The 114170-nt window shown below is 56.1% G+C and carries 120 protein-coding genes (2 of these 120 cut by a window edge); 63 read left to right on the top strand and 57 right to left on the bottom strand.

The annotated features are described in order from the left end of the window. The 10 genes from HJY11_RS03660 to cpaB form a co-directional block, all read left to right on the top strand. Positions 1-1370, top strand: partial view of a VirD4-like conjugal transfer protein, CD1115 family gene (locus HJY11_RS03660; protein WP_208074767.1) — the 3' portion only. It extends 547 nt beyond the left edge of the window; only the last 1370 of its 1917 coding nucleotides appear in the window; its start codon lies beyond the left edge, outside the window; it ends in the stop codon at positions 1368-1370. Between the two features lie 24 nt (positions 1371-1394). Further along, positions 1395-2990, top strand: a complete 1596-nt coding sequence (locus HJY11_RS03655) for a S1 RNA-binding domain-containing protein (protein ID WP_208074660.1) — start codon at positions 1395-1397, stop codon at positions 2988-2990. Positions 2991-3179: 189 nt separating this feature from the next. Next, entirely contained in the window at positions 3180-3800 is a 621-nt protein-coding gene (locus HJY11_RS03650) for a DUF6088 family protein (RefSeq protein WP_208074659.1), read from the top strand. Further along, complete coding sequence (locus HJY11_RS03645; RefSeq protein ID WP_208074658.1) at positions 3793-4794, top strand: nucleotidyl transferase AbiEii/AbiGii toxin family protein; 1002 nt, start codon at positions 3793-3795, stop codon at positions 4792-4794. The genes HJY11_RS03650 and HJY11_RS03645 overlap by 8 nt, the downstream gene beginning before the upstream one ends. A gap of 204 nt (positions 4795-4998) precedes the next feature. After that, the gene (locus HJY11_RS03640; RefSeq protein ID WP_110503329.1) at positions 4999-5463 is read left to right on the top strand and encodes a DUF4320 family protein; all 465 of its coding nucleotides are present in this window, start codon (positions 4999-5001) and stop codon (positions 5461-5463) included. Positions 5464-5471: 8 nt separating this feature from the next. After that, positions 5472-5972, top strand: coding sequence for a hypothetical protein (locus HJY11_RS03635; RefSeq protein WP_009258053.1), 501 nt, complete (start codon positions 5472-5474; stop codon positions 5970-5972). Positions 5973-6044: 72 nt separating this feature from the next. After that, positions 6045-6614, top strand: a complete 570-nt coding sequence (locus tag HJY11_RS03630; protein ID WP_208074657.1) for a DUF6550 family protein — start codon at positions 6045-6047, stop codon at positions 6612-6614. A gap of 80 nt (positions 6615-6694) precedes the next feature. Continuing rightward, positions 6695-8392: a hypothetical protein gene (locus HJY11_RS03625; RefSeq protein WP_208074766.1), complete on the top strand. Its 1698-nt coding sequence runs from the start codon at positions 6695-6697 to the stop codon at positions 8390-8392. Next, positions 8367-8861 (top strand): prepilin peptidase, encoded by a 495-nt coding sequence (locus HJY11_RS03620; protein WP_243764150.1) that lies wholly within the window; start codon positions 8367-8369, stop codon positions 8859-8861. The genes HJY11_RS03625 and HJY11_RS03620 overlap by 26 nt, the downstream gene beginning before the upstream one ends. 15 nt (positions 8862-8876) lie before the next feature. Continuing rightward, on the top strand, positions 8877-9722 hold the full coding sequence (gene cpaB, locus HJY11_RS03615; RefSeq protein WP_208074655.1) for a Flp pilus assembly protein CpaB: 846 nt from the start codon (positions 8877-8879) through the stop codon (positions 9720-9722). A 38-nt stretch (positions 9723-9760) separates the two neighbouring features. Here cpaB and HJY11_RS03610 read toward each other — a convergent pair whose 3' ends face one another. Next, the gene (locus HJY11_RS03610; RefSeq protein ID WP_024729870.1) at positions 9761-11188 is read right to left on the bottom strand and encodes an ATP-binding protein; all 1428 of its coding nucleotides are present in this window, start codon (positions 11186-11188) and stop codon (positions 9761-9763) included. Between the two features lie 111 nt (positions 11189-11299). On the opposite strand from HJY11_RS03610, the gene HJY11_RS03605 reads away from it, so the two are divergent. The 40 genes from HJY11_RS03605 to HJY11_RS03410 all read left to right on the top strand — a co-directional run bounded on the left by HJY11_RS03605 (position 11300) and on the right by HJY11_RS03410 (position 36820). Then, positions 11300-12106, top strand: a complete 807-nt coding sequence (locus HJY11_RS03605; protein WP_208074654.1) for a hypothetical protein — start codon at positions 11300-11302, stop codon at positions 12104-12106. After that, positions 12099-13529: an ATPase, T2SS/T4P/T4SS family gene (locus HJY11_RS03600; protein WP_071698948.1), complete on the top strand. Its 1431-nt coding sequence runs from the start codon at positions 12099-12101 to the stop codon at positions 13527-13529. The genes HJY11_RS03605 and HJY11_RS03600 overlap by 8 nt, the downstream gene beginning before the upstream one ends. After that, complete coding sequence (locus tag HJY11_RS03595) at positions 13478-14410, top strand: type II secretion system F family protein (RefSeq protein WP_024729867.1); 933 nt, start codon at positions 13478-13480, stop codon at positions 14408-14410. Before HJY11_RS03600 ends, HJY11_RS03595 begins: the two co-directional genes overlap by 52 nt. Continuing rightward, the gene (locus tag HJY11_RS03590; RefSeq protein WP_208074653.1) at positions 14407-15285 is read left to right on the top strand and encodes a hypothetical protein; all 879 of its coding nucleotides are present in this window, start codon (positions 14407-14409) and stop codon (positions 15283-15285) included. Before HJY11_RS03595 ends, HJY11_RS03590 begins: the two co-directional genes overlap by 4 nt. Positions 15286-15615: 330 nt before the next feature. Continuing rightward, positions 15616-15762: a hypothetical protein gene (locus tag HJY11_RS03585; RefSeq protein WP_208074652.1), complete on the top strand. Its 147-nt coding sequence runs from the start codon at positions 15616-15618 to the stop codon at positions 15760-15762. A gap of 64 nt (positions 15763-15826) precedes the next feature. Then, the gene (locus tag HJY11_RS03580; RefSeq protein ID WP_009258044.1) at positions 15827-16048 is read left to right on the top strand and encodes a DUF6133 family protein; all 222 of its coding nucleotides are present in this window, start codon (positions 15827-15829) and stop codon (positions 16046-16048) included. A gap of 86 nt (positions 16049-16134) precedes the next feature. After that, a complete protein-coding gene (locus HJY11_RS03575) occupies positions 16135-16473 on the top strand; it encodes a hypothetical protein (protein ID WP_243764149.1) in 339 nt (112 codons plus the stop codon). A gap of 68 nt (positions 16474-16541) precedes the next feature. Further along, positions 16542-16958, top strand: a complete 417-nt coding sequence (locus HJY11_RS03570) for a zinc-finger-containing protein (RefSeq protein ID WP_009258042.1) — start codon at positions 16542-16544, stop codon at positions 16956-16958. A gap of 14 nt (positions 16959-16972) precedes the next feature. After that, complete coding sequence (locus tag HJY11_RS03565; RefSeq protein WP_195328132.1) at positions 16973-17548, top strand: sigma-70 family RNA polymerase sigma factor; 576 nt, start codon at positions 16973-16975, stop codon at positions 17546-17548. Positions 17549-17610: 62 nt separating this feature from the next. Next, positions 17611-18312 (top strand): hypothetical protein, encoded by a 702-nt coding sequence (locus HJY11_RS03560; RefSeq protein ID WP_024729863.1) that lies wholly within the window; start codon positions 17611-17613, stop codon positions 18310-18312. Further along, complete coding sequence (locus HJY11_RS03555; RefSeq protein ID WP_208074651.1) at positions 18309-18797, top strand: hypothetical protein; 489 nt, start codon at positions 18309-18311, stop codon at positions 18795-18797. The genes HJY11_RS03560 and HJY11_RS03555 overlap by 4 nt, the downstream gene beginning before the upstream one ends. Before the next feature lie 168 nt (positions 18798-18965). Then, positions 18966-19571, top strand: a complete 606-nt coding sequence (locus HJY11_RS03550) for a hypothetical protein (RefSeq protein WP_208074650.1) — start codon at positions 18966-18968, stop codon at positions 19569-19571. Positions 19572-19845: 274 nt separating this feature from the next. Then, on the top strand, positions 19846-20253 hold the full coding sequence (locus HJY11_RS03545; protein ID WP_195456964.1) for a single-stranded DNA-binding protein: 408 nt from the start codon (positions 19846-19848) through the stop codon (positions 20251-20253). Between the two features lie 109 nt (positions 20254-20362). Then, complete coding sequence (locus HJY11_RS03540) at positions 20363-21178, top strand: hypothetical protein (protein ID WP_024729860.1); 816 nt, start codon at positions 20363-20365, stop codon at positions 21176-21178. A gap of 32 nt (positions 21179-21210) precedes the next feature. Continuing rightward, positions 21211-22284, top strand: a complete 1074-nt coding sequence (locus tag HJY11_RS03535; protein WP_009258035.1) for a DUF932 domain-containing protein — start codon at positions 21211-21213, stop codon at positions 22282-22284. A gap of 41 nt (positions 22285-22325) precedes the next feature. Continuing rightward, positions 22326-23171: a hypothetical protein gene (locus HJY11_RS03530; protein WP_024729858.1), complete on the top strand. Its 846-nt coding sequence runs from the start codon at positions 22326-22328 to the stop codon at positions 23169-23171. Between the two features lie 98 nt (positions 23172-23269). Continuing rightward, positions 23270-23809, top strand: coding sequence for a sigma-70 family RNA polymerase sigma factor (locus HJY11_RS03525; protein WP_208074649.1), 540 nt, complete (start codon positions 23270-23272; stop codon positions 23807-23809). A 38-nt stretch (positions 23810-23847) separates the two neighbouring features. Then, positions 23848-24096, top strand: coding sequence for a hypothetical protein (locus HJY11_RS03520; RefSeq protein WP_009258032.1), 249 nt, complete (start codon positions 23848-23850; stop codon positions 24094-24096). A gap of 97 nt (positions 24097-24193) precedes the next feature. Then, entirely contained in the window at positions 24194-24877 is a 684-nt protein-coding gene (locus HJY11_RS03515; protein ID WP_208074648.1) for a YkgJ family cysteine cluster protein, read from the top strand. Between the two features lie 181 nt (positions 24878-25058). Then, positions 25059-25499, top strand: coding sequence for a DUF7659 family protein (locus HJY11_RS03510; protein WP_208074647.1), 441 nt, complete (start codon positions 25059-25061; stop codon positions 25497-25499). A 12-nt stretch (positions 25500-25511) separates the two neighbouring features. Further along, a complete protein-coding gene (locus HJY11_RS03505; protein ID WP_208074646.1) occupies positions 25512-25967 on the top strand; it encodes a hypothetical protein in 456 nt (151 codons plus the stop codon). Positions 25968-25999: 32 nt separating this feature from the next. Beyond that, entirely contained in the window at positions 26000-26770 is a 771-nt protein-coding gene (locus HJY11_RS03500) for a methyltransferase (protein ID WP_208074645.1), read from the top strand. Between the two features lie 120 nt (positions 26771-26890). Further along, positions 26891-27496 (top strand): DUF6809 family protein, encoded by a 606-nt coding sequence (locus tag HJY11_RS03495; RefSeq protein WP_208074644.1) that lies wholly within the window; start codon positions 26891-26893, stop codon positions 27494-27496. A gap of 30 nt (positions 27497-27526) precedes the next feature. Then, a complete protein-coding gene (locus HJY11_RS03490; protein ID WP_208074643.1) occupies positions 27527-27883 on the top strand; it encodes a hypothetical protein in 357 nt (118 codons plus the stop codon). A gap of 43 nt (positions 27884-27926) precedes the next feature. After that, on the top strand, positions 27927-28607 hold the full coding sequence (locus HJY11_RS03485) for a hypothetical protein (protein WP_208074642.1): 681 nt from the start codon (positions 27927-27929) through the stop codon (positions 28605-28607). Continuing rightward, complete coding sequence (locus HJY11_RS03480) at positions 28600-29094, top strand: adenylosuccinate lyase (protein WP_208074641.1); 495 nt, start codon at positions 28600-28602, stop codon at positions 29092-29094. The genes HJY11_RS03485 and HJY11_RS03480 overlap by 8 nt, the downstream gene beginning before the upstream one ends. Before the next feature lie 37 nt (positions 29095-29131). Further along, a complete protein-coding gene (locus tag HJY11_RS03475; RefSeq protein ID WP_208074640.1) occupies positions 29132-29293 on the top strand; it encodes a hypothetical protein in 162 nt (53 codons plus the stop codon). A gap of 64 nt (positions 29294-29357) precedes the next feature. Continuing rightward, a complete protein-coding gene (locus HJY11_RS03470) occupies positions 29358-30227 on the top strand; it encodes a hypothetical protein (RefSeq protein WP_208074639.1) in 870 nt (289 codons plus the stop codon). 26 nt (positions 30228-30253) lie between these two features. Continuing rightward, positions 30254-30802: a hypothetical protein gene (locus tag HJY11_RS03465; protein ID WP_009258022.1), complete on the top strand. Its 549-nt coding sequence runs from the start codon at positions 30254-30256 to the stop codon at positions 30800-30802. 117 nt (positions 30803-30919) lie between these two features. After that, positions 30920-31171: a type II toxin-antitoxin system RelB/DinJ family antitoxin gene (locus tag HJY11_RS03460; protein ID WP_009258021.1), complete on the top strand. Its 252-nt coding sequence runs from the start codon at positions 30920-30922 to the stop codon at positions 31169-31171. Continuing rightward, positions 31168-31557: a type II toxin-antitoxin system death-on-curing family toxin gene (locus tag HJY11_RS03455; protein ID WP_009258020.1), complete on the top strand. Its 390-nt coding sequence runs from the start codon at positions 31168-31170 to the stop codon at positions 31555-31557. Before HJY11_RS03460 ends, HJY11_RS03455 begins: the two co-directional genes overlap by 4 nt. A 173-nt stretch (positions 31558-31730) precedes the next feature. Beyond that, entirely contained in the window at positions 31731-32168 is a 438-nt protein-coding gene (locus HJY11_RS03450; RefSeq protein ID WP_024729847.1) for a hypothetical protein, read from the top strand. Between the two features lie 18 nt (positions 32169-32186). Continuing rightward, positions 32187-32426, top strand: a complete 240-nt coding sequence (locus HJY11_RS03445) for a hypothetical protein (protein ID WP_191230093.1) — start codon at positions 32187-32189, stop codon at positions 32424-32426. Further along, positions 32423-32794 (top strand): hypothetical protein, encoded by a 372-nt coding sequence (locus HJY11_RS03440; RefSeq protein WP_024729845.1) that lies wholly within the window; start codon positions 32423-32425, stop codon positions 32792-32794. The genes HJY11_RS03445 and HJY11_RS03440 overlap by 4 nt, the downstream gene beginning before the upstream one ends. Further along, a complete protein-coding gene (locus HJY11_RS03435) occupies positions 32763-33365 on the top strand; it encodes a hypothetical protein (RefSeq protein WP_024729844.1) in 603 nt (200 codons plus the stop codon). The genes HJY11_RS03440 and HJY11_RS03435 overlap by 32 nt, the downstream gene beginning before the upstream one ends. A gap of 17 nt (positions 33366-33382) precedes the next feature. Further along, entirely contained in the window at positions 33383-33655 is a 273-nt protein-coding gene (locus HJY11_RS03430) for a hypothetical protein (protein ID WP_024729843.1), read from the top strand. A 56-nt stretch (positions 33656-33711) separates the two neighbouring features. Next, positions 33712-34845, top strand: a complete 1134-nt coding sequence (locus HJY11_RS03425) for a DUF4313 domain-containing protein (protein WP_024729842.1) — start codon at positions 33712-33714, stop codon at positions 34843-34845. Further along, positions 34842-35165: a hypothetical protein gene (locus tag HJY11_RS03420; RefSeq protein WP_024738450.1), complete on the top strand. Its 324-nt coding sequence runs from the start codon at positions 34842-34844 to the stop codon at positions 35163-35165. The genes HJY11_RS03425 and HJY11_RS03420 overlap by 4 nt, the downstream gene beginning before the upstream one ends. Positions 35166-35318: 153 nt before the next feature. Next, the gene (locus tag HJY11_RS03415; RefSeq protein ID WP_024729841.1) at positions 35319-36125 is read left to right on the top strand and encodes a DUF4313 domain-containing protein; all 807 of its coding nucleotides are present in this window, start codon (positions 35319-35321) and stop codon (positions 36123-36125) included. Then, positions 36122-36820 carry a hypothetical protein gene (locus tag HJY11_RS03410; protein WP_024729840.1) on the top strand — a complete coding sequence of 233 codons (699 nt, stop codon included), beginning with the start codon at positions 36122-36124 and terminating at the stop codon, positions 36818-36820. The genes HJY11_RS03415 and HJY11_RS03410 overlap by 4 nt, the downstream gene beginning before the upstream one ends. Positions 36821-37055: 235 nt before the next feature. Here the strand turns inward: HJY11_RS03410 and HJY11_RS03405 are convergent, their stop codons facing one another. The 27 genes from HJY11_RS03405 to HJY11_RS03275 form a co-directional block, all read right to left on the bottom strand. Continuing rightward, positions 37056-37238 carry a helix-turn-helix domain-containing protein gene (locus HJY11_RS03405; protein ID WP_009258011.1) on the bottom strand — a complete coding sequence of 61 codons (183 nt, stop codon included), beginning with the start codon at positions 37236-37238 and terminating at the stop codon, positions 37056-37058. After that, positions 37228-37641 carry a sigma-70 family RNA polymerase sigma factor gene (locus HJY11_RS03400; protein ID WP_208074638.1) on the bottom strand — a complete coding sequence of 138 codons (414 nt, stop codon included), beginning with the start codon at positions 37639-37641 and terminating at the stop codon, positions 37228-37230. Before HJY11_RS03400 ends, HJY11_RS03405 begins: the two co-directional genes overlap by 11 nt. A gap of 727 nt (positions 37642-38368) precedes the next feature. Next, on the bottom strand, positions 38369-38665 hold the full coding sequence (locus HJY11_RS03395) for a winged helix-turn-helix domain-containing protein (RefSeq protein ID WP_024729837.1): 297 nt from the start codon (positions 38663-38665) through the stop codon (positions 38369-38371). A gap of 18 nt (positions 38666-38683) precedes the next feature. Then, positions 38684-39052: a metal-dependent transcriptional regulator gene (locus tag HJY11_RS03390; RefSeq protein WP_024729836.1), complete on the bottom strand. Its 369-nt coding sequence runs from the start codon at positions 39050-39052 to the stop codon at positions 38684-38686. A gap of 307 nt (positions 39053-39359) precedes the next feature. Then, complete coding sequence (locus HJY11_RS03385; protein ID WP_081699213.1) at positions 39360-39647, bottom strand: DUF4491 family protein; 288 nt, start codon at positions 39645-39647, stop codon at positions 39360-39362. A 58-nt stretch (positions 39648-39705) separates the two neighbouring features. After that, positions 39706-41436 (bottom strand): ABC transporter ATP-binding protein, encoded by a 1731-nt coding sequence (locus HJY11_RS03380; RefSeq protein ID WP_024729834.1) that lies wholly within the window; start codon positions 41434-41436, stop codon positions 39706-39708. A gap of 3 nt (positions 41437-41439) precedes the next feature. Next, entirely contained in the window at positions 41440-43191 is a 1752-nt protein-coding gene (locus HJY11_RS03375; protein WP_024729833.1) for an ABC transporter ATP-binding protein, read from the bottom strand. A 60-nt stretch (positions 43192-43251) separates the two neighbouring features. Beyond that, a complete protein-coding gene (locus tag HJY11_RS03370; RefSeq protein ID WP_024738452.1) occupies positions 43252-43878 on the bottom strand; it encodes a TetR/AcrR family transcriptional regulator in 627 nt (208 codons plus the stop codon). Between the two features lie 200 nt (positions 43879-44078). Continuing rightward, positions 44079-44366, bottom strand: a complete 288-nt coding sequence (locus HJY11_RS03365; RefSeq protein WP_034551876.1) for a winged helix-turn-helix domain-containing protein — start codon at positions 44364-44366, stop codon at positions 44079-44081. 27 nt (positions 44367-44393) lie between these two features. Then, positions 44394-44792: a metal-dependent transcriptional regulator gene (locus HJY11_RS03360; RefSeq protein WP_024729831.1), complete on the bottom strand. Its 399-nt coding sequence runs from the start codon at positions 44790-44792 to the stop codon at positions 44394-44396. Beyond that, on the bottom strand, positions 44789-46537 hold the full coding sequence (locus HJY11_RS03355) for an ABC transporter ATP-binding protein (protein WP_208074637.1): 1749 nt from the start codon (positions 46535-46537) through the stop codon (positions 44789-44791). The genes HJY11_RS03360 and HJY11_RS03355 overlap by 4 nt, the downstream gene beginning before the upstream one ends. 1 nt (position 46538) lies before the next feature. Continuing rightward, positions 46539-48308, bottom strand: coding sequence for an ABC transporter ATP-binding protein (locus tag HJY11_RS03350; protein ID WP_024729829.1), 1770 nt, complete (start codon positions 48306-48308; stop codon positions 46539-46541). 123 nt (positions 48309-48431) lie between these two features. Then, on the bottom strand, positions 48432-49382 hold the full coding sequence (locus tag HJY11_RS03345; RefSeq protein WP_024729828.1) for a helix-turn-helix domain-containing protein: 951 nt from the start codon (positions 49380-49382) through the stop codon (positions 48432-48434). Positions 49383-49395: 13 nt separating this feature from the next. Beyond that, positions 49396-50778, bottom strand: a complete 1383-nt coding sequence (locus HJY11_RS03340) for an ABC transporter ATP-binding protein (protein WP_024729827.1) — start codon at positions 50776-50778, stop codon at positions 49396-49398. Between the two features lie 12 nt (positions 50779-50790). Continuing rightward, the gene (locus tag HJY11_RS03335; RefSeq protein ID WP_024729826.1) at positions 50791-51465 is read right to left on the bottom strand and encodes an energy-coupling factor transporter transmembrane component T; all 675 of its coding nucleotides are present in this window, start codon (positions 51463-51465) and stop codon (positions 50791-50793) included. A gap of 1 nt (position 51466) precedes the next feature. After that, positions 51467-52072 carry an MptD family putative ECF transporter S component gene (locus HJY11_RS03330; RefSeq protein ID WP_024729825.1) on the bottom strand — a complete coding sequence of 202 codons (606 nt, stop codon included), beginning with the start codon at positions 52070-52072 and terminating at the stop codon, positions 51467-51469. A gap of 221 nt (positions 52073-52293) precedes the next feature. Next, on the bottom strand, positions 52294-52665 hold the full coding sequence (locus HJY11_RS15420; RefSeq protein ID WP_256174533.1) for a winged helix-turn-helix domain-containing protein: 372 nt from the start codon (positions 52663-52665) through the stop codon (positions 52294-52296). After that, on the bottom strand, positions 52607-54343 hold the full coding sequence (locus tag HJY11_RS03320) for an ABC transporter ATP-binding protein (protein ID WP_024729823.1): 1737 nt from the start codon (positions 54341-54343) through the stop codon (positions 52607-52609). The genes HJY11_RS15420 and HJY11_RS03320 overlap by 59 nt, the downstream gene beginning before the upstream one ends. Continuing rightward, positions 54340-56160, bottom strand: coding sequence for an ABC transporter ATP-binding protein (locus HJY11_RS03315; RefSeq protein ID WP_024729822.1), 1821 nt, complete (start codon positions 56158-56160; stop codon positions 54340-54342). The genes HJY11_RS03320 and HJY11_RS03315 overlap by 4 nt, the downstream gene beginning before the upstream one ends. A 186-nt stretch (positions 56161-56346) precedes the next feature. Then, positions 56347-57297, bottom strand: coding sequence for a helix-turn-helix domain-containing protein (locus HJY11_RS03310; RefSeq protein WP_024729821.1), 951 nt, complete (start codon positions 57295-57297; stop codon positions 56347-56349). A 217-nt stretch (positions 57298-57514) separates the two neighbouring features. Then, positions 57515-57913 carry a winged helix-turn-helix domain-containing protein gene (locus HJY11_RS03305; RefSeq protein ID WP_024729820.1) on the bottom strand — a complete coding sequence of 133 codons (399 nt, stop codon included), beginning with the start codon at positions 57911-57913 and terminating at the stop codon, positions 57515-57517. Positions 57914-57951: 38 nt separating this feature from the next. Further along, positions 57952-58320, bottom strand: a complete 369-nt coding sequence (locus HJY11_RS03300; RefSeq protein ID WP_024729819.1) for a metal-dependent transcriptional regulator — start codon at positions 58318-58320, stop codon at positions 57952-57954. 16 nt (positions 58321-58336) lie between these two features. Then, a complete protein-coding gene (locus HJY11_RS03295; protein WP_024729818.1) occupies positions 58337-60046 on the bottom strand; it encodes an ABC transporter ATP-binding protein in 1710 nt (569 codons plus the stop codon). Next, positions 60043-61803, bottom strand: coding sequence for an ABC transporter ATP-binding protein (locus HJY11_RS03290; protein ID WP_024729817.1), 1761 nt, complete (start codon positions 61801-61803; stop codon positions 60043-60045). Before HJY11_RS03290 ends, HJY11_RS03295 begins: the two co-directional genes overlap by 4 nt. Before the next feature lie 3 nt (positions 61804-61806). Further along, a complete protein-coding gene (locus tag HJY11_RS03285; RefSeq protein WP_024729816.1) occupies positions 61807-63324 on the bottom strand; it encodes an ABC transporter ATP-binding protein in 1518 nt (505 codons plus the stop codon). After that, positions 63321-64043 carry an energy-coupling factor transporter transmembrane component T gene (locus HJY11_RS03280; protein ID WP_024729815.1) on the bottom strand — a complete coding sequence of 241 codons (723 nt, stop codon included), beginning with the start codon at positions 64041-64043 and terminating at the stop codon, positions 63321-63323. Before HJY11_RS03280 ends, HJY11_RS03285 begins: the two co-directional genes overlap by 4 nt. Continuing rightward, the gene (locus tag HJY11_RS03275; RefSeq protein ID WP_024738469.1) at positions 64043-64654 is read right to left on the bottom strand and encodes an MptD family putative ECF transporter S component; all 612 of its coding nucleotides are present in this window, start codon (positions 64652-64654) and stop codon (positions 64043-64045) included. Before HJY11_RS03275 ends, HJY11_RS03280 begins: the two co-directional genes overlap by 1 nt. Positions 64655-64842: 188 nt before the next feature. Between HJY11_RS03275 and HJY11_RS03270 the strand changes: the two genes are divergently transcribed. Continuing rightward, positions 64843-65805, top strand: a complete 963-nt coding sequence (locus tag HJY11_RS03270; RefSeq protein WP_024729814.1) for an AraC family transcriptional regulator — start codon at positions 64843-64845, stop codon at positions 65803-65805. Positions 65806-65963: 158 nt separating this feature from the next. On the opposite strand, the gene HJY11_RS03265 is transcribed toward HJY11_RS03270, so the two are convergent. The 5 genes from HJY11_RS03265 to HJY11_RS03245 form a co-directional block, all read right to left on the bottom strand. Next, positions 65964-67694, bottom strand: a complete 1731-nt coding sequence (locus tag HJY11_RS03265) for an ABC transporter ATP-binding protein (protein ID WP_024738470.1) — start codon at positions 67692-67694, stop codon at positions 65964-65966. Beyond that, complete coding sequence (locus tag HJY11_RS03260) at positions 67691-69433, bottom strand: ABC transporter ATP-binding protein (RefSeq protein ID WP_176255653.1); 1743 nt, start codon at positions 69431-69433, stop codon at positions 67691-67693. Before HJY11_RS03260 ends, HJY11_RS03265 begins: the two co-directional genes overlap by 4 nt. An 82-nt stretch (positions 69434-69515) precedes the next feature. Continuing rightward, positions 69516-70145 (bottom strand): TetR/AcrR family transcriptional regulator, encoded by a 630-nt coding sequence (locus HJY11_RS03255; RefSeq protein WP_207731715.1) that lies wholly within the window; start codon positions 70143-70145, stop codon positions 69516-69518. 131 nt (positions 70146-70276) lie between these two features. After that, positions 70277-70894 carry a hypothetical protein gene (locus HJY11_RS03250; protein ID WP_024729812.1) on the bottom strand — a complete coding sequence of 206 codons (618 nt, stop codon included), beginning with the start codon at positions 70892-70894 and terminating at the stop codon, positions 70277-70279. A 31-nt stretch (positions 70895-70925) separates the two neighbouring features. Further along, complete coding sequence (locus HJY11_RS03245) at positions 70926-71810, bottom strand: hypothetical protein (RefSeq protein ID WP_024738471.1); 885 nt, start codon at positions 71808-71810, stop codon at positions 70926-70928. A 142-nt stretch (positions 71811-71952) separates the two neighbouring features. Here HJY11_RS03245 and HJY11_RS03240 point away from each other — a divergent pair, with 142 nt between their 5' ends. After that, positions 71953-72273, top strand: coding sequence for a helix-turn-helix domain-containing protein (locus HJY11_RS03240; protein WP_024729810.1), 321 nt, complete (start codon positions 71953-71955; stop codon positions 72271-72273). Between the two features lie 56 nt (positions 72274-72329). Continuing rightward, a complete protein-coding gene (locus HJY11_RS03235) occupies positions 72330-72581 on the top strand; it encodes a helix-turn-helix domain-containing protein (RefSeq protein ID WP_207731714.1) in 252 nt (83 codons plus the stop codon). Positions 72582-72741: 160 nt separating this feature from the next. Here the strand turns inward: HJY11_RS03235 and HJY11_RS03230 are convergent, their stop codons facing one another. From HJY11_RS03230 to HJY11_RS03190, 9 genes are all read right to left on the bottom strand, one after another. Then, positions 72742-73140 (bottom strand): winged helix-turn-helix domain-containing protein, encoded by a 399-nt coding sequence (locus HJY11_RS03230; protein ID WP_024729809.1) that lies wholly within the window; start codon positions 73138-73140, stop codon positions 72742-72744. Between the two features lie 37 nt (positions 73141-73177). Then, entirely contained in the window at positions 73178-73546 is a 369-nt protein-coding gene (locus tag HJY11_RS03225) for a metal-dependent transcriptional regulator (RefSeq protein ID WP_024729808.1), read from the bottom strand. A gap of 16 nt (positions 73547-73562) precedes the next feature. Then, the gene (locus HJY11_RS03220) at positions 73563-75311 is read right to left on the bottom strand and encodes an ABC transporter ATP-binding protein (protein ID WP_024729807.1); all 1749 of its coding nucleotides are present in this window, start codon (positions 75309-75311) and stop codon (positions 73563-73565) included. Further along, complete coding sequence (locus tag HJY11_RS03215) at positions 75312-77096, bottom strand: ABC transporter ATP-binding protein (RefSeq protein WP_208074636.1); 1785 nt, start codon at positions 77094-77096, stop codon at positions 75312-75314. A 15-nt stretch (positions 77097-77111) separates the two neighbouring features. Continuing rightward, positions 77112-78578, bottom strand: a complete 1467-nt coding sequence (locus tag HJY11_RS03210; protein ID WP_024729805.1) for an ABC transporter ATP-binding protein — start codon at positions 78576-78578, stop codon at positions 77112-77114. Between the two features lies 1 nt (position 78579). After that, complete coding sequence (locus tag HJY11_RS03205) at positions 78580-79353, bottom strand: energy-coupling factor transporter transmembrane component T family protein (protein WP_024729804.1); 774 nt, start codon at positions 79351-79353, stop codon at positions 78580-78582. 115 nt (positions 79354-79468) lie between these two features. After that, positions 79469-80071, bottom strand: a complete 603-nt coding sequence (locus tag HJY11_RS03200; RefSeq protein WP_024729803.1) for an MptD family putative ECF transporter S component — start codon at positions 80069-80071, stop codon at positions 79469-79471. Between the two features lie 123 nt (positions 80072-80194). Beyond that, positions 80195-81181 carry a helix-turn-helix transcriptional regulator gene (locus HJY11_RS03195; RefSeq protein ID WP_024738473.1) on the bottom strand — a complete coding sequence of 329 codons (987 nt, stop codon included), beginning with the start codon at positions 81179-81181 and terminating at the stop codon, positions 80195-80197. Between the two features lie 142 nt (positions 81182-81323). After that, positions 81324-81884, bottom strand: a complete 561-nt coding sequence (locus tag HJY11_RS03190) for an SLOG family protein (protein ID WP_024729802.1) — start codon at positions 81882-81884, stop codon at positions 81324-81326. 127 nt (positions 81885-82011) lie between these two features. On the opposite strand from HJY11_RS03190, the gene HJY11_RS03185 reads away from it, so the two are divergent. Further along, complete coding sequence (locus tag HJY11_RS03185) at positions 82012-82338, top strand: helix-turn-helix domain-containing protein (protein ID WP_034551828.1); 327 nt, start codon at positions 82012-82014, stop codon at positions 82336-82338. Between the two features lie 43 nt (positions 82339-82381). Here HJY11_RS03185 and HJY11_RS03180 read toward each other — a convergent pair whose 3' ends face one another. The 3 genes from HJY11_RS03180 to HJY11_RS03170 all read right to left on the bottom strand — a co-directional run bounded on the left by HJY11_RS03180 (position 82382) and on the right by HJY11_RS03170 (position 84583). Continuing rightward, positions 82382-82810 carry a hypothetical protein gene (locus HJY11_RS03180; protein WP_024729801.1) on the bottom strand — a complete coding sequence of 143 codons (429 nt, stop codon included), beginning with the start codon at positions 82808-82810 and terminating at the stop codon, positions 82382-82384. A 5-nt stretch (positions 82811-82815) separates the two neighbouring features. Continuing rightward, positions 82816-83727 (bottom strand): ParM/StbA family protein, encoded by a 912-nt coding sequence (locus HJY11_RS03175; RefSeq protein WP_024729800.1) that lies wholly within the window; start codon positions 83725-83727, stop codon positions 82816-82818. Positions 83728-83935: 208 nt separating this feature from the next. After that, positions 83936-84583, bottom strand: coding sequence for a hypothetical protein (locus HJY11_RS03170; protein WP_208074635.1), 648 nt, complete (start codon positions 84581-84583; stop codon positions 83936-83938). Positions 84584-84767: 184 nt separating this feature from the next. Between HJY11_RS03170 and HJY11_RS03165 the strand changes: the two genes are divergently transcribed. Continuing rightward, complete coding sequence (locus HJY11_RS03165; protein ID WP_208074634.1) at positions 84768-85973, top strand: RNA polymerase sigma factor; 1206 nt, start codon at positions 84768-84770, stop codon at positions 85971-85973. Between the two features lie 45 nt (positions 85974-86018). Here HJY11_RS03165 and HJY11_RS03160 read toward each other — a convergent pair whose 3' ends face one another. The 5 genes from HJY11_RS03160 to pth all read right to left on the bottom strand — a co-directional run bounded on the left by HJY11_RS03160 (position 86019) and on the right by pth (position 92957). After that, positions 86019-86363: a Smr/MutS family protein gene (locus HJY11_RS03160; protein ID WP_208074633.1), complete on the bottom strand. Its 345-nt coding sequence runs from the start codon at positions 86361-86363 to the stop codon at positions 86019-86021. A gap of 26 nt (positions 86364-86389) precedes the next feature. After that, a complete protein-coding gene (locus HJY11_RS15610; RefSeq protein ID WP_208074632.1) occupies positions 86390-87577 on the bottom strand; it encodes a transglutaminase domain-containing protein in 1188 nt (395 codons plus the stop codon). 121 nt (positions 87578-87698) lie between these two features. Next, positions 87699-88763: a hypothetical protein gene (locus tag HJY11_RS03150; protein WP_208074631.1), complete on the bottom strand. Its 1065-nt coding sequence runs from the start codon at positions 88761-88763 to the stop codon at positions 87699-87701. Positions 88764-88885: 122 nt separating this feature from the next. Then, positions 88886-92335: a transcription-repair coupling factor gene (gene mfd / locus HJY11_RS03145; RefSeq protein ID WP_208074630.1), complete on the bottom strand. Its 3450-nt coding sequence runs from the start codon at positions 92333-92335 to the stop codon at positions 88886-88888. Between the two features lie 37 nt (positions 92336-92372). Further along, positions 92373-92957 (bottom strand): aminoacyl-tRNA hydrolase, encoded by a 585-nt coding sequence (gene pth, locus HJY11_RS03140; protein ID WP_208074629.1) that lies wholly within the window; start codon positions 92955-92957, stop codon positions 92373-92375. Between the two features lie 318 nt (positions 92958-93275). On the opposite strand from pth, the gene HJY11_RS03135 reads away from it, so the two are divergent. After that, a complete protein-coding gene (locus HJY11_RS03135) occupies positions 93276-94988 on the top strand; it encodes an ABC transporter ATP-binding protein (protein ID WP_208074628.1) in 1713 nt (570 codons plus the stop codon). After that, positions 94985-96790 (top strand): ABC transporter ATP-binding protein, encoded by a 1806-nt coding sequence (locus HJY11_RS03130; protein WP_368041531.1) that lies wholly within the window; start codon positions 94985-94987, stop codon positions 96788-96790. The genes HJY11_RS03135 and HJY11_RS03130 overlap by 4 nt, the downstream gene beginning before the upstream one ends. A gap of 115 nt (positions 96791-96905) precedes the next feature. On the opposite strand, the gene HJY11_RS03125 is transcribed toward HJY11_RS03130, so the two are convergent. Together HJY11_RS03125 and HJY11_RS03120 are read right to left on the bottom strand one after the other, a co-directional pair. Further along, on the bottom strand, positions 96906-98612 hold the full coding sequence (locus tag HJY11_RS03125) for a bifunctional diguanylate cyclase/phosphodiesterase (RefSeq protein ID WP_208074627.1): 1707 nt from the start codon (positions 98610-98612) through the stop codon (positions 96906-96908). Positions 98613-98783: 171 nt separating this feature from the next. Continuing rightward, positions 98784-100001, bottom strand: a complete 1218-nt coding sequence (locus HJY11_RS03120) for an MFS transporter (protein WP_208074626.1) — start codon at positions 99999-100001, stop codon at positions 98784-98786. A gap of 289 nt (positions 100002-100290) precedes the next feature. Between HJY11_RS03120 and HJY11_RS03115 the strand changes: the two genes are divergently transcribed. The 3 genes from HJY11_RS03115 to HJY11_RS03105 all read left to right on the top strand — a co-directional run bounded on the left by HJY11_RS03115 (position 100291) and on the right by HJY11_RS03105 (position 102599). Beyond that, positions 100291-101505 carry an MFS transporter gene (locus HJY11_RS03115; RefSeq protein ID WP_208074625.1) on the top strand — a complete coding sequence of 405 codons (1215 nt, stop codon included), beginning with the start codon at positions 100291-100293 and terminating at the stop codon, positions 101503-101505. Between the two features lie 110 nt (positions 101506-101615). Then, a complete protein-coding gene (locus HJY11_RS03110) occupies positions 101616-102104 on the top strand; it encodes a PhzA/PhzB family protein (protein ID WP_208074624.1) in 489 nt (162 codons plus the stop codon). 12 nt (positions 102105-102116) lie between these two features. Next, positions 102117-102599, top strand: coding sequence for a PhzA/PhzB family protein (locus HJY11_RS03105; RefSeq protein WP_208074623.1), 483 nt, complete (start codon positions 102117-102119; stop codon positions 102597-102599). Positions 102600-103036: 437 nt separating this feature from the next. On the opposite strand, the gene HJY11_RS03100 is transcribed toward HJY11_RS03105, so the two are convergent. After that, positions 103037-103993, bottom strand: a complete 957-nt coding sequence (locus HJY11_RS03100; RefSeq protein ID WP_208074622.1) for a ribose-phosphate pyrophosphokinase — start codon at positions 103991-103993, stop codon at positions 103037-103039. A 71-nt stretch (positions 103994-104064) separates the two neighbouring features. Then, entirely contained in the window at positions 104065-105477 is a 1413-nt protein-coding gene (gene glmU, locus HJY11_RS03095) for a bifunctional UDP-N-acetylglucosamine diphosphorylase/glucosamine-1-phosphate N-acetyltransferase GlmU (protein ID WP_208074621.1), read from the bottom strand. A gap of 427 nt (positions 105478-105904) precedes the next feature. On the opposite strand from glmU, the gene ppdK reads away from it, so the two are divergent. The 3 genes from ppdK (at position 105905) to HJY11_RS03080 (ending at position 112043) form a co-directional block, all read left to right on the top strand. Continuing rightward, positions 105905-108529 (top strand): pyruvate, phosphate dikinase, encoded by a 2625-nt coding sequence (gene ppdK / locus HJY11_RS03090; RefSeq protein ID WP_208074620.1) that lies wholly within the window; start codon positions 105905-105907, stop codon positions 108527-108529. Between the two features lie 242 nt (positions 108530-108771). Further along, complete coding sequence (locus HJY11_RS03085; protein WP_208074619.1) at positions 108772-110220, top strand: S41 family peptidase; 1449 nt, start codon at positions 108772-108774, stop codon at positions 110218-110220. A 137-nt stretch (positions 110221-110357) separates the two neighbouring features. Then, the gene (locus HJY11_RS03080; RefSeq protein ID WP_208074618.1) at positions 110358-112043 is read left to right on the top strand and encodes a hypothetical protein; all 1686 of its coding nucleotides are present in this window, start codon (positions 110358-110360) and stop codon (positions 112041-112043) included. 113 nt (positions 112044-112156) lie between these two features. On the opposite strand, the gene HJY11_RS03075 is transcribed toward HJY11_RS03080, so the two are convergent. From HJY11_RS03075 to HJY11_RS03065, 3 genes are all read right to left on the bottom strand, one after another. Continuing rightward, positions 112157-112864, bottom strand: a complete 708-nt coding sequence (locus HJY11_RS03075) for a hypothetical protein (RefSeq protein ID WP_208074617.1) — start codon at positions 112862-112864, stop codon at positions 112157-112159. Then, positions 112858-113814: a hypothetical protein gene (locus HJY11_RS03070; protein ID WP_208074616.1), complete on the bottom strand. Its 957-nt coding sequence runs from the start codon at positions 113812-113814 to the stop codon at positions 112858-112860. The genes HJY11_RS03075 and HJY11_RS03070 overlap by 7 nt, the downstream gene beginning before the upstream one ends. A gap of 95 nt (positions 113815-113909) precedes the next feature. Then, positions 113910-114170: the end of a TPM domain-containing protein gene (locus HJY11_RS03065; protein ID WP_208074615.1), read on the bottom strand. The gene runs 567 nt beyond the window's last position; 261 of the gene's 828 nt are visible here — the last part of the coding sequence; its start codon lies off the right edge, out of view; it ends in the stop codon at positions 113910-113912.

Here is a 114170-nt window from a genome sequence, read left to right as displayed (position 1 = left end):
CCCTGATTATTTCAGATCCGAAAAGTGAGCTCTACGAAAAATCCAGCGAGTATCTGCGGGATCAGGGGTACTGTGTCAAGGTGTTCAATTTGGTCAATCCGGAAAACTCGGACAGTTGGAACTGCCTTTCCGAAGTGGAGGGGCAGGAACTGATGGCGCAGCTTTTTGTAGATGTCATCATTAAGAACACCATCAACAACGGCAAGGGCGACCATTTCTGGGATTCCTGCGAGATGAACTTGCTGAAAGCCCTCGTCCTCTATGTGGACCAGAGTTATGCAGAGCAAAACCGCAATATCGGAGAGGTGTACCGGCTGCTGACTTTAAGCGGCGAGTCCGATTTGGACAGCCTGTTTGAGAACTTGCCGCCCACCCATCCGGCCAAAGCGCCATACAGCTTGTATAAGCAGGCCAGCGATACAGTCCGCAGCGGCGTCATCATCGGCCTCGGCTCCCGTCTGCAGGTGTTCCAGTCGGAGCTGATTAAGAAGATCACCACCCGGGATGAAATTGACTTGGATCTGCCCGGCCAGGAGCGGTGCGCCTACTTCCTTGTTACCAGCGACCAGGACAGCACCTTTGACTTTCTGGCAAGCCTGTTCCTGTCCTTCTGCTTCATCAAGCTGGTGCGGTATGCAGACAAGAACTGCGAAGGAGGCAAGCTGCCGGTGCCGGTGCATGTCCTGGGTGAAGAATTAACAGCCTGCGGCACCATTCCAGACCTCTCCCGCCGGTTAAGCGTCATTCGTTCAAGAAATATCTCTATGAGCTGTGTGTTTCAGAACTTGGCGGGCTTGCAGAATCGGTATCCTCTCAATCTCTGGCAGGAAATTCTGGGCAACTGCGACGCGCAGTTGTTTCTGGGCTGCACGGATGAATTGACGGCGGAGTTTATTTCTTCCCGCACGGGACTGGCTTCTGTGTCGGTATCCAGCAAATCCAAGCAGCTGGGTACCTGGCGTATCTCCAACTACACGCCGGAATACCGGGAAACCTCTGGTGTCGGCAAGCGTCCTGTCCTCACCCCGGACGAAGTTCTGCGGCTGCCTATCAAGCAGGCGCTGGTCATCATCCGGGGGCAAAAAGTTCTCAAGGTAGACAAAATGGACTATTCCAAACATCCGGAGGCATCCAAGCTCCGTTCCTGCAAGGCATCCGCCCACATCCCCGAATGGCGCAGGCTGGAACAGGAGCAACCGAAACCCTCTGCGGCACAGCCAAAGCCGCAGGCCCCCGCGCCTAAAAAGCCAGTGAAGAAAAAGCCGAAAGCGGCCAGCACATCTACCGGCACCAAGCAGACCGCAGCCGTTCCAACCGCAGAGGCTCCGAATGGCATCATCACGACAGATAAGGACTCGATCCTTTCTTAATACAAAACATAGGAGGTTAATTTTATGGCAACCAAGAAAAAAGTATTGCTGGAGCAGGAAACTCCTGTTCCTGAAAACACCGCCCCCGCGGACGGTACCATTTCTTCCGCTGGCCCCCCGGCTGATGCGGCGGCGCCGCCTGACAGTGACGATTTGAGTGCGCTGCTGGCCTCTATGGATCAGACCAATGACAGCGCCTCTACGGATCAATCTGATGGCGACGCCACTTTGGAAGGCTCTGACCCTCCCCTTGAGTTTATGGAAACGGAGGCGTCTGATGAAGCTGCCCCCGAGGGTGACGGCACGGCCTCTGGCGCCCCTTCCGATTCGGATGAGCCTGCCGGATCGGCGGCCGGTGAGGATGGCGACGGTGAGGAAGAGACTCCTTCCAATTTGTCTGCTGAAGGTGCAGATGGCATCCCGGCGGAGACGGTTTCCGAAACTGCTGGGGAGCCGGCTCCCCCCAAGCCCAAGCGGGCACCCCGGCGGAAAAAGGCGGCACCTGTGGAAGATCCCGTACATGGCGAGAATGAGGACTCTGCGGAGGCTCCGGCTGCTGAAGAGCAGGCTGTGGAATCTTCCGCCTCTGTTGAGAATACGGCGCCGCCTGATGAGGGAGAAACACCCATTTCAGAGGATACCGCTCCCCAAGAGGAGGCGCCGGTAGATACTGCGTCTGCTCTGCGCCGGACCGCCGTAACACACCGCAGTGACGCCTCTATCCTGACCATCCGCAGTCGTGAAGAGGTGGAAACACAGGAAGACCGCGAGGATGTCATTTGGCACGAGATCCACAACGCCTACCGCACCCGCCGCATCCTCACAGGGCAGCTGGGCGGCATTGAGCAGCTGGACAACCGCAAAACTGTGGCCGTAGTGGATTACAAGGGCTTCCGCATCATTATCCCCATCAAGGAGATGATGATCAATCTGGGCCGCAGCCCTTCCGGCCAGGAGTATGCCGACCTGATGCTGCGTCAAAACAAGATTTTAGGGAATATGCTGGGGGCGGACATTGACTTTGTGGTGCGCGGCATCGACTCCAAGACCCGCAGCGTTGTCGCAAGCCGCCGTGAGGCTATGATGCGGAAGCGTCAGACCTTTTATTTCGATTTGGACGCCGAGGGGAAGTACCGCATCTACGAGGGGCGTATTGTTCAGGCCCGGGTCATCGCTGTTGCGGAGAAGGTCATCCGCGTCGAGGTATTCGGCGTTGAAACCTCAATTCTGGCCCGTGATTTGGCTTGGGACTGGATCGGCGATGCCCACGAGCGTTTCTCCGTGGGCGATGAAGTGCTGGTCCGCATTCTCAATGTGCGGCGCAACAGCCTTGAAGACCTCGGAATCCGTGCCGACATCAAGAGCACATCTGAAAACACCGACCGGGACAATCTCCAGAAGTGCCGAATCCAGGGCAAGTATGCCGGAAAAGTGACCGATGTGCATAAGGGCGTGGTCTATGTCCGGCTTGCCAATGGCGTCAATGCGGTGGCTCATTCCTGCTATGACTACCGGATGCCCGGAAAGAAGGATGATGTATCCTTTGCCGTCACCCATTTGGATGTGGAGCGCGGTATCGCTCTTGGAATTATCACCCGTATCATCCGGCAGAACCTGTAACCCGAAAACCGCCTGGGAAGTATCAAATAGCTGCTTCTCAGGCGGTTGTTTTTATTGCGATGTCATCCGGTTTCGATGCTGAAAAATCAGTATAAATTTTTTGGCTATGGCAATCCTAATTACGAAATGCTCATTGCATTTTTGTAACCAATTATATATAATATTGGTTACAGAAAGGAGGCCAAGCATATGAGCAACAGTTACATGGAAAAAATCCGTGAACGAATTATGCAGGCTCCGGATGGCAGCGTATTTGTCAATTCAGATTTTGCTGATATTACAGACACCAACACAATCAAGCAAATTATTAGCCGTCTAATCAAAGAAGGAACTTTACGCCGCATTATCCGTGGTGTATTTGAAAAGCCCAAATACAGTAAACTCTTGCAGGAATATGTTGCTGCTGACCCAAATGAGATTGCCAATGCTCTTGCAAGGTGTTATCACTGGACCATAGCGCCTTGTGGGGATACTGCTCTGAATAAGTTGGGATTGTCCACACAGGTTACTGCTGTGTGGTCGTATATCAGTGATGGCCCCTACAAAACATATGAATGGGATAAGACAAAAATCGAATTTAAGCATCGGACTAATAAAGAAATAACGGGCTTATCTCCTACAACAATTTTAGTAATTCAGGCTCTAAAAACTCTTGGCAAAGAAAACACTGATTCAAAGGTCATACGGATCCTCTCTCACCGGCTGAACACCGAGGAAAAAGCGGCATTACTTCGAGAGGGCTCTGAAGCAACAGACTGGGTTTATAATGTGATAAGGGAAATTTGCAAAGGAGAAAAAGAGAATGATTGAAATCGCCAAACTGTCTGCTGATGATCGGCGGGAATTATTTCATAATACGGCTGCTAAAATAGGGCTAAACGATGCAATTATCGAAAAGGATTTTTGGGTGTGTTTGACGCTGGACTATCTATTTCATCGCTCCCCGTGGAAAGAAGCAGTCACTTTCAAAGGGGGCACCAGCCTGTCAAAAGGATACCATCTGATTAGTCGTTTTTCTGAGGACATTGATTTGATTTTGGACTGGCGTGTACTGGGGTATCGCATAGATGAACCCTGGGAGAAACGCTCTAACACCAAACAGGATGCGTTCAATAAAGAGGCAAATCGCAGGGCAGAAATTTTTCTGTCGGAAGATTTTTGCCCACGGATGCAAAAGGATCTTTCTGTCGAATTGGGGACTTCGGCCAACCTTTACATAGATGAAGAAGATCCTCAAACGGTTATCTTTGCTTATCCAAATCTGTTTACAGATACCTCCACGCTACAGGTCATCCGCTTGGAAATCGGTGCGCTGGCTGCATGGACGCCAGCCGATATGGTAGATATCACACCTTATACTGCAGAGCAGTATCCCCAGTTATTCAAGCAGAGAACTGTATCAGTTCTGACCGTAGCTCCAGAGCGGACCTTTTGGGAAAAGGCCACCATCCTACATCATGAAGCAAACCGACCTGAACATCTGTTGATGCCTCAACGGTATTCCCGACATTATTATGATTTGTACTGTATGGCGATCAGTCCCGTGAAGGAGAAAGCATTTGTTCATCTGGATCTTCTGCAAAAGGTAGTCAATTTCAAAATGAAATTCTACCCACGGGCATGGGCAAAATATCCAGAAGCTGTCCCTGCCACCTTGAAACTGCTCCCTCCTTCATATCGACTCGATGCCCTTTGGACGGACTATACCGCCATGCAAAATATGCTTTATGGAGAAATCCCATCCTTTGAAAAGATTATGAGTGTCATCAGTGACCTGGAGAACGAGATACACGCACTGCAATGAAGCCTTGCTTTGCGTAACATATTTTAATTCAGAAGATTTCGTCCTAAATTCAGTTGAACACAAGATTGGCACAGAATTGTCCTTACATTGGCACAGCCTTGCCCTTGAGCCGTAAATCCATATCTGTTATACTTGGTACAGTCAAAAATTTGTAATGCAGCCGCTCCGGCCGGGAGCGGCTGTTTTTATTTCTGAGTAAAGGTGGTGGTTTTTATCCATAGCATACTGCAAAAGCTCCGCAGTGCATTAAAAAATGAGCGGGGCGAGGCCAACTACTTTTCCACGGTGGTGTTTATCTTCATTGCCGTTGTTTTGCTGGCCTTTATCATCGACCTGTTCGGCATTATCTCTACAAAACAGGAGCTTGACCATGCAGCCGATCAGATGGTCAAGCAGATCCAGTTGTCCGGCGGCATCAACAGCGAGACGGATGCTCTCTTTGATTTCCTCTGTTCGGAGATCGAGGGGGCCGACAATATCACCTATTCGATTGACGCCACATATAAATCTCCCACACCTTCCGGGATGTCCCGGGCCATCCAGTTGGGAACGCCCTTCTATATTACCATTGAGGGGGATGCCAAGCTGGGCGGCTTCTGGAATCTGGATCTGGTCAACATCACGGTGGTGGCCCGCGGCTCCGGCGTCAGCGAACATTACTGGAAGTGAGGTGGCCTATGAAGCGTTTATTCTCACAGCTGCACCGGCCGCTCCGCAACGAGCGGGGGGAGATCACCTTCTTCGCCTGCTTCTTTGTGGTTGGAGTTGTCATGCTCATTTCTTTCCTGCTACTGTATGCCTCGGTGAGAATTACTTGCATCAACATCCGCAACGGGGCTAAAATGGAGCTGAACAATCTGAGCGCCACCATCTACGCAGATACTTACCGCTCCCAGAGGGAAACCAATTTTGAAGAGTATTTACGCACCCTCTACTCCAGCCGGGACTACACAGAAATGCTGGAGGCCACAGTTGCCGGCGGCCTTGCTGAAAAGGTCCCTCTCTCTACCGATGACTACACGGTTTCCGACATCAGCCTTGAATTCAATGTGGTGGGCGACCGTGTGGAGTACATCTTTTACTGTGATGTTGACTTCTATGTGCGGATGTTTGGACACAGTTACCCCACCATTACCCAGCGGGTAGAACTGACCGGCTACCACAACACCAAATTTTAGCCGTGCTGTTGAAAATTCAGCCAGAACTACAGTATAGGCTTTATATAACAGCAAAAAAGGAGTGTATCACACATGAAGAAGTTTTTCCAATCCAAAGGCTTTATCGTTACTTCGCTGGCCGTCCTCTGTGTTGCCATCCTGGGCGTCTGCTGGTTTGCCAGCCGGGATCGCACAGAAGACTTCAAGCCGGAAGAATCCCCGCCCAGCAGCACGACCAGCGATTGGTCGGATGGCGGCACACAGACAGACGGTGAGAGCGGCGCCGGAGCCTATGCGCCCGGCCAGTCCTCCAGTCCTGAAGAGGATTACCCCAAGGTGACCTCCGAAACTGAGGATGAAGTCGTGATCGACTTCACGGACACGGAGAAACCGGAAACAACGCCTCCGCCCGCGCCAGAAGGGAAAACCGAGCGGGAAGACCCCGGTGAAGATCATCCGGTCAATCCTGACCCGGAAGTGCCCAAGGTCACCACTCCCCCTGCGGAAAAGGAGCCGGCCAATAACGAGCCGGCCCCCGGAGCCAGCAATGGCAACGGCGCTGTGTATGATCCAGTGTTTGGGTGGGTAGTTCCCGGCGATGTTCAACAGTCTGTCGGTGATAGCGATGGAGACATCAACAAGCAGGTTGGCAATATGGGCTGACCAATCTACAACTGAATATACCCCTGATTGGCCGTCACAGAATTGTGGCGGCCTTTCTATTTTAAGAAGAACGGAGTGTGATGTATTTGAAGCGACTTCTCGCCCTCCTGTGCAGCCTTGCCCTGGTATTTTGTTTGCTCCCTTCCACCGCGTTTGCGGAGGGCGGTAACGGAAATATTGACGGCGGTGGCGGCAGCATGGGCCAAGGCACATCCTCTAATTTCTGGAATCCTGGAAATGATGGTGTGCGGATCACCGTTGTGGATGCCGATAGCGGTACAGCAATATCTTCCCCCGTAGACTTCTCCAACCGGGTACAAAAAAACAGCGTCCTGCACTTTGGGAAAGTCAACAAGTTACAGTATCTGGGCGGCACCGCACTCTCCCTCCAGTCTGGCGTGGCATACTCCTGCATCAAGCCAGCACAGTCTATGCCCACCATCGTCAGCAGCAAGGGACAGAGCAATATTGAGGCCATCAAGCGATATTTTTGTTCGGAGTATGCCTGCCAGATGGTTGCCCAAGCGGCCGGTGTGGACTATGAGCGGATGATTGCCGGCGACTATAAGCTGCTGATCGAGCCCATTGCATACTTTACGCATAACGGCCAGTATTACTGTATGACCGCTACAGAGGCGGCGCTGTATGACCAAAAATCCGGCGGGGCGCTTCGGAAAACCATGACTTCCCTCACCCACAAGAATCTGCCTCTGTCGATGTTTTTGGAATTTAGCGACCTCGGCCTGCCCGCATGGACAGGCAGCACCACAAGCAAGCAGAGCAACGCTGACATCATCAGCAGTCTGGGCGTCGGCATCGTCTGGTTCGATGAGCGCCCGCCCGAAGGGGAAATTGAAGCGCCCGATGTAGAGTATCGGGTAGATACGGATGTGATCACATCCGTTACTCTGCGGACGGATACGGATTTAACACCGGACAATCCGGCCTCGGTGACCTTCCATATTCTCGGCACCACCTACCGGGTCAATGATATAGTCATCCCGGCGGGCGACAGCCAGGTGGTCTGGGTCAAATGGCACACGCCCTCCACTCCACAGTCGGTAACCATCACGGTTTCCGTCAGCGGGGCCTATACCGCACAAGATACCTTTGTTGCGGAGATCGTGGACTTGAACGAACATATCCCTCCAGATCCGACAGCAACGGATACCAACCCCGGCTACACCGCGCCCTCACTCCCCAATGAGCCGCAGAAGCTCACTGCCAACTGGGGTGTATGGAGCTGCTACTGGGTACCGGTTTGGGTTTGGTGTGACCACGATGACTGGGGGCACTGGGTCGATGAAGGCTATTGGGAGTACGAGTACACTGGCTATTCTGCCTCCATCAGCGGTGTGATGTCCCTGATGCCGGATGATATTGTGCCCACGGCCTCCGGGAAGTCAATGAAAAGCGGGTATGGCGTCAAGCAGGATGTGACAGCCACCCTTTCCACCGACGCGCCCACCAGCCACATCACCCATCCACAGACGGCATTTTCCGTGTTTCCCGAGTTCCAGTACGAAACATACTTACGCCTTCTGCAGCGGGTGTCCAGCGGCCGGAGTGCCAAATTCACCTTCCAGCCCAATGAGTTCTCTACCTACAACCGGACTGTGCATTTCAGTCCGCTATGGTTCCCGGATTCCACAGACTACACCGTGTTTACACAGGTGTGGGACACCTGGACCCCTGATGGAATGTTAAGCATCAACCTGAACGACTATGTTTCAATCGACGGGAGCCTTTATGATGATTGGTACACCAACCGCGAGTAGCCTGTGGCCGGCATACCTGCTCACCGTTTTCTCTGTTGTGGCTGGTTTTGCTGTTTACGATATTCTATATAGGCGGGTGCCGGATCGGGCGCTCGCCTTTTTTATGCCCTTCGCCGCTCTGGCTCCGCTGCTCAAGGTCTGCCTTGCCGGGGACGGTGGGCAGCTCTGGCCTGCCGTTGCCGAGGCTTTGGCGGGGGCGTTGCTTGGCTTTTGCATCCCTCTGGCTGCTGCCATGGCAACGGGTGGAACTGGGCTTGGGGGAGGCGACATTAAATTCTGTGGGATACTTGGGCTGATTTACGGTCCTTCCGGGATGGCTCTGGTTTTCTTTGTGGCCGCAGTCTTTGCCATGCCGATGGCCCTTCTGTTCCGAAGGCTTTCCCGGCTCCGCCAGCCCATCGCCATTCCGTTCTTACCTTTTCTTGCCTGCGGCTGCTCGATTGCAACGCTGGCTGAACTATTTTTATGACAGGAGAATGTGCTTATGAAACTCAACAACCGATTTATTTTCGGTATTTTGTCTCTGGTATTGGCAGCGGTCATCGCTTTTGTGGCGCTGCCCACCATTGCCCGGCAGACCAACGGGAAAACGGAAATTGTCCGTATCACCCAGCCCGTGCTCAAAGGCGAGCAGGTCACAAAAGAAAACGCTGAGGTTGTGGAGGTAGGCGGCTACAACCTTCCCGCCAATGTGGCTCACAGTCTTGATGATGTGGAGGGCCTGTATGTGACGGCGGATCTGGCTGCGGGCGATTATATTCTCACCAGTAAGGTGAGCAGCGTCCCAGTTTCCTCCGATGTGGCGCTCAACGACATCCCCTCTGGTAAGGTTGCTATCTCCCTGACCGTAAAAACGCTGGCCTCCGGACTGTCGGATAAGCTCCAGCCCAATGATATTGTCCGCATCTATCACTTCCTGGAGACTGCGGAAGAAGTACCCGAACTGCGTTTTGTCAAGGTCCTTTCCGTCACGGATTCTGATGGCATCAATGTGGACAATACCAAGGAGCCCACAGAAGATGAAGAGCCGCAGCAGTCTGCTACCATCACAGTGCTGGCAAGCCCGGAGCAGGCCCGCATCATCACTGAGCTGGAGAACGACGGCGTAGCTCATGTGGCCCTGATCTCCCGCAACAATGACCAGCTGGCTGAAGAACTGCTGGCCGAACAGGACAAGACGCTCCAGGAAATTTACTTCCCGGAAACGCTGGTGGAGGAAAACGCTGATGCGCAAAGCAGCGAGCCTGCCGCCGAGGGAGACGCCGAAAACACCGAAGGGGGCGAGCCTGAAACCGTCTCCCCTGAAAGCGGCCAGGAGGATAGCAAATAACCAGGGCGGTGAATCGCTTCACCGCCCTGGTTTTACCATCAGGTATTTGTTTGGATGAGTTTGTCCTCGTTGATCAGGAACAGGCTGGGATTCTGTCCGGCCATATCAAGCAGCCGTGGAGTAAAGCCGCTCTTGGAAAACACCCCGTAGAGGAACTGATAGCCTTTGAATGCTGATTGGATTTCTGCGGACACCTGCACTTTGTCCCGCAGGGCAAAGAAAACCGGCGCATCCACTGGCTTGACATGGAACTTGCATTCGCCGGCAAAGACCTGATGATTCTGGTGGTCTACCGCCATTACATCGATTTCGGTATCGCTGTCAAGGTCATTCAGCCAATAGGCCCCTATACGGGATGGCGTAAATGGAATTTCCCTGTTTCTGCACAAGTCCGCAAAAACGGCCCTGCAGACATCCTCATAAGCAAAGGCTACAAACTTTTGTTCAAAATCTTTTTCGATCTCGTCCATGACGAGCCGGGAGTTATCCAATTCCAGTTCTCCCTTATACGGGTAGACATACCGGAACCAGAAGCGCACAAAGTTATCTTGTATGAAGTAAAGCCCTTTGCGGGACTTCTCTGGATTTTTCTCCGTCACAGGCGTGTCCTTGACGATAAAGCCCAAATCGCTGAGGGTAGAGAGATAAGGCGTCAGGCCGGAAGTCTCGATCCCCATAGCGCCGGCGATTTTACCCAGCTTATGATTGCCCTCCGCTATCACTCGGATAATGGAAAAATAGTTTACGGCCGAGGTCACTTCATCTTTCAGCAGGAAATTGGGCTCCTCATATAAAAAGCCGTTTTTCGAGAGGATAACAGATTCCACTTGCTGCAGCAAATCGTCCCGCTCATTAAAGAACTCCAGATACTTGGGTACTCCGCCTGTGATTGAGTATTGCTTCACCGCATCTTCAAACGAAAGGCTCTGTGCCGCATACACATCCGGGAATGGCAGCGGAGCAAGGCGGATCTGCGCGGTCCGGCGCCCATACAGCGGGCTGTCATATGAGAGGGCATACTTTTGCATCATTCCGATCAGTGAGCCACAGAGGATCAACATCACATTACTGTCCTTGAGGATCTCGTCCCATGCGTTTTGGAGAATGGAGGGGAACGCCGGATTCGATTTGACCAGATACGGGAACTCATCGATCACGAGCACTTTTTTCTCCTCCGGACGGTATTCCGAAATCACACGGAACAAATCCAGCCAATCGGAAAATGCGACTCTCTGCAGCATAGGATTTTTCGTGATCCGTGCGGCAACACTGGCAAGCCGCTTCATGCTCTGGGATTCTACTTCCTCTGTTGCGAGAAAGTAAAAAGCGAGCTTGTCTTTGATGAACTCTTTGATAAGCGTCGTTTTTCCCACGCGCCGTCTGCCATAGATAACAACAAAGCCGCCGTCTGTTTGATACGCGGTTTCAAGGGATTCCAACTCCCTGCGTCTGCCGATAAATTTCATACTGCCGCCTCCTTTATCATAATCTATCTTATGATAATTTGATTTATATTATACAACTAACAATGAAAAAGTCAAGGGGTATCCCACCTCTTTTGAAAGGAGCCTTCGACTATGGGAAAAGTTATTACTGTCTGGGGCAGCCCAGGGAGCGGAAAAAGTATGTTTTCCTGCATTCTGGCAAAAGCCCTGACCCGCGACAAGCGGAAAGCGATCATCATCAATGCGGAAATCAGTGTCCCCATGCTCCCTGTCTGGCTGCCGGAGCAGATCATTCAGACCAACGCCTCCGTAGGGCAGGTACTGAGCAGCGTGGAGATCGACACCTCTTTGGTGGCAGGCCATGTTACCGTGCTCAAAAGTTACCCCTTCATTGGCGTGATGGGCTATGCTGCCGGTGAAAATCCGTTGAGTTACCCGGAAGTCAAGTATGCCATGGTACTCCAACTGGTCAATGCCGCCGCAAGGCTTGTGGATTTCGTCATTCTGGACTGCAGTTCCAATATGACGAATGTGTTCACGCCTGCCGCCATTGAGTCAGGGGATCTGGTCATTCGCATCCTGACGCCTGATCTCAAGGGCGTTAATTACTTAAAGGCCCATCAGCCCCTGTTGGGAGACGGACGCTTCCACTACGATCAGCACATGACCTTTGCCGGCATGGCCCGCCCCTTCCACGCGCTGGATGAGATGGGCCATATCATTGGCGGATGGGACGGCCTTCTGCCCTATGGCAAGGAGATTGACCGCTGCGCCACCGAAGGCGGGATGTTCCAGGCCATCAAATACTGCAATCCCAAATACACAGCTTCGCTCAACAAAGTTTTGGATGCGCTGGAGCAGATGGAGCTGGCTGACCATGCCGCAGAGGATGGTGGGAACGAAACCGAGCATTTTGAGGAGGAAACTGCCGATGAATAATCTCAATGACATTTTCTTCGCTCCTGCGGCCAATCAGGACCTTACCTATGAACAGATTCTGGAAGATGTACAGCGGTATTTTGCGGAAAACCACGCCGCCACGATTGCAGAGGCCGGCGATGGAAATACCGACCGCGCCTCCTCCCTTTTGAAAGAACTGATGGTGCAGTACATCGTCAAGCGAAAATACGCTATCGAGGGGCTGACCACGGAGGAGCTGTGCGAGAAGCTCTATGAGGACATGGCCGGGTACTCTTTCCTGAAAAAGTGGATTTACAAGCCTGGTATTGAGGAGGTCAACATCAATGCTTACAACGACATTGAGGTGATTGAAGCCGGCGGGCGCAGCGTTAAGATCCCGGACAAGTTTTCCTCCCCACAGCACGCCATTGATGTGGTCCGGCGTATGCTCAACGCCTGCGGCATGGTCATAGATGATACCATGCCCAGCGTGATCGGTTTTCTGGATAAGAATGTGCGTATCTCCGTGGATAAGACACCGATTGTTGACCCGGAGGTGGGGATCAACGCCTCCATCCGTATCGTGAATCAGCAAACGGTTTCCGCACAGAAGCTGCTGGACTCCGGCAGCGCAACCGCGGAAATGCTCCATTTTCTGACCGCCTGCATCCGCTATGGCGTATCCGTCTGCATTGCCGGGGCCACCGGCTCCGGCAAAACTACCATCATGGCATGGCTGTTGTCCCAGGTCCCTGACAACCGCCGCCTCATCACGATTGAGGAAGGCAGCCGCGAATTTGATCTGGTCAAGCGGGACGAAAATGGAAACATTCTGAATTCCGTAGTCCATCTGCTCACCCGGCCCAGTGAAAATCCATCCTTGAACATCAACCAGGACTTCCTGCTGGAGCGGGTCCTTCGCAAGCACCCGGATGTGATCGGCGTCGGTGAAATGCGGTCTGCGGCAGAAAGCCTGTCCGCTGCTGAAAGCTCCCGTACCGGCCATACCGTCTGCACCACAATCCACTCTAACAGTTGCGCCTCCACTTACCGGCGCATGATGACGCTGGCAAAGCGAAAGTATATGATGGGCGATGATGTTTTGATGCAGATCATGGTCGAAGCCTATCCAATCATCGTGTTCACAAAGCAGTTGGAAGACCGGAGCCGTAAAATCATGGAGATCATCGAGGGGGAAGGCTGTGAGGGCGAACGGCTGATTTACCGCACCCTCTACTCTTATAATGTGCTGGACAATACTGTTGATGCAGATGGACGGCCTCTTGTGGTCGGCCGCCACAAAAAAGTTTCCGAGATGTCCAGCTCATTGCAGAAGCGTCTCCTGGACAATGGGATTTCCCATAAGGAGCTGGATGAATTTCTTGAGCACGACAAGGAGGTGTTGAACGGATGCCGTGGGTTTACATCATATGCTTCGCCCTCATCGCCGCTGGACTCCTAACGCTGTTTGGTGTGCGGCCGGGCGATTTCATTGATGCGCTTTTCCGGTCACAGCGCAAGTCGGCCACACTGACCGATGAATTGAATGTTCTGATGGGCACTCCGGCCAAGGGCTTCTTTAATCAGGACTTTGAATTAAAGCAAATCCTCAAAGGCACCGGGCGGGCTGACCGGTATGAAGCAGTCAAACGGCTGTCTCTGATCCTGTTCGCGGTGGGCGGTGCCCTGGCGCTGCTGATTGGCAATGTGTACATGGTCCCGATTTTAGGGATCGGATTTTCACTCGCTCCTATTTGGTATCTGCGCAGCACCGCAGCCAGTTATAAAAAGCATTTGAATGAAGAACTGGAAACGGCCATCTCCATCATCACCACTTCCTACCTGCGCACGGAGGACCTGATTCGGGCAGTCAAGGAAAACCTGCCCTACATCAATGAGCCGGTGAAGGCCAATTTTGAGGCATTTGTCTATGAGGCAGAGTTGATCAACGCAAATACTACGAGTGCCATCAATTCGCTCAAAATGAAGATTCCAAACCGTGTTTTCCATGAGTGGGCTAACATCCTCATTCAGTGCCAGTCTGACCGGGCCATGAAAAATACGCTGCCTACCATCGCCCAGAAGTTTTCTGATGTTCGTGTGGTGCAGTCGGAGCTGGAGGCTATGATGCAGGGGCCGCGCCGGGAGGCAATCACAATGATGTTCCTCGTGATTGCCAATGTACCGCTGCTTTATTTCCTGAATGAAGATTGGTTTCACACGCTGCTCTTCACCACGCCGGGCAAAATCGCTTTGGCAATCTGCGCAGCCATTATCCTGTTTGCCCTGACCCAGATCATGAAACTGAGCAGGCCCATTGAATATGGAGGTGACAGCGCATGACACTTTTAGCTCTCACAGCAGTGATTTGTTTCGGTTTTGCCGTCTACAACCTGACTTGCGCCTTTGCAGACATTCCCACGAAGCGTACCTCCCGTATGATGCTTCTGGCCCGCAAGCAGCAGGGCGTAAAGGCCGAGAAACTGCTGGATGTCTATCTCACCAAAATCGCCAGCCTGATCGCCCCGTACCTGAAGCTGGATAAGCTCAAGCGGAATAAACTGCAGCGGGCGCTGGACATTGCCGGCATGGAGCTGACACCGGAAGTCTACACCGCCCGGGCCTGGGTCACAGCCGGGGCAGTCGGCCTCAGTTCTCTGCTGATGGCGTTTCTGATACCGCTTATGGTGCCTGTTCTGATTGGTCTGGCCGTGGCGCTGTGGTTTTCAACCTACTACAAGGTTTTTGACTTTGTGAAAAAGCGGCGCAAGCTCATTGAGAATGAGATCCCGCGCTTTGCCCTTACCATCGGGCAGAATTTGGAAAACGACCGGGATGTGCTGAAGATCCTTACTTCCTACCGGCGGGTGGCAGGCAAGGACTTCGGCGCGGAGCTGGACCAGACGATTGCCGATATGAAGACCGGCAACTATGAAAACGCCCTCATCCATTTTGAAACCCGCATCGGCAGCCCCATGCTGTCCGATGTGATCCGGGGACTGATTGGCGTATTGCGAGGCGACGATCAGAGGATGTACTTTAAAATGATCTGTTTTGACATGAGACAGATTGAGCAGAACAACTTAAAAAAGGAAGCGGCCAAACGCCCCAAGAAAATCCAGCGTTACTCCATGATGATGCTCATCTGCATCATGATCATCTACCTGGTGGTCCTCTGTACCGAGGTTATGGGCTCCTTGGGCGCTTTCTTTGGATAATCGGACTGCGAATGGAACGGCCCCCACATCTGGATGTGAGGGCCGTTTCCTATAAGAGCTCTATGGTTTTCTCTGCAAGATACAGCGGAAGATTCGTGATAAATGATGATGCACATTCGAGGCGTCCACATTTTTCTCTGTTTTGCAATTCATTTTTTCACATTTTTCTGAATGTATGAAGCAGAAAAAACACATTTTTCTACCTCTTGCAGTGTAAAGGAGGTAAGTGCTTGTTCTATAGCGGATTTTTGCAGCGGTAGTCAGCTGCCGTCATTTATTTCTGGGCCAGCCTGTCATATACAGGCCGGCCCTTGTTTTAAGGAGACTTTTATGCCTAAGAAAAAATTTTTCCCGTCTGGCGGCGCACGGGAAGAAAAGCGCCGTTTCCGCTGGCTTCTGTATCAAAAGCCGAAAGCCTATCCCAGCCGGCCCATTTCCAATAAAAAGGACATGCTCAAACCGATTCGTCGTTCTTGAGCGGTGAGCAGTCTTTTTATAAAACCATCAACATCAAAACAATAAAATTTCAGGAGGTCTTACCATGAGAAACTTTACCACCCGTATCCAGAACAAGGCGAATGCACTGGCCCTTCGTGCCCGTATGGCGCTTTCCAACCAGCGCGGTGATTTTTACATTTCGGACGCTGTTAAGATCATCATCGCCGTGGTGCTGGGCGCCCTTCTTCTGGCGGCCCTGACCCTCATTTTCAACGACACGGTGATTCCGCGTATCACCAGCGAGATCGAGGGCCTGTTTGGCTAAAATCACCGGCGGGGATCGGTCTGTGGACTTCCACAGCCGGTCCCCGCTTTTTTAGTTTTTGAAATATAGGATAACGGAGGTACAGGATGAACATTTCCTGCAAAATTTATTCTTTCCTGCGGGCTGTTCGCGGCAACTGGCGCAACGCTATCTTTGTAAGCTGCGATTGCGGCCACTGCATGTGCGGCCGGACAACGCCCTGTTCCGGTTTTCTTCTGGCTGTGGATGAGTGCGGACAGGTTATGCTGCTTTCTGCCGAGGACATCCAAAGACTATCCGGAGAAACTGTAGATTCGTCTGAGTGCATTGCCATTTTGTCCCGGCGCGCCTTTGACGCCGCCTTTTCCAAGTACATCGAATGGCACACACCGGAGCCTTCCGCCTGTGCGCTCAGACAACTTTCTCTGGACCCGGGCTGCAATTAACACTGTTTTTTCACACTGAAAGACGCCTTTGCGCCGTCATCTATACGCATTTGGAGGTGATGATTTTTATGACGAAGCAAAAACATATCCAATGCCCTTATTGCCATGCTAACGCCTCTCTTCGCCCCGCCAGCACAGTCTATGGCTGTAACCGCCGTTCCCAGGGCAAATATATCTATCTCTGTGATCGCTGGCCGGCTTGTGATGCCTATGTGAGTGCCCATGACCGGACACACCGGCCTATGGGGACTCTGGCAAATGGGGATCTCCGGCACAAACGAATCCTGGCTCACCGGGCGCTGGAGCATCTGCAGCAGAGCCGGCACATGGAAAAATGGGAGGTCTACATCTGGCTCCAGGCCAAACTGGGACTAAATGACCAGCAGGCACATATTGGCATGTTTTCTGACGGGATGTGCGATGAGGTAATTCGCCTCTGTTACAAAGCCGCTGCTCCTTTGGGCAATCTGCATTCGGCCGCTTAAAGGGGGGTGAAACGATGACCAGTTTAACAGAACAGCAGCAGGAACTTGTTGCCCGGAATCTTTTTATCGTACATTGGGTCATTTGTGACTACATCCATGTTAATCCGACTATTTGCGGTATGGAATATGGAGACCTGTTCCAAGAGGGGTGCCTTTGGCTCTGTAAAGCCGCGTCTACTTATAAGAATGACGGACGGGCCCAGTTTTCTACCTACGCCAAAACGGTCGTTAAAAACGGGCTTCTGTCCTATTGCCGGGCGATCTGCAACAGGAAGAAAAAATTCAGCAGGCTTATTATTGGAGAACATGGAGAACTGGCTGCAGACGGAGAGGCCCTGGAGTCCCGGCCCGACGCCTTTGACACCCAAGTATCTCTGATAGAAACTCTGTCATTGCTGGATGCCTGTAAAAAAGATTACGATGGTGTAACCCGGCTTGGCATTGAGGCGCTTGCCCTCAAACTTCAAGGGATGCGGGTCACAGACATCGCGGAGCTTTATCAGGTGCCGCCCTCCCATGTGGGGGCATGGATCTCGCGTTCCACCGCAAAACTGCGCAGAGACTCCAAGTTCCTGAAAAGCCTGCTCTGAATTTGTTGAAAACCGCGGCCTTTCCGCAGTAAAGGATATATAAAAGAAGGAGGTACTGATGAATGGAACAGAAAACCCTATATACTGCAATCGGCCGTCTGGACCGGGAAACGAATGGCTGTGGCCGGTCCTGCCCGGTCATCCGCCTGAGCGGGCAAACTTACATGGTGGATATGCAGGAAATGGTCGTTTGGACCGCCCTAAACTGGCGAATTTCTAAACGAGAGGATATTTCCCTCCAGTGTGACAAGCTGGTGTCCTCTCTGGGAGATTGTATTTCCCGCTCTTGGGATGCCTGCGTAAATCGGCTGCTCACCCGAGGTCTGCTGGTATCTGGCTGCGGTGAAACGGAATACGATGCCCTGTATGATTTGTTGAGTTCTCTCGGCATTATTCCAGCCAGCGGATCAATGCTGATGAGGAGCATCTCATTTGTCAAACTGGTGGCAGGCCGCCGAGTCCCTATTCAACAGGCGCTAAAATTATTCCAAAAAGACCGGCGTACCGACTATGAGACCCGTGTTATGAGGCTGGCCCAGCAAGCTCTGCTGTCCACCGCTGAGATCATCAAGTGTGTAGAGCAGGATGTTGCCTATCTTCCCAATGAGCAGTTCTTGATGGAGGCCGTGTACGGTGACGACGAAACCACCTGCTATAATATCGCCGGCATAATGAAAAACAGCCGGAGCAGTCAGGCAGTAACGCTGGCCGTTGCCAACCTCTACCTGCGCCAGCAAATCATTTTTGAGAGGATTACCACATGAAGAATCAATGGAACCAATTCCCGTTCGTGCTGCGGCGAAAGATTTTGTTGACCTTTTTGGCTGGGCTCGCAAGCATTGCCCTCAGCCTAATCATCTTCATTATTACCACAGACCATATCCTGCTGGTACTGGGCAGCATAATCTTTCTTGCCTCTCTGGTACTGGTTAGGAGCTTATGGAGCACCATCGTCCGGGGCCAGTATGAGATCGTAGAAGGCGTCTGCTCCAGCGTTATCTCTCCTGTGATAAGGCGGTATCGCAAAATCCAACTGATAGATGGACAAGGCGCGGAGCGCACTTTACTGTTAAGTAAGTCCGCCAAGTTTCAGATTGGCGCCCGGTATCGTTTCTACTTTCAAACCGGCAGCCGCCCTGTGGTCGGGAATGACTATTTGGACGCGGCTCTCTCCACCAACAGCTTCCTGGGATATGAGGCCCTTGGTGAGCCGGCTGTCTCAGAGGAACAGGCTAAGGAGAACGGCTAAACCTACGGCAAAATAGGAAAGAGATACGGTGCAGGCTCCACAACCACAGCATCGTATCTCTTTTTCTTACTCTTCTATCCGCTATTTTTACAAAGTCTGATTTTGCTGCAGAAAAACGGAGGATTTTCCCTATTTAATAGGTAGAATCTAAAAAGGAGGTCTACCCCCATGTACAAGCCACACACGATTGAGCAATACAAAATCCAACAGTTTCTGGATCATACCTTTGCTATGGAGCACTTTCTGGTCTCTCCATTATCCCGCTCCGCACTCATGCTGGAGGACAGATGCGGTGAGCGGATTGCCTTTTCCTTCTCAGACAACGAAGTGCGTGAAATCCCGATCCCTTCTGCGCCATCCCCGGACAAGGTGAAATTGTTCATCCGCAGCTTTCGGGCGCTTGGAGCTAAACCGCATCTGCGCACCTTTGAAGATGTTACCCGCTGGTGGCTGAATCACCCAAATCCGCTGACCTACCAACAGGCTCTCGGCCTGCCGGATGAACTTTACCGCCGTTTTCTTTCCTCCACCCCGATTGAAGACGAAGACGCCCAGCGTCTGGCCGCATCAGGGCTTGTTTCGGAAGATGCTTACCAGGACATTCAGCTCTGGTATCTCAACGGCAACACTGCTAACTGCTGGCTCGGCCCCCTCGGTATAGATGGAACAGGCAATCTCTATGCGCTGACCTTCAACTATGGTACACCCCGGGCCAAGGAACTGAAATTCTACCTGTTGGATGATTACTACCGCCACATGAACCACATATTGTAACTCGCCGGGCCAAAATATCTATATATAGTATTATATCACTTGACAAATACAAGATATGGTGTTAAACTTAATTTGTAATTGATTTTTGTGCGTTCCCCATGTGGGATACAGATGAAACATCTGTACCGCAAGGCCAAAAGCCCTGCATTGCACACGCAGTTAAGTTTGTATGCTGTATCAAGTGTCAGTGGTATTGCCACGCCCTTTTCGGGTTGGTATCCGCTGGCACTTTTTATATATAGATAGTAACGCCGATGGCGAAGAAAGGAGTGTTATGGCACAAATCTATGTATTTGGCCGAGTCATGCACGAGCTTACTCCCAAAGAGAGCCAGTCAAAGCAGCCGTATGTTTGTTTTGATTTGATGGAACGCTCCGGAGGTGAACATCCGAACTTCTATCAAGTATGGGCCCGCGGCGACCAGGCTGCCCGGCTCACACGGCTCAAGGTCAAAAAGGGAAGCATGATCTGGCTCACTGGATCGCAGAAACTGGTGGATGTACGGCAAAAGGACGGGGCCACAGTCAAAAAGTTGAAAGTATGGCTGACGGACTTTGGCTTTCTTCCTGGGCAATCTTCCAGAGCAAAAGCGGAACATGAGCAGCATGACTCTGACGCAGCGGCAACCGCTCCAGCCCCCTCCGAGGTAATGGACGGCGACCGCGAATCCCTGCCGGAATAAAATCCGGCACTGCAAGAGGGACCGTATCAAGTTTTCAGAATGAACTGAAGCTTGGTGCGGTCCCTTTTTTTGTTTTCAAGCAAAACTTAAAAGGAAGGACGGTAACAACATGAGTAACGACAAAGGACTTTTGAGCGGCAGCATCACAATCCTGATCGGTGCTGTCATCGCCATCATGGCTTTGGTACGCGGACCCTGGCAAGCGTGGCTTCTGATAGGGGTATTTACCCTCTGGGGGCTTTGGGTCGTGCTGATCCTCCTGCTCCCCTATATGCAGCAGGCCAGGCGCCGCCGTCAGCGTCAGCAGAGGGAGCGCCAGCTCCATGCCGAGGGTATCGCGCAGAACACCTTTACGGTGCCGGAGCTTGAAGGGCCTGTACCAGACGATTTGCTGCTCCGCTATGCCAACCACCGGATTTTGACTTATCTGCGTTCATCTTTTCCCAATGCCTGCTTTGAGTGGTGTGAAAAGAGGCCAGCGGACTTGATCCGTAGCAACGGCACAGGGCGTATCCGCCTTTACAATGTGGAGGCGTTCGACCATGCGGACATCACCTTCGGTAAGGACGCAACCATTCGCTGTGACCTGCTCAAGATCGTACCGCTGTCTAAAGCGGGGACGGAACAGGGGGAACAGGCAGACATCCCGCCCAACAAGCAGCCCATCGACCCGCGTATCTGGTACGAGAATAACGGGCGCACAGTCATGGAGACGCTGATTGCCGACCTGAACTCACGCGGCCACAGCAAACTCACACTGAAAGAAAACGGGGACATCTGCATCCAGCAGGGTGAAGAGCTTGTCCCACAGGAACATCTTTCCAACTTTCCGGCAAAGGTCTACTGGCCTCGTCTGGTGGAAGTGTTTGAGAGCAACGGTCTGGCTGCTGAAACAACAGCGCAGGGCATCCAGGTCTCCTGGTGACCGCCATCGTCATAAGAAGGGAGTGAAATAACATGAAATCAGGGATCAGTCTTGTGGAAATGGCACAGGAAATCCAGCGGCAGAACGATTTGAAGGCCGATTATATGCTGGACACCCGGAGTCTCCGGTTGGAGCCTTTTGGTGGCGGGCTATATCTCAACGCTTACGACCAATCCGGTGATTATGCCGTGGAGCCGCTGGAGGTCAACGCCATCGCACACAGGCAGATCGGAACGCACCTCAAGATCCCGGCAGCCTATTATGACAAGATGCTGGAGGAATACCCCGAGCTGCTGGCGCAGAATGTGAATGCCTGGTTCCAGCGGGAGCCGGCTGTGCGTATGGTTCGCACCATAGACGGCACAGCGCGGGCGTTTCTCAGCAACCGCTACCGGCGTATCGACAACCTCGATATTGCCGGGATTGTCCTTCCAGTCCTGCAGGAGATGGAAGGGATGCACTTCGAGAGCTGCCAGCTTACCGACAGCCGTATGTACATCAAGGTTGTCAACACCCGTTTGGAGGCAGAGGTCGTACCCGGTGACATCGTGCAGTCCGGTATTATTATCAGCAACAGCGAGGTAGGCCTGGGCTCGGTGAGCATCCAGCCGCTGGTCTATCGTCTGGTGTGCAGCAACGGTATGGTGGTAAACGACGCCCAGACGCGCCGCAACCATGTAGGCCGTGTCAATGAGGCTTCGGAGAACTACCAGCTGTATTCGGAAAAGACGCTGGAGGCCGATGACAAAGCCTTCGCCATGAAGATCCAGGACACGGTGCGGGCCGTAGTAGACGAGGTGCGCTTTACCCGTGTGGTCAACATGATGCGGGAAGCCAAGGACGCCCCCATGAATACTGCCGCTGTCCCTGGCATTGTGAAGCTCGTAAGCAAGGATTTTCACATCACGGACGATGAAAGCTCCGGTGTGCTGCAGCGGTTGATTGAAGGCAACGATCTGACCTTATATGGTCTGTCCAACGCCGTAACGCGCCACAGCCAGGATGTTAAGGACTATGACCGGGCAACCGCGCTGGAAGGCATCGGCTACAACATTCTCTCCATGCCGGCACGGCAGTGGAGCCGAATTAACCAGATGGCCGCTTAAATGGCTGCCATCCATCAAAAAATTAACAGGAGGAATGAACTATGTACGAACAGAACACTTCTATGGTGGCCGCAAACGAGCAGAACAAATTCTTGCTTCCGGCGATGGTGGAGGGCGACTTCAGCCGCGATGAGATCGCAGAAGATGCGGATGGGCTTCAGATGATGAGCTTCCAGCGGGTGAAGATTCCCGCCGGCGGCGCCCTGCAGTTTGAAGTTCCCACGGAAGATCCCGACAATCCGGATTATACCCGGACGCTGGAGGGCATCATCCTCTACAACCACTCTGCCTATACTCTGTGGCCGGAAGGCAGCGAGTATGACGAAGACACCAAACCGCTCTGCTCCTCTGTAGATGGCAAAACAGGGATCGGCGTACCGGGAGGTGCGTGTGCTACCTGCCCCATGAATGCGTATGGATCGGCCAAGGATGGCGGCCGCGGCAAGGCGTGCAAGAATATGAGGCATCTCTATCTGCTGCGCAGTGGTGAATATATGCCTCTGCTGGTCTCCCTGCCGCCCACCAGCATCAGGCCGTTCAAGGAGTTCCTGAACAGGGCTTTTGTCTATCGCCAGCGTGCCACCTATGGCAGTCTGGTCCAGATCGGCCTCAAGAAAGATAGCAACGGCAGCAATGATTACAGCGTTGCAACTTTCCGCCTTTTGCGTGATTTCCAGGGGGAAGAGCTGGCCCAGATCCGCGCCTATGCCAATGTCTTCAAGGGGCAAATCAAAACTATCAACATTCAGCGGGCGCTGATCAATGAGGAACAGCGGGCCAACGATTGCGACTATGAGATCCCGGAATCTGCCACTGCGGCCCCGGCCTCGGATGGAAGCTATGTGGTCGGCGAGATCAACGGCGACTATGAACAGTTGCCGGCGTAACTGTTTTTGTTGCGGCAATGCCGCATGATACATCATCAAGGGACACCTCCGGCGCAAGTCGGAGGTATCCCTTTTTTATTTAGAACGGAGGAAAATTTATGTTGTGTGAAGTACCGTTGACAAAGGAGCAGCAGGATTTTGCCGCTGAACACCATGGCCTGGTCTATAAATTTCTCAATGACAACCATCTTCCAGAGAATGAATTCTATGATGTAGTTATCTTTGGTTACTTAAAGGCTGTCCAAGACTATTTTTCAAGGGAAATGTTGCGACAATATTCTTTTTCGACGATTGCTTGGAAGATAATGTATCGCAATCTGTCGAACTATTATCTAAGTCAAACACGCCGCAAGCGTAATGCAGAAGTCATCAGCATTCATCTGGGCCTATACTCGGATGGCGTTCCGCTGGAAGAGCTGCTGCCGGGTCAGGACCGTCTCATGCAGGAATTTGAAATGCAGCAGATGCTCCATGATCTGGCTTCCCATGTTTCTGAACAACAGATGAAAATCGTCCGCATGAAGGGTTACGGCTATGGAATCAGGGAGATTTCCAGCCACGAAAAAATACCGATGAAACGCATCCAGGAACTTCTTGAGGAGGTCCATACTGTGTTTTTGAGGTTATGCCGCGAGTAACCCTCTATCTACCACAAACAGAATGGGGGTCGAAGTATATGACGAAATCAAAAAAATCTATTGTGATGCGCGGAGCACTTCTGCGTCCGCTGGTGATTGGACAGGGCGCACTTCTTCATGCAGGTGGTAAGATCTATCATACCTCCCGTGTGGTAGCCATCCACGATCAGTCGGATGATATGGTACGCTTTGAAACACTCAACTCCAATTACTGCCTCTCAATGGCCCCTTTTCCGCTGGCGGCCTGCAACCCGCTCCCGATGGTGAGTCTGGCCGCGTGCGCGTAAAGCGGTTGTAAGAAGATACCGGGACAACAGAGCTTGTCCTATATGTTTTGGGCCGTGACGGATTTTCCGCCACGGCCCTTTTTTTCGGAGGATTGTCATGGATAATCAAAAAACAATGGTAGTTTCAGTTCACGCCAAAGACTGTGTGGACTATCAGTGCCGCAGATGCGGTCAATGCTGCCGCCATATCAAAGATGCTGTGATGGTAGAGAGCCTGGACGCCTATCGGCTTGCAAAGTATCTGCGTACTCGTGAGCCCAACATCTGCACCATAGATGAGGTGCTGTCTCAATACTGTGAGCCTATGCCGCTGACCAACGATTGCTTTCCCATCTTCGTACTGAAAACCACGGGGACGGACGATTCCTGTATTTTTCTGAAGGGCGGGCTGTGCAGCATCTACGATGCACGCCCACGCACCTGCCGGCTCTATCCTTTTTCTGTAGGACCCGGCGAGCGAGGCCGTGATTTTGAATACTGCCTCTGCTTTGACCGCAATCAGCAGTATCATTTCAACGGCGGAAAGGTTTCCGTCAAAGACTGGTTTTATCGCAATTTCCCCAGAGCGGAGAAAGAGTATTTGAAACAGGAATATGCCGCTATCACGGAAATTGGTAAGCGGATGCGCTCGATCTCTCCGGAACTATGCAAACAGATGACCTTCCAAGTGCTGTTTTACCGATATTATAACTTCGATTTGGATCAGCCGTTCCTTGAGCAATACGCGCAGAACACCCGCCTGCTGTTAGAAAAGCTTCGGCAATTCGAGGTGGAAAGGTAGGGTGCTGTGATGATGTATGCCTTGGAGCACCTGACCCGTCAAGGGCCAGGGCCTCAGTGGAAGCAATATGCTGTTTGTGCGAATAAAGACCTTTTAGAACGGATTTGCCGCAGTCAGCCCCGCCCGGATGAATGGCGTGTCAGGCTGTCTGTACAGCGGATGAAAAAGGAGGCCGCATAGTATGAAAAACCACTATCAGGAGTTACGGGATCGCCAGCAGGAAGAGGTCAACGCCTTTCCCATGTTTTTTGCGTTCGATCAACGGCAGTTCGCAGAGGGAATGCGCCGGCTCGGCCTGCGCCCTTCCGACATGAATCAGGTGTATGCTATCGCTGGCACCGGTGGATTTTACCGCAAAAGCGATGCGCCGAAGCTGCATGAAATGTTTGCCCGGCACCGCAAGGAGCTTGAGGAGGCCATTGCCGCTGATAAAGCTGGAGACAATTTCATTTATGAAATGTTCCTGACTGAACTTTCCAACCACGAATACGGCTATACTGGCGATGTTCAAGACACGCTTGATGCCCTGGGTATCACTCCCCAATACATGGAGGCCATGCCTCAGCTGAAAGCTGGTTTGGACTTGGCCTGCCAAAAAGTAATGCAGAATGACTGTTTTTAAGGAGGCCATGTGATGGAGCAGCAACACTATTTCCCACCGCTTCATGGCGCTGTGGATTGTGAAAAATGCGAGGTGCGGGATTGCTGGTGCCGGGGAAAATTCCAACGGAATCGGCGCGATATGCCCCACACATCTGGAAGGTGCCCCAGGCTGCCTGACCTCTGCGGTTTTGTAGAAAAGGAAGAACGCGAGCTGTATAAAGCGACTTTTATGCTCGTTCATGCAGAGTATGGCGTCGGCGGTCTGCATTTGACGCTCACGATTCCCGGTCACAAGAGAAATCGGAAGATCTACCAGACCAAAAGCGGGTACTGGTACTGCAACCTGACCAGCGAGAAGGGGTGTCCAGAACGGCAGGTGTTGAATTTGGAGGGCTACCAGTCCAAAGAAGATATTCTGCGGCACATGAAAAGCCTTCGGACCGACTACTGCATTCTTCGCTGCAGTATGGAAGGTTTCACTGTCTAAACTGTACCAAACCACATAAATGGAGGATACCCATGAGTAAGCTGACCAAAAGAGAAATTCAGCTCCACGATCAGGCGGTTTGTCTCCTGCAGAAAGAACACCTTTCCCACAAAGATAAGCTTTTTATCTTTGAAAATTTCCGGGAAGACGCGGAGCACATCAATAGCAAGTCTGGTGCATTTTTTACTCCTTTTGGACTTGCCAACGATTTTACTCTCCAGATTCCGTGCCTATACGGAAAGACGATCAGAATTATCGACCTGTGTGCTGGAATCGGCGTACTGAGCTATGCGGCACAGCTGGAATGCAGTGACCGCAGCCGCTGCTATGCCGATATTACCTGTGTAGAACTGAATCCGCACTATGTTGAGGTTGGTAAAAAAGTTGTGCCAGAGGCCACATGGATATGCGCGGATGTTCTTGATCCCTTTCTGCCTGACCTCTTGGGCCAATTTGACTTCGCGATTGCAAATCCGCCGTTTGGCCGAATTGCAAACAATTACCGCAAAAGCTACATGAGCGGCGAATTTGAATACATGGTAATAGAGGCGGCCTCCCGTATTGCAAAGGAAGGTGCGTTCATAATACCGCAAATGAGCGCGCCATTCGTATATAGCGGAACGGAAGACCATCGCTGGCTTCAGGAAGGGCGTGCCAGAACATTTGAAAAAAGGACTGGGATTTTATTGGAGTTTAACCAAGGGATCGACACGGCCTACTATAAAAATGACTGGCATTGCACCGCGCCAATATGCGAAATCGTATGTTGTGACTTTGCAGGGACAGATACCTCTGCCGCCTAAAGGAGCAGGCGGTTTGTCCTCATGAACAACCAAGAAGCCGGTCCCTGTTCTGGGGCCTCACATAAACCGCTACAGGCCCGAAGGCACTGGCGGTTTTTCTCTATATGGAGGTGACGAATTTTGAATTTGCACGAAACAGAATATGGCCGCAGATTTTTTAATTCCCAGCTGCCCAGTCTCATCAAGGCTCTGGAGCGAATCGCCGAAAACCTGTCTGCTCCCAAGCAGTCCTTATCAGCCGATTTTGTCGCTGATCCGGATTTCCTTCATGACCTCTACTATGGAGATTATGAGCCGAGCGTGTTCAAAACACAAAGCGAGTACCAGAAGCAGCTTAACCATAATGCTTCAATGGCGGAGGAACTCCTGCGCCAGAAAATGGGCAATTCCCCGGAAGCCATGGCCGCCTTTGAAGCGTACCAGCTTGCCGCCGGTGAGTGCAGCAGCATTGTGGCCGAGCAGGCTTTTGAGTCCGGTTTTCAGACCGCAGTACAAATGCTGGTAGCCGGGCTTATACCGCCTGAAAACAAATTTGCCGCTGAAGTTCCCCTTACCACGCAAGAGCTCCGGAAGATGGACGGGGAACAAGTATTTTGTCTTGATATGAATGAGGAAGTCAGGGTTGTGGCCCGCAAAAAAGGATTCATTCAAGTCACCAACGACAAAGAGATCCATCGCATAACAGGCTTGACCTTATACCGGCATCGGCCAAGTTGGTGCCAATAAAATTTTAAGAAATGCAATGGAGGACACAATATGAAGCTTTCTGAAGACGAAGCAAAGAGATTTCTTGAGCGTCTTTGCCCTCTGCAGGAGACGGAACAGCAGCTTCTCTGCCCGCGGTGCGGCCGCAACGAATTATACTCCGGGCTGTATTTTTTCCTGAACAGTTTGAGCAGATACGCTCATGTATATATCTGCGAAAAGTGCTGGATGGATGAGGCTCTGCGGGAAATAGACGGCAATCCAGTTCCCCTGACCAGTTGGAACGCAGTTCTTCCTTTTGTTTTGAGAGGCGAGATTCCTCCATCGGATAGCCCCTACCAAGACACCAATGCGTCTGCTGGCCCCGCGCAAACCGGAGAGATTCACAATAGCGTTCAGACTGTGTAAAGCAAAGTCTGACCGTTGTGAAAATTATGAGGCACTGAAAACTATGAAATATGAAGACTATCATCTACCCAGCGGAGTAGACCTTTCTTCCATCACCTATGAGGATATTCGCTGGCAATACGGCGTATTCCGCTGTAACAGCACGGGCTCCGGCCGGTATAAAAAGCGTTTTCCGTGGGACGGTGTAAAAACCAATCTTGGGGAGATTGAAGAAAAGGACTGGTGCAGGCTGGCGGAGGCTGTCATCGAACGCGATGGGGAGGCACATCTGCTAAAGCATCTGATCCAATGGTGCAGCGAACACAATTATATCGGGGCATCAGCCGCTGAACTGCGAAAAGAAGCCCTTCAGCTACACATTGACCGGGTTTTCGACAATCCGCAATGGGGCGGCTACCTTCCTTTCAATAAGAGATACCGTCCAGAAGTCTGGCGAGCCGCTCATATCGTATATGTGCGGAACGAATGCTGCCATAAGATTTCCCCCGTTACACAAGAGCAGATCGACCATGCGTACAACGGGACAATCCCCTGCCCACACTGCGGAAGATGGAGTGAATTCATCGTTTTGGGAATCCGGCTTCAGCCGGAGCCACTGGTTCCCTGCTTGAGTTGTGATTGTCATGATCCTGATATGGGCTGTACCATGCCCAGCATTGATAAGAGTTACGCCTGCCCTTTGGTAAGCTGTGATGATGAGCAAACGGAGGTGCTGGATGAGTAGGTATCTGAAACCGCGGGACCATGGTTATTTGATGGAGGCGGCAGCCTGTACAAAGGTGCTGGAAGATCTGCGCCGCATAGAAGCAAAATATGCCCGGACGGTGGAGAAAGAAGGCGCTGTCCGGCAGGCTGAATTTGAGAAAGTGATGCAATACCACAGCGAGCGGGAACTCCAGGATGACTTCGGATGGGGTTTCATCACCGAGGCTCAATACGACCGGTACCGGCTTCTTTTTCAGCAGGGGCAGGCTGCCATGGAGCAGCTGCCGCCGACAAAGAGCGAACTGGCTCTGCGCCTGGTGCGCCGCATCATGGCGGATATTGACGCAGATCGCCGGGAGTGGGAGTTTTCTGCACTCTCCCCGGAAGATCAGCAAGCGGAACGGGCACGGGCCGAGCAGTCGCAGAAAGAGTGGAAGCGAAAAATCGCGGAGCTGAAACGGAAGCGCGGTATCATCGAGGCCAGCGAGGACATGGAGGAAGGGTGATCACCATTTCGCGTACAGTCTATCAAGGAGGATATGGATGATGGAAATCTTCAAAAGCCAAAAGCCTGCAGTTTGCGGTACTGCCAAGCGGCCCATCCGCCGTTGGCTGCTGCCGCCTAAAAAGCAGCAGGCATATCGCTTTTATTCCACCGCTCATTTTCATGTTTACGAGCGGTGCCGTCATTTTCGACGCGGATAATAAAGGCACATTTATTGATGAATCAAGGGGACTTGCTTTTTCCCCATCAAGGGAGGAATGGACTATGATTTATAAGAAACCGGGTGAGAAATTCTCACATGAGAACATCACCTACACAGTAGGCAGCCGCGTCCTCGCCAATGAAGCGAGTGAGTACAGCGGGCTCTTCGGGCGCATCCTTCAAATTCGCACAGATGATGACCGGGAAACTGAAAATGATACGCCGGACATCTATTGTGAATTTGACCCGCCGTGCCTTTCCGCTGCCCGCCGCGCACTGGAGCAGACTTTTTCTGAACTCTATGGTGCGCCAAAGCGTGTGGAGGATTTAGGGCTGGAACTGGTCATCATGGCGCCTGAAATGTTGACGCCTCTGGCCGTTCCCGAGCAGGCGTATCCCCAAGGTATGCTTTATGTCGTCGTCTCGCACTGGGCCACTGACGGGGAATTTGGCTCTTATGAGGCTCCGTTCACTAATTTAATGGATGCCCAGCGGCAATTTCATGACGATCTGAAAAACGAACTGGAGAGCGGCTGCGTTGAGAAATGGCGTGAAAAGAGTCAGTTTGCAGAGGAAGAAACCGCAGAAAGCTATGAGTGCTATCTGGATGGGGAATACTGCGAAAACCACTTTTACCTCTCCATTGAAAAACGGCCTCTGCCGCTGGCTCCTGAATTTATACGCACCGTGGCGGCAGTCTATGAAGATGAGTGCGCACGGGAGGATTTTCTTGATAAAGCTCAAGCTTTGCCGGAGTATCTGGCTCTGACAGAAGATCAGAAAAAACAACTGCTGCACAATGCGGACATCAAAGGGCGCATCAGCCACTACCTGGATCTCTGCGATACCTATTGGGAGTGTTACTGGGATGCAGTATCCAAGGCCGCACAGGATATTTTACAGGATGATCAGCAGGCATCCCCACAAAAGTAATTTCTATTGTGAAATGGAGGAAAACTATGGACGAAAAAGAATTACGCAAGGCACTTGAAATTCATTTGGATACCCTTCGGAGAAATCTGGAAGTCGTATCGCTGGAAGTGCTGAAAACAAAGTACCAAAAACCTTATGAAGAACTGCGGGGGCAAATCTGCAAAGCGGCCACCGAATACACCCGTCATGTAGCTCTATGTGATATTCGTATCCGGCGCAGCCTGTTTGACGAGGCCAAAACCTACATTGATGCAGCAATTCAGCAAACACAGTGCCTGAAAAAGATTTCCGAGGCTGCTTTTCAGCGGCAGGATATGGACGAAATTGCAGCCCTGGCCCATACCTTACGAGAGGAAATTGAAAAATCTCTTCACTATTTCTATCTCGATCACATGTGCCTGCTCGTTACCCGCGAGTGCATCGACGATCCCAATAAGGTCCCGGAGATTTACAACAAGGCAACTTCTTGTGTTTGGCGCGATGGTGCGTGGCTGTTAATGGAAGATACCGAAACGGCCATTTTACTTTCCGCTCCCATCATCAACGAGCTGCCTCCTGCAGAAGCTGCCGCATAGATGATACAGCACTCCCTCAAAGACGATTGGTTCCCGTGGCCTTCTTCAATTAAGCATCCTACTCGTTGCATTTGCACATGATATGTAGTATAATTGTAGTGCAAGGAGGTCGATTATATGGATACCAATATGACATTTAGAATAGATAGTCAGGTCAAAGCGCAAATGGCCGCCATCTGCGAGCAGCTGGGCATATCCACATCCACCGCATTCAACATTTTTGCAAATGCCTTTGTCCGCAATAATGGAATGCCGTTTCCCTTAACTCTTAACACACCATCTGCAGAAATTTCAAGGGAGCAGATGTTGGCGGATACCGATGCGGTTTTAAGTTCTTTCGCTGACGACTATAAGAGGATGGCGGAATGATTTGGGTGACGGTTGAAGATGTTATCGCCGTCCATAGCAGGATCATCAAAGCTTCAGGTGGGTTGGACGGTATTCGGGACCGAAATAGTCTGGAAGCCGCAGTCAATGCTCCGTTGCAAACCTTTGCCGGTTTTGATCTTTTTGAAACGGACCTTGCGAAAATAGCCAGAATAGGGTTTGGACTGGCCTCCAATCATGCCTTTCTTGATGGTAACAAACGGATTGGCGCAATGATGACGCAGTTGCTGCTGAAATGGAACGGCTATGTTCTTGAACTGAAGCCCGGCGAACTTGCGGATATGTTTATCTCTATTGCAAATGGCAGTGCGGGAGAACACGAGCTGCAAGCATGGATCATTCAGCACCTAAAAGATTTTTCTGATTGATCTGCCAGTATTGTATCATTGATACTTTCAATGTTGCTCCACAGAAATAAAACTCTACACTTTTTCTTATTTGACAAATGCCTTGCTATTTGGCAAGGGACACTATCACAAAGGGATCGACAAACAGCGCATTTGCTGTTTGCCGGTCCCTTGTTTTTTAGGAGGATTTTTTGATGAAACTAAAACATCCCACGCATGATCCGAAACCCATGGACGCCCTCTCCTACTACCTGCAAGTGCAGCGGGAGTATGCCCTCGCTCGTGAAGGGTATCTCAGGATTGATGAAGCCGATGATACTTACAATGACTTAAACCGCAAAATAATTGATGCCTACCGTGAACGCTATGGTACCGCCTATTTAGGCCGTATCAACTACAGTGGGAACCAGAGACAGCGGATTGCTGATGGTACTGAAAGCGTCTTTGAAGCCTATACCGGGCAGCCGCTCTATAACTTTTGCTGTGATTTCTGTGTATCAGCTCCAGACCGTACACTGGAAGAATTGATTCGGCACTGGAATAATGCGGATATTCCCTTATCTGAAAAGAAAGTTGATACCATCATGGAGCGTATTCAGGCATTATGCGGCCAGACTTTCATCTGGTATTAACAGAAAGGGCGGTAACCGATGAACTATATCGTCTATGGGAAGAAAATTGGAGACCGCTGTTATGGCGCTATAAATTTGCATGAAGGGAAAGTTGGAGTCGGCCTGGTTTATGCTACGCTGATCCCAGATTGTGACCGCGCCAAGATGTATGCTGACAAGCTGGCTGAGATGGTGCCCGGTTTTATCTTCCAAGTTCGCGGCGCCGGCACTCGCAAGGTCTACTATGAAAGGGCCGGCAAGCCGGAGGAATCGGTATGAGCGCCGGGGAGCCTTCTTTTCTTCTCTGGCTCCGGGAGGTCGTTCAGCCGCAAGCAGACCCCCGTTCCGGGAATGCCGCGGCGCTGGATGATTTCTCGCCGGATGGAATGCGGGAATATTGCTATCCCAAGGAGTTTACGGTGTCCGGCGACGCCTATATGTGGTCGGTTTCAATCGCCCACACAAAGGGGCGGTATCTCTGCACCCACTACGAAATTTGGTTTTTCGGGCCAGCGTTTGGCTCCGGCCAGAGAATCGCCACCGGCAGCCCTACCAAAGCCAAAATACGGCGCGGTCTAAGAAAAATCTATGATTATTACTACGGAGGAAACTCGAATGAAAACGATCCAGCTCACTTTTCTGTTTGAAGACACAGGCTTCTGCAAGGATGTGTTCCAATCTGTAAACCAGCCCTATTACTACTGCAACCGTGATACGGTTGATGGCACATGGTACACTTCTACCCCGGATGATTATCAAAATGATTGCCGCATCCGAAAGGATGTTATCATCGAGATCATCTCGGATGGGCAGGTGATCGCTCTGGATGGAAACGGGGACTTCGAGGGAAAAAAGCCATTCATCCCCTTCTATACCTTTAGGGAACAACTGGCACAAGCGTTCTTGAATAAACACCCGGGGGTCCACAGTTATGAAGATATGAAACAAAAGCTTCTGTTCCTGCCGGGCGGGGAGCCTTACTCTGACCCGAGCAGCTGTCAGGATAACTGGATTTTTGCCCTTGATTTTGGGAATGAAACCGAACAGGTTCTGGAATCTGCCGACTGGATGGGCCGAGAGTATCACATTCTTGCCGTCCAGTACACGCACAAACCCACTGGCTTTGTATTTACAAATTATCGTTTTCGGGCGGCTGTTCTCCCACCGAGGGCTTCCAGCCATGACCTTTTGCTTTACGATTGGCAGGAAGGCCGCTGAAGGAGGGAGGTTAGTTTATGGGAATGTTGCTCATCCGAGAATTGAATGTCAACGGCTGCGGCGATTTTGCCGATGTGCTGGTCCAAACTGACCAGCCGGTAACGCCAGAGCAGATGAAAGAGCTGCACCACGATCTGACACGCCTTAACAACGAACAGGAGTGCCCAGATACGGATGATGTGGTGGAAGAAGCCGTGAAAAACACTTTAGGCGAGACGGCCCGGTGTATCGGCTATGCCCTTCTGGAATATGGAGGGGGCGGCCACCCCTGCGATGAAAAATCCCGTTGACTGCCTTTGTCGAAGCATCGGCAAGCATTTACATCAAATCCAAAAGGAGAATCACTATGAATATATTGCATGATAAATCTTCTGTCAAAAGTTTCAGCGCAAAATGGATTGACCGGGGTTATGCCCGGGAAGATGTCCATTCGCTCAGACTCCAATATGTCTACACCCCGGAGCAGCGGGAGGCAAACCGTCAGATTTGCGATGCCGGCCCTGATGAGGCGCACCGCAGGATCAAACAGGCAGCTGAGTCAAAAAACGCTGTGATGGCCTCTGTTATGGCGGCCATTGCCAGGGAGTTTATCTGCTATCAGTATGAAGCTGAAGATCCGGCGCCTTACGGAAGTTCCCGTTGGGAACTGTTTTTCTGGTGCAACGACTTCAGCAATACGCTTCACGGCTATGGATTGTCTGGGCGGGATTACTCCTATTTCACACTGTCCTTCAACTCTGCCCAAACAGTGGAACAGCGGGTAGCAGTCTGCGGGCGCGTCCTGCAGTTTTTAGAAACCCGCTTTCATTCAAACCCTAATCTTGAGGTTGCGGTGCAGTACACCACATGGTACGACAAAGGAAAGATCAAAGCGGACGCCAAAAAGGTGCAACATCTTCTGGATGGCCGCCAGTACACCTATGGCACCAAGGAAGGCAAATTTGTTGTGGAGAATGGTCAGCTTCTCTTCCACCCCAAGTATGCCAAAAAATATAACTACCGTGTGGACGATTCTGATATTCTCGCTATATGCTGGGAACTGGATCTGACACCAAACATCAGTACAGCTCCGGCCCAAAGGCCAATGCCGGCCATGGGTAGGCAAGGGCCTATTACCTTCCCTTATGAAAAGTACGGCTCCACACATCCCATCCAGCTAAAGGTATCCGCCTATATGGACGGCAACCTGGCGATTGCCATGCACACATGGGAAAATGGCTATGCGGAGCCCTGGGCCTCTCTGACGGTCAATCTGGACGGGGAACGGGGGAAAGACTGCGCGTTCATCGATACCAATGGTGACGCCGATTTCCCGGTCTGGCTGATCCGCCACGGATTGGCTATCCCTACCGGGGCAACGCAGCGCAGTGGTTACTGTGAGTATCCAGAGTACCGCTTCCGGGCAGACCGCCTGCGTGAACTGGACCCGGAGGGGTACGCTGAATATCTATCATTGCAGGAAGGGAGGCGCAGCGCATGAAATACAAAAAAATCTATGAAGTTCTGGAACAGCGCCGTTCTAGCAGTCCCGACTTCCGCTATTCCGATTATAGCGGGTGGCGTTCCTACTATCGTTCCTATATGGATCGCCAGCGTCCACTTTGGATTGTAGCCGAAGACCCGTCCGCTGGCAGACGACTCTGGATTACTCAGGAGCGTTCTCAGTTGAGCATCACGGTAGGACCAATGGATCATGAGAGGCGAAATCACGGCCATGCTCATACCATTTCCTGTAGAAATCAAGCGGATATGTGTGCCACACTGTACAAGCTCTTTGAAAGCGCGGCGGGTGCCGCCTAATGTACGAATGACCCGAAATCTTTAAGATTCCAATAGGGCCGTCAAAGGCATCACCTCTTCCCCGCTCTCATACTGCGGGGACAGGCGCACAGTTTTATAACCATGACCAGGGGGCTGTCCTTGCAGTCCCCTGGTCTAGTTCACGGAGAGATTATGAAACCAATACCATTTAAAATGAAAGGAACCGAATATGCACTAACTGTTAAAATCGCCACCTATCCAGAAGGTAATCTTGCCATCAAACTCTATCAAGAGAGCTTCGGCCAGCTGGTCTTCTGGGACAGTCTGACCGTCAATCTGGGCGGCTTACGCGCCAAAGATTGCGGCTTTATCAACACCAAAACCACCGGCAAGCGGTATCATGCCTGGATCAAGCGCAACGGTTTAGGCGAGCGCACCGGGCAAGTACGGCTGGAAGACGGAACAGAATATGTGGAATACATCTTCAACACTCAAAAACTGAAAAAACTGGATCTGGACGGGTACACCTACTATTCCCGCCGGTTGAACGGCGAGCTTGGCAGACGGTATATGCGGTTGTATATCGCCCTGCGCCGGCTGGCAAAACACATACCAGGATTTCATTACACCGATTACAGCGGCTGGCGCCGTTTAGAGGGTTCCTCTGATACGCTTCCACTATGGATTGAGGCGGAAGACCCAGCTCATCACCGGCATTTCACCTTTGAGCATCACGGAATCTCGCTGCGTACCATCATCACCGACTGCGATACCCAGACTGTGAAGAACAGCCTATATCTCCGCCGTGAGGACATGGCTGCTGAATTGCTGGCATTGTTCCAGGAAGAGCTTCCAGTCTACCAGCCCTGGTCAAAGGAGCGGCACTGGAAAAGCGACACAAGACATGATCCATCCCTTGCTCAAACATTTCAAGAAACTACCAATATTCGTCAAAAGGCAATGAAAAGAAAAACCGGAAGAAGGAGTAAAAAATTATGAAAATCAAATTATACCCCAAAGAATTACTGGAAGCCGCTTGGAAGCAAGACAAAAAGCTTTATGCTCATGGCGATGCAGCGGCCCCTCCCAAATGCCTGCGGTGTGGCGCTCCTCTGGCAGCCCACCTGATGGTCAACGCCCTCAGTCGATACGCGGATGTGCAGATCTGTGAAGCCTGCGGCATGGATGAGGCCCTTCGGGATGCCGCCCATACGCCCCTGCTCCTCGTGGAATGGGATGCCGTCAAGTCTGGACACCTGAAGAAAAAAGCGGAAAAGTCCATCTGTTATCTGGTGCAGAACTGCACTTTTTCAGAAGTGTTCAAGCACACCTACAAGCCTCCAATGCAGCTCATCGAACGCCCCGTCAGCGAACTTGCTTATTCCCGTTCGGATTACGATGGATACCGCTGGTGGACAACCTGGCACAATGAGAGCGGCAAAAAGACGCCGCCAGAGTTGGTAAAAGAAATCGATGAGTTTCAAAATGCCCTATTCAAGTTGCCGGCCTTTAAGACGCTGGAGACCATGAAACGCTTCTGCCGATATGCCGAGACTACCAGTGATCCGACTGAATTTAACCTCTATTCTGAAACGGCACATTTGTACATCCGGATTCGGCTGATCACTCGGTTTCGGGATTACAACGCCTATATCTACTACTATGATAAGGCTGCCGCTGGAGAAGAGCAATGAAATTACAATAGGTATGGTCAGAGCTCCTTTTCGCAGCAATAAAAAATCGTAGTAGGGTAGGTTTTACCGCAGTGTGGCCCCAACCGCAAAGTTGGGGTCCATAGGTTATATCGAAATAAGCGCACAGCAGCATCCAACTACTGCTGTGCGCTTGTTTTTTTCCTCTTAGTACATCCTGTTTGAATCCACGGGAAAGGCCCCGAGATCAAAAGGTCTCGGAGCCTTTCTCATAAATTCAAATTCGGAACAGTTTGATGGCTCGCATCAATGTAATGCACTGCTCCTGGTATAGATCCTCATCCAGCCGGCCGTCAATTACAGAATATTTGAGCAGTAAGGGCCGATACATATTCAAAATATCGGTAATTGACTCCAGATCACCTTCTTTTGCCTGAAACAACAGTTGTTCAAATATCATGTTTTTCCACCCCCTCAATACTTTTTCTCAACTTTTGAACAGCACGGTAATAGACTGCGGCTGCGCCTTTATAAGTCAGGCCCAGTCTTACACCAATCAAGTCAAAAGGGCAGTTGTCCAAAACATGCGACAGGAACACATACCGCTCGCGTTCATTCAACCGCTTGAGTGCATAGAAGAGCGCATTACTTTCGATCACATCCCATAGAGGAAGGTGCTCTGTAACCTCTTGTTCCAAAGTCTGTCCTGTGGTATAGGTTGTATCGGTCAGTATTTCACTGTTGCTGTATTGGTTGAGTGTGTTCAGGTAATCGCGCCGTGTGCGTTTTACTGCCTGGATTAAGTGACCTGTAAATCTGATTTGCAGTTCTTCCTCTATTTGTCCATTATTTCGATACCGCATGGTCTTGTCCTCCAAATCGTTCAAGAATTTTTGGGAATCTTGAACATTTGGAGGGGATCGGCACCGAACTAATGGGCGTCTTCGTGTTCTATATAAAACAACGCAGCCGACCACACACCACAAAGGTGAGCAATCGGCTGTGTGATACACATAAAGAAGTCCGTCACGACTTCCGACGCCCGCAGGAGGAGGCTTGTCGCTTGTCTTGTGATGTTCCCGCCCTGTCCTCCGAAAAGGGCGGCAGAAGAACCATATTCGATAGTAAACTGTGTGTCGAAATGTAAGCAGATGGGCGACGAACCTTTTTATGTGCATGGTTTTCAAACTTTCCATGCGCATTTGGCTCCTTGCCATCTGAACCGCACTTTGCACACGAACCTGCATTGCCCATTAGAGCGGGCAGCAGGTCTGCCAATGATCCAGGTTCAGTAATTTGATTTTTTTGTAGAATTTTGTCGGGAATTAAAAGAAAAGGCGGCCTCATTCATTTAAGAATAAGACCGCCTAACGCAACTTGAAATTCCCTCTGCTATTTCGATTTTTAGTTTTCATACACATTCCTCCCGTTTTCGAAAGTTGCCTATATGGTTAGAATTTATCTCCATTGTATTCGGTAAATCTGACCAAATTCTGACTGAGTTTTCACTTTTTCCATTTTAATTCCAATTTTCAACACGGCAAAAGGGAGCAACCTTCATTGATCAACAAAGGCCGCTCCCTTTTACTTCTACTTCTCAAAGCGATAACCGTATCCGTGTACCGTTTGAATCGCATTGATATTTAGTTTTTTCCGTATCTTGTAGATCCGGCTGGTAACGCTTTCAAGGCCAGAGGCAAAATCATTGGGCATTGCATACTGGTAAAGCTGCTCCCGGGTAAAAGTCCAGCCGGGGTGTAAGGCCAGATAATATAAAATATTGAACTCCATTGTAGTTAACTCCACAACTTGTTCATTTACATAGACCCTGCGTTGGTTTGGATCAATACGCAAATTCCCATATTGCAGTACAGCTACCCCCGTCAACAGCTTCACCTCCCGCGACTATTTCTTTTTGTCCATACTTTGCTTTAGATGCCGAAAGCTATTCTCGCTAATCACATGCTCCATGCAGCAGGCCTCCTGTTCCGCTGTTTTTGGATCGACACCCGCCTCCGTCAACAAGCGGGTAAAGAAGCAGTGTTTCTCATAGGTCTGCTCGGCTACCTCACGGCCCACATCAGTCAGGCGGAGAAAGAAGTCCTCGTCTATGGTGAGGAAACCGCCCTTTTTTAAGGTTGCTACTGCGTGGCATACACTGGGTTTAGACACCCCCATGTGCCGGGCCACATCCACGGAGCGCACCATGCCTTTCTCTTTCTGGAGCATCAATATAGCTTCCAAGTAGTCCTCGCCGGACTGGTGCAACGACAAACAAATCTGCCCCCTTTCCTTTGGAAACACATCCTTTGACAAGGAGCCGGTCTTAGCAGGCCGGCTCCTTGTCTCATATTCTGCTAGTCCATCACTCCGCCGGCTGGATCAGCCGCACATCAAAGAACATGGGCGTGCTGGAAAAATCATAGCCTGCGATTTTGTCAGTGTTGTAGACGATCATATCCTTGACAAACAGCAGGGGCAGATCCAATACATTGTCGTTGTCGAAGTTCAGCAGTTCATCGAAAATCTCCTGAACCCTGGCACTGTCATCCGTAGTCTGGAACTCCTCGGCGCTCCTGTGTTAAGTTCGCTTGGGATTTTTGGGAAACCATCCCCGCTCTACCCGCCGTGCCTGTTCTTTCAGTTCCCGGATGCTCCAAAGAAAAGCCACGCCCACAAGTCCCAAAAGAATAGAGAGCAGCCCATGTGCAAACAGCGCCAAACCCAGGCAGATCAGCCCGCACAGGAGAAACAGCGGCCAAATCTTTTGAGAAAAGTGGTATTCACACCAGATTACCAGCGGATGAAAGGCTCCAATCACCAGCAGAGAGGCCGCTCCGACTGCGATCCCCTCAAAATTCAATTCCATAGAAGTCCCTCCCCAGCCCATGATACAACGGAGTCCGGCAGGCAGATAAGCCGCCGCATCAAGCCTCCAGCTTCCAACTGTTGGCCTTGGCCCGGACATGAACAAAGTCGGCATACAGGCCCGGTTGGGCGATCAGTTCCTCATGAGTTCCCCGCTGGACAATGTGCCCGCCATTGAGGACCAGGATCTGGTCGGCATTGCGCACCGTTTTCAGCCGGTGGGCGATCAGGATCAGGGTTTTCCCCTTTGTCAGAGAGGAGATCGCGGCCTGGAGTTCCGCTTCGTTCTCCGGGTCTACGCTGGCCGTGGCCTCGTCCAGAATTACGATGGGCGCATCCTTGAGCATGGCCCGGGCGATGGAGATACGCTGCTTCTCACCCCCGGAGAGAGAACCGCCGCCCTCTCCCAATACCGTGTCGTAGCCATCCGGCAGGGCCATGATAAAATCGTGGCAGCAGGCGGCCTTGGCCGCGGCCACCACCTGCTCATGGGTGGCGTCCGGGCGGCCGAACTTGATGTTGTTCTCCACGGTATCGTTGAAAAGATACACCGACTGGAACACCATGGAGATGTTCTTCATCAGGCTGTCCAGCTTGTACTCCCGCACATCATGGCCGCCCACGGTGATCCTTCCGCCCTGGACATCCCAGAAGCGGGCGATAAGATTGCACAGAGTGGTCTTGCCGCCGCCGGAGGGACCTACCACGGCGGTGGTGCTGCCGGCGGGGACTGTAAGGCTCACATGATCCAGAATGGTCCGTTCCCCATAGGAAAAAGAGACATCCTCAAACCGGACAGAGGCATCCTCCGGGCGGAGCTCCGCCCCGTCAATGTCCATCACCGGCGTATCGTCGATGGAATTGGCCTTATCCATAGAGGCGCCCAGCATCTGGAGATTGTCTGCCATATTGCCGGCGCTCTCCAGCTCCGCGTAAAGCATGAAAGAGGCAACAAGCATCAGCAGGCACCGGGTCAGAGGCAGGCTCCCGCTGGAATAGAGCACCAGGGCGCACACAGCCAGCGCCACGGCGAACACCCGCACCGTAATCTGCCGCAGGCCCATCCAGGGGGCTACGGAGTGTTCCAGCCCCAGGGCCTTTTCACAGCTTTCATCCACGGTTTTCTGCACAGCCTGGCCGCTGTCCTTATCCAGGCCGTAAGCCTTTACCACACTCATGCCCTGGATGTACTCCAGCACTGCCTCCACCAGCTTCATCTGGGCGTGCTGGCGGGCAGGCCCTGTCTTGAGCAGAGACCGCTGGCTCAGTTCCGCAACCAGCAGATAGGCAAGAATCCCCCCGATAGCCAGCAGGCCGAGCCGCCAATCTACAAGCAGGATTGCCAGACTCATGGCCAGAGTGTTGAGGAACCCGCCGATGACGCTGACCAGGCATCGGGCGGCGTTATTCTCCACATCTCCCAGTGTGGTGGTGACTACGGCGGTAATGTTGCCCAAGGAGTTGTCATTGAAGTAGCCCATGGGGATGTAGCGCAGCCGGTCTCCGATATGGACCCGTTTTTCCGCCACCATGAAGTAGCCCGTCTCTGTCTCCGCATTGGTGGACCAGTAGGAGCAGGCGGTCCGTCCCGCCACAGAGACCAGCATGACGCCGATCACCGGCCATATGCTCAAGTTCGCGCCGGCCACCAGGATCTCCAGGGTCAGCATCAGGGCCCAGAACTGGAAGGCGGTGAACACAGCCCCCAGGAAAGCCACGAGCATGGATTTTTTCAAAAGCCCCCTGCGGCTGCCCGCAAAGGCGGAAATTTTCCGAAGTACACTGAACATCTCTTATTCCTCCTCTCCGTCCCGGACGCCCAGATAGGACTGCCACATTTGCCGGTACAGCGGGCAGGAGGCCAGCAGCTCCTCCTGCTTCCCCTGGGCGGCGATCCGGCCATCTTCCACCACAACAATGTTGTCCGCGCCGGCCACCGTGCCCAGCCGGTGGGCAATGACGATCAGCGTCTTGCCCTCCGTCAGCCGGGAGATAGCCTGCTGAATGACCGCCTCATTCTCCGGGTCGATGCTGGCGGTGGCCTCGTCGAGAATGACGATAGGGGCATCCTTCAGCATGGCGCGGGCAATGGAAATGCGCTGCTTTTCGCCGCCGGAAAGGTGGCCGCCGCCCCCGCCGCAAATGGTGTCGTAGCCCTGATCCAGTTGGCGGATGAAATCATCGCACCCGGCAACCTTGGCTACCGCCTCGACTTCCGCATCGGTGGCGTTCAGGCGGCCCATGCGGATGTTGTCCTGCACCGTGCGGTCAAAGAGGTAGTTGTCCTGAGATACATAGGCAATCTGGCGGTTGAGCTGCTCCAGCGGGATCTTCCGCAGATCCACACCGCCCAAGGCGACAGAGCCGCCCGTCACATCCCAGAAACCGGCGATGAGCTTGGCGATGGTGCTCTTGCCGGAGCCGGAAGGGCCCACCAGAGCGGTGACCGTCCCCGGCCGGATGTCCAGACTTACATCGTGGAGCACTTCACCGTCCTCCTGCTTGTAGGCAAAGGACACATGATCCAGCCGGATACCCAGCCCATTCAGCTTCGTCTCTGCCGCGGGGCGCTCCAGCTCCGGAGCCTCCAGAATGGCGGAAATCTCACCCACATTGGTACCCACCACCGCCAATTCGTCCACAAAGGTCATGGCTGATACCAGAGGACCGGTAAGCCCCAGGGACAGCACGACGATGGTGAGGAATACGGCGGTGCTCAGGCTTCCGCTGCCCCACATCAGCAGTCCCACCGGCAGGACGGGCAGCAGCACCGAGGGGATGACCGCCTGCATGACCGCCATATACTTCTGATTGTCCGCCATCCAGTCCACATAGTATTGGGCGTTCTCGGTCACGGCATCGGAGTACCGCTTATAAGACCCGGCGGACTGGCTGAACGCTTTGACCACCTGGATGCCGCCCACATACTCCACGATGGCATTTGCCATACGGCGGCCCACCTCCACGGCGCCCTGCCATCGGGCAGCGTAAGTCTTGCCACTCTGGGAGGCTACTGCGAACCCAATCACCGTGGTCACCAGGGAGGCGAGCCCCATTCGCCAATCCAGGACGAAGATATAGACCGCGATGCTCACTGGCACCAGCAAATTGGAGGTCATCTCCGGCAGCAGATGGGCCAGAGTGGGCTCCATCCCTTCCACCCGGTCAACAATGGTGGTCTTGTACTGGCCGGAGGGCGTGTCCAGGATCGTCCCCATGGGCACCCGGCTCAGTTTGGAGAGCAGATTTTGCCGCACACGCCGCAGCGTGTGATAGGTGGCCGTGTGGGACAGGCTGGTAGACCATGTGGAAAACAGCGCCTTTCCCGCATAGCCTGCCAGGGCCAGACCGCACCAGGGCAGGCACTCCACAAGGCCGCCTCCTTCCAGCAGCAGCCCAATCATAGCAGCCACGCAGAAGTATGGCGCCATACCGCAGGCCACCCCCAGCACCGCCAGGGCTACCGAAGCATAAAATCCGCCGTGCTCACCACTTGCCCAACCCCACAGCACAGCAAAGGGTGAGGGCGCTTTCTTGTTATCCATAGCTTAAAACCCCTTTCTTATGGTTAGTAACTGCTAACTTAAAATCAAAAGGAAAACCCTTTATTCAAAGGGTATTCCAAGGAGACGGAACCAGCCCGCGGAGTAAAAATTCCGCAGGTCATCCATATAAACCATCGCTTTTTCCCGCGGCATATCATGGCGGATTGTTTCAAACATGCCGTTGAAAAGTGCGGTGGACATGATGTGGATCAGCTCATCATCCAGACGGCGAATGGGATAGCCAGCTTCCACCATTCGATCCACCAGAAGCCGTCCAGAGTGATCCTCAATTTCCGCCAGGGTATCCAGGTAATGCTCGTACTTTGTCCCGGAGGAACAGCAGGCGATGAGCTTGAATGCGTCAAAGTGGTCGTAGAGAAAGTCCATCATCCAGGAGGCTTCCTTGTCCGGTACCTCCGGGAGCTTTTGAAGCTGCTCCTCCAAACTCCTGCCGGCAAAGGTCTGCTGAAGGGTCCGATAACGCTCTACCAGCTCTTGGGCTGGCTCTCTCACCAATCCGTCAAACAGTGCCTCCTTGTCCGTATAGTAGCGGTAAATCGCTCCAGTTGTTACTCCAAGAGAGGCTGCTATACTTTTTAAGGATGCCCCCCGGAAGCCGTTCTCCATAAACTCGCGCTTCCCGGCTTCCAGCAGATCCTTCCGCAGCTTTTCGTTTACAGGACGCATTTCGTTCACCTCTTTTCGATAATCATATTATCCAATAATGATATTATCTTAAATCAAACGATTGTATTTGTCAAGCCACAATTATAACGGCTGAACCGTATGCGGGTCGGTGTATTCTATTCATTAAACAAAAAACGCAGCTGCCTTGGTTGGCAGCTGCGTTTTTATTAAGTATATGCTATTACAATCACCAGTGTCTCTTACTTCTCAAAGCGATAACCGTATCCGTGTACCGTTTGAATCCCATTGATATTTAGTTTTTTCCGTATCTTGTAGATCCGGCTGGTGACGCTTTCGAGGCCGGAAGCAAAGTCGTCAGACATTGCATATCGGTAAAGCTGCTCCCGGGTAAAAGTCCAGCCGGGGTGTAAAGCCAGATAATATAGAATATTGAACTCCATCGTGGTCAATTCCACAACTTGTTCATTTACATAGACCCTGCGTTCATTTGGGTCAATACGCAAATTCCCGTATTGCAGCACGGCCATCCCTGTCACCAGCCTCACCTCCTGCGGCTATTTCTTTTTGTCCATACTCTGCTTCAGATGCCGAAAACTGTTCTCGCTGATCATATGCTCCATGCGGCAGGCGTCCTGTTCTGCTGTCTTTGGATCGACACCTGCCTCCGTCAACAAGCGGGTAAAGAAGCAGTGTTTTTCATAGGTCTGTTCGGCTACCTCCCTGCCCACATCGGTCAGGCGGAGGAAGAAGTCCCCGTCCATGGTGAGGAAGCCCCCTTCTTTTAGGGTAGCTACCGCGTGACACACGCTGGGCTTGGAGACTCCCATGTGCCGGGCCACATCCACGGAGCGTACCATGCCCTTTTCCTTTTGGAGTACCAGCACGGCCTCCAGATAGTCTTCGCCAGAGGCATGAAGTGATGTGCCGTGTTGCCGTTTCACTCTTTTCTTCACGCCAATCTCCAGCCCTCGGCCTGTTCCCGAATCTCAATAAACCGCCGGTACAAGCCGCCCTGGGCCATCAGTTCCGCATGGGTACCCCGCTGGGCGATACGGCCATCCTCCACCACCAGAATCTGATCCGCGTGCTGGATGGTAGCCAGCCGGTGGGCGATGGTGAGGATGGTTTTCCCCTTTGTCAAAGCGGACAGAGCCTGTTGGATCAGGTGTTCATTCTCCGGGTCTACACTGGCGGTCGCTTCATCAAGGATGACGATAGGGGCGTCCTTCAAAATGGCCCGGGCGATGGAGATGCGCTGCTTCTCCCCGCCGGAAAGGGTGGAGCCGCCCTCTCCAATCACGGTGCCATAGCCGTTCGGCAGGGCCGAGATGAAGTCATGGCAGCAGGCAGCTTTGGCGGCGGCCACCACCTGCTCGTGGGTGGCATCGGGGCAGCCGAATTTGATATTGTTCTCTACACTGTCCTGGAAGAGATACACATTTTGAAAGACCATGGAGATGTTTTTCAGCAGGCTTTCGCAGGTAAATTCTTTCACATCGTGGCCGCCCACTGACACGGAGCCGCGGTCCGCGTCATAGAAGCGGGCCACCAGATTGCATATCGTGCTCTTGCCGGAGCCAGACGGCCCCACAATGGCGGTAGTGGTCCCCTGGGGCGCGGTAAAGGTCACATCGTGGAGTACCTCGCGGCTCCCATACCCGAAGGATACATGGGAGAGGGACACATCGAACCGCTCCGGCGTGACCTCTTTCCCGCCCTTGTCAATGAAATCCGTATGTTCCAGTTCCTCCAGCCGGTCCAGCACCGAATCTGTCACCGACAGGATGTGGGCCGCGTCATTGATGGCCTTCACACTGCCGAAAATGGTGAAGGAGAACAGGGCGATCATCAGGAAATACGGGAGCGGTAAAGCGCCTGCCAAAGCCTGCTGGCCCGCGGCGAGCACCAGCCCCACGGACGCCGCCCGCAGAGCGAACAGATGCAGGCAGTTCCAGGGGACGAAACCAAATTCGTTTTTGATTCGGATGGCCTTATTGTCCCGGCAGGCGTCCCGGAACCGCTGAACGGAAACCCCGTCCTGTCCAAAGGATTTCACTACCGGCAGACCGTGGATGTATTCGACAGCCGCGCCGGACAATGCCTCCTGAGCCCGGTGGCTCACAGGAGCGGTGCGGGCGCTCTGACGGCCAATGCCCCGCAGCGCAAAGGCGGACACCAGCACACCGATCAGCGCCACCAGCGCGGCGGGCGGGCAGAAAATCGCCACGCACAGCAGGATCACGGCTACCTGAATATAACCGTTTACCACCGCGTCCACCATTTTCATACTCTGGAGTTCCAGTGTACTCAACTCCGTGGTGAGCGCCGCCAAAATGTCCCCCAGATTGTTTTTGGCAAAGTACCCAAGGGACACCCGTTTCAGCACATCTCCCAGTTCCATCCGCTGCTCTGCCGCCCGTTCCGTTCCGATGCTCTCCTGGAGCCGGTTTTTCCAATAGGTGAAGAAAAACCGCAGCAGGATCAGAACGACGATGCCAGATAAGCACAGCCATGGGAGAGAGCCGGAAAGCTCATTCTCTCCCCAGGCGTTCCCGATCATCCGCCCCAGGGCCCAGGCCGCCAGCATCACCGGCCCCGCGGTACACCATGTTGCAAAAAACGAGCACACAAAGCCCAGAATCATTCGCTTTCGATAGTTCTTTGCCCATCCCATAATGCGTCCTACGCTGTGAAACATCTCAATTCCCCTCCTTTTTGCCGGATGTGACCGCCCAGTTTCGTGCCCCCACATGGGCCGTCCAAAGGGTCTGATACAGCGGGCAGCGGCCCAGCAGTTCTTCCTGTGTGCCACAGTCTGCAACGCTCCCTTTCTCCAGCACCACGATCTGGTCCGCGTTCTGGATGGTGGAGAGCCGGTGGGCGATGACCAGAAGCGTTTTCCCCCTGGAAAGCGCCATAATGGAGCGTTGGATTTTGTCCTCATTCTCGGGATCAGTGAAGGCGGTCGCCTCGTCCAAAATCACAATGGGGGCGTCCTTCAAAATGGCGCGGGCGATGGCGATGCGCTGACGCTCCCCGCCGGAGAGCTGCTTGCCCGCGTCTCCGGCCGTCGTATCCCAGCCATGCTCCAGCCGGCCGATAAATTCTTCGCACTGGGCCGCCTGAGCAGCCGCCAGCACCTCCTCGTCCGAGGCCCCCGGACGCCCCAGCCGGATGTTCTCTTTCAGGGAGCAGTCAAAGAGGAAGTTGTCCTGCGTGACGAAACTGATGGACTGGGAGAGCTGCTTCAGCGGGAGCTTGCGGATGTCCTGTCCGCCCAGGGTGATGGAGCCTCCCGTCACATCCCAAAACCGGGCGGTCAGCCGGGCGATGGTAGACTTTCCGCCGCCCGACGGCCCCACCAGGGCGGTGAATTTTCCCTGTGGGATGGTCAGGTTCAGATGGCGAAGCACCTCCTTGCCCTCTGTCCCGCCATAGGAAAAAGATACATCCCGCATCTGGATGCCGCTGCCTTCCAGATGGACATTCTGCTCCGCCTGCGTGAGCTGGGGCAAATTCAGCAGTTCACGGGTGTCCTTTACTGCAAACTGCATACTTTTCATGGAGTTGATGAAGGCGGTGGCGCTCATCAGGGGGGACACGATTCCCAGGGCCAGCATCAGGCAGAGCGTCACTTGGGCCGGGTCCAGTATCCCCGCCTGATAGAGCGCGACGCCCGCCGGCAGGGTCCCCAGCAGGGTGGTCGGCAGAATGGACAGGCACAGATTCATGGAGGCCCAGGTGCAGCGGAACCATCCCATGGTGAAGTCCCGGAAGGAGGCCACCGCCTGGGCGAATTTCTGATAGGATCGCTCCCCCTGGCTGAACGCCTTCACCACCTGAATGCCCTCTACATATTCCACGATCACGCTGTTCACATGGGCGTTGGCCTCCATGTAGGCGGCGTAATTCTTGTTATAGGTCCGCATCCCGAAGGTCATGGGGATGAGCGCCACCGGGATGGTCACCAGCAGGGCGAGGCCCATCCGCCAGTCGATGGCGAACATGGCGATGACCACGACCAGAGGCAGCAGAAGATTGGAACTGAGTTCCGGGATCATGTGAGCCAGAGGCGGCTCCACATCTTCAATACGGTCCACGATGGTGCTTTTCATGGAGCCAATGGGCCGGCTTTCCACCTCGCCCAGCGGCGCCCCCATCAGCCGGTCCGCCACCTGAAGGCGCAGGCCCTCCAAAATCGTGTAGGCGGATACATGGGCCAGCATGGTGGACAGGGCATATCCCGCCACCTTGACGGCATAGCCGGCCAGACACACGCCGCACCAAAATACAATGCCCTCCCAGTCTGCCTGACGCTCCAGAAAGAGCCGGATGATCTGATAAACGCCGAGATACGGTACGAAGCCCCCGGCCACACTGAGAATAGCCAGTACCACAGACCCGGCCATCTTCCCCCGGCAGGGTGCGGCGAAGGAGAGCAGGATACCGAGCCAAGTTCGTTCCTTCATGTGCAATACTCCTCTCAAAAAAAATCGTTGTAGTTTGCTTACACTAACTACAACGATTATAAGGGATTCTTACCGCTCTGTCCGCTCCGTCCTGCCGGTCTGGTCCTGTTTGGACGGAAAAATTTATTGGCTTTCCCGCCGGTACTCCAGGGGCGTCTTGCCCTTGACTTCCCTGAATGCGGCGGCAAATTTGCTGGAGCTGTCATAACCTACCCGGCCGGCGATCTCTGCCACTCCCATTTGAGGCTCCTGCTGGAGCAGAAGCGCGGCCTGGTCCATGCGGAAATTACGCATATAGGTGTTGATGGGTTGCCCATAAATCGACTTGAAGCACTCCTTCAGCGCCGTAGCAGGGACAGAAAACCGTTCGGACAATTCCGCAATCGTATAGTGGCGTTCCAGCTCCCCCGTCAATAACCGATGGATAGCCTTCACTTTTTCCACCTGGGATTTATAGAAGTAAGGCTTTTCCGCATCCTTTGGCAGTTCCAGCGCGTCCAGATACAGGAGCAATTCCAGTACTTTGATGCGGAAATAAGGAATCTTGATCTGCTCCGGCACCGCGTAGAGCTCCTGAAAAATGTGATCGATGGAGGGCGCCCCATGGAGCACCTTGGGATGGCGACTGGAGCAGAATTTATTCTGGAGCCGGGCCAGATCCACCGGAAATTCCCGTATCCACTCCTTCAGCGATTGGGCGGCCTGGGGGAGCGCAAAGCCAACGGTGATCCCGTGATAATGGGCAAGGGGGAAGGTAAAATGGCCCTGGTGCTCCAGCCGCCGGTCCAGCTTCAGGTCGCCCGCCTCTACATAGGAGTACGCATCCGGGCCGGCAGGGTACTCCATGCGCCCCTGGCGGCAGTAATCAATGCACAGCAGATCCTCCGTTGTACGGAACGCGGAATCATAGCTCTCCATATGGAAATCGTTGTACATCAGGGATACGCCGGGGAACAGATCGTATTGTGTCATGATCCCCTCTCCGGTACCGCTGTGAAACTGAAAGACCCGGCAGTTTCCACCCTCCACCAGCGGGACAGGGAATCCGTTGTCTGCCATTACTTGCTCCAGCATGAAATTTCTCCTTTTACAATCGCAGCACCCGGTCACAGGCTCTCTGCATGAATTCTTGGTCATGGGTAACCACCAGAACGATCCGCCCATGCCTTGCCAGACTGCGGATCACCCCGGACACCTCCACCATACGGGCATAGTCCAAACCGCTGGTGGGCTCGTCAAAAATCAGCACCGGCTTCTCCGACAGCAGGGCCGTAGCTACTGCCAGCCTCTGCTTCTGTCCCCCGGAGAGGGACATCGGATGCCGCTCCCGAAAGGACAGCAGGTGGAGGCTGTCCAGCACCTCCGAAATCTGATTGTCAGATGCCTCCGGCGCAGACATCCGGCACTCTCCCCACACGCTGTCGGAGAACAGCTGATGGTTTACATCCTGCATGACACAGAAAGCCGACCGCTGGCGGCCTTTTCGATCCAGAGGCTTTCCGTTCAGCAGAATTTGTCCCGCTTGTTCTTTCAGCAGCCCGCAAAGGCAGCGGGAAAGTGTGGTCTTGCCCACGCCGTTGGGTCCGGTGATTGCCACCACCTCGCCGGGGCGGGCGGAAAAGGACAGATCCCGGAACACGGGAGCTCCTTTGCGAAAGCTGCAGGTTAAGCCCTCCACAGACAGCCCTTCTTCGCTGCCGGCCGATTCCACAGCGGGGAGCGTGCATACCGCCGGGGTCAGGGTACGCAGCCCCAGGGCCTCCCGCTCCGGGTCTGGCAGGCTGCGAAACTGCTCCCCGGTGAAGACGCGCTCCAGCCCCCCGCTCCGAAGATAAAACGCCCGGTCGATGAGATCGGTGAGAAAGTACAGGCGATGCTCCGCCACCACGATTGTGCAGCCCTGCCGCTTCAAAGCGGCGATCTGGTCGTGGAGCCGGGCAATGGCCTCCCGATCCAGATTGGCTGTCGGCTCGTCCAGCACATAGATTTCAGGGCCCATGGCATAAACAGAGCCAAAGGCCAGAAGCTGCTTTTGCCCACCGGACAGAGAAAAGATGTTTTTCCCGCGCAGTTCCTGGAGGTGCAGTGTTTCCGCGACCTGCTCCACGCGGCGGCGGATCTCTTCCGGCGGACGGCCCTCATTTTCCAGCCCAAAGGCCAGTTCGCTGTCGGTGTCCAGATTAAAAAACTGGGACTTTGGATTTTGAAACACAGAGCCTACCCGCTGGGCCAGTTCATACATGGGTGTTTCCCGCGGCGCAAGCCCATTTACCATCACCCGCCCTTCCAGACGGCATCCGGGAGTAAAAGCCGGGATCAGGCCGTTGATCAGCTTCGTCACCGTGGTCTTTCCGCAGCCGGAGGCCCCGCACAGCAGGACGCACTCTCCGCGGGCAACAGTGGCGCTGACATGGGAAAGCGTTTCCTGTTTTTCTCCATAGCCAAAGGAAACCTGTTCCAAACCTATCATTGTCACTCCCCCTTATTGTACCACAAATGAGCCTATCAGCAAGGCCAGGACCAACAGCATCCCAATCAAGTCCACCGGCATTAGACGCAAGGACACGGCGCTGGTCTTTCGGGCTGGATTTTCGATTCCTCGGGTCACGGCCGCCGCGGAGAGCTCCTCCGCCGTCTCCGTAGCGGACACCATGAGGGGCATCACCGTACACTCCAAGCGGCTGAACCCCCGGATATTCCGCAGCTTCATCGCGTCCCGGATGTGGCCGATCTCCTCCCGGATAGCGGGGAAGTACCGCAGTGTCACGGATATAGCCACGATCAGCTTCTGGGGAATATGTAACTGCCGCAGCCCTACGATCAGGTAGCGCAAAGGAGTGCATTTCAACATCAGCGATCCGGTCATCAGGCAGGGGAACATCCGGCGGGTATAGGTGGCAAAGATGGTAAAACTGGTGGCGATGATCATAGGCGACGCCGGCAGGATCACCTGTTGAAAGACCAGCAGGGCGCAATATCCAACAGCCCATTTGACTGCCATTGTAAATCTTCTGTGGACAACCATCAGTGCCAGCAGCAGAGCGACCAGCGCCAGTTCCACCCACAGAGTATGGTCGCTGAACGCGATGATATTGGCGGCGATCAGAATCCACAGTCCAGCTCTCGGGTCAAAGATCGATTTCTTCCCGTTCCCCATCTTACACCAGGCCAGCCTTTTCAAAGTGCTTGCGGAACATGGCGCGGGCAAGGATGCCGCCGATGACCGCTCCAACAACAGGAGCCAGGAACAGAACGATCAGCATCCCATTGGAGGAAAGGGCCGCCAGAGTGTTCACATAGTCCGCTGGCATCCCTTGTTCTGTGATCTGCCGCAGGAAGTCCTCCCGCATCAGCCAGATCGGGAGCGGAGAGCCCACCATGCCCACAGAGAACAGCACAAAGGATACCAGGTTGCCGGCCATGCTCCGGTAGTGGGTGATGACACGGGTAATTTCAGCCAAGCCGCAGGCCAGAACGAAGGATACCAGGATCACAACGGTGAATTGCCCGGTGACATAGTAAATGAGGCCCGTGATGAGTCCCATCAGCAGGACGGAGCCCACCTTCTGCACCTTGGCGCACATCATGAGATATGGAATGCCGGTAAACAGAGCGATAAAGCCCGGCATCAAGATCCAAAGCAGCGGGTGCAGCCCGCCCAGAAGCATAAAGGCAAAGTTGATGACAAAGTAAATGGCGGAGAAAATCCCCACGGTAATGACATCTTTGCCGCTCATCCCGCGGCCCTTGACTGGTTCAGACATAATGTTCTCTCCTTTTTGGTTAGATTGCACTAACTTTCTTCGTGAAAAATAGGACGCCATGCGTCCATCTCACACGATGTATTTTACCGAGGGCCTCCCTGCCTGTCTATTCCGTTTAGACGACTTTATTCCGTTTGGTTGGAATTATTGATGTTTTCCTATCCGCACAAATCGAAAACGGCCCTTGCTATAATACAAAGGCCGCTTTCTTGCTTGTTCCCTTACTTTTCAAAGCGATAACCATATCCATATACCGTTTGAATCGCATTGATATTTAATTTCTTCCGTATCTTGTAGATCCGGCTGGTGACGCTTTCGAGGCCGGAAGCAAAGTCATCGGGCATCGCATATCGGTAAAGCTGCTCCCGGGTAAAGGTCCAGCCAGGGTGTAAGGCCAGATAATATAGGATATTGAATTCCATCGTGGTCAACTCCACCGCTCGCCCGCTCACAAAGGCCCTACGCTGGTTTGGGTCAATACACAGATTATCATATTGTAGAACAGCCAGTCCAGTCAACGCTTTTCCCCCAAAGTTATACCGCCCAACCAAGGCTTTCCTGCTGAATATGGAACAACTTATAATACAGCCCATTCTTCTTCATCAACTCATCGTGCGTTCCATGTTCTACCAGTCGTCCATTGTCAAGAACAATGATCTGATCCGCATCCACAACTGTACGGAGACGGTGGGCGATCATAATAACCGTCTTGCCTTCTACCAGTTTGGCAATCGCTTTTTGAACCAGGACTTCATTCTCTGGGTCAAGGGATGCTGTGGCCTCGTCAAGCAGAATGATGGGCGCATTTTTTAGTAATGCGCGGGCGATGGAAATACGCTGGCGCTCACCGCCGGAAAGGGTGCTGCCGTTTTCACCGAGAACCGTCTGATACCCATCCGGCATCTCCCGGACAAATTCATCACAATAGGCGGCTTTGGCAGCAGCAATTACCTGATCGTCTGTTGCGTTTGGATTGCCAAGACGGATATTATTCATAACCGTATCATTGAACAAGGTCACATCCTGGAACACGAAAGACATATAAGACATGAGGCTTTCCGGCTCCATACTCTTGATGTCTTTGCCGCCCACGGTGATCTTGCCCTGTTGAACATCCCAAAACCGGGCAATCAGTTTGGAAATCGTGCTTTTACCGGAACCGGACGGGCCAACGAGGGCGGTCACGCTCCCTTGGGGAATTTTGCAGGAAACATCTTTGATGACATCTTCCTGATTGTAGCCAAAAGTCACATGGGAAAGCTCAATATCGCAGTTCGGAACCATTTTCCCGTCACCGTCCATCACAGGAGTGGTGAGCAAGGTACGCATACGACTTGTAACTACATTCAAATTCAGTAGCGAGGACAAATTCGCCAGGATTGCCAAAATAGGGCCATAAATCCGCGTGACCATCAGCAGAAACATGAGCAAAGGCAGCAGTTCAATTTGTCCACTGGTCAGGAGAATAGCACCGACAAAGATTGTAATGCCAATACCTGCCTGCAAAATCATGCTGGCGCTGGACATAAACACGCCGACAGCCATTTCCACTTTGATGGCAATCTTTTTCATAGCAAGCAGAGCTTTATCCAACGCACTGAAATGAGAGCCGGACAGCCCGCAGGACTTGATGATCTTCATACCTTCCAGGTATTCCTGTACCTGGTCAGAGGCAGCCAGTTTTGCATTAACCTGCTTTTCAAACAGCTTCTTTTGATGGTTCCGGCTGAGCCAGATAATGAGGAAGGCAATCGGAACCGTGATGAATACGCACAGAGCAAGACGCCAGTCAAAGAAGGCCAGCAGGATACAGGTCAGGGTCACCGTGATGCCGTTTGCAATCAGTGGAGGGATCGTGCTGCTGAGCAGGGACTCCATGCTGCTGCAATCCGCCATCATATTCGTGGTCAGTTCAGAAAGATCCTTGGTGTTAAAGAAATTCATAGGGAGTTTCCGAAGGTGCTCCGCAATCCGCAGCCGGGTCGTGTTCGACTCTTTATATGAGGCAATATAGGTTTTACGGTAATCGTTTTTGGCGGCCAGAAATACCAGGATGGCTGAAACAATACCTGCGCCCCACAGCATCCAGATATGGTTCCACTGGATGGAGTCACCGCTGACAAAGGGCGTCAAAATTTCACTGAAGACCATAACAGTTACACAGAACGGCAGAAGCATAGCCAGGTTCGTCAATGTGCAGGCGAAGATTGCTTTTTTCAGATCTGCGTAACCCTTGTCTGACAAAAAGAGAGCTTTTTGTAATCTGCTCATAGTTGCACCGCCTTTCCGCTGATTTTCCAGCCAATCGCTTCTGTATAGTGGTTCCACATTTGTGCATAGCGTCCGCTTGCGGCCACCAGCTCGTCATGTTTTCCTTCTTCGACCAAGTGCCCTTTCTCCATGACGATGATCTTATCTGCATTGCGGATCGTGGAGAGGCGGTGTGCGATGATGATAACTGTCTTACCCTGCATCAGCTTTTCAAAGGCTTTCTGGATCAGGTATTCATTCTCCGGGTCACTGAACGCCGTTGCCTCATCCAGCACGATGATAGGCGAGTTCTTGATAATAGCCCGCGCAATAGCAATCCGCTGGCGCTCACCGCCAGAGAGATGGATGCCTTTGGAGCCGACCACCGTGTGATACCCGTTGGGCAGTTTGGAGATGAACTCGTGGCACTGCGCTGCTTTCGCCGCCGCAATCACTTGTTCCTCGCTGGCCGAAGGATTGCCCATACGGATATTATCCAAGATGCTCTGCTTGAACAGGAAAATATCCTGGAACACAAAGCTGACATGGTGCATCAGGTCATCCTCCGCCATATCGCGCACATCTATACCGCCGATGGTAATGCTGCCGGAGGACACATCCCAAAAGCGGGAAATCAGATTGGCAATCGTACTTTTGCCGCCGCCGGAAGGTCCGACAATGGCTGTGATCTGTCCCTGCTTTGCCGAGAAAGATACATTTTCCAGAGCTTTCTCAGAATTATCTCCCGTGTAGGAAAAGCTGACATTATTGAAAACAACATCGTCCCCAGCAGGTTTCTTAGGATGAGCCGTTTCCGGCATTTCTGGAATGTTCAATATCTCGTCCATCCTGGCCACATTCCCGTTGATCTGCATGAACGACTCTGAAATATACATGATTTTGTTCAGCACGCCGGAAATTGCTGGTACAAAGAGCAGATAAAAGATAAAGGTCATCGCAAATCCGGCAAAATCATCCGTTCTGGACCCAATCAGGATGCCCACAGGAACAAGAATCAGGTAAACATTATTGATGATTGTGGTAAAGGCAGGCATACAATTCTGCCAGCCCAGAGAGAACTTGAGGACCCATTCCGTATAGCCGGTGATTGCCTCTTTGAGTTTTTTGAACGAAGATGCTGTTTGATTGAACGCCTTTACTACCGACATTCCCCGGACATACTCCACAGAGGCATTATTCATTTCTTCCAAAGCCTTTTGGTACTTGCCCATGTTCTCCTTCATTTCACCGCTGCCAAAGCCAATAAACTCTGCGACAAATGCAAGAATGATGCCGACCAGGGAAGCAAGGCCAAACCTCCAGTCAACAGCCAACAGGATGATGACCATGACGATAGGGGCGGTAATAGAGGCAACAAAATCAGGAAACTGGTGAGCAATAAAGCCCTCCACACTTTCAATGTTTTCATCCATGATTTTCCGCAGACGGCCGCTGCCAATCGTTAAGTGATACCCCAGTGGGATTTTGGTAATATGGTCTGCAAAGAGAACTTTCAACTCGTACAGCGTTCCAAATGCCGCCATGTGTGAGCTGAAAATAGCCAGAAAATACAGTAGGATATTTGCCACGATCCCGGCGAGCGCCAGCCAGCCATAATTCATGACCATCCCCATATCCAACTGGTCAAGGTTCGGGAAAACACCGATAATTGAGCGGATCATAAAATAGACCGCTATGTACGGGATAAACGAAGCAATGGCTGCCAATGACGAAAGAACCGCGGCTAAGAACACAAGGCCCTTTCTGTCAGAAGCCAATTCCATGCATCGTGCCAAACCCGTCTTTGGTTTTGCCTGTTTCGACTTTGCGTTTGACATAGCATGAACCCTCCTTAAAAGAGAAAATGTCGCAGTTAGTTCTTGCTAACCGCGACATTTATTCTATCAACTTTTGAAATTGGCTGCTACTCCATATCTATGCGTCACGGGCAAAAATAGCCCAAAGATACCAATGAATTAGTAGAGACTACACCTCTACCGCTGTTAAACGCCGCCTGTACATGACTATCGATTTTTTCGGTAGTCTTTTGGCAGCATTCCATATACAGATTGAAATGCTTTAGCAAATTTACTTGCGTTGCTATATCCAAGCTCCAAGGCAATATCACCGATTTTCATCTTGTTTTCCGAAAGCCACTGGGCAGCTAAATTCATTTTGTATTTTTTGAGGTAGGCATACGGAGTGTCCCCATATATGTGGGAAAATACCAGATGGAACACCGACAGATTCAAGTGCGCCTCTTTTGCCAACTGTTCCAAGGGAACTTTTTCATCCAGATGGGAAATAAGATACTCCCGAATAGCTTTTGTTGCTTGAATCTGTTTCTTATCAAAATACTTTGAGTCGCACCCGCTAATCTGTGTCAACTGATCCATGTGGTATAATAGCTCTATGGCCTTAATTTTGAAATAGCCGACAGGCTCCGTTTGAATGGCTGTGTATAATTCGGAAAACAAGTGTCGTAATTGCGGTGGAGTATCACTGACATACCATTGTGTTTCAAGACCAAGTGTTGTCCCTATTTTATCAAGGTCAATGGGAATTGTCCGCATCATCCGGCGTATTTCGTCCGAAAGCGCCTGACGATCTATGACAAGGCTAACGCCGTAATACTTCCCCAAGGGAAAAGAGAACGAAGTCGGCAAATGCGCTGTGGTTGCAACGCTGAAATAGCCCGTTGGCAAATATGCCACAGTATGATTGGCAAATTCACATTCATAGCGTCCGGTTTGACAGTGAGTAATCTGGAGGATATCTGGATTGAACTTCTGGGTCCTCATAGATTCATCCGTTTCAAAATCGAGGAAGCAAAGTTGTATGCCCTCAAACAAGCTATAATTTTTTACGATACCACGCCCATTACATCCATAATCCACAACCAGCTGTCTTTCGCTTCTCGATAGTACTTTTGCCTGTACACCATACCATTCCGGATTGAAGTTGACCTTCTCCATTGTCATCACTCCATCAAGTTAGTCTTAACTTACCTCTCTATGGTAACATAAACTACTGTATTCTTCAATAAAACTCGCCAATCTCTATTTATGATATAGCAAAATCTGCGGTATGCACCAACATACCGCAGATTTATAACACTTTTATTCCTTACTCTGCATAGTTCCAATAAATGAATGGTTTCGTACTATCTACCAACATTCTTTTCTATAATCCTCATGGCGGCAAGAATTTATAGCCCTTCCCATACACGGTCTGGATAAGGTCAGCGTTCAGTTTATGACGCAGCTTGTAAATGATGCTGGAGATTCCCGTCCAACTGCTGTCAAACGAATCAGGGGCAACAAACTCATAGATCTCCCTTTGTGAAAATACCCGTCCGGGCCGCCGGACAAGCAAATGAAATACATCGAACTCCATAGGGGTCAGCTCTATGAATTTGCCCTGCCAAAACACTTGACGGCACGCAGCGTCGATACATAAAGCCTTGTAGCGCAGAGGGGCAGAGGAAAGATCCGTACACATGACCAGTTCTGTTGACTCTATGAAGGCCATGATTTTCTCAACGGTTTCAAGGTCATCTTCTTCGACCGATAATATGAACAGTTTTCCCACTATATCACCCCCAATAACCTCGACTGACAGGCCACTTTTTATTTGTCCTTTAGCCCTGATTTAATTTTTTGAAAACTGTCATCGCTGATTGCGTGCTCCATGCGGCAGGCATCCTGCTCGGCAGTCTTTGGCTCTACACCTGCATCCACCAGCAGACGGGTGAAAAAGCAGTGCTTCTCATAAGTTTTTTCGGCAACCTCTCTGCCCACATCGGTCAGGTGCAGGAAAGAGTCTTCGTCCATGGTGAGAAAACCGCCCTCTTTCAAGGTAGCTACCGCATGACACACGCTGGGTTTCGATACATCAAGGTGCCTGGACACATCCACGGAGCGTACCATGCCCTTTTCCTTTTGGAGCACCAGCACGGCCTCCAGATAATCCTCGCCCGACGCATGGAGTTTTTTCATCGACGCAACCTCTCATTTATACAGTGATTTTTTGTTCTGCGTTCCACATGGCCGCATATTTGCCGTTCTCGGCCAGCAGTTCCTCGTGGGTGCCGGACTCCTTGATTGTTCCGTCCGCCACTACCAGGATCTGATCCGCATTCTTGACGATGGAAAGGGTATGGGCGATCATCACCACGGTCTTTTTCTCCTTGAGCAGATTGGCGATGGCCTGCTTGACCGCCAGCTCGTTCTCAATGTCCAGGGATGCGGTAGCCTCGTCCAGCAATAGGATGGGACTGTTTTTCAGAATGGCCCGAGCGATAGAAAGCCGCTGCCGCTCTCCTCCGGAGAGCAGATTGCCGTTCTCGCCGGTAGGGGTATCATAGCCCTTTTCCATCCTGCGGATAAATCCGTCACAGTTGGCCTCCCGGCAGGCTGCCTCAATCTCCGCGTCTGATGCGCCGGGGCGGGCGTGACGGATGTTGTCCCGGATGGTGTCGTCAAAGAGGAACACATCCTGATCTACCATGGAAACCTGCTCCAGCACGCGCTCCGCCGCCACATGATTGATGGGCTTCCCTCCGATGGAGATGACGCCACTGGCTGGCTCATAATATTTTGCAATCAAATTCAGGATGGTGGATTTTCCGGAGCCGGAATCGCCCACAATGGCGGTCAGCTTCTGATCCGGCACCGTAAAGGACGCCTGCTTCAGCACCGGCTCTCCGGGAACATAGGCAAAGTCCACATGGTCAAAGATGATCTCATGGGTAGCGGGCCGCAGCGCCTCCATACTGCCGCTTTCCTCCGGCTCATCCATCACGCCCAAGATCTTCCCTTTGGAGATCATCAGGTTTTTGTAACTGGTGAGGTCCACAAAAATGGCGTTGGCAAGTTTGGAACAGAACAGCGGCAACATGCAGACCAACAGATAGGAAACCGTGTCGATGGCCCCGGCTGCCCACGGTGCGTAGGCGATTAAGATGACCAGCGGGCAGGACAGCCAGATCAGGATACCCAGCCCGGCTCCCACAGGGAGCACCTTGGCCTCATATACAAAGCTGATGCGGCAGAAGTCCCGCATGGCGCTGATGACCGTCTTGTTTTTCAAGCCGCCCACGCCATAAGCCCGGAAGGTCTGGATGCCGGATACATACTCCACGATGCTGCTGACATTCTCCGCACAGATGTCATTCTTTTCTTTGCCGTACTTCTTCACCATACGGAAAGAAAGCCACAAACCGGGAATCAGCAGCAGATCCGCCGCCAGCAGAATCAGCCCGGCGGGGACATAGATCGTCATGACAAACACAATCAGCATGATGGACAAGGCAAAGTTTTTCGCCAGGTCCCCGATTTTGTGGGTCAGGATCTTTTCATAGTTATTGACATCGCTGGTGATGGTGTTGATGTAGTCGCCGGTCTGCCCCTGGGTAAACCGGGATAGGGGGATACGCTTGAGATGATCACCCATAAACAGCCGGATATTTTGGCTGACTTCCGCGCCGCCGATCTGGGCTTTGGTGTAGCCATAGCTGTAAATCAGGATACGGAGCAGGAAGATGCCGGCAATCGCCCCGGTCAGCATCAGCACCCGGTTCAGGTCAAACTGCCCCGCCCACAAAAACTGCATGACCGAGTAAAGCAACAGGAACAGGCTGCCGGAGAGCAGGCCCTCCAAAACAGTTCCCCCAACGCCAATGTAAAAATTTTTGTTCTTTTTCAAGACATCGTGTTCTCTCATTCTACTCGCCCCCCTTCCAACTGATAGGTGATGTTCCGGGCCTTTTCGTAGTCCTCCCAGGCTTTCCGGTAGTAAGCGTTATCCCTGCGGACTTCCTCATGGGTGCCGACACAGGTGATGGTGTGGTCCTCCACCACTGCGACCCGCTCACACATCTTCAGGGCGCTCAGGCGGTGGGCAACCACAATGACGGTCTTGCCTTTACAAAGATTTTGGATGGCCCTGTCAATCTCCATCTGGTTTTCCGGGTCGGAGGCGCTGGTGGCCTCATCTAAAATCAGGATCGGGGCATTTTTCAAAATGGCGCGGGCAATGGCGATCCGCTGCTTCTCTCCGCCTGAAAACCGGGAGCCGAAGCTCCCCACCTTGGTATCGTAGCCATCCGGCAGAGACATGATGAAGTCGTCGATCTGGGCTTCCTTTGCGGCGGCCCTCACTTGCTCCAGACTGGCGCTGCTCCCCATGAGGATGTTCTCCAGTACACTGTCACGGGTGAGGAAGGTCTTTTGAAATACGATAGCCACATTGCTCAAGATGGTGTCGTAGTCCAACTCCTTGACATTTTTTCCGCCGATCAGCACCTCGCCCTCCTGCACATCATAGAAGCGGGAGATCAGTTCGATTATGGTGCTCTTGCCGGCGCCGGACTGCCCCACCAGGGCCAGCCTCTCTCCGTCCCTGATCTTGAGATTGACGCCTTGCAGCACATCGGTTTTGCCATCGTAGGAAAACCGTACATTCCGCAATTCAATATCATGGCATTGGGGGAAATCCGTGCCGCCCTCATAGATGGGGACATCCAGGATCTCCTTCGCTTTGGTGACCGCGTTCAGCACATTGGCGAAATTGGTCCCCAGCTCCTGCAGCGGACGGATCTCCGTCAGGTACATGGACCCCACATAGATGAACAGCAGGAACGCGCTGGCCGTCAGGGAGCCTTTCAGGAAAAACATCCCGCCCAGCGGCACCATGAGCAGCATTCCGCACTCAATGATGACCACGAAGGCCGCGTAGGGTGGTCCCATGCGGCGGGAGGTCTCGTTCCACATGGCGTTTTCCTCATGAATGGCGGAGGAGAATTTCTGGAAGGATTTGCTCCCCATGTTATATGCCTTGATGAGTTTCATGCCGCTGATATACTCGATCATGACCGAGTTCAGTGCGGTGATGGAACGGTTGGCCCGGTCCATCAGGTCGTCCGTGTTGCGGAACATGACCGCCATCACCACAACCGCAAGCACCAGCGGCACCAAGGAAATCAGAGCCAGCGGGATATTGACGGTCATCAGGTAGGCAAAAACCACCACCGGCCCCACCAGATAGCACACCAGATCCGGCAGGTTGTGGGCCAGAAACAGTTCCAGCTTCTCGATGTCCTCATTCAGTACGGTTTTGATGTCTCCGGTCCGCCGCTCGTTCAGCGCCCCCAGCGGCACCTTAGCCATGTGTTCCGCTACCATGCAGCGCACCTTGAACAGCGCGCCGTAGGCTCCCTTGTGGGATACCACTCCAGACGCCCCGAACAGCACAAAGCGGAGCACCACCGCCGCGGCCACAGCAGCCACGACCCGCACCACCAGTTCTTCGGTACAGGTCCCGCCAAAGGCGGCGTCCATCAGCCGGTAAATTTCAATATAGGGCACCACAATGCACAGGCCCCCGGTCATCGCCAGAAGCACGGCCAGGAACAGCCATACCTTTTGCTCTCCGGCCCAGTGGAGCAGCAAGGCCACACGATTGGTTTTTTTCTGTTTCATAGACTACCTCTCCTTTCCATCTGAATGGCCCAGGCCACCTTCTCTGTCTCCTTCGGAGCCATTCACCTTGACAGAGAACAGCTCTCTCAGTTTCGGGAGGGCGTCCATCACAACGGGTATATCACCGGGCATCTCGCCCTCGTCAAAATGCAGGACACGGGAGCAGGTACGGCAGACAAATTCAAAATCATGGGTGACAATGAAAATGACCTTTCCCAGCTCAGACAGCCGCCGGATCAGCCCCGCCACCTGGGTCATGCTGTCAAAGTCCAGACCGCTGGTAGGCTCGTCAAACACCAGCAGGTCTTTTCCGCAGATCATGCTGACCGCTACGGCCACCCGCTGCTTCTGCCCACCGGACAGCGTGTTGGGGTGGCGCTCCCGATAGGGAGCCAGCCCCAATTCCTCCAGAGTTGAGGCGGCCAGGGTCAAGTCCGGATTGCGGATGCCGAAAGAGCACTCCGCCTCCACGCTCTCGGCAAATAATTCGTAGTTCACATCCTGCATCACCATGTAGGAGCGTTTCAGCCTGTTCTTCCGCTCCATCGCCTGTCCATCCCACAGAAACTGCCCCTCGCAGTCCTTGTGGAGCCCGCACAGGGCGCGGGAAAAGGTCGTTTTCCCGGCCCCGTTGTGGCCCACCACGCCGATTACCTCACCCTTTGCGGCGGCAAGGCTGATGCGGTGCAGGACCGTCCGCTTTTTATACCGGAGTGTGACATCCCGAAGTTCCAGGACAGGGGAAGATACCGGCGGGTGGACTTGCGGAGGCCGCACCTCCGCTAAATCCGCCGCCCGCAATCCCATGCGTTCCCGGGTCTCCCTTGGTAATCCGCGGAACTCTTCCGGCGTAAAAATCTTCTCAATCCGGCCCTGCTCCAAGTACACGATCCGGTCCGCCAGACCCATCAGATAATAGAGCCGGTGCTCCGCGATCAGAATGGTCTTGCCCTGCTTTTGAAGCAGCCGCAAATGGCCTTTTAACTCCTGGATAGATGTCATATCCAGATTGGAGGACGGCTCATCCAGCAGGTAAATCTCCGGATTCATGGCATAGACCGAGGCGAAGGCGATCTTCTGCTTTTCGCCCCCGGACAATTCAAAGATATTGCGGTTTCGGAGCGGGCGGATATGCAGGTCGTCGGTGGCCTGCTCCACCCGTTCCGCCAGCTCCACGGGCGGCCGGGTCTCGTTTTCAATCCCAAAGGCGATTTCGCTGTCCGTGTCCACATTGAAAAACTGCGTCCTGGGGTTTTGGAACACAGAGCCGACTTTAGCAGCGATCTGGTACATGGGCAGCTTGCTGATCTCCTGTCCATCCACCAGTACGCTGCCCGTCAATTCTCCCGCATAGAATTGTGGGATCAGGCCGTTGACCAGCCTTGTGATGGTGGTCTTGCCGCATCCGCTCCGGCCGCAGAACAGGACGCACTCTCCGTCCGCAATCGTCAGATTGATGTCGTGCAGGCCGTCATGCTCCTGCCCCTGGTAGGCAAACGACACATGCTTTAATTCAATCATCCGAACACCCCCTTCCAGTACAGCCCCACAGCGAGGTACGCCGCGAAGCAGATGCCCGCCAGAAGATCTGCGGGCCCTATGTGAATCTGCACCAGACAGGTCCGGGGCTTCGGGTTTTCGATCCCGCGGGTAATGGAGGCAATGGACAGTTCATCCGCCGCCTTGGATGCCGCCATCATCAGCGGGACATAAATGCACTCCACCGTCATGGCCGGGTGCGTCAGCAGTCCCTTGGGAGACGGCGACACATCCCGCATCCGCATGGCGTCCTTGATAAACCGCCAGTCCTCCTGGATGGTGGGGACATAGCGGAGCATGACGGCCAGCGGGATCACCAGCTTTTTCGGTGCGTGGATGCGGTTCATGGCGGATAAGAATTCGCTGACCTTCGTGGTAGAGAGGACAATGCCGGACAGCATCCCACAGGGATAGACCTTATGGAACAGCCCCAAAAAGGCGATAAACATGGTGCGCCAGGTGCCCGTCATGGTGTCCATAATCCAGAGGGTGAGCAGAACAATCAGCGCATAGAACAGTACACCCTTCCAGGCATATTTCCACTTCCCGAAGCAGACGCCGAGCAGCCCGATCAGCACCACAAGGCCCAGTTCATAGAAAAGGGATGGGGCCATCATAGCGGAAAGGATGCAGAACAACAGCAGCAATATCTTCGTCCTGGGGTCCAGCCACAGCCCGCGTCGGGATGACGCTCCGCCCATCATGCGGTGATCCCAGCCTTTTCAAACTGCTTTTTCAGCATCTTGCCGCCGACCCAGCCGCTGAAAGCCGCCACCGCCAATGTGCCGGCGATAATGACCACGAGGAGCCAGGAGGGTGCGGAGGCGTTCATGGTGTCGATGTAGGACTGTTCCGTACCATTTTTCAGCATGGTGCTGGCCCAGCCGTCCGGGTCAAGAAAGAACACCACATAAGTATAGATGCCTCCCAGGGAAATCAGCATATAGGACAGCAGATTGATGGCCTTGTTGCGGTAGTGACCGGCGCCGGCTACCAAGTCCGCAATAAGTCCCATCCCGATATAGCCCAGGGAAAATGCCCAGTGCATTCCGGTGGCAAACCAGATGATCCCCATGATGATGCCGAGAATTGTGACGCTCCACCGCTTCTGCACTTTAGCCACCATCAGCAGATAAATAGGGCCGCACAGCAGCGCCGCCCCCATCGGCATATAGAAGGTCAGGACTGGATTCGGGGCGAACGGAAGTCCGCCGACCAGGGTAAACACAAAAAAGATGGCACTGAAAATACCCGTTGTCACAAGGTCCTTGACCGTAAGGCCCTTCTTCAGTGAATTGACTTGATTGCTCATTTTGCTCCTCCTGTTTTTGCGTCATGTTGACTTTTTCTTTGTGATATGCTACTCTTTGGTTAGAGTTCGCTAACCGTCACCTATAACATACACTCGATTGGGGCGGCTTTCAATGATTTGAAACGAGGTTCGTCTTTTCGTTTCAAAAGTTCGTCCAATCGTTGTAAAGAGGAGGCGAGTCTTTTGTCATGCCCGAAATCATTGAGCAATACTATGCGCCGCTGTTGAAAGGGCACGGTTTTATCCCCGACCCGGATAATCAGCAGTATGGTTCTTTAGGCATCTCGTGGAAGTTATCGCCCGAAATCGGAGAGGGGTCCTACTGGACCTACGGGCAAAAGGATCTGTACGACATCAAGATCCATAACTTTTCCTTTCACGAGGACTCTCTGCTGGAATTCTCCCTGCCAGAGTGTTTGAGCATCACCCGCTATGATTCCATCTCCGGCGATGAATTGGCTCCGTACCGCCGGCTGTCCGCCGGGTGTATCAAAACCTATATCGGCGGCTATTCGCCCTACCGGGTGCTGATCCACAAAAATATTCCCATTCGCTCCATCGGCGTTGAGATCATGCCCGCCTACTATGAGGATTATCTCAAAAAGCAGTATCCGGACGAATACCACAACCCGGTGGAGGCATTCCGAAAGATCGACCAGACAACAGACTTCCCGGAAATGTCCAGGCTCCTTACAGAGCTTCAAAATTACCGCGGAGATGGGATCGCCGCCAAACTGTTTTATGAGGGCAAGGTAGCCGAAGCGTTGTCGCTGGTGGTGGAGTATCAGAAAAAGCGTCCGGCGGCCACTGGGCGGCTGGCAACCCAGGATATTGAGAATATTCAGACAGTCGCTACCTACCTGAGCGACCATTACGCCGCGGAAGTTCCCATGGAGCGTCTGACCCAGATTGCCTGCATGGGGACAACAAAACTCAAGAGCAGTTTCAAAAAAGTCTATGACTGCACCATCACCGAGTACATCCAGCAGCGCCGCATGAGCCAAGCGGAGTACCTTCTCACCAATACTGATTTGTCCATTGGACAGATTGCGCAGACTGTGGGCTATTCTACCTCCAGCCGCTTTGCGGAGCTGTTCCGAAAGAGCACTGGACTGTTACCGGGAGAGTTTAGGAAGGTAGGAAAGAAGTAGAATAGAAAGCGTGCAGCTCCACTTTAGTTTTGGAACTGCACGCTTTCTTTATAGCGTTCCCCATATCTGCGCATGGCGATTTTTTTGCTGCAAATGCCATAGCCACCCAAAAATCACAGTGCAAATATCTGTACTGCAGTTTTGTCTTTTTCGATCAATCAAAGTGTCCATCGGCTGGACTCCGTGCGCTCGGACACGAAATCCCGGTAGATGCCCGCCTGCTGGATCAGTTCGTCGTGGGTACCCTTTTGGACGACGCTGCCCTGGTCCAGCACCAGAATCTGATCCGCACCCCGCACGGTCTTGAGCCGGTGGGCGATCATCAGCACGGTCTTCTCCCTCGTCAGGGCTTCCATAGCCCTTTGGAGCTGATCCTCATTCTCGGGGTCCACATTGGCCGTGGCCTCGTCGAAGATGACGATGGGCGCGTCCTTCAAGAGACACCGGGCGATGGAGATGCGCTGCTTCTCTCCGCCAGAGAGCGTGGCTCCTCCCTCGCCAATTACCGTATTATATCCATCCGGCAGGGCGGAGATAAAGTCGTGGCAGCACGCCTTTTTTGCAGCCTCCACCACCTGCTCATGGGTGGCGTCCGGGCAGCCGAACTTGATGTTGTTCTCCACCGTGTCGGCAAAAAGGTACACCCGCTGGAACACCATGCTCACCTGTTCCATCAGGGACTCCAGCGTGTACTCCCGCACATCCCGGCCGCCGATGGTCACACGGCCGCCGTCCACATCCCAAAACCGGGCGATCAGGTTGCAGAGAGTGGTCTTGCCCGAGCCGGAGGGTCCTACAATGGCGGTGGTCGTTCGATCTGGGATGGTCAGAGACACATCCTTGAGGATGGGGCGGCTTCCATAGGAGAAGTTCACATGGTCGAATACAATCTCGTGGTCCTCTGGACGGATTACCGTGCCGCGCTGATCCATCTCCGGGATGTCGTCCACCTGGTTTGCATGGTCGATGGAGCTGCCCACCAGACGCAGGGCGGACACGCCGCTGCCCGCGGACTGGATCTGGGAGAAAATCAGGAAGGAGACGATGACCGCCATCAGCGCATTGGCGAGGGACATGGCTCCTGTCAGGCACAGCCCCACCGACGCGGCCAGGATCAGAACGCTGAACAGGTGGAGAACCATCTCCTGGCCCCAGATATAGGGAGTGAACAGCTTCTCTACCGCCAGATTGTTCGCCCGGCTGTCCTCCAGAGCCTGCCGCACCCGCTTGTCACCCTTTCCGGTCAGGTTAAAGGACTTGATGACGCTCATGCCCTGGAGCTGTTCCAGCACCGCCTCCACCAGCCGGGCCTCGTCCCGCTGACGCTTGGGGGCGATCTTGGCGGACTGCTTCTCCATCCCGGAGAGGAGGGCCAGATACACCAGCATTCCCGCCAGGGCCAGCAGACCGATCCGCCAGTCCCAGAACAGGATGCACAGCAGCATGACGGCAGAATTGATCAGGCCGCCCAGGATACCAACCAGTACCATAGGGCCGGTGCTCTCCACCTCGTCCAGAACGGTGGTGGTGATGCCGGTGAGCTCTCCCAAACTCTGGTCGTTGAAATAGCCCATGGGGACCCGCTTGAGTTTGTCGCCGATGGAGATACGCTTATTCGCCACCATGAAGTAGCCGGCGTGGGTCTGTTGGAGCTGGCTGAAGCGGTTGAGGACCGCCCGGCCCAGAATGCTGGCCAGCAGAAGCCCCAGCGCCTGCCATGCCGGGGCGGGGTCTGTGGAGCCGCCCACCAGGGCCAGCACCACCACATAGATGGCCGCGATCTGGAACATGTGGAACACCGCGTAAAAGAAGCCTAAAATCATGGACTTTCGGATATTGCCCTGTTCCTCGCCGGCAAAGTGCCAGATTTTTTTCAGAACGCCGATCATGCCTGCTCTCCCTCCTTTGCGCCCATGTGAGCCCGCCACATCTCTTGATACAGCGGGCAGTTTTTCAAAAGTTCTTCGTGGGTGCCCGCATCTTGGATGCGGCCGCCATTGACTACCACGATCTGATCCGCTCCCGTGATGGTGCTGAGGCGGTGGGCGATGACCAGAACGGTCTTTCCCGCCACCAGCTTACCCACGGCCTGCTGAACAACAGCTTCGTTCTCGGGGTCTATGTAGGCGGTCGCCTCGTCCAGCACCACAATGGGCGCGTCTTTGAGCATGGCCCGGGCGATGGCGATGCGCTGGCGTTCGCCGCCGGACAGATGGGCGCCGCCTCCGCCCACCACAGTGTCGTAGCCGCGTTCCAGGCCCCGGATAAAGGCGTCGCACCCGGCGGCCTTTGCCACGGCCTCCACCTCGGCGTCGGTGGCCGCCGGGCGACCCATGCGGATATTTTCCCGGATGCTCTCGTCAAAGAGGTAGTTGTCCTGGGAGACAAAGGCCACCTGGTCATAGAGCTGCTTCAGTGGGACCCGCTTCAAGTCTTGTCCGCCCAAGGTGATGGAGCCGGAGGTTACATCCCAAAAGCCGGCGATCAGCTTGGCGATGGTGGACTTGCCCGAGCCAGAGGGCCCCACAAAGGCGGTCATGCTCCCGGCGGGAATGGTGAGGGACACATCGTGGAGCACCTCCTTGTCCGCGTGGTAGCCGAAAGACACATGGGAGAGCTTGATGTCCCGGCCCCGGAACTCCACCGACGCTTCCCCGTGATCCTGCTCCGCCCCGTTCAGGATGGCGTCCACCGAGCCCACGATGGTGCCCACTTTGGCAAGGCTGTCCACAAAGTCCATAGCGGCCAGCAGAGGCCCGGCAATGCCCAGGGACAGGACGATGGTGGTGATAAAGGTCTCGATGGGCAGACTCCCTCCGGTGTAGAGAAGCCAGCCCACCGGCAGAATAGTAATCATGGTGGTAGGTGAGATGGCACGGGCCAGAGAGACCGGCATCTGGCAGCTCTTCATCCAGTGGTAGAAGTAGGAGGCGTTGGCCTTTACGCTGTCGGAGAAGCGGGCATAGGACTGCTTGCCCTGGTTGAACGCCTTGATGACCTCAATGCCGCCGATGTACTCCACAATGGCGCTGTTCATGGCCTGGGTGGTCTTGACCGAGCCCTCATACTGCTTGCCGTAGCCAGCCATCACCGCCATCATGAAAGCCATGCCCACCGGGATGGACACCAGGCTTAAAAGGGCCATCCGCCAGTCCAGTACGAACAGGTAGATCAGGATGCACACTGGCCCCAGCACATTGGCGGTCATCTCCGGCAGAAGATGGGCCAGGGGCCGTTCCATGCTCTCCACCTGGTCCACAATGATCTGCTTCATCTGGCCGCTGGAGGTGTCCAGAATCGTACCCAGAGGCATCTTTGGCAGCTTCTCCAGCACCCGCTCCCGGATGGATTTCAGGATGGCAAAGGTGGCCTTGTGGGATTGGGACAGGGCCAGGGAATACAGGGTGGCCCGGAGCAGGAAGCCCACGAGCGCCACAACACACCATATCAGGTAGTATTGCATACTCTGCTCCCCTTTCAGCAGGCCCAGGATGATCTGCGCCGCAGCGAAGTAAGGGAGCATCCCAAACAGTACCCCCACCACAGCGGACAGGACCGCCCGCTTCAGGCCGCCCTGCTGTCCCTCTCCCAGCTCCCACAAACGGAGCATGGGGCTTTGTTGTTTCATGATATAAATTCCTCCTTTTGGTTAGTAAGTGCTAACTTTTGTGCAAACAGGAGGGCTGCACCCAAGGGCACAGCCTCTTTTGTCAGGGCTGAGGGTCAAACACGGTGCCGAAACCTGCCATGTGGTAGCGGTTGAGCATCTTGACATAGCGGTGGGCGGCGGCGCGGTCCATGTTGTGCCGCACCACCTCGAACATGCCGTTGAAGTAGGCGGTGACGATGATATGGATGAACTCCTCCGTCACCAGGCCGGATTTGACGCTCTCGCAACCGATGACCTCCATGTACTTGTAGGTGTACTCCACCTCGATGTCCACCAGTTCGTCCAGGAAGCGCGAAAACCGGGTACCATGGGCCCCGTCCAGCAGCAGGCGGAATACATCAAAGTGGTCGTAGATGTAGTCCAACAGGTCTTCCTGATGGCGGGCAGTGTACTGGCCCATCTCGGCCCTCTGCTCCTCCTCCGGGAATTGGTGAAAGTCCTCCTGGACCTTGCGGAACATGGCCTTAAATTCATCCACCACCGGCTCCGCGAGGGCGCGGAACAGCCCCTCTTTGTCCCCAAAGCGGGTGTAGATTGACCCGGTGCTGGTCTCCGCTTCCTGGGCGATGGTACGCAAGGAAGCGTCCAGAAATCCCCTGGACAAAAACTCCTCCTTGGCGCACTCCAGCACCCGGTCATAGACGCCCACCTTTTGTTTTGCCACTGCCATTCCTCCTCATTCAAAACAATGTTTTATAACGCTGTTTTGAATATAGCACTACGGTTTTCATTTGTCAAGAGGGGAGCTCAGAATAAGAGAGCGAAAGACCCCGCAGACCGAATCTGCGGGGTCTTTTCATGTTATTCTATTTCTGCATCCTCTTGAATAGTCGGATAGATCATCTGCCACGCCGGGAGAAAGTCCAGTTGAACCAGCGCGTTGCGGAAGGCCCTCGATAGTGGGTCTACAAATTCCTTTCGGCTGTGAAGCAGTTCCACGATATAAAGCTCCCATGTGTAGTGGGGTCCCCGCTGTTTCTTCCACAGCGGATAATACGCCCTCTCTGCTCGGAACATCAGAAACTCTACGATTGAGATACAGTTCTCGAAGGAATAGAGCTTTGCCATATGGAGCATCCCGGCGCTGTCATAACGCGCTACGGGAAAGTCCACTTCTGCCTCTGACAATGTAAAGTCAAATGCGGAGGCCGGGAAAGCCATCACAGTGTTGAACAGCACCCTTTGAGCTGCCAGGAGCAATGTTTTTTCTCGCCGCAAAAAGGAGATATATTCCTCCCATGTGAGGTCGGCCCAAAACCCGTCCACATCGCTTTTCTTTTTCCAAGTGAACAGCGTGTCCTCCACCCGGTAGGTTAAATAGGTCAGGTACCCGTATGTTGTTTCTTCATCATACAGCTTTGCGTACATGCCGGTACGAAGGATTTGTTCTACCAGCTCTTCATTTTGATCCCAGTCCATTGTTCCACCTGATCTGTCATTTTTAGCCCAATTAAAAATTCAGGAAATCAAGCCCGGCGGCCGTTGACATTGCAATTACTTCATTTGGGTTGTTCTGCAATTCCACCTCCGTCCCCAGTGCGCTCATCAACAGGCCGAAGGTATCGTGCATCCCCAGCTGATTCTGCATATTGTATGTGGCGGCGTACTCCGGAAAATAGGCCCAGATATAGTTCATCAATGCGGGGTAGTTGATTAGGCCGCCAGTCCTTAACTCCTCGTACTGCCCCCATAGTTCAAACAAGGCGAGACTGCTGACCCGCTTGGAAAAGAACAGATACCCCAAAGTATTGTCAATTCCTTCCCGCACATCCTCTTCTGACTGCTCCGATTGCTTCAATACGGTTTCCGAGAAGTCGCAGTTCCAAATAGGATAGCAGACAGCGAGGACTTCCTCTCCTGTGCCTGTTTCGATCCAGAAGACGCCGTTCATCAGCGGCTTGTAGCGTGCAGTACGGCCCCGCGGCGTGGCAAGGGGCGCCGGGTAGGTCCCAAAGTATTCCGGATGATACTCCATATTGAAAAAAGCAACATCACGAAGCGAGGTCTGTCCGTCTGCGTGCATTCCGTGCCGGACCTGATACCGATAGATCTCATACTCAATAATTTTATACCCATGTCGTTCCTCCGCAAACGGATAGAGCAGCACACGGGAGTCCTCTTCCGACATTCTTCCGTATGTCATAGCCTCTTTTGATATGGCCGGCGAGGAGCGTTCCACCACATAGTATTCGTCCGCCAAAAACCTGCCGTCCTGTTTCCGGGCCGCGATATAGTAGACGCCGGGGCACTCCTGACATGCCCTTACGATTTCACCAACTGTGTCGTCCAAGCAGAACGGCAGCCTCTCCGGGGGCGATTCTTTTTCTCTATCCATGCGTTTCTCTCTTTTCCCGTGTGGCGTTTTACTTAATTATAACACCATTAAAGTGCTATTGCATAAAAAAGCACACCATGTGCACCCTAATGTCACACCACAAAAGTGTACCATAAGGGAAATGGTGGTGGAGGAATCGTATATGGAGATGGACTTTATTAGAAACCGTATTACAGAGTTACGGGTAAAAAAGGGAGTTTCCGAGTACCAGTTAAGCTATGATTTAGGGCATAGCAAGAACTATATTCATAACATTGTAACGGGGTATTCCCAGCCATCTGTGAAAGAACTGCTCTATTTGATTGACACGCTCGGTATCACGCCCCGTTTGTTTTTCGATGAGGAAGCAGAATACCGAAATCCAATTTTAGTTCAGGAGATTATAGATGGCATCAAGTCGATGAACGATCAAGATTTAGAAGCTGTTCTGCTGATGGTCAGGCGCTTGAATGAGAAAAATTGACGGACATGAAATCATGTAATTAAGATATTATACCCGAAATACCGGGAATATTCAAGATGCAACATGTCAAATATAATAGGAATCACAAAGGGGTGGTCTCTATTATTACTTACGACCCGCTCTGGGATACCATGCGTCGAAAAGGAATTACGACCTATTCTTTAATAAAGGATTATTCCTTCAGCAAGGGGACATTGGATTCTTTAAAACAAAACCGGAATATCTCAACTGCAACGCTGAACGACCTTTGCAACATTCTTTCTTGCAGGGTAGAAGATGTTCTTCGTCACATTCCAGACAAAATATAAACGACGCTTTGAGGACATTTACTGTTCATCCCAAAGCGTCGTTTTTTATATCTGCTTGCTGGCTGGCGTTACTCTAATCTTGTCGATTCACTCTATGTATAAAGTATTACTTACCTGAAATTCGGCCTTTCTATTGTCTTGTCTTTAATGGTCAACAGTGTTACGGCGGCAAAAATCTATAGCCTTTCCCATACACGGTTTGGATAAAGTCAGCGTTCAGTTTATGACGCAGCTTGTAAATGATGCTGGAGATTCCCGTCCAACTGCTGTCAAACGAATCAGGGGCAACAAACTCATAGATCTCCCTTTGTGAAAATACCCGTCCGGGCCGCCGGACAAGCAAATGAAATACATCGAACTCCATAGGGGTCAGCTCTATGAATTTGCCCTGCCAAAACACTTGACGGCACGCAGCGTCGATACACAAAGCCTTGTAGCGCAGAGGGGCAGAGGGAAGATCCGTACACATGACCAGTTCTGTTGACTCTATGAAGGCCATGATTTTCTCTGCGGTTTCAAGATCATCTTCTTCGACTGATAATATGAACAGTTTTCCCACTACATCACCTCCGATAACCTCGACTGCCAGACCACTTTTACTTGTCCTGTAGCCCTGATTTAATTTTTTGAAAACTGTCATCGCTGATTGCGTGCTCCATGCGGCAGGCATCCTGCTCGGCAGTCTTTGGCTCTACACCTGCATCCACCAGCAGACGGGTGAAAAAGCAGTGCTTCTCATAAGTTTTTTCGGCAACCTCTCTGCCCACATCGGTCAGGTGCAGGAAAGAGTCTTCGTCCATGGTGAGAAACCCGCCCTCTTTCAAGGTGGCTACCGCATGACACACGCTGGGTTTCGATACATCAAGGTGCCGGGCCACATCTACGGAGCGCACCATGCCTTTCTTCCTCTTTAAGACAAGGATTGCTTCCAGATAATCTTCGCCAGATGCGTGTAATTGTTTCATGGGGAGCTCCTCTCCATCAAGACAGGCTCCAACCGGCAGAGTTCATACGGATACGGACGAAATCCTGATAAATACCGGGTTGTTCCATCAATTCCTCATGGGTGCCATGCTGCGAGATCTGTCCGTCACTGATGACCAAAATCTGGTCGGCGTTCTGGATGGTATTCAAACGGTGGGCAATGACCAGCAGGGTCTTACCCTTTACCAGTTCGGAGATAGCCTCCTGAATATAGCTCTCATTGTCAGTGTCCACGCTGGCGGTCGCCTCGTCCAAAATTACAATAGGAGCGTCTTTCAGAATACAGCGGGCGATGGAGATACGCTGTTTCTCACCGCCGGAGAGGGTTGCGCCGCCCTCTCCCACCACAGTCTGAAATCCGTCAGGCAGAGCCATGATGAAATCGTAGCAGCGGGCTTTCCTCGCCGCCTCATAGACCTCCTCCTCGGTGGCGTCTGGCTTGCCCATACTGATGTTGTTATAGATCGTGTCCTGGAAGAGATACACGCGCTGGAATACCATGCTGATGTGATCCATCAGCTCTGCGAGGGGGACTTGCCGGGTATCCACACCACGGATGGCAACACTGCCGCTTTTCACATCCCACAGCCGGGCCAGAAGATTGGCGATGGTGGACTTTCCGCCGCCGGAGGGCCCCACAAGAGCGGTCATGCTATTTGGGCGCATAGAGAAGCTGATGTGGTGCAGCACCTCCTTGTCCTGGTAGGCAAAGGCCACATCATGAAACCGCACTTCCGGCTGGCCGGGCTGTGCCTGAGCTGGAATATGCTGTTTCCCTGTGTCCGGGAGCTCCGGCTCCTCCAATACAGCCTCAATGCGGTCCAGGGCGGCGTTCATCACGGTCAGGCGGGACGCCTCGCCATAGAGCGCCTTGAGCGGCCCGAACAGGTCAAAGACAAACAGGAGGACGCCCAGCACATAGGCCAGAGAAAGAACTCCGCTCCGCTCCAGAAAGACCGACAGGCTAAAAATCGCGGCAATCCCGATTCCATAAAGGATATTCAGCCCCATAGTCCACGGAGTCATCTTCCGCTCAAAGGCAAGGGATGTATTTCTGGACCGCTTGAAATTGCCGGTCAGTTCTTCCGACTTCTCACCCAGCAGGTTATAGCTCTTGATGACCCCGATGCCCTCTACAAAGGACAGCACCGCGTCCGTCAGCCGTTCGCTCTGCTCCTGACGGCCAGCGGCTTCCCGCAGGGAAACTTTGTTCATCCCTCTGGAAACCAGCCACGCCAAGATGGTCACAAGGGCCGCGATCAGGCCCAACTGCCAATTCAGATAGAACATAAACGCCAGCAGAACCAAGGAGGACAGCAGATAGCTCATCATGTTGCCCAGCGTGCTCATGGCGACTTCTTCGATAAACACCATGTCGGTGCTGAGGACAGAACTGATTTTGCCGATATTGCCGGAGGTGAAGTAGCCCATGGGCAGTTTCCGCAGGTGTCCGCCCAGCTCCATGCGCTTCTCGGCAAACATCAGGTAGCCCGCCGCACTCTGGAGGCTGTCGCTGAGATAGTGGACCAGCATCTGCACCAGCACGGCCGCCGCGAGGCCAAGGCCCACATAGAGGCAGGTCTGCCCGGTCAGTGTTCCGGCGGCAAAGCCGCTCAACACCACAAAGGCCAGGAAGATCGGCATTTTAGACAGGATCGACTCCACAAACGCGCAGGCAAAAGCGCCCTGAATACGCCCTTTATATGGACCGGCAAGTTTCAAAATCCTTGAAAACAGTGCAAACATTTAGTTTCCCTCCTTTGCGGTATGTATGTTCCATTCGGCACTGTCCTGGGCCGCCTTCCACAGCTTTTGATATTCCGGGCAGGAGTGAATCAGGTTCTGATGCTTTCCTGCCGCAACCAGTTCGCCGTGGTCTACAACGCAGATTTGGTCGGCGTTCATAATCGCGGGCAGCTTATGGGCGATAACAACCAGAGTCTTGCCCTTCACCAGCTCCGCAATCGCCGCCTCCATCTTCTCCTCGTTCTCGGGGTCGGCGTAGGCGGTGGCCTCGTCAAGCACCACAATAGGGGCGTCCTTCAGGATGGCACGGGCCAGAGATATGCGCTGGCGCTGACCGCCGGAGAGCATCTTGCCCGCATCCCCCGCCATGGAGTGGATACCTTGGGGCAGCTTTTCCAGAAACTCCATGCACTGGGCCTTGCGCGCTGCCTCCAGGACCTCCTCATCGGTAGCGTTCAACCGTCCCATGCGGATATTCTCCAGCAGAGAGGTGTTGAACAGGTATTGATCCTGCGCCACATAGGAAATACGGCTGTTCAGCGCCTCCAGGCTCATGTCACACAGTTTCTGTCCGCCGATGGAGATGCTGCCTTTCTGCGGGTCATAGTAGTGGATCAACAGCTTTGCCAGAGTGCTCTTGCCCGAGCCGGACTCTCCCACCAGGGCCGTTTTCTGTCCGGCCTTGGCTGTAAAGCTGATGTCGTGGAGCACTTCATCCTCCACCACCATGGGCTTTCCGTCCGGGCCGGGCTGTGTCTTGGTGTAGCCAAAGGAAACATGGTCATAGACGATGGTATCATCCTTTCCGTGGAAGCTGTCCGGCGTCTGCTGAAGCTCCGGCGCATCCAAAACCTGCTCCAGCGCAGAAATCTTGTAGTTGAGCTGGGGCATGGTGGGCAGGAAGCCCAGGGATTTGAGGAGCGGCATCCCGATGCTCAGGGAGAGGCACAGCACCAAAATCAGGTCCGGCAGAGCCGACCAGCCGGAGAGGACAAACCACGCCCCCAGCGGCAGGGTCAAAATCACAGTGCAGGGAAGGAGGCTGCTGTAAATTGCCATCCAGAGCCATGCCGCCTTGTACCAAGCCAAGGTGTAATCCCGGTAATCCGAAACATCTTTGCGAAACCGCTCATAGGAGTCCGCGTCCTTGTTGAAAACCTTGACGACCTCCATGCCGTTGATGTACTCAATGATGGTGTTGTTCATCTTCTGGCCGGCCATATAGTAGGGCCCCATTTTCTTCATGCCAACCGAGTACATGGTCATCATGGCAATCAGGCTGATGGGGATGGAGGCCAGGGACAGCAGCGCCAGCTTCCAGTCCACGAAAAACATAGCTACATAGACCGCGATGGGGACCATCAGGTTTGCGATCCCCTCCGGCATGGAGTGGGCCAGCAGGACCTCCAGACTGTCCACATCATCGACAAACAGCTTTTTGACCGTGCCGGTGCCCTTGTCCTGGATCACGCCCAGAGGCAGCTTCTCAAACCGCTTTTGCAGGGCAGTCCGTAGCCGGAGCAGCGTGTCATAGGCGGCCTTGTGCGAAAGATTGAGCCCCCAGCCATAGAGAACAGCCTGCAAGACCAGGCACACCAGCACCAAAGCCACCCGCAGGATAAGAAACGAAGCGTCAAGTTCCGCTCCCATCACCAGCGGAGCAATTACCTGGTAGGCCAGCACAAAGGGCAGGACGCCCATCAAAACGCTGACCAGCACCACCGCTGTGGCCGCATAGAGGCCCTTTTTATGCGGCCCCGCGTATTCAAATACCTTTTGAAACATGATTTCAACCTCCCATCAATGAAAATACTGTTCCGACAGAGCTTTCAATATCTCCGGTGTGAGCCGGTGGTTTTGAACGGCCCCCTGGTCGTCCAGCTGGACCACCTCCGTACAGGTCCGGACGATAAACTCAAAGTCGTGAGAGACCACAAACACGATCACGCCGGAAGCGGACAACTGCTCAATCAGGCGGCTGACCCGCACCATGGAGTCATAGTCCAGGCCGCTGGTGGGCTCGTCAAAATAGATCACCGGGCTGTCCTTGACGATGGCCGCGCCAATGGTGACCCGCTGCTTCTGCCCGCCGGAGAGGGCCGCCGGGTGCTGCTCCTGGTATTCGGACAGCTCCAGCGCCTCCAGCGCGGCGTCCACCTTCTCTTTGCAGTCCTCCCGAATCCCCAGGGAGAGTTCTTCCTCCACACTGCTGGCAAAGAGCTGGTAATCCGTGTCCTGCATGACCAGATAGGACAGTGCCCGGCGCTGGCGTGGAGTGAGCTTCCTGCCGTCAAATGTGATCTCGCCGTTCCGCTGCTTCAAGAGGCCGGTCAGGATGGACAAGAGGGTGGTCTTGCCCGCTCCATTATGGCCCAGGATGCCGATTACATCCCCAGCGTGGGCTTCAAAGCTGACATTCCGAAAGACCTCCTGCTCTTTCGGATAAGCAAAGGAAAGGCCCTGCACACTCAGCAGGTGTTTCCCCATGGGGCGGCGTTCTTTCTCCTGATAATGCTCTGCATCCCGCTCCGGATATGCAGTCCGCAGCCCATAGGATATGCGCGTTTCCTCCGGTAAGGAACAGAACTGCTCCCTTGTAAATTCCTGTTCGATTTTCCCGTTTTGTATGAGAAATACCCGGTCGATTAAATCACGCAGATAGTAAAAGCGGTGCTCCACCACAAAGATGGTGTATCCGTCCCGCTTCAATTTTCCCATGATCTCCGCAAGCCGCTTGGTGGCCGCGTAGTCCAGATTTGCGGAGGGCTCATCGAAGATATAGACCTTTGGTGAAAGCGCATAGACCGAGCCCACGGCGATCTGCTGCTTCTCTCCGCTGGACAGGGCAAAGATACTCCGGTTTAGGTAGTCCGCCAGTTCCAGATCCTTTGCGGCTTTTGCGATGCGGTCAATGGTTTCCTCACGGGGAAGCCCCATATTTTCGCAGCCAAAGGCCAATTCCCGTGTGGTGTCCGTCATGAAGAACTGGGAGCGTGGGTCTTGAAATACCGTCCCCACCTGCCCGGCCAGCTGTGCGGGCTTCATTTCCAGCAGAGAATGTCCATCCATCACAAGGTCGCCCTGTATCTCGCCGGGATAAAAGTGTGGGATCAGACCGTTGAGGGAGCGGATCAGCGTGGTCTTGCCACAGCCGCTCCGCCCGGTCAGGAGAATAAATTCGCCGGTCTGCACCGTCATATCAATGCCCCGGAGGGTAAAGTCCTTGCTCTCCTCATAACGAAAGCTGAAATTTTGAAACGAGATCATGTCACACCCTCCACAAGATGATTTCCCCGATTCGGGTCTGGTCCAGGACCAGCAGCGCCGCCAGGAAAAGGATGCCCAGCAGGGACACCAGGCTCTCCGGCCAGGAGAAGCGGATGGGGCGCAGGGCGTGCCGTTTGCACTCCAGCTCCAGCCCCCGGGTAGTGCCGGAGGCCGCCAGCTCGTCCGTGACCTTCAGGCACCGCATCAGCAGGGGAATTAAAATATACTCAATGGTGGCAAGAGGATGGGATACCCGTTTCCACAAGGTATCGCTGATCCCCCGGATGTCCATGGTGCTGCGGATCTGCCGGTATTCGATCCGCAGGGTGGGGATATAGCGGAACATGACCACCAGCGGGATCGTCACCGCCTGGGGAAGCCGCATCCGCTGGAGCGCCACCATCAGGTCGTCCATGTAGGTAGTCCGCAAAATCCAAAGGCCCATCATCACAATGGGGATCAGCTTCAAAAGCGTCACGCCGAACACGCTCATAATCACACTCAATACCGGCACCTGCACATAGCGGAGCAGGGCGTTGAGATAGGCGACGATGATGTAGGCCACAATCATCTTCAAGGCCCACTTTCCCCCGTTTCCTACGGCGATAAACAGGCCATACACCAGCATGAGCGCGAGGCTGACCACCTCCCCGGCCAAAAAGTAACTGACAAACCCGATACAGACCAAAAGTAAAATCTTGCAGCGGGGATCTAACAGTGCCGATCCATGAAGGGGCTGCTGTTCAATGATTTGTTTGATTTGTGATTCTTCCATTCCAATGCCTCCCTATCCAAATCAAAGCGCGGGGCCATTTTCAGCCCCGCGCCCTGAGATCAGGCAGCCCGCTTGCCTGCGTTTGTCTGATTGACTGCCGAGGGGCTGTGCCTTGTTATTTGACTGAAACGAGTCCGGCTTTGATAAAGTGCTTTTTCAAAGCCTTCTGCCCAATCACGGCGCCGATCAGGCCACCTACCAAGCCGGCCGCAACGATGACCACCAGCATGGGGACGGAGGTGATATTCAGCATCCCGTCTATGTACTCCTGGGCAATGTTGTTCTTCTCCATGGCGCCCACAAAGGCGCTCTGGAGGAACTTGATGGGGCAGATGGCGCTGAAGGCGAAAATGGCGCTGAACAGGGCGTAGGCCACAGTCATGGACTTCATGGTGATTTCCTTTCGGCCCATGACCAGAAAATCGCAGATCACGCCGCCGACCACCAAGCCGATGGGGATAAACCAGAAAGCGCCCACCAGCAGGAACAGGATAGCCTGGATTGCGGAGCAGATGGTGAACACGCCCTTTTTCGGTACCTTAGCCAGTAAGAGCATCATCACGATGCCATTGGGGATCGCAACAACCGCCGGGTAAAACACATTGGTCACTGGGCCGGCCACACTCATAATGGTGCTGATAATCATGCAGATGATCCACATGAGGGCGGTCAGGACGCCGATTAGAATAAAATCTTTTGCATTCAACTTTTGTTTCATGCTCTGCCTCCTTGATAAAGTGAAAAATGTGGTGTGATTAGCAACAACTAACCACACCACATAGAATATCAGTTATATAAAACTAATCCAACCCAAAACCAACCCATTTCAACCCAAAAACAGTCAGCTTCTATTTTTGTGATTATCAAGCCAGCTTTCACGGTAATTTTTGGGCGCGACACCATATCTTTTCTTAAAGGCCGCCGCAAAGTTGCTCGGTTTTCCATAACCTACAATGGAGGCAACTTCCGTCACATTCCAATCCCCCTCCAAAAGCAGCTGCGCTGCTTGTACCAATCGCTGCTCGATAACATATTGATGAATTGATCTGCCATAAAAAGCTAAAAAACCGCGGGTTAATTTCGTGAGGCTCAGATGTACTTGACGGGATAATTCTTCACAGGATGGCGCAAAGGCTAACTGGCTGTCGATGATCCGCTTCGCCTCCATGATGGCGGTCCGCTCTGTCCGGGACATGGAAATATTTTTACCCATCAGAATATCCAATTCCAGAACTTCCCCCAGATAGATAGACAGCAGCTCCAACAGCTTGCCATCCAAATAGAGGTAGCCCAACCCTCCGCGATATTGAGAAAATTTGCTTATTTCCGATAGGACCTGCTCCATAACAGGGGTGACAGAAACTTTGGCAATGCCATTTAGGAGTTTCTTTTCGTAAGCCGCAATTTCCTGTCCGTCAAAGTAATCGGCAAGGAGTTGTGAAAAGTAGGGAGTAGGAATTTTAATGCTTTTGAATGAGAAGTTGCTGTCCTTTTTGTAACAAATATATTCTGTACCATCATGTCCGGCATAAATGCAGGACTCGTTTTTTTGAATGGTCATAGAGCGATGCCCATTCAAAATACCCCAGGAAATTCCATCGTTCATGCAGAATATGATCTGCATATATTCCCTGCTGACAGGCCCCTGTACATTCATATCAGATTGATAGCACATCTGCCAGTCCGAGAGAACAACACCATGCTTGATTTTTGTTTGAGAAATCCTGCCATGTCCAACTTCAGAAGGAATGTCCATAGTAATTGTCTGAGGGGTATTAGTTATTAAATCGTTATAAAGTTTGGTAAGATATAAACTACTATGCGGCATAATCCACCTCTTTCTAACTCGCTCAAGTTAGCTATCACTAATCAGATGATACCCGATTTTTCCTCGACAGTCAAGGTGGCTTTGTATTACCAAAACAGCGCAACTTTTCAGTTTTTCTTATCTAAACAGTAACATATTTTTCCTAATCCGTGTGCCTCTCTCTGTAATGATCTACTATGTTTATAATTCCTGTATCTGGATGAATCAACACGATTGACAAGTTTCTTTTTTCAGCAATCCCCATCGCTGTCTCTACTCCACTGTAATGTTTCGGATCATTATCATAAACAGCCACAACATAGTCGGCCCGTTTCATCATATATTCCGTGCGCTTTTTATACCCTTCACTTCCGGGGTGTTCTGTACCCATCAGCACCTTGGTACAGCCTTCACAGAGTTTTCGTTGCCGCGCCTGGCTTTTTGGGTCCCATCGAACATCATGGCCGGGGAATGGGCAGACCATTATGACTTGCAGCTCCTGATATTCTGTCTGGCGCTGCATATTCAACAGGATTTCGCCTGCCCACATATCTACTCCCAGAGCGCCCCCAATGAAAAAGCAGCGCACACCGCGCTGGTACAGCGACACAAATACATCATGCATCCGCTTTTTTATGCGTTTGCATGAGGTCATATATTCATTGTATTTGAATTTGAAGCGGGTAGGGTGTTGACCGATTACAGCACACGAACATATTTTCACCTGGTTTTCCTCCAAATTTTTCGTCTTACAACCATTATATATGCTATGGTTGATTAAACTCAACCATGGTCGCTTAATTTTTCATGCTATAGTGGATAAAATGTAACTATAGTATGGAGGATTGCGAATGAATGAGCTTTTGAAAGAAATGGGCCAGCGGATTCTGGAGCGAAGAAAACAATTAAATATGACACAGGAGACTTTGGCAAATTTGACGCATCTCACATCGCAAACCATCTCGTATGCGGAAATGGGGCAAAAAGCGATGCGCCCGGAAACCATGCTGAAGATCTGTGAAGCACTTGGTATCAGCGCAGACTATTTACTGCGTGGTAAAATTCTTGAAGCAGACACTTCGTTGCTCCAGCAGAAGATTTCCACATTGACACCCAGCCAATACCGCCACTTGGAGCAGATTATCGACAGCTTTATTGCTGCCATACAGGAAAAGTAAGAGGTATGAGAGTCGGCACAGCTTCGCTCCCATACCTCTTTTTTTAGCTGTTTCTACGGAAAGCCGCCATGGTGCTGGCAATCAGATTGCGGGTCATATCATCAACTTCGGAAGCCCCAGCCGTTGTCAAACTTTCTGATGGCTCTGCCGTCTGCTTCTGCGGCGGCGGAGCTATTTTATTTTCCTTTGGAGAAGAGGATTCTCCGGTCGAAACTGCCTTATCTGGGGCCTGCTCTTCCTGACGCATAATTTCCCGTACTATCGCTTCAATGGCTGCTCGGTCAATAGCTGGCGCTTTTAATGGCTGAGGGTCATCAGAAAAATGAGCGTTATAGTATATAAGCGCATTTGCAACATACTGGGCCTTACTGTGGGCTGGCTGTAGCTCCAGCAGTTCGACAGCGGCCAGCAGCACTGGGTCACTGGTATTGAATCGCAGGGAGAAGCGTCCCCTTTCTTTTTTGGCCGCCATAATCGTCACCTGCCCACTGTTTCAAGCCGGTACAGGTATTCAAATCCGGCCGCATTGGCGTTGATGTTCGTGACAAACAGAGGCGTCCCCACCTTGCCAGACTCCTCGATCTGCCGGCGCAGCAGAATGGCGCCGCCGCCCACAAACACCACTTTGCAATAGCGCAAATCCAGCATCCTCTCTCGTAGAGTGCTGAACAGGTCGTTGACAAACTCCTGCGCCAGTCGCTCCACGAGCTGTACGGCCTCGGCCGGGTACTGTGTCCGTCTGCCCATGAGGATGGCATCCACATCACCCTCATCCAACAGCAAATCCAACTCTGCATTTCCTCTGGACCTGATCTTATTGTATAACAGGATAACGCCGTTTTCCAGCGAATCGCAGGAGGCGAGGTCTGCTTTTCCGTTTTTCAGCAACAGATAATCCGCCGTGAAGCCTCCAATATCCAATACGACCGCCTTTGGATCGTCCAACAGGGCATGCAGCATTGTAGCCGCAGCTGCGTATGCCTGGGGATAGCAGGCCACATCCTCGATGCTGATGGTATAGTGTTTGTCCCCATACATAAACGCTACAAGCCCGCGGCCTTGAAAATAGGCAGTGAATTTTTCCGCTTGAGCGCCAAAATGTGCTGGGGGCAGACCAACAGCCAGCTGAATATGCTGCTGCTCTTTCTCACTTAGGCCCCGGGCGGTTATTTCTTCTGCAATGGCAATCAATGTAAGGACAAAAAAGCGGTCGTCCTCCGTCTTGTCCTTATGGAACGGAATACGCTCATTGGACAATGTGTAATAAGTACCGCAGTATTGTAGACTCTGGCCGAACGGCCGGGTCAGGCTCTGCTGCAGTCCAGACACAAAGGGCTCGCCATGAGCGGTTTTGATTTGTTTGTTGCCATGATCGACACCAATTAACATAGGTTATTGCCTCCTTTTTGCTTTATACATATCCTTTACGCCTGGATGACGCCTTTTTCAACGCTTAAAGATATTTTTATTTCTAAAAAATAGTGGCACTATCTCAGTTCTACCAAAGATAGTGCTATATCTTGGAAAATCAAAAAGTGAGTAGATAGCAGATCTTTCATAGTCTGCTTACAACTCATCAGATACAGAGATTGACAAATTACTTTCTCCATTGTATTAAAGAAAAACTGGTCTCGTGGAATGTCACTGTAACGGTGGTGTTTGCGGCAGTATATTTCACCGTCATCATCTGTGGGGCGTTCAAATCGCTGGCCGGCAGCTCAACCGAACTCACTGGTCTGCTATTCCACCCATTTGTCGTGTCGTGCACTCCCACATAGGTGTTTTTACCGCTGGGAGAACACCCATTGGGGTCCAATCCGCAGCGAAAGTTTAGGACACCCCCTTTGTCGCCAACCACAACAAAGCTGGCAATCGAAGCCTTGATATTGCTGTCGGCCAGCAGGGTGTAAAAGCTGACGAGTTCCCAGTCCGCATTGAGGGAAACTCGATTCCGACTCACCAGAGAGGTCATGGACGACCACCAACTGGGGACAATGCTGTGCTGCACATAGCTTTTCACGTCGCCCAGATAAAATTTGTTGCCTTCTATTTTGGCATTTATACACTGCCTCAGGCTTCCGAATTCAAACATCTCTTCCAGAGAAGAACTCATTACCCCCTCCTCTTTTTGGGATTCCTGTGCGCCGATTCCCGGCATAAGGCCGCACAGCAGCGTGCCGGCTGCCAGAGATACCGCCAACGCGAGCGCGAGCAGCCCCCGTCTCCCCTTTTTGGCATATTTCATTTTTCCTCCCCCTTTAGGACACACTCGTCCCTTGGTATATACCATTTTTAGATAGGTGTATCCAAATTGAAAAAGGGCTAAACAAAATTTGATTTTCTCTTTGACCTCCTCTCTCCCCTTGTTTTCTGTTAAAAAGCGGTGTACACTTTTCGACAGAATGCGGCAAGATTTGGAGAGGTGAAAAATGGAGGAAAAACGGACTCACCGGCAGCTGGAAGCCCTTCTCCGGGCGGCCCGAGAGGGGGACGAGGAGGCCTTTGCCCAGCTCTACCGCGCCACCGCCCCGGCCCAGCTGGCCCAGGCAAAGCTGCTTCTAAAAAGCGCCGTTCTCGCCGAGGAGGCGGTGCAGGAGAGCTACCTCACCCTCTACCGAAAGATGGGCGGCATCCGCGACCCCCGCTCCCTGGTGGCCTTTCTCAACAAGTCCACCTTTCTCTCCTGTCAAAATATCCGCCGGGTGGAGACGCGGCGGGCGGGGAGCGGGGACGAGCTGCTCCCCGGCCTCCCCGACCGGGACCAGGCGGGCCAGCCCGAGCACCGCGCCCTGTTTGAGGAGCAGGAGGCCGCCCTTTCCCGCGCCGTCGCCGCCCTGCCGGAGCGCCGCCGGCAGGCGGTGGTCCTACACTATTTTCAGGGCCGCAAGGTGGGGGAGATCGCCGCCCTCCTCCACTGCTCCCCCGGCACTGTCAAGCGGGATTTGCAGTTGGCCCGGGCCCAGCTGCGGCGGGAGATGGGCGACTTTCTCCCCGCCTTCCTCCCCGCCGGGCTGGCCCTCTCTGCGGTGGGGCGGCAAGCCGGGTTTCGCCCTCCCCCGCCGCCGTGCACCGTCCCCCTGCCCGCGGCGGCCCTGGCGGGCATTGCCGCGGTGGGGGGATGCGCAGCCCTGGCGCTGCTGCCCGCCCCCCAGATACACGGCGTGCAGAGCGTCCCCGCGGGGGGCGGCGCCCAGGTGTCGGTCCAGGCGGAGGGGGCCAGCCGGGTCTGGCTGGAACAGGGCGGCCGCTCCCTCCCCTGCCAACCGGGCGAGGGGGGCGTCTTCACCCTCTCCCCCGTCGCTCCCGGTCCCTGTACAGCGGTGGCAACCGGCGGAGGGGGGCGCACTGCTCGGGTGGCCTTTTCGGTGGGCGACGGCGACCTCTCCTCCCCCGTTCTGGCCGAGAGCTGGGGCGAAAACGGGCTGGTGGCCCTGCGGCTGCAAGACCCCAGCGGGGTCGACTGGGCGACCCTCTCCCTCACCGGGAAGGACGGCGCCCCCCTCTCTCCCCGCCGGGTGGACGAGGTGGCGGGGGTGGCCTGGTTTGACGTCCCGGCCGGGCGCTACACCCTCTCGGTCTGCGATCTTCTGGGCAACCGGGGCAGCGGCCCCTTCTGGGTTGAACTGCCCCAGTGACAGAGAGAGGGGGCCCTTCCCCACGGGGAAGGGCCCCCTCTCTCTTTATTTCAGCATCACCAGGGTGACCCCCAGGTTGTTTCGCCCCATGTCGCTGTCCCGGGTGACAAAGAAGTGGCGGCGCATCATCTGCTGGGTGTCCGGGTCAAAGAGGGAAAACCGCTCCCCCGGCACCACCAGGGCCAGTTCCCCCCGCTCCCGCTTTCGGTCCAGCTCCAGCCGCACCGCCCGGCGGATCTTCCCCCCCTTGCCGGAGGAACCGTAGCCGTGGATGAACTTCACCACCTTGCAGCCGCCGTTTTTGGCCCGCCGCAGCGACTTTTCCAGGTGTTCCAGGGCCTCGTCCACATAGGGCATCCCCTCCTCCAGGTTGACGGTGTAGACCTCCACGCCGGGCCCTCCTTTCCAGCCGCCTGTCAGGAGGCGGCCCTCTCAAAGTAGATTTGCAGGGTAAACTGGTCGGGATTTTGGTAGTAGGAGTAGCGGTAGGCCACCGCCTCCCGCCCCAGAGCCTCGTTGACGCCGGCAATCAGCCGTCGCATCCCCCCGGTGCTCTCGGCCGCCGCCTGCATGGCCTGGGCGTCCCCCAGCTGCATCTCCACCGAGTAATCCCCCCGGCCGATGTTTTCCGCCGCGGCGGCGATCACCCGGTCGGCAATTCCCCCGAAGTCGGCCCCCTGCAGCCCCTTCACCCGGTAGTAGTCCATTTCGGTGGAGTCGGCCGGGGGCAGGGGGTAGTTTTCGTCCCCGTAAATCCGGTGGTCGCGGGAGATGGCGGCGGTGGTGACGTTTTGATAGCTGTGGTTGAGGATCACCTCATCCTCCCCCATCCCCTCCACATAGAGGTCGTTCCAGGTGGGGTCCACGTGGTAGTAATTCTCCCCCAGCTTCACCATCACCCAGCCGTGGCGCTCCCCCCGGCTCTCCCCCCGCACATAGAGGCAGGGGTAGCCCAACCTCTGGTAGAGCAGCTGGGCGGCCTTGGCGTACCCCTGGCAGACGGCCCGCCCGTCCACCAGGGCGCCGTAGGCGGTGTAGGGGCTCTTCCCGCTCAAGTCGGTGTCGTAGCGCACCCGCCGGGCCAACTCATCGCTGACCCAGACACTTCTCTCAAAGTCCCCGGGCAGCGCTGCGCCCTGGGCGGTCAACTCCTCTATCTTCTGCTCCAGTTCTCCGTCCATCCGGGTGATCTCCTCCCGGGTGCCGATATAGCGCAGCAGCACCTTCTGCACCCGACCGCCGGGGCCGGTGACATAGCTGTACCCGTCCACCCAAAAGTGTTCGGGGCTGTCGGAAAAGTAGTAGCGGTAGACCGTCTCCAGCTGCTCCACCGTGATGCGGCTGTCCACCTGAATGCTGTCCTCAGCCCGGGAGACGGCGCCGTACAGGTCGTCGTAGAGCTCCCGCTGCAGCCCGTTCAGCTGGGAGCGGCCGTATTTTCCCTCCAGCTCCACCTGTTGCCGGGCGACCGGCTTTTCCCGAAACAGGTCGTTGCTCCCGGTGCGCAGTTCGTCGAGGAGCGAACAGCCGCAAAGGAGGGACAGAGTCAGCGCAGCCCCCAGAACCAGGGCGGCCCCGCGGCGAAATAGGCGGTGGGTTTGCACAGGCGATCTCCTCCCTCTCTTTCGGCGTTTGGCGGCCGGTGAGAAACCCGGCCCAAAAAAGAAAAAACGGGACTTCCGCCCGTCTTTTCAGCGGGGGGCAGGTCCCCCCTTTCGCGGCGCATTACGGCGCCACGTATTTGATCTTTTTGGGACTAAACTCCTTGACCGCCGCCTCGTTGTAGACGATTTCCAGCCCCTCTTCTGCAGCCTTGGTCCTTTCGGCAAACTCGCCCTCCTTCATCTCCACCAGCAGCGAGGTGCGGGCGGTGACAAAGTCCGCCTCGTTGGCAAGGGCGCTCTGGCGCTGGTAGACAAAGGTGTACTGGGCCGCCTCGTAGCGGTTGTAATCCCCGATCCCATCGGCCTTGATCTGGTTGATCATGTTCATGGGATAGGTGCTGTAATCCTCGGTGTCCTTGTTGATGAAGTCCTGCTGCACGAAGTCGGTCCCCTCGGCGAACGAGTGGTCGCCCACCTCCAGCACCTGGGGCATGAACTCGTCGGCCACCTCTTTCATGGTGGCGCCGCCTTTCAACTTGGCGAGCATCTGCTCGGACAGGTCGTTGATGGTGGCGATCCCCTCGGAGGAGATGGCGTTGGACTGGCTGTTGAGCTTGGGCAGGGCCAAAAAGGAGATGTGCAGGTACTGGCTCTCAAAGTAGTCCTTCAGCTCGTCGTCCCCCACCGGGGTCAGCCCGTTGACCCCGTAGTAGTGGTCAAAGAGTTTGCTGGACTTGAGGGCTGAGCGCACCAGGGTGCGGTAGGTGTCTTTGCCGATGCCGTTTTTCTCCAGGACTTCCTTCTGGCTGTCCCAGTTCTGGCTGACATTGGCCTCGATCTGGGCCTCGTCCTCCTCGGTGACTTCCAGCCCCTCCTTTTCAAAGAGGTTCTCCATGGCCGCATAGCTGATGCAGCGGGCCTTGGTCTGGTCCTTGATAAAGTCGGTGGCACTCTGCTCGCCGATCTGCTCCTTCAAGACGGTCTTGACCTCTTTGGGATTTTTCTGGGACTGCTCGGCCGCGTCCAGGTAGCTGGCGTACTGGTAGTAGAGGTAGAGGCCGCTGGAGATCTCCACCTCGCCCACCTTGGCGGCGTAGTCAAAGCTCTTGCCCAGGGTACAGCCGGTCAGCGAGGCCAGCAGCCCCAAAGCGGCCAGGCCGGCCGCCAGCTTATGTTTAAAAGACATCGTCTTTCCTCCCATTTTCTTTTCGCGCCGCAGCGCATACAACTAGCTACGATTATAGCAATTTTTCGGGGGACTGTCAAAAGTCAATTCCCCCGGGGCAGGCGCTGGGCGCGGCGCTCCCCCTAGCCATCGGACATGGTGTCCAGCACTGCCCGAATCCCGTCGATGGGGCGATGGGGATTTTCCAGTACCGCCGCCAGGAAGGGCTTCTCCCCGGCGTTGAAGAGGACGTTTTTGACCCCCTTCTTGCAGCCCACCGCCCGGGCCACCCGCTCCATTTCCAGGTGGACAAAGCGGATGTAGACGGTGTCCTCCCGCTGGGTGATCTCCCCCACCCCCAAGTTGGCGGCCTGGTTTCGCAGCAGGGCCACGTCCACCAGCCCCACCACCGGCGCCGGCGGGTCGGAAAAGCGGTCGATGAGCTCGTCGAGGAGGTCGTCGGCCTCCTCCCGGGACTGGATGGCGGCGATCTTCTTGTAGGTGTCGATCCGGCTGGCCATGTCCTCGATATAGGCCTTGGGGATGTAGGCGTCCAGCTGGATGTCCACCAGGCACTCCTCGTTTTTGTAGGGCTTCTCCTCGCCCTTCTTCTCGCTCACCGCCTCGGAGAGCAGGCGCAGGTACATGTCGTAGCCCACCGCCTCCATGTGGCCGTGCTGCTGGGCGCCGAGGATGTTCCCCGCCCCCCGAATCTCCAAGTCCCGCATGGCGATCTTGAAGCCCGAGCCGAAGCTGGTGAACTCCCGGATGGCCGTCAGCCGCTTGGAGGCCACCTCCGACAGGGCCTTGCCCCGCTTAAAGGTAAAGTAGGCGAAGGCCCGCTTGGCGCTGCGCCCCACCCGGCCCCTGATCTGGTAGAGCTGGGAGAGACCCAGCCGGTCGGCATCCTCGATGATGAGGGTGTTGCAGTTGGCCACGTCCACCCCGGTCTCGATGATGGTGGTGCACACCAGCACGTCGATGCTGCCCTCCAGCAGCTGGGCCCAGACCGAGGAGAGCTCCCGCTCGCTCATCTTGCCGTGGGCCACCGCCACATTGGCGTCAGGGGCCATCTGCCGCACCCGGGAGGCGCAGGCCTCGATGGACTCCACCCGGTTGTAGAGGTAGTAGACCTGCCCGCCCCGGCGCAGCTCCTTGCGGATGGCGTCCCCCACCACCAGGTCACTGTGCTCGAGCACGTAGGTCTGAATGGGGTGGCGGTCCTGGGGCGGCTCATCGATGATGGAGATGTCCCGAATCCCGCTCATGGCCATGTTCAGGGTGCGGGGGATGGGGGTGGCCGAAAGGGTGAGCACGTCGATTCCCTTGAAGGCCTCTTTGAACTTCTCCTTGTGGGCCACCCCGAAGCGCTGCTCCTCGTCGATGACCACCAGACCCAGGTCCTTGAATTTCACGTCCTTTTGCAGCAGCCGGTGGGTGCCCACCACAATGTCAGCCTGCCCGCTTTTCAGCCGGCGAATCGACTCGGATTGCTGGGCCGGGGTGCGAAAGCGGGAGAGCAGCTCCACGTTCACCGGGAAATTGCCCATCCGCTTGAGGATGGTCTGGTAGTGCTGCCAGGCGAGGATGGTGGTGGGCACCAGGATGGCGCACTGCTTGGAGTCGAGCACGCACTTGAAGGCCGCCCGCAGGGCCACCTCGGTCTTGCCGTAGCCCACGTCCCCGCAGAGGACCCGGTCCATGGGCCGGGGGGACTGCATGTCGGCCTTGATCTCCTCGATGCAGCGCAGCTGGTCGTCGGTCTCGGTGTACTCAAAGCGCTCCTCAAACTCCCGCTGCCACTCGCTGTCCTCGGAAAAGGCAAAGCCCTTGGCCGCCGCCCGCTCGGCGTAGAGTTTGATCAGCTCGTCGGCCATGTCCTTGACCGAGGAGTAGACCCGCTGCTTGGTCCGCTGCCACTCGGTGGAGTGGAGCTTGTTGAGCTTGATGCGCCGGTCCTCCCGGGGGCCGATGTACTTGCTCACCAGATCCAGCTGGGTCACCGGCACAAAGAGGACGTCCTTTCCCGCGTACTGGATCTTCAGGTAGTCCTTCTTCACCCCCTGCAAATCCAGCTGGGTGATGCCGGTGAACTGGCCGATGCCGTGGGTCACGTGCACCACGTAGTCCCCGGGGGTCACGTCCTCCAGGGTGGTGATGGCGTCCTTCCCCCGCTTCTTCTTGGCCGTCCGCCGCTTGCCCTTTCCCTTGCCTTCCTGCAGGGTGTAGGAGATGACCCCCACCCGCAGTTCGGGGTACTCAAACCCGGCGGTGAGGCTGCCGGCCGCCACGTAGATCTTTTTGGGGGAGAGGGTCTTGCCCGAATCGGTGTACTGGGCGTTGTAGCCGTCTCTTTGCAGGTCGTAGGCCAGGGTCTTGGCCGCCTTTTCCGTCCCCGCCAGGATCAGGGTGCAGTAATTTTGCTCCTGCTGGCTGTAAAGCTCCTCCAAGAGCAGGTTCATCTGCCCGCTCCAGCTGGCGGTGGAGACGGCGGTGAAGTCCAGCAGTTCCTTCAAGGGAAATTCCAGCTGGCGGGAAAAGGTCTCCAAAAAGGCGGTGCGGCCCTTTCCCAGGCGGGCCAAAAAGGCCCCCTTCTCGTCGGCAAAGGCGGCCGCCTTCCCCGAGAGGAGCTTTTGCTCCAGCAACTCCTTTACATCCTCCCCCAGCTGCCAGAGAAAACTCTCCAGCTCCTGGGTCGTCTCCTGCAGCTCGCTGGTGAAGACAAAGGCGTCCTCCAGGTAGTCAAAGAGGGTCGCCCGCTCGGGCAGGCAGAGGCCCAGATAGCGGTCGAGCCCCGCCACCTCGACCCCGGTCTCCAGCCGCTGGGCGTCGGCCAACAGGGCATCGGACCCGTTTTTTCCCAGTTTGCGCAACTTGGCGGCCAGGGCCACCGGGTCGGACACCAGCACCTCTCTGGCCGGGGTGATCTCCACCGACTCCACCCCGTCGCCCCGGCGCTGGGTCAGCAGGTCGAAGGCGGCGACGGTGTCCACCTCGTCCCCCCAGAACTCCAGCCGCAGAGGGGCGGCGGCCTGGGGCGGGTAGAGGTCGACGATCCCCCCCCGCACCGAGAACTGGCCCGGCCCGTCCACCTGGGGGCGGCGGACATACCCGGCCTCCGCCAGCCGGCGGATCAGCTGGTCGGTGGGGCAGGTGTCCCCCGGGCGCAGGACAAAGGTGGCCTCCCGGTAGCGCTGGGGGGGCAGGGTGTACTGGCAGGCGGCGGGGGCGGTGGCCACGGCGATGGGGCAGCTGCCGTCGAGCACCCGGCCCAGCACCGACAGCCGCCCGTACTCAAACTCGCGGGAGGCCCCCTCCACCGGGTGGAAGACGTAGTCCTTCTGCCGGTAGAGGGAGGCTGCCTCCCTGCCGATCATGGTGTTGAGGTTGCGCACCATCCGCTCCCCGGCCCGCTCGTCGGGCACCAGTACCAGCATCTGGCGGCCGGTCTCGGCGTAGAGGGCGGCGATCAAGTTGGCCTTGTGCACGGTGGAGAGGCCGTAGCAGGCCAGGGGAACGCGGCCCTCTTCCAGGCTGCGGCGCAGGGTCTCGAAGGCGGGCACCCCCTGCCAGATGCGGGTAAAAAACTCCATCCTCACACACTCCTCTGCCCCCGGCGCGGGGGCCGCTCTAGTTGTAGCGGTTCATGGCCTCGTTCAGGTTGTCCTCCAGCAGCAGCCGCAGGGTGTCCAGGCAGGGGCCGGCCAGCTCCCGCACCGTCTCCCACTCCTTGGGGGAGAGGGCGCCCAGCACCCAGTCGGCCAGGTCGTAGTCGGGATGGGGCTTCTTCCCCACCCCGATCTTGATGCGGGGGTAGTTCTCGCTGTCCAGCGAAAAGGCGATGTCCCGCAGGCCGTTGTGCCCCCCGTGGGAGCCCTTGCGGCGGATGCGCATCCGCCCCACGTCCAGGGAGACGTCGTCGCAGATCACCAGCACCCGCTCGGGGGGGAGGCGGTAGTAGCTGGCCACCTCGTGCACGCAGAGGCCCGAGCGGTTCATAAAGGTCTGGGGCTTGACAAACAGCACCTTTTTGCCGTCGACGAGCCCCTGCCCGCAGGTCCCCTGGTGCTTGAGCCGGCTGACCGACACCCCCAGTTCCCGGGCGATCTCGTCGACGAGCACAAAGCCCACGTTGTGGCGGGTGCGCTCGTACTTCTTGCCGGGGTTGCCCAGCCCCACCACGCAGAGGTCGATATTGGGTTTGGAAAACAGCATCTTCTCTCTCCTGGTCTGGGAGCGGGATCGGGCCCGTCCCCCTTTTTTTGCAAAATGGGCGCAACAGGCCGGGGCGGACCGGTGTCAGCCACCGCCCCGCTCAAACTGCCGCCCGCGCACTGCAAGCGCCTTTCATTATAGCCCATCGGGCCGCCCGGTTCAACACCTCCGGTGCGGTTTTCCTCCCTTCGGCCCGCTTCGACACTTGCCACAGGGAAAAGGGGACTTTTTCTCTGTTTCACAGATTGTCCTCCCCCGCCGCCTTGTGGTATTCTGTTGGGGAACGCCATACGCCCAAACAAGAAAGGGGGCCCTCCCTTGCGAACCGTCCTCTCCTATCTGCGCCCCAGCGCCAAAAAGATGGCCTGGGGGATCACCATCAAGTTTCTCGGCACCGTCATGGACCTGTTCCTCCCCTGGATACTGGCCTTTGTCATCGACACGGTGGTCCCCCGCCGCTCCCTCGCCCAGATCGCCCTCTGGGGCGGGGTGATGTTTCTGTGCTCGGTGCTGGCGGTGGTGGGCAACATCGCCGCCAACCGCTCGGCCGCCCGCATCGCCCGGGACACCAGCGAGCGCATCCGCCACGACCTCTTCTCCAAGACCGCCCGCCTCTCCTGCCGGCAGATCGACCATTTCACCGTCCCCTCGCTGGAGGCGCGGCTCACCACCGACACCTACAACGTCCACCAGATGCTCAACATGATGCAGCGGGTGGGGATCAGGGCCCCCATCCTCCTGCTGGGGGGCGTGGCGGTCACCCTGACGCTGGAGCCGGTTTTGACCCTGGTGCTCCTCTCGGTGCTGCCGCTGATCGCCCTGGTGGTCTTCTTCGTCTCCCGCAAGGGGGTGGGCCTCTTCTCCGCCATGCAGCGCTCGGTGGACACCCTGGTGCGCACCGTCCGCGAGGACGTCACCGGCATTCGCATCATCAAAGCCCTCTCCCGCACCGAGGGGGAGAAGGCCCGCTTCGACGGGGTCAACCGGGCGGTCTCCCGGCGGGAGACCGCCGCCTCCACCACCATGGCCCTCTCCAACCCGGCCATCGACTTCTTCCTGGGCGCCGGGCTCACCGGGGTCATTTTGGTGGGCGCTTTCCGGGTCGACAGCGGCCTCACCCAGCCCGGCGCCATCCTCGCCTTCCTCTCCTATTTCACCATCATCCTGGGCGCCATGCTCTCCATCACCCGGGTCTTTGTCATGTACTCCAAGGGCGCGGCCTCCGCCGCCCGCATCCAGGAGGTGCTGGCCGCCGAGGGCGAACCCGAAACCCTCGCCGCCACGCCCGACCGGGGGCAGGCCCGCCTCTCCTTTGAGGGGGTCACCTTCTCCTACGGTGGGGGGGAGCCGGCGGTGGAGGACATCTCCTTTGCGGTGGAGCCGGGGCAGACCCTGGGGATCATCGGCGCCACCGGCAGCGGCAAGAGCACCCTCTGCAACCTGATGCTGCGCTTTTACACCCCCGACAAGGGGGTCATCCGCCTCGACGGGCGGGACATCCGCGCCATCCCTTTAAAGGAGCTTCGCAATCGCTTTGGGGTGGTCTTTCAAAACGACCTCCTCTTTGGCCGCACCGTCGCCGAAAACATCGACTTTGACCGGGGCATCGCCCCCGGCCGGGCCGCGGCGGCTGCCGGCTGGGCCCAGGCCGACTTTGTCGCCGGGCTGGAGGGGGGCTTTGCCCACCCCCTGGCCGCCAGGGGGACCGACCTCTCCGGCGGACAGCGGCAGCGGCTGCTGGTGGCCAGAGCCCTGGCCGGCGACCCCGACATCCTCATCCTCGACGACGCCTCCTCCGCCCTGGACTACCAGACCGACGCCCGGCTGCGCCAGGCGGTGCGGGAACACTGCGCCGACGCCACCTGCGTGGTGGTGGCCCAGCGGGTCAGCTCGGTGATGGGGGCCGACCAAATCCTGGTGCTCGACGAGGGGCGGCTGCTGGGCTGCGGCAGCCACAGCGAACTGCTGGAGAGCTGCCCGCCCTACCGGGAACTCTACGCCCTGCAGATGGGAGAGGGGGCGGCGCAGTGAAGGGCTCTTACAACATGCAGACCCCCGGCGGCCAGCGCCGCCCCTCCCGCGGGCAGGAGCGGCCCCGGGACACCCGCTACACCCTGCGGCGGCTCTGGGGCTACCTCTGCCGCCACCGCTGGATGTTGGTGGCCGCGGCGGCCCTCGCCCTGGGCAGCAACCTCCTGGCCCTGCTGGGGCCGATGCTCTCCGGCCTCGCCATCGACGCCATCGGCACCGCCCCCGGCCAGGTGGACTTTCCCCGGGTCTTTTTCTACGCCGGGTGGATGCTGGCCTTCTACCTTCTCTCGGCCCTGCTGGGCTACCTCCTCTCGCTGCTGATGATCCGCTTGAGCCAGCGGGTGGTGCGGCAGATGCGGGGGGACCTCTTCTCCCACCTGATGGACCTGCCGGTGTGCTATTTCGACAGCCACCAGACCGGGGACATCGTCAGCCGCATCTCCTACGACATCGACACGGTCAACACCTCCCTCTCCAGCGACCTGTTGCAGATCGGGACCAGCGCCATCACGGTGGTGGGCTCCTTTGGGATGATGCTGGCCATCTCCCCGGCGCTGCTGGCGGTCTTTGCCGTCACGGTGCCCCTCTCCGTCCTCTGGACCCGCTACATGACCCGCAAGGTGCGCCCCCTTTTCTCCCGCCGCTCGGCCGAGCTGGGGGCCCTGGGAGGCCTGTCGGAGGAGGCGGTCTCAGGGCTGCGCACCATCAAGGCCTACTCGGGGGAGGAGGCGGTGACCGCCCGCTTTGACGCCCAGGACAAGCGCTCCCTGGACGCCCAGTACGCCGCCGACTACTACGGCACCATGACCGGCCCCTCGGTCAACTTCATCAACAACCTCTCCCTCACCCTGGTCAGCGTGCTGGGGGCCGCCCTCTTCCTCTTCGACAAGATCACCCTGGGCAACCTCTCCTCCTTTGTCCTCTACTCCCGCAAGTTCTCCGGCCCCATCAACGAGATCGCCAACATCGCCAGCGACCTGCAGTCGGCCTTTGCCGCCGCCGAGCGGGTCTTTCGCCTCATCGACGAGCCGCCCGAACCCGCCGACGCCACCGACGCCCTGCCCGCCGGGGCGGTGCGGGGCGAGGTGGAACTGGACCGGGTGAGCTTTGGCTACGACCCGGCCGCCCCCGTCCTCAAGGACTTCAGCCTGCGGGCGCCGCCGGGCAGCCTGGTGGCCATCGTCGGCCCCACCGGCGCGGGGAAGACCACCGTCATCAACCTGCTGATGCGCTTTTACGACCCCCAGTCTGGCGAGATCCGCCTGGATGGACGGGAGACCCGCCGCATCACCCGCGACAGCCTGCGCCGCTGCTATACCCTGGTGCTGCAGGACACCTGGCTCTTCTCCGGCACCATTGCCGAAAACATCGCCTACGCCCGCCCCGACGCCACCCGGGAGGAGATCGAGGCCGCCGCCAAGGCCGCCCACATCCACCGCTTCATCTCCCAGCTGCCGCAGGGCTACGACACCCCCCTCACCGGGGACGAGGCGGCCATCTCCCGGGGTCAAAAGCAGATGCTGACCATCGCCCGGGCCATGCTCCTGCACTCCAACATGCTCATTCTGGACGAGGCCACCTCCAACGTGGACACCCGCACCGAGCGCCGCATTCAGGGGGCCATGCGCCGGCTGATGGAGGGGCGCACCTGTTTTGTCATCGCCCACCGGCTCTCCACCATCCAAAACGCCGACGTCATCCTGGTGGTGAAGGACGGCCGGGTGGTGGAGCAGGGCGACCACGCCTCCCTGCTGAAAAAGGGCGGGGCCTACGCCGAACTCTACTGGGCCCAGTTTCAGTGAGGGGGCCATCGGCACACAAAGAGGGAGGGGAGTCAAAACGACTCCCCTCCCTCTTTGCCCTATTCCAGCCCTTGCCCTCGCAACCCGGGGGCGCTCCTCCCCCTTCGGCTGCGCCTCACCGCGCCATGACCGGCCAGTACTTCTCCTCAAAGGCCTCTCTGCCAATGGGGCGGGACACGTAGTACCCCTGCACGCTGTCGACCTTCAGCGTCTGCACCGTCTTTAACTCGTCGAGCTGCTCCACCCCCTCGACACAGACCGAGATGCCAACACTGTGGCAGAGCTGGATCACCGCGGCGATGAAGGCGCGGTTGAACTCGTGCGTCCGGTCGTTGATGAGGGAGATGAAGAGCCGGTCGATCTTCACAATGTCCGCCGGCATCTGGGTGAGCATCCCCAGGGAGGAATAGCCCGTCCCAAAATCGTCCATGGCGATTTGGATGTGGGCGCCCCGCAGCCCCTGAAAGGCCTCCCGCAGGGCGGGCATGTCGGTGACAAAACGGCTCTCGGTCAGTTCCAGCACCAGGTGCCGGGGGGCCAGCTCATACCGCCCGAGCAACTCCAACACAAAGGGGACAAAGGACTTGTCCGCCAGCTGCAGGTAGGAGACGTTGACGTTCATGACAAAGTCGGGGCAGAAGTCCAGCCAGCGCTTGCAGGTGGCCACCGCCTCCTCCAGCACCCACCGCCCCAGCTGGATGATGAGGCCGCTGGATTCCAGCAGGGGGATAAACTCCACCGGCGGCACCGGGCCAAAGGGATCGCAGGACCAGCGCAGCAGGGCCTCGGCGCCGGCGAGCCGCAAGCCGCCGCCCTCTTCAAAGCGAACCAAGGGCTGGTAGGCCAGCGAAAAGTGCTCCATCCCGCTGCGGACGCTCTGCTGCAGGCAGCTGGTCAGCTCCATCTTGCGGATGCGCAGGTTCAACAAATCGGGGGTAAAGGCGGTGCAGCGGTTTTTGCCGCTATTCTTTGATGCCTCGAGGGCGCTCTCGGCGTATTTGAGCAGGTCCAGGTAGTTGTCCGCGTCCCGGCCGATCTGGGCGGTGCCGCCGGAGATGGTGCAGAAATAGGGGGTGCCGTCCACCTCCTGCTCCCGGTTGGTGCAGAGGTGGATGGTCCGGTAGAGCCGCTCCATCTCCTCCGGCGAGGCCCCTGGGTAGAGGACGGCGAACTCGTCCCCGTCAAAGCGAAAGGCCTCCGCCCGCGGGGGGAGGAGCCGCTGCAGATCCTGGGCGGTCTGGCGCAGCACCGAATCGCCAAAGATGTGGTTTTTCAGGTTGTTGATCCGCTTGAAGTCGTCCAGCCCCAGCAGCAGGATACCCCCCGGCTCCTCCTCCCTCTCCAGCAGGCGCTCGACGCGCTTGCGGCACTCGCCCTGGGTGAAGAGGCCGGTGGTGGGGTCGATCTTCCCCTTGTTGGCGATGGGGGCCACCACCCCGGCAAAGGTGACCGGCCGGCCCGTCTCATCCCGGTTGAGCAGGCCCCGGCAGACCACCCAGACATATTCGCCCCGGCGGTTTTGGACCTGGTACTCCACATTGTGCTCGTCGGTGCGGCCCGCCAGCATCTCCTCGATGGAGTCAATGTAGCGCTTTTGATCCCGGGGGTGAACGAACTCCCCCCAGAGGGGCACCAATCCTGGCACCAGCCGCCCCGGCAGCGCAAAATCCCGCGCCATATTTTCGGAGACGAGGGCGAGATCGGCGGCCATATCCACAATGTAGATATAGTCCTCCGTGCTGTTGACAATCGCCCTGTAAAGCACCTGCGCGTCAATGGGGAAGGACTGGATCGCGCTGGGGCTTGTGTGCGGAGTTTCCATAGGCGGCCTCCTCGCCAGGGATTCTGGCGTCCTTTCAGGCGGGGGTGAAAGGCTTTTTTAATTTCTTTTTACAGAGCATATCCGCCCTGTCAGCTGTATTATATCACGCAACGGCACCGCCGGGCAATTGCCCTCTTGCCATTCCATAAAAGCCGTTTTTACAAAGCCCCCTCAACCAACTTCGCCCCGGGGCGCGCGGGGGAAGGCCAGGGCCAGCAGGCAGAGCAGCGCCATCAGCCCGCCGGCGGCCCCAAAGAGCACCGGGTAGCTGCCCCCCGCCAGGGGCGCCACCAGATAGGTGGGCAGGAGAAAGCCCCCCAGCATCTGCAGGGTGGCGATGATCCCCCCCGCCGCCCCGGCACAGCGGGGCCCGATCTCGGGCAGGGTGGCGGGCAGCGAGAGCAGCAGGGGGAAAAACATCCCCAGAGCCACCCCGGTGACAAAGAGGGCCGCCCCCATGACAAGGCCCTGGGGCAACAGCCAGCCAAAGGCCGCCCCCAGGCCAAAGACCGCGCCGGCCCCCACCAGGCAGCCCTTGAGGCTGCCGGTCTTTTGCAGCAAGACCGGCCCCAGCAGCGCCCCGAAGATGTTGCCGACGGTCACCGCCGAAGAGGCCACTCCGGCGGCGGACGCCGCCATCCCCCGCACCTGTTGCAGGGCGCTGGGCAAAAAGGCGTTGAGGAGGATGCAGGCCCCCATCAGGCAGGCCATACAGCCCCCCGCCAGCCAGACCGAGCGGCTGCGGGCAGCCGCCGCCAGGCTCTCCTTGGCCGAGGGGAGCGCGGCCCCCTCTTCGGCGGGCGCATTCGGCGCGCCCGCCGGCCGCTCGCGCATCAGCAGCAGCCAGAGCAGGGCGGCCGCCCCGCAGACGGCAAAGGCCAGCCAATAGGCCGCCTTGGCGCTGGGCAGCAGAGCGGTGGTGGCCAGGGCCGCGGTCATCCCCACCGGGGAGGAGGTGAGCACCGCCCCCGCCACCGTTCCCGCCCGCTGCGGGGGGTACCAATTCCCCACCACCTTGGCGGTGTTGGCGTTCAAAAAGGCCATTCCCACCCCCAGCAGCACCATGCTCCCCATCAGCCCCAGGTAGCTGCCGCAGAGGGGGCGCAGGGCGGTGCCCAGGGCGCTGACAGCCAGCCCCACCCCCGCCACCCGGCGCACCCCCCAGCGGTCGGAGAGGGCCCCGGCGAAAAAGGAGAGGAGGAAGGCCGGGATCATCGGCGCCGAGAAGGCGCTGGAAAACTGGGCGGCGTCAAGCCCCAGGGCGGCGGTGATCTCCGGCCCCAGGGGGGAGAGTTGGTACTGGGCGTAGTTGACCGCCAACAGCCCGAAAAAAAAGACCGCCATGGTGGCTGCGGCCCGGCCGGGCGGGCGCTTGTTCTGTCTGTGCAAACACATCGTCCCCTCTCTTTTGTCCGCCAGCCACGCACAGGGTCTGCCGGTGGCCGATAGCTGCATTGTAACACAGCCGCCTTGCGGGCGATACCGGCAAAAGCACAGAAGAAAGGGGGATAAATTCCGGCAGTTTGCCAAAGGCGGCCCACTGGCGGGAAAAACGCGGGATGGCGTTCGCTCCGAAATCGTGCTAAAATGGGCAGAGATCGGCAGATTTTGGCCGCTTTTGGACCGTTTTGGCCCTTTTTGTCCCCCGGCGGAACCTGCCCAAAAAGGAGATGAGCCCTTGCAGTCAAACCCCTCGCTCTCCCGGCGGATGACCGCCCAGTACGCCGGTTTACAGGGCGCTTACTGGATGGTCTTCTGCGCCGTCATGAGTTTTGCCTCGGCCTTTTTGCTCTCCCGCGATTTTGACAACACCCAGATCGGGGTGGTGCTGGCCCTCTCCAACGTGTTCGGGGCGCTGCTCCAGCCCGCGGCCGCCGCCCTGGCCGACCGGGCGCGCCGGTTCTCCCTGCGGCAGATCACCGCCGCCATCGCCTTTGCGGCCGCCGCCCTCTCGGGGGTGCTGCTGCTGATCCCCCGCTCCTTTTGGCTGACGGCCGTCCTCTTCTGCCTGGTGGCCACCGCCATGCTCACCGTTCAGCCCCTGATCAACGCCCTGGGGTTTGTCTACGAGAGGTGGGGGCTGCCCATCGACTTTGGCCTGGCGCGGGGGATCGGCTCCCTCTGCTATGCGGCGGTCTCGTTTTCTCTGGGGCTGCTGCTGGAGCGGTGGGGGGCCGAGGTGCTGCCGGTGGGGTTTGTGCTGCTCTACCTCCTCATCGCCCTGCTGGCCCTGACCTTCCGCGCCAAGGGGCTAGCAGGCGCCCCCGCGGCCACGGCCGACGAGGGGGGAGAGGGGGCTCGCCCCTCCTCCCTGCTGGGGTTCTTCCGGCGAAACCCCCGCTTCGCCCTCTTTCTGGCGGGGGCCTGCGGCGTCTTTGTCTTTCACACCATGCTCAACAACTTTCTGATGCAGATCGTGGTGCACGCCGGGGGGCAGAGTGCCGACTTCGGGACCGCCCTCACGGTGGCCTCGGCCCTGGAACTGCCCACCATGGCCCTCTTCTCCCGGCTGGTTCGCAGGGTCCGCTGCGAGACCCTGCTGAAGATCTCCCTGGGGTTCTTCCTGGTCAAGGCGGCGCTGCTGTTTTTGGCCCGCGACCCGGGGGGCGTCTACTTGAGCCAGGTCTTTCAGGTGGGGGGCTTCGCCCTCTTCACCCCGGCGGCCGTCCACTACGCCAACGCCGTCATCGCCGAGGCCGACCGGGTAAAGGGGCAGGCCATGCTGGCGGTGACCAACACCCTGGGCGGGGTCTTCGGCTCGCTGCTGGGGGGCTGGCTCATCGACCGGGCGGGCATCCCCGCCATGCTGCTGTTCGGGGTGGGGATCACTGCCCTGGGCGGCGCGGTGGCCTGGCTGGCCCTGGGGCGCGCCCCGGCCAAAAAGGGCGGCTGACCCGGCTTTTGCGCCCCCGCCTTGTGTTTTGGCGCCGGGGGGGCTATACTGGTGCCAGCGACCGGGGGCCAGCGGGGCCGCCGGCAGACAGGCGACAAGGAGGAATGACCATGGCAACCGACATTGCGGTGCGCCCCTTTGACCCGGCGGACGACGCCCTGCGCCAGAAAAACGCCGCGGCGGCAGAGGCCTTTTTGCGGCTGACGGGGGCGGACAGTCCCCGGCGGCTGGAGCTCTTTGCCCCGGGGGAGGAAATCTCCTGCGGGCGGGCTTTCACCAAGGAGGGCAGCCCAGACGTTGCCCGGGGGCGGGAAGCGGTGGCCCGTTTCCTGGCGCAGATGGCCGCCGACTACCCCGTCCAGGCGTGGGAAGCCGCCCGCATCCTGGTTTGCGCCGACCCCAACTACCTGATCGCCGAGACCGACCTGTACGGCACCGGCCACCGGGACGACCTGGGGGACTACCCCCACGGCGGCCACGTCATCCACACCTTTGTGATGGAGGACGGACGGGTGAAAGACTACCTGTGGTACGACAATCCCGCCAGGGAGCTGGTGGAGATGGGCTTTGCCCTCCCCGGCCCCGGCGGGGAAGAGTAAGGGGGACGCGCCATGGAGACCACTTTTGTTTGCAGGCCCTACGACCCGGCCGACGACGCCCTGCGGCAGAAAAACCTGCAGGCGGTCATCGGCTACATGACCGCCGCCGGGGAGGACCGGCTGGAGCGCTGGAAACTCTTTGAGCCCTCGGACGAGACCACCCTGACGCTGGGTTTTGCCGCCCAACAGGAGCCGGTCGTCAACCGGGGCATCCGCTGCATCCGCCAGACCAACGAGTCCTACGTGCGGGACTTCCCCGACTGGTCCTTTCAAAACCTGGTGGTGCGGCTGACCGGCGACCCCAACATCATCTTTGTGGAGGCCGACGGGGCCGGCACCTCCCTCAAGCAGGGGACCGAGGAGCGGGCCTCCAGCCAGCACTCGGAGCACTCGCTGCACCGCTTCATCTGCAAGGACGGGAAGATTTTGCACTACACCGAGTTTATGAACCCAATCAACGAACTGCTCAAGTTGGGGTACCAGATGCCCTACTGAACCCAAGAGGGGGGCCGTCCCACAGGACGGCCCCCCTCTCTTTTGGCCGGGGTCTAGAGCTCTTTGAGGAAGCAGATGATCTTCCCCACCTCCCGGAAGCCGGCGCGGCGGTGAAAGCGCTGGCTGGCGGTGTTGCCGAGGGCACAGGTCGCCGATGGCGAAGGCGCAGAGGGAAGCGCTGCGCCAGCCGGGTGAGCACCCCCTCACAGAGGGCGTAGGGCAGATGGCCGGGCGGGTGGTCGGACGCCTCCCCCTGGGCGCAGTGGACACAGCGGCCGGTGCAGTGGTCGGTCATGGCGAACGCGACCCGGCCGAGGTGCAGATACATCTTTCTCATCCCCCTGTTGCGGCGGTTTTCCCCATCATAGCACAGGCGGGGGAAAAAGAAAAAGCGGGGCGGCCAAATGGCCGCCCCGCCTAAATTTTGCGGGCGGGGATCAGACGAAGAGGGTGGAGACCGATTTGTCGGAGTAGATGCGGGCAATGGCCTCGGCAAAGACGGGGGCCACCGGGAGGATGCGGAACTTGTCGAGCATCTTCTCGGGGGGGATGGGGATGGTGTCGAGGAAGACCAGCTCTTTGATGGGGGCCTCTTTGAGCCGCTCGATGGCGGGGCCGGAGAGGACCGCGTGGGTGGCGCAGGCGTAGACCTCTTTGGCGCCCTTGCCCATGAGGGCCTTGGCGGCGTTGCAGAGGGTGCCGGCGGTGTCGATCATGTCGTCGGCGAGGATGACGGTCTTGTCCTTCACGTCGCCGATGATGTTCATCACCTCGGACACATTGGCCTTCTGGCGGCGCTTGTCGACGATGGCGATGGGCACGTCAAGCTTTTGGGCAAAGGAGCGCACCCGGGTGACCGACCCCAGGTCGGGGGAGACCACCACCAGGTTCTCCTTCCTGCCGGCGAACTTCTTCTCGTAGTAGGGCTCCAGCAGGGGGACGCCCAGCAGGTGGTCCACCGGGATGTCGAAGAAGCCGGTGAGCTGGGCGGCGTGCAGGTCCATGGTCAGGACCCGGTCGGCCCCGGCGGCGGTGATCAAGTCGGCCACCAGCTTGGCGGAGATGGGGTCGCGGGCCTTGCTCTTGCGGTCCTGGCGGGCATAGCCGTAATACGGGATGACGGCGGTGATGCGGCCGGCCGAGGCGCGCTTGAAGGCGTCGATCATGATGAGCAGCTCCATCAGGTGCCGGTTGACCGGCGCGCAGGTGGACTGGACCACGAAGACGTCGGAGCCGCGGACGGTCTCGTGGATGGAGACCGAAATCTCCCCGTCGGAGAACATCCCCACGTCCGATTTGCCCAGAGGCAGGCCCAGGTATTCGGCGATCTCCTCGGCCACCTTCTTGTTGGAGTTGGCGGAAAAAATCTTAATGTCCTTGCCGTGTACGTTCATAGCTTTTTTACTCCCCTATTTATCTGGCTGCCCCGCACCGGTGCGACGGCAGCATTTTGCACCCTGCGGCGCTACCGTTCCTCTTCTTTTTTCTTTTTGGCCTTGGCGATCCGGCCGGCCAGCTTTTTGCCGGCCCAGTTCTCGATGGTCTTTTGGTACCCGCGCTCGATGGCCAGAGCGCCGGCGGGCACGTCCTCGGTGATGGTGGAGCCGGCGGCGGTGTAGGCCCCCTCCCCCACGGTGACCGGGGCCACCAGGTTGGTGTTGCAGCCGATGAAGGCGTTGTCGCCGATGACGGTGCGGTATTTCTGGCTGCCGTCGTAGTTGACGGTGACGCAGCCGCAGCCGAAGTTGACCCCTGATCCCACATCGCTGTCCCCCACATAGGTGAGGTGGGCGACGCTGGTGCCCTCCCCCACGGTGGAGTTTTTGATCTCGACGAAGTTGCCCACCTTGGCGCCGTCTTCCACCCGGGAGCCGGGGCGCACCTGGACGAAGGGCCCCATCCGCACCCCGGAGCCGATCTGCGAATCGGCCACCTGGGAGGCGTTGAGCACGGTGCCGTCGCCCACCACCGCGTTGGCCAGCAGGGAGTTGGGGCCGATGGTGCAGCCGCAACCCACCACAGTGTGCCCCTTGATGATGGTGCCCGGGAGGATGGTGGTGTCCGCCCCGATCTCGCAGTCGGGGGAGAGGACGATGCCGTCGAGGGTGACGAACTCGACCCCCTGGCGCATCTGCTTTTCGATCACCCGGCGGCGGGCGATCTCCCCCAGTTTGTAGAGGGAGAGGCGGTCGTTGGCCCCCAGCACCACGTCCTCGCTCTGGGCGGTGTAGGTGCCGGCGCCCCTGCCGGCGCGCAGCAGGAGGGAGACGGTGTCGGTCAGGTAGTACTCGCCCTGGGAGTTGTTGTTTTGCAGCTGGTGGAGCACCTCCAGCAGGGCAGCGGTCTCAAACCAGTAGGCGCCGGAGTTGACCTCGCGGATGGCCCGCTCGGCCTCGGTGGCGTCCTTCTGCTCGACGATCTTGGCGATCTGCCCGCCGTCCTTGACGATGCGGCCGTAGCCGGTGGGGTCGTCGAGCTCGGCGGTGATGACGGTGACGGCGTTGCCCGACTGGAGATGGCTCTCCAGCGAGCGGCGGATGGTGTCCTCGTCGACAAAGGGGGCGTCGCCGCATAAAATAAGGGTATGTCCGTCCCGGTGGGAGTTGAGGAACGCCTCCCCCTGCAGCACGGCATGACCCGTTCCCAACCGCTTGGTCTGCATGGCGACGGCAAACCGATCCCCCAGGACCTGGCACACCTCTTCGCTGCCGTGGCCCACCACGACACAGATGTCCTCGATGCCCGCGCGCTCCAGCGCGTCGGTCACCCAGGAGATCATCGGCTTAAAGAGGACCTCGCAGAGCACCTTGGGTTTGCGCGAGCGCATGCGGGTCCCCTCGCCCGCCGCCAGGACGACGGCGTTGATGGCTGCTTCCATGTACTTGCCTCCTGTTTCCAGTTGTGTTCGGCATGGGGAGAGGGCGCGCGGCCCCGCCCCGGCATATAAGCCACCTCGTTTTTGCACAGCGCTCTCCAGGCGCAAGAAAGCCCCTTTTCCCAGGGGGAAGCGGGGTCTTTTTGACGAATTGGCGCACTGTTCTTTATATAATTATTACAACTTCCCGCCCCTTTTGCAAGCCCTTTTTCCGGCTCCGGGGAAAATCTATTGAAAATCACCAATAAAACGCAAAAAAAGCAAATTGGGTATAGCAAATACAATCTCTATTTGCTATAATGGGCGCATAGACGGTGCGTCTGAACAGATTGGGGATGAGAGGACTATGTGGGCTCTTTCCGGCGTGGGGGAGCGCGCATAGTCTTTGTGGTGTCCAAATCTGTTTACAAAAAACAGGAGGTAGATACCCGTGAGCACGAAATACGTGTACAAGTTTTCCGAAGGCAACGGAACCATGCGGGAGCTGTTGGGCGGCAAAGGCGCCAACCTGGCCGAGATGACCAACCTCGGCATGCCGGTTCCCCAGGGCTTCACCGTTACCACCGAGGCCTGCACCAAGTACTACGAGGACGGCAAGCAGATCAACGAGGACATTCAGAATGAGATCTTCGAGAATCTGGCCGCGTTTGAGAAGCTGGTGGGCAAACGGTTCGGCGACCCCGAAAACCCGCTGCTGGTGTCGGTTCGCTCCGGCGCCCGCGCCTCTATGCCCGGCATGATGGACACCATCCTCAACCTGGGCCTCAACGACGAGGTGGTGGAGGGCTTTGCCAAGTTCACCAACAACCCCCGGTTTGCCTACGACTCCTATCGCCGGTTCATCCAGATGTTCTCCGACGTGGTGATGGAGCTGCCCAAACCCGAGTTCGAAAAGATCATCGATGCCAAGAAGGAAGAGCGCGGCGTGACCCAGGACGTGGAGCTGGACGCCGACGACATGAAGGACCTGGTGGTCCGCTTCAAGGCTTTCTACAAAGAGAAAAAGGGCACCGACTTCCCCTCTGACCCGAAGGTGCAGCTGATGGAGGCCGTCAAGGCCGTGTTCCGCTCTTGGGACAACCCCCGCGCCAACGTCTACCGCCGCATGAACGAGATCCCCTACGACTGGGGCACCGCCGTCAACGTGCAGATGATGGTCTTTGGCAACTCGGGCGACAACTCCGGCACCGGCGTGGCCTTCACCCGCAACCCCGCCACCGGCGAGAAGGCCCTCTTCGGCGAGTACCTGATCAACGCCCAGGGCGAGGACGTGGTGGCCGGCGTGCGCACCCCCTTCCCCATCTCCCACCTGCAGGAGGACATGCCCGAGGTCTACAACCAGTTCGCCGAGATCGCCAACCGGTTGGAGCAGCACTACCGCGACATGCAGGACATGGAGTTCACCATTGAAAACGGGCAGCTGTTCATGCTGCAGACCAGAAACGGCAAGCGCACCGCCGCCGCCGCTCTGAAGATCGCCGTCGACCTGGTGGACGAGGGGATGATCACCGAGGACGAGGCCGTTTTGCGCGTTGAGCCCAAACAGCTGGATTCCCTGCTGCACCCCCAGTTCAACGCCGACGAGATGAAGAAGGCCGAGTGCATCGGCAAGGGCCTGGCCGCCTCCCCCGGCGCTGCCTGCGGCAAGGTGGTCTTCACCGCCGAGGACGCCAAGGAGTGGGCCGAGAAGGGCGAGAAGATCGTTCTGGTGCGCCGCGAGACCTCCCCTGAGGACATCGAGGGGATGAACGTGGCCGAGGGCATCCTGACCGTGCGCGGCGGCATGACCTCCCACGCGGCCGTTGTGGCCCGCGGCATGGGCACCTGCTGTGTCTCCGGCTGCGGCGAGATCGTCATCGACGAAGAGGCCAAAGAGTTCTCCCTGGGCGGCAAGACCCTGCACGAGGGCGACTTCCTCTCCATCGACGGTTCCACCGGCAACATCTACTACGGCGCCATCCCCACCAGCCCCGCCGCCATCTCCGGCGACTTCGGCCGGTTCATGGGCTGGGCCGACAAGGTGCGCAAGCTGAAGGTTCTGACCAACGCCGACACCCCCCGCGACGCCAAACAGGGCCGTTCGTTCGGCGCCCAGGGCATTGGCCTGTGCCGCACCGAGCACATGTTCTTTGAGGAGAGCCGCATCAAAGCCATGCGGGAGATGATCGTGGCCGAGAACACCGAGGACCGCAAAAAGGCCCTGGCCAAGATCGAGCCCTATCAGCAGGGCGACTTTGAGGCCCTGTACGAGGCCATGGAGGGCGACCCGGTCACCATCCGCTTCCTCGACCCGCCGCTGCACGAGTTCCTCCCCACCAAGGAAGAGGACATCAAGGAGATCGCCGACGAGCTGGGCATCACCGTCGCCAAGCTCAAAGAGGTCATCGCCTCCCTGCACGAGTTCAACCCGATGATGGGCCACCGCGGCTGCCGTCTGGCCGTCTCCTACCCGGAGATCGCCGAGATGCAGACCACCGCTGTCATCAAGGCCGCCATCAACGTGACCAAGAAGGGCAACTTCTCCGTGAAGCCCCAGATCATGATCCCGCTGGTGGGTGAAGTCAAAGAGCTGAAGTTTGTCAAGGACGTGGTGGTCGCCACCGCCGACAAGCTGATCGCCGAGGCCGGCATCGACCTGAAGTACGAAGTCGGCACCATGATCGAGATCCCCCGCGCGGCCCTGACCGCCGACGAGATCGCCACCGAGGCCGAGTTCTTCAGCTTCGGCACCAACGACCTGACCCAGATGACCTTTGGGTTCAGCCGCGACGACGCCGGGAAGTTCCTCGATTACTACTACGACAACAAGATCTACGAGTCCGATCCCTTCGCCCACCTGGACCAGAAGGGTGTTGGCAAGCTGGTTGAGATGGCCGCCAAACTGGGCCGCCAGACCAGACCCGACATCCACCTGGGCATCTGCGGCGAGCACGGCGGCGACCCGACTTCGGTCGAGTTCTGCCACCGCGTTGGCCTGGACTACGTCTCCTGCTCCCCCTTCCGGGTGCCCATCGCCCGGTTGGCCGCTGCGCAGGCCGCTCTGAAAGACAAATAAGGCTTTTTTGAGCTGATGAGAGCCCCGTCGAGGCGCGAAAGCGCCCGGCGGGGCTCTCTTTTGCCCTTTTGGGCGGGGCGGGAGGGCGGCGGGAAGAGGTTTTTGCAAGGCGGGGGACCGGCAGAACTGCTCTCGGCGGGGCCGGCCGTTCATCTGTCTGTCACAAAAAAGCGGTATACTATTTACTCATTGCGGGCCGGTGGGGAACCGGCCCAGCCCACCCATCGGAAAGGATGCTTGCCATGTTTTCACCCCGCAATCAAAAGTCCCGCCGCTCTGGGCGGCGACCCATCCCCTGGAAGCGGATCGCCGCCCTCTCCCTCGCCCTCCTCCTCGCCTTTGGCGGAGGGGTGGCGCTGGAGGGGTCCCTGGGCCTCTGCTCCCCCTTTGGCGCACAGGGGTACCGCAAACTCGCCGCCAGCTACCGGGCCCTGCGGGACCGGTGGTATTTCGGCGGCGAGGTGGAGGGACTGCCCGGCCGGCTGACCGACCAGGCCCTGGCGGGGATGGCCCAGAGCGAGCTGGACAGCCACACCGGCTACCTGCCCCCCGCCCTGCGCAGCCAGAGCGAACAGAGTTTGGCCGGGGAGTCGGTGGGGATCGGCGTGGTCTACCAGCAGGCGGACAGCGGCTTTTTGGTGGTGCAGGTGGTGGATGGCTCGCCAGCTGCCGAGGCGGGCATTCTGCCCGGGGACCTGCTGGTGGCGGTGGACGGCGTCCCCTTCTCCCAGCTGGAGGACCCGGCGGCAGAGATCGCCGGGGAGGCGGGCACCGCCGTGCGGGTGAGCGCCGTGCGGGGCGGGGTGGAGACCGAATACACCCTGGAGCGGCGCAAGGTGGACAACTCCGCCAGCGGGCGGGTGGTGGACGGGGTGGGGGTGCTGACCATCCGCTCCTTCACCAGCACCCTGGGGGCGCGCACCGGCGAGGTGTTGACCCAGCTGCAGGAGGCCGGCTGCACCCAACTGGTCATCGACCTGCGGGGCAACGGCGGCGGCTATGTGGACGCCGCGGTGGAGGTGGCCAGCTACTTTCTGCCCGAGGGAGCGGTGGTCTACAAGGAGGAGAACAAGGCCGGCAAGGTGTGGGAGATCACCGCCGACCAGGAGACCGAGCGCCGCTCCTTTGAAAAAATTGCCGTGCTGGTGGACGGGGATACGGCCAGCGCCTCCGAAATCCTCACCGCCGCCCTGAAGGAACAGCTGGGGGCGACGGTGGTGGGAAGCACCACCTACGGCAAGGGGACGGTGCAGTCCACCCTCCTCTTTGGCGATGGGAGCGGCCTCAAGTACACCCGTTACCGCTGGCTGACTCCCGGCGGCGGGTGGGTCAACGGCCAGGGGATCGAGCCCGACTTGGAGGTATCGCAGTCCAGCGCCCTGGACACCCCTGCCCCGCAGATGGCGGAGGGGGAGGCCATCGCCCCCGACCAGGTGGGGGAGGCGGCCGGACCGGTGCAGACCTACCTGGCCTTTTTGGGATACCCGGTGGCCCGGCAGGACAGCTATTACGCCCCGGGTTCCGCCGATGCGGTGCGGGCCTTTCGGGCCGACGCGGGGCTGCCCGCAGGGGAGACGATCGACAGCGCCCTCTGCCGCGCCCTCACCCAGGCGGTGACGCTGCGGTGGTACACCCAGCAGAGCGAATGGGACGCACCCCTCAGGCAGGCGGTGGAGGCTACGCAGGGGTAACAGCAGAAGCGCACAAAAAAAGTGTCGGATTTTGTCGAATTACCCAATCTTCCTCCAAACGGATTGTTTGCTCCCAAAAAGGGGCCTATAATGAAAGCACTATAACTGTCGATCGGCAGGATTGGAGGAAGCGAGAGATGAAAAAGGGAAGATGGCTGGCAGCGCTGCTGTCGGTCTCGCTGGTGCTTTCGGCGGCTGTTCCCACGGCCTGGGCCGCCTCGGGCAGTCGGACGGTGACGATCACTTCGGGGGACCTGGACGGCCCTGAGCCAGACGGCCCGACCGACGGCTTTTGGGTGGGGGACCGGGTGACGGTCACCGTTGCCATCGAGGACAGCCAGGAAATTTCGGAGCGGCCCGTCCTTGAGAGTTCTGGCAACATCACCCTCACCGCGCGGGACCAAACCCTCTCTGCCGGGGGGAGATACCGCCTGGAGGAGACCGTCACCATCGACTTTGCGGCGGCGGGGGCAGACTCCTACTTTCGGATCGTCGCCGACAAGGGGCTTGCCACCGAAAAGGTGTATGAAAAAACCGGGCTCAATGTGACCGCGCCGACGGGGGAGCCGACTGTGGAATACACCATTCCCAGCCGCCTAAAGCTGGGACAGTCTCTGGTCCCGGACTTGAATAGCAAGCACCTGTTTGAAATCGCCTCGGTCAAAAACACACCCTACGCCTACCAGTTTTACGAATACAATGCAGATGATATTGCCCAAACCGGAATATTCTCCTACCACCACGATTGGGGCGGCTGCGGTGGAAGAGGGCACACCTCCTATATCCTTGAGTCGCTTACCCGCACTCTGCGTCCGGGAACAGCTGTTTTCCAGGCCAAAACCCCTAGCGGGGCCAATTTGGGCAACCCCTATCCTGTAACGGTAGAGGAGCCGGTCATTGAGTCCAACGCCCCTGCAAAAATCAAGGTGGGAAGCACTTTAGAGCTGCATACCGCTTTAAAAAACACTGCTCTTACCAGTGAAAAGGTGGAGGATGCCAAGAAAAAGGAAGCGTACAGCTCTGACGACATCCCCGGCAGCCACCCCCTCGCCTTTGCGCCCAAGGTGGAAATCCTCGAGGGGGCTGAGTTGGTGACCCGCTCGAATGGGGACTACAGCAACACCCTCTCGAGCAGCGAAACCTGGGCCTTCACCGGGCTGGGAACCGTCAAGCTAAAAGTTCAGTACGCCACCATTCTGCCCCAGAGCATCCCCGAATATTGCCACTGTTACAGCAATCCCTACACCGCCGAAACAATCGTCGAGATCGAGGTGACCAAAGAGACCCCTATCACCACCGTGGCCGACCCCGACAGCGGCGTCTCCGCCACCGGTCCCATCCCCGCCGGCTGCTCTGTGGTTGCCGACGAACTGACGGAGGGCGAACTCTACGATGCGGTCAAGGCCTCGGTCAACACCGTGTCGGATCAGTTTCAACTGCTGAACATCTGCCTGCTGGACGGCGAGCAGACCGTTCAGCCGGACGGCGCCATTGTGGTGACTCTGCCTGTCCCCGAGGGGTTTGACGGCCTGCTGGGCGTCTACCGGCTGGAAGAGGACGGCACCTTTACCCTGCTGGAGAGCGCCTACAACGAAGACGGGACCCTCTCCTTTTACACCGAGCACCTCAGCTACTACGTCATCGTCAACTTTGACGGCAGCTCCTCTGAAAAGCCCTCTGTTCCCGAGCAGGTTTTCCCGTCCGCGCCCGATCACGGCCGGGGGGATCCCCCCAACACCGGCGACACCGGGATCATGGGGATGGCGGCCCTGGCCCTGTTGGGCGGGGCGGCGGTTCTGACACTGCGCAGGAGAGCGCAGTAGGTCCTTCTGCAAACAGCTGTCCCAAAAAGCGCACCCCCTGCAAAGTTCGCAGGGGGTGCGCTTTTTGGGCGGCAGGGCAGATCGCGACAGGTGGTAAAAGGCGCGTGAGAAAATCACCCTTTTCCCTTGCTGCTGTGCCCAGTGGAGCGGTAGAGCAGCTCGCCCCCCACCAGGGGGCGCACCGTGTAGGAGGCGCTCTGCCTAAGCTCGGCATCTTGCTCCTTCTGCCGGCGGCGGGCCAGCAGACAGACGGTGGCGACAAAGACCGCTGCGCCGAAGAGGACGCTGTGGAGGGTGTGGCGGCGGTGACGCCACGAAACGGGATGGTATTGGCCCCTATCGCTCGCCAATTGCAGTTGGGACGTCAGATCGTCGAGCATTGCGGAGGCCAACTCGTCGTAGGTAGACGCTGTTTCGCCGCTGGGGGAAAACGAATCAAGCTGGCCCCAGACGCCCAGTTCACAGGTGTTTCCCCTGGCATTGATAAACATCACCGCGGCATCGACGCGATTGTAGGACTTGTACCCGTAACGCTGCTGCAGCACCCGCTCCAGGCGGCTGTTCAAGTCGGAGCGGGCGTAGGAGCTGTTTTCATGTTGGCTGATGACTACCAGGTCGAACTCGAAGTTGTCAAACAGGTCGGCGCAGCGATCCTCCAGCGCCGAGGGATCCTCCAGGCACTGGGCTGAATCGAACACATGGGCGCCCCCTTTGGTGTTTTCCCAGGGATCGGCGCCGAGCGCCGAAGCGCCGATCCCCGCAAGGGGGATGAGGCAGCAGGCCAATAGGGCGGCCAGCCGCTTCCAGCGGGTCCTTACCATATCAGCACCCCCAAAAAGGCCGCCAGCCCGCCGGCGATCAGTCCCGCCACCCAGGGGGTGGGGGCGAGCATGCTGGAAAAGAAGCCCGCTTGAACCGAGCCGGCGGCTCTGCCACTGACCCCGTCCACCCAGACGACGCTGCCCTTTCCCCCGCCGGGCAGGCTGCACTTCCAGATGGGGTAGAGGACGCAGTCGGCGCTGCAGCTGAGGAGGGATGCTTTGTACTGCACCGTTTGCCCCTCTCTGCAGTGGTTTTTCTGGAAGAGGGCGCTGTACAGCCGGTCCTTCGCCTCGCTGCCGGCGAGGAGGGCCGACCGCTTCAGGTCGGGAGGACAGCGCTCCACTCTGACCGGGTCCCCCTCCTTTGCCCGGTCGAGGGGAAAGGGGGCGAGCCGCTGCCAGAGCAGCCGCTCTTCAATTCCCTGCAAGTCGGCGAACTGCTTGCCCAAGAGGGTCAGCTCTCCCCGGTGAATCTCGGCGCTAAGGCCGGTGGGAGAGACGGCGGCAATGGCCCCCGCGGCGGTGGCATCGGCGCACCAGACCGGAAGCCAGACTTGCTCCAGGTGGGCGAGGGGGCCCTGGGGCCGGTGTGTCCAGAGGGGGGAGCCCTTGATCCGCTTGCAGTAGTCGCAAACGGCCTGGGCCGCCGCCTCCCTGGGGAGGGTGCAGGGGACCTTCTTGCTCACCCGCAGGGGATCGGTGGGGGGAAAGACGGTGACCCCCACATCTGCCCTCTCAAAATCGGACAGCCAGTCCCTGCGGGGGTCCACCGCTGGCTTGGGCGGGACAAAGGTCGCGGGCGGCTGTTTTTTGGAGTCCTGGGCGGAGGACTCCGTCTCCTCCCAGTGGAGGACGGTGTCGCAAAAGGGGCAGGTGTATCCCCCGCCGCCCGGCATGGGGGTCAACGGCGCCCCGCAGCTGGGACAGCTTCGCTTTTTCAACTCTCTCACGGTATCTCTCCCCTCTTTTCCCTCAAGGGGCCCGATCTGCTGGCGGCGGAGGGCCGTGCCCCGCTACAGATCGCGGCTTTGAGAGGCCTGCTCCTTTAGAAGCTGCGGCCGCCGCCCCCGTGGGACACCCCGCTGGAGCCCGAGTGGGTGGAGGAGCCGCCGCCCCCACCGCCGCTGCTGGAACTCTTGGGGATGGCGGTGCGGGAGGTGTGGGTGGTGACGAAGTTGTCCTCCCGGCGGGAGAGGCGCACCCCGTTGGTGCCGGTGTAGGCCCGGGCCAACTGGGCGGGGTTTGGCAGCTTGTTGTGGCTGCCCGCCAGACAGCCCGCCACGATCCCCCCCACCAGGAGAGAGCC

The sequence above is a fragment of the Bittarella massiliensis (ex Durand et al. 2017) genome (assembly GCF_017566145.1).
Classification (GTDB): domain Bacteria; phylum Bacillota; class Clostridia; order Oscillospirales; family Ruminococcaceae; genus Bittarella; species Bittarella massiliensis_A.
This window is presented reverse-complemented; position numbering and strand designations above follow the sequence as displayed.

Bases quoted from the DNA above. Each gene is read 5' to 3' on its own strand.
- HJY11_RS03415 (WP_024729841.1), top strand. From the start codon at position 35,319: ATGAAACCAATACCATTTAAAATGAAAGGAACCGAATATGCACTAACT.
- HJY11_RS03470 (WP_208074639.1), top strand. From the start codon at position 29,358: ATGATTTATAAGAAACCGGGTGAGAAATTCTCACATGAGAACATCACC.
- HJY11_RS03265 (WP_024738470.1), bottom strand. From the start codon at position 67,694: ATGATCGGCGTTCTGAAAAAAATCTGGCACTTTGCCGGCGAGGAACAG.
- HJY11_RS03275 (WP_024738469.1), bottom strand. From the start codon at position 64,654: ATGAGCAATCAAGTCAATTCACTGAAGAAGGGCCTTACGGTCAAGGAC.
- HJY11_RS03490 (WP_208074643.1), top strand. From the start codon at position 27,527: ATGAAGCTTTCTGAAGACGAAGCAAAGAGATTTCTTGAGCGTCTTTGC.
- HJY11_RS03600 (WP_071698948.1), top strand. From the start codon at position 12,099: ATGAATAATCTCAATGACATTTTCTTCGCTCCTGCGGCCAATCAGGAC.
- HJY11_RS03280 (WP_024729815.1), bottom strand. From the start codon at position 64,043: ATGGGCGGAGCGTCATCCCGACGCGGGCTGTGGCTGGACCCCAGGACG.
- pth (WP_208074629.1), bottom strand. From the start codon at position 92,957: ATGCTGTTTTCCAAACCCAATATCGACCTCTGCGTGGTGGGGCTGGGC.
- HJY11_RS03285 (WP_024729816.1), bottom strand. From the start codon at position 63,324: ATGATTGAATTAAAGCATGTGTCGTTTGCCTACCAGGGGCAGGAGCAT.
- HJY11_RS03255 (WP_207731715.1), bottom strand. From the start codon at position 70,145: ATGGCAGTGGCAAAACAAAAGGTGGGCGTCTATGACCGGGTGCTGGAG.
- HJY11_RS03260 (WP_176255653.1), bottom strand. From the start codon at position 69,433: ATGAAACAACAAAGCCCCATGCTCCGTTTGTGGGAGCTGGGAGAGGGA.
- HJY11_RS03350 (WP_024729829.1), bottom strand. From the start codon at position 48,308: ATGAAGGAACGAACTTGGCTCGGTATCCTGCTCTCCTTCGCCGCACCC.
- HJY11_RS03650 (WP_208074659.1), top strand. From the start codon at position 3,180: ATGAGCAACAGTTACATGGAAAAAATCCGTGAACGAATTATGCAGGCT.
- HJY11_RS03405 (WP_009258011.1), bottom strand. From the start codon at position 37,238: ATGATATTTGAACAACTGTTGTTTCAGGCAAAAGAAGGTGATCTGGAG.
- HJY11_RS03200 (WP_024729803.1), bottom strand. From the start codon at position 80,071: ATGAAACAAAAGTTGAATGCAAAAGATTTTATTCTAATCGGCGTCCTG.
- HJY11_RS03310 (WP_024729821.1), bottom strand. From the start codon at position 57,297: ATGGAGAAGGTCAACTTCAATCCGGAATGGTATGGTGTACAGGCAAAA.
- HJY11_RS03085 (WP_208074619.1), top strand. From the start codon at position 108,772: ATGTTTTCACCCCGCAATCAAAAGTCCCGCCGCTCTGGGCGGCGACCC.
- HJY11_RS03175 (WP_024729800.1), bottom strand. From the start codon at position 83,727: ATGTTAATTGGTGTCGATCATGGCAACAAACAAATCAAAACCGCTCAT.
- HJY11_RS03125 (WP_208074627.1), bottom strand. From the start codon at position 98,612: ATGGAAACTCCGCACACAAGCCCCAGCGCGATCCAGTCCTTCCCCATT.
- HJY11_RS03515 (WP_208074648.1), top strand. From the start codon at position 24,194: ATGGATAATCAAAAAACAATGGTAGTTTCAGTTCACGCCAAAGACTGT.
- HJY11_RS03225 (WP_024729808.1), bottom strand. From the start codon at position 73,546: ATGAAACAATTACACGCATCTGGCGAAGATTATCTGGAAGCAATCCTT.
- HJY11_RS03185 (WP_034551828.1), top strand. From the start codon at position 82,012: ATGAATGAGCTTTTGAAAGAAATGGGCCAGCGGATTCTGGAGCGAAGA.
- HJY11_RS03205 (WP_024729804.1), bottom strand. From the start codon at position 79,353: ATGGAAGAATCACAAATCAAACAAATCATTGAACAGCAGCCCCTTCAT.
- HJY11_RS03510 (WP_208074647.1), top strand. From the start codon at position 25,059: ATGAAAAACCACTATCAGGAGTTACGGGATCGCCAGCAGGAAGAGGTC.
- HJY11_RS03525 (WP_208074649.1), top strand. From the start codon at position 23,270: ATGTTGTGTGAAGTACCGTTGACAAAGGAGCAGCAGGATTTTGCCGCT.
- HJY11_RS03210 (WP_024729805.1), bottom strand. From the start codon at position 78,578: ATGATCTCGTTTCAAAATTTCAGCTTTCGTTATGAGGAGAGCAAGGAC.
- HJY11_RS03170 (WP_208074635.1), bottom strand. From the start codon at position 84,583: ATGAAATATGCCAAAAAGGGGAGACGGGGGCTGCTCGCGCTCGCGTTG.
- HJY11_RS03365 (WP_034551876.1), bottom strand. From the start codon at position 44,366: ATGGCCGTGCTGCAATACGGGAATTTGCGTATTGACCCAAATGAACGC.
- HJY11_RS03165 (WP_208074634.1), top strand. From the start codon at position 84,768: ATGGAGGAAAAACGGACTCACCGGCAGCTGGAAGCCCTTCTCCGGGCG.
- HJY11_RS03215 (WP_208074636.1), bottom strand. From the start codon at position 77,096: ATGTTTCAAAAGGTATTTGAATACGCGGGGCCGCATAAAAAGGGCCTC.
- HJY11_RS03385 (WP_081699213.1), bottom strand. From the start codon at position 39,647: ATGGAATTGAATTTTGAGGGGATCGCAGTCGGAGCGGCCTCTCTGCTG.
- mfd (WP_208074630.1), bottom strand. From the start codon at position 92,335: ATGGAGTTTTTTACCCGCATCTGGCAGGGGGTGCCCGCCTTCGAGACC.
- HJY11_RS03270 (WP_024729814.1), top strand. From the start codon at position 64,843: ATGCCCGAAATCATTGAGCAATACTATGCGCCGCTGTTGAAAGGGCAC.
- HJY11_RS03430 (WP_024729843.1), top strand. From the start codon at position 33,383: ATGGGAATGTTGCTCATCCGAGAATTGAATGTCAACGGCTGCGGCGAT.
- HJY11_RS03465 (WP_009258022.1), top strand. From the start codon at position 30,254: ATGGACGAAAAAGAATTACGCAAGGCACTTGAAATTCATTTGGATACC.
- HJY11_RS03575 (WP_243764149.1), top strand. From the start codon at position 16,135: ATGAACATTTCCTGCAAAATTTATTCTTTCCTGCGGGCTGTTCGCGGC.
- HJY11_RS03645 (WP_208074658.1), top strand. From the start codon at position 3,793: ATGATTGAAATCGCCAAACTGTCTGCTGATGATCGGCGGGAATTATTT.
- HJY11_RS03580 (WP_009258044.1), top strand. From the start codon at position 15,827: ATGAGAAACTTTACCACCCGTATCCAGAACAAGGCGAATGCACTGGCC.
- HJY11_RS03300 (WP_024729819.1), bottom strand. From the start codon at position 58,320: ATGAAAAAACTCCATGCGTCGGGCGAGGATTATCTGGAGGCCGTGCTG.
- HJY11_RS03295 (WP_024729818.1), bottom strand. From the start codon at position 60,046: ATGAGAGAACACGATGTCTTGAAAAAGAACAAAAATTTTTACATTGGC.
- HJY11_RS03585 (WP_208074652.1), top strand. From the start codon at position 15,616: ATGCCTAAGAAAAAATTTTTCCCGTCTGGCGGCGCACGGGAAGAAAAG.
- HJY11_RS03605 (WP_208074654.1), top strand. From the start codon at position 11,300: ATGGGAAAAGTTATTACTGTCTGGGGCAGCCCAGGGAGCGGAAAAAGT.
- HJY11_RS03520 (WP_009258032.1), top strand. From the start codon at position 23,848: ATGACGAAATCAAAAAAATCTATTGTGATGCGCGGAGCACTTCTGCGT.
- HJY11_RS03500 (WP_208074645.1), top strand. From the start codon at position 26,000: ATGAGTAAGCTGACCAAAAGAGAAATTCAGCTCCACGATCAGGCGGTT.
- HJY11_RS03375 (WP_024729833.1), bottom strand. From the start codon at position 43,191: ATGGATAACAAGAAAGCGCCCTCACCCTTTGCTGTGCTGTGGGGTTGG.
- HJY11_RS03555 (WP_208074651.1), top strand. From the start codon at position 18,309: ATGAAGAATCAATGGAACCAATTCCCGTTCGTGCTGCGGCGAAAGATT.
- cpaB (WP_208074655.1), top strand. From the start codon at position 8,877: ATGAAACTCAACAACCGATTTATTTTCGGTATTTTGTCTCTGGTATTG.
- HJY11_RS03420 (WP_024738450.1), top strand. From the start codon at position 34,842: ATGAAATACAAAAAAATCTATGAAGTTCTGGAACAGCGCCGTTCTAGC.
- HJY11_RS03335 (WP_024729826.1), bottom strand. From the start codon at position 51,465: ATGGGGAACGGGAAGAAATCGATCTTTGACCCGAGAGCTGGACTGTGG.
- HJY11_RS03180 (WP_024729801.1), bottom strand. From the start codon at position 82,810: ATGGCGGCCAAAAAAGAAAGGGGACGCTTCTCCCTGCGATTCAATACC.
- HJY11_RS03610 (WP_024729870.1), bottom strand. From the start codon at position 11,188: ATGAAATTTATCGGCAGACGCAGGGAGTTGGAATCCCTTGAAACCGCG.
- HJY11_RS03560 (WP_024729863.1), top strand. From the start codon at position 17,611: ATGGAACAGAAAACCCTATATACTGCAATCGGCCGTCTGGACCGGGAA.
- HJY11_RS03110 (WP_208074624.1), top strand. From the start codon at position 101,616: ATGGCAACCGACATTGCGGTGCGCCCCTTTGACCCGGCGGACGACGCC.
- HJY11_RS03475 (WP_208074640.1), top strand. From the start codon at position 29,132: ATGATGGAAATCTTCAAAAGCCAAAAGCCTGCAGTTTGCGGTACTGCC.
- HJY11_RS03450 (WP_024729847.1), top strand. From the start codon at position 31,731: ATGAAACTAAAACATCCCACGCATGATCCGAAACCCATGGACGCCCTC.
- HJY11_RS03625 (WP_208074766.1), top strand. From the start codon at position 6,695: ATGTATTTGAAGCGACTTCTCGCCCTCCTGTGCAGCCTTGCCCTGGTA.
- HJY11_RS03550 (WP_208074650.1), top strand. From the start codon at position 18,966: ATGTACAAGCCACACACGATTGAGCAATACAAAATCCAACAGTTTCTG.
- HJY11_RS03380 (WP_024729834.1), bottom strand. From the start codon at position 41,436: ATGTTCAGTGTACTTCGGAAAATTTCCGCCTTTGCGGGCAGCCGCAGG.
- HJY11_RS03195 (WP_024738473.1), bottom strand. From the start codon at position 81,181: ATGCCGCATAGTAGTTTATATCTTACCAAACTTTATAACGATTTAATA.
- HJY11_RS03530 (WP_024729858.1), top strand. From the start codon at position 22,326: ATGTACGAACAGAACACTTCTATGGTGGCCGCAAACGAGCAGAACAAA.
- HJY11_RS03445 (WP_191230093.1), top strand. From the start codon at position 32,187: ATGAACTATATCGTCTATGGGAAGAAAATTGGAGACCGCTGTTATGGC.
- HJY11_RS03340 (WP_024729827.1), bottom strand. From the start codon at position 50,778: ATGATAGGTTTGGAACAGGTTTCCTTTGGCTATGGAGAAAAACAGGAA.
- HJY11_RS03620 (WP_243764150.1), top strand. From the start codon at position 8,367: ATGATTGGTACACCAACCGCGAGTAGCCTGTGGCCGGCATACCTGCTC.
- HJY11_RS03655 (WP_208074660.1), top strand. From the start codon at position 1,395: ATGGCAACCAAGAAAAAAGTATTGCTGGAGCAGGAAACTCCTGTTCCT.
- HJY11_RS03250 (WP_024729812.1), bottom strand. From the start codon at position 70,894: ATGGACTGGGATCAAAATGAAGAGCTGGTAGAACAAATCCTTCGTACC.
- HJY11_RS03345 (WP_024729828.1), bottom strand. From the start codon at position 49,382: ATGCTGGAGCAAGTAATGGCAGACAACGGATTCCCTGTCCCGCTGGTG.
- HJY11_RS03240 (WP_024729810.1), top strand. From the start codon at position 71,953: ATGGAGATGGACTTTATTAGAAACCGTATTACAGAGTTACGGGTAAAA.
- HJY11_RS03400 (WP_208074638.1), bottom strand. From the start codon at position 37,641: ATGCGGTATCGAAATAATGGACAAATAGAGGAAGAACTGCAAATCAGA.
- HJY11_RS03435 (WP_024729844.1), top strand. From the start codon at position 32,763: ATGAAAACGATCCAGCTCACTTTTCTGTTTGAAGACACAGGCTTCTGC.
- HJY11_RS03080 (WP_208074618.1), top strand. From the start codon at position 110,358: ATGAAAAAGGGAAGATGGCTGGCAGCGCTGCTGTCGGTCTCGCTGGTG.
- HJY11_RS03630 (WP_208074657.1), top strand. From the start codon at position 6,045: ATGAAGAAGTTTTTCCAATCCAAAGGCTTTATCGTTACTTCGCTGGCC.
- glmU (WP_208074621.1), bottom strand. From the start codon at position 105,477: ATGGAAGCAGCCATCAACGCCGTCGTCCTGGCGGCGGGCGAGGGGACC.
- HJY11_RS03105 (WP_208074623.1), top strand. From the start codon at position 102,117: ATGGAGACCACTTTTGTTTGCAGGCCCTACGACCCGGCCGACGACGCC.
- HJY11_RS03075 (WP_208074617.1), bottom strand. From the start codon at position 112,864: ATGGTAAGGACCCGCTGGAAGCGGCTGGCCGCCCTATTGGCCTGCTGC.
- HJY11_RS03535 (WP_009258035.1), top strand. From the start codon at position 21,211: ATGAAATCAGGGATCAGTCTTGTGGAAATGGCACAGGAAATCCAGCGG.
- HJY11_RS03245 (WP_024738471.1), bottom strand. From the start codon at position 71,810: ATGGATAGAGAAAAAGAATCGCCCCCGGAGAGGCTGCCGTTCTGCTTG.
- HJY11_RS03425 (WP_024729842.1), top strand. From the start codon at position 33,712: ATGAATATATTGCATGATAAATCTTCTGTCAAAAGTTTCAGCGCAAAA.
- HJY11_RS03330 (WP_024729825.1), bottom strand. From the start codon at position 52,072: ATGTCTGAACCAGTCAAGGGCCGCGGGATGAGCGGCAAAGATGTCATT.
- HJY11_RS15420 (WP_256174533.1), bottom strand. From the start codon at position 52,665: ATGGGCTGTATTATAAGTTGTTCCATATTCAGCAGGAAAGCCTTGGTT.
- HJY11_RS03455 (WP_009258020.1), top strand. From the start codon at position 31,168: ATGATTTGGGTGACGGTTGAAGATGTTATCGCCGTCCATAGCAGGATC.
- HJY11_RS03100 (WP_208074622.1), bottom strand. From the start codon at position 103,993: ATGAACGTACACGGCAAGGACATTAAGATTTTTTCCGCCAACTCCAAC.
- HJY11_RS03635 (WP_009258053.1), top strand. From the start codon at position 5,472: ATGAAGCGTTTATTCTCACAGCTGCACCGGCCGCTCCGCAACGAGCGG.
- HJY11_RS03220 (WP_024729807.1), bottom strand. From the start codon at position 75,311: ATGTTTGCACTGTTTTCAAGGATTTTGAAACTTGCCGGTCCATATAAA.
- HJY11_RS03410 (WP_024729840.1), top strand. From the start codon at position 36,122: ATGAAAATCAAATTATACCCCAAAGAATTACTGGAAGCCGCTTGGAAG.
- HJY11_RS03460 (WP_009258021.1), top strand. From the start codon at position 30,920: ATGGATACCAATATGACATTTAGAATAGATAGTCAGGTCAAAGCGCAA.
- HJY11_RS03290 (WP_024729817.1), bottom strand. From the start codon at position 61,803: ATGAAACAGAAAAAAACCAATCGTGTGGCCTTGCTGCTCCACTGGGCC.
- HJY11_RS03565 (WP_195328132.1), top strand. From the start codon at position 16,973: ATGACCAGTTTAACAGAACAGCAGCAGGAACTTGTTGCCCGGAATCTT.
- HJY11_RS03595 (WP_024729867.1), top strand. From the start codon at position 13,478: ATGCCGTGGGTTTACATCATATGCTTCGCCCTCATCGCCGCTGGACTC.
- HJY11_RS03355 (WP_208074637.1), bottom strand. From the start codon at position 46,537: ATGTTTCACAGCGTAGGACGCATTATGGGATGGGCAAAGAACTATCGA.
- HJY11_RS03370 (WP_024738452.1), bottom strand. From the start codon at position 43,878: ATGCGTCCTGTAAACGAAAAGCTGCGGAAGGATCTGCTGGAAGCCGGG.
- HJY11_RS03505 (WP_208074646.1), top strand. From the start codon at position 25,512: ATGGAGCAGCAACACTATTTCCCACCGCTTCATGGCGCTGTGGATTGT.
- HJY11_RS03485 (WP_208074642.1), top strand. From the start codon at position 27,927: ATGAAATATGAAGACTATCATCTACCCAGCGGAGTAGACCTTTCTTCC.
- HJY11_RS03320 (WP_024729823.1), bottom strand. From the start codon at position 54,343: ATGAGCAGATTACAAAAAGCTCTCTTTTTGTCAGACAAGGGTTACGCA.
- HJY11_RS03570 (WP_009258042.1), top strand. From the start codon at position 16,542: ATGACGAAGCAAAAACATATCCAATGCCCTTATTGCCATGCTAACGCC.
- HJY11_RS03235 (WP_207731714.1), top strand. From the start codon at position 72,330: ATGCAACATGTCAAATATAATAGGAATCACAAAGGGGTGGTCTCTATT.
- HJY11_RS03590 (WP_208074653.1), top strand. From the start codon at position 14,407: ATGACACTTTTAGCTCTCACAGCAGTGATTTGTTTCGGTTTTGCCGTC.
- HJY11_RS03150 (WP_208074631.1), bottom strand. From the start codon at position 88,763: ATGTCTTTTAAACATAAGCTGGCGGCCGGCCTGGCCGCTTTGGGGCTG.
- HJY11_RS03545 (WP_195456964.1), top strand. From the start codon at position 19,846: ATGGCACAAATCTATGTATTTGGCCGAGTCATGCACGAGCTTACTCCC.
- HJY11_RS03540 (WP_024729860.1), top strand. From the start codon at position 20,363: ATGAGTAACGACAAAGGACTTTTGAGCGGCAGCATCACAATCCTGATC.
- HJY11_RS03315 (WP_024729822.1), bottom strand. From the start codon at position 56,160: ATGTCAAACGCAAAGTCGAAACAGGCAAAACCAAAGACGGGTTTGGCA.
- HJY11_RS03440 (WP_024729845.1), top strand. From the start codon at position 32,423: ATGAGCGCCGGGGAGCCTTCTTTTCTTCTCTGGCTCCGGGAGGTCGTT.
- HJY11_RS03480 (WP_208074641.1), top strand. From the start codon at position 28,600: ATGAGTAGGTATCTGAAACCGCGGGACCATGGTTATTTGATGGAGGCG.